This is a genomic window from Roseovarius sp. CAU 1744 (assembly GCF_039839345.1).
Classification (GTDB): Bacteria; Pseudomonadota; Alphaproteobacteria; order Rhodobacterales; family Rhodobacteraceae; genus Roseovarius.
The window spans coordinates 56,747-169,689 of the sequence record NZ_JBDOQV010000005.1 but is presented as its reverse complement, the minus strand read 5'-3'; the positions used below and the strand labels follow the sequence as shown (position 1 = coordinate 169,689).

The 112,943-nt window shown below is 61.8% G+C and carries 106 protein-coding genes, 2 tRNA genes and 2 pseudogenes (2 of these 110 running past the window's edge); 46 read left to right on the top strand and 64 right to left on the bottom strand.

The features are described 5' to 3' along the window. Positions 1 to 418: the 5' portion of a DMT family transporter gene (locus AAFO92_RS11715; protein ID WP_347535671.1), read on the bottom strand. It extends 410 nt beyond the left edge of the window; the window shows 418 of its 828 coding nt (coding positions 1-418); its start codon is at positions 416 to 418; its stop codon lies off the left edge, out of view. A 44-nt stretch (positions 419 to 462) separates the two neighbouring features. Next, positions 463 to 2,040: a glutamine-hydrolyzing GMP synthase gene (guaA, locus tag AAFO92_RS11710; protein ID WP_347535259.1), complete on the bottom strand. Its 1,578-nt coding sequence runs from the start codon at positions 2,038 to 2,040 to the stop codon at positions 463 to 465. A gap of 370 nt (positions 2,041 to 2,410) precedes the next feature. Here guaA and AAFO92_RS11705 point away from each other — a divergent pair, with 370 nt between their 5' ends. Next, positions 2,411 to 3,955: a trimethylamine methyltransferase family protein gene (locus tag AAFO92_RS11705; protein WP_347535257.1), complete on the top strand. Its 1,545-nt coding sequence runs from the start codon at positions 2,411 to 2,413 to the stop codon at positions 3,953 to 3,955. Here the strand turns inward: AAFO92_RS11705 and AAFO92_RS11700 are convergent. Next, complete coding sequence (locus AAFO92_RS11700; protein ID WP_347535255.1) at positions 3,948 to 4,265, bottom strand: DUF6477 family protein; 318 nt, start codon at positions 4,263 to 4,265, stop codon at positions 3,948 to 3,950. The genes AAFO92_RS11705 and AAFO92_RS11700 overlap by 8 nt on opposite strands. Positions 4,266 to 4,763: 498 nt before the next feature. Here AAFO92_RS11700 and AAFO92_RS11695 point away from each other — a divergent pair, with 498 nt between their 5' ends. After that, positions 4,764 to 5,627 carry a DUF6456 domain-containing protein gene (locus AAFO92_RS11695; RefSeq protein WP_347535253.1) on the top strand — a complete coding sequence of 288 codons (864 nt, stop codon included), beginning with the start codon at positions 4,764 to 4,766 and terminating at the stop codon, positions 5,625 to 5,627. Positions 5,628 to 5,644: 17 nt separating this feature from the next. Here AAFO92_RS11695 and AAFO92_RS11690 read toward each other — a convergent pair whose 3' ends face one another. Beyond that, positions 5,645 to 6,370, bottom strand: coding sequence for a VIT1/CCC1 transporter family protein (locus AAFO92_RS11690; protein ID WP_347535251.1), 726 nt, complete (start codon positions 6,368 to 6,370; stop codon positions 5,645 to 5,647). A gap of 290 nt (positions 6,371 to 6,660) precedes the next feature. On the opposite strand from AAFO92_RS11690, the gene lipA reads away from it, so the two are divergent. Further along, a complete protein-coding gene (lipA, locus tag AAFO92_RS11685) occupies positions 6,661 to 7,608 on the top strand; it encodes a lipoyl synthase (protein ID WP_347535249.1) in 948 nt (315 codons plus the stop codon). A 133-nt stretch (positions 7,609 to 7,741) separates the two neighbouring features. Here the strand turns inward: lipA and AAFO92_RS11680 are convergent, their stop codons facing one another. Continuing rightward, positions 7,742 to 8,311: a DUF882 domain-containing protein gene (locus tag AAFO92_RS11680; protein ID WP_347535247.1), complete on the bottom strand. Its 570-nt coding sequence runs from the start codon at positions 8,309 to 8,311 to the stop codon at positions 7,742 to 7,744. Positions 8,312 to 8,649: 338 nt separating this feature from the next. Between AAFO92_RS11680 and AAFO92_RS11675 the strand changes: the two genes are divergently transcribed. The 5 genes and pseudogenes from AAFO92_RS11675 to AAFO92_RS11655 all read left to right on the top strand — a co-directional run. After that, complete coding sequence (locus AAFO92_RS11675) at positions 8,650 to 10,251, top strand: L,D-transpeptidase family protein (protein WP_347535245.1); 1,602 nt, start codon at positions 8,650 to 8,652, stop codon at positions 10,249 to 10,251. Between the two features lie 27 nt (positions 10,252 to 10,278). Further along, a complete protein-coding gene (gene lpxD, locus AAFO92_RS11670) occupies positions 10,279 to 11,370 on the top strand; it encodes a UDP-3-O-(3-hydroxymyristoyl)glucosamine N-acyltransferase (RefSeq protein ID WP_347535243.1) in 1,092 nt (363 codons plus the stop codon). Between the two features lie 33 nt (positions 11,371 to 11,403). After that, a complete protein-coding gene (locus tag AAFO92_RS11665; protein ID WP_347535241.1) occupies positions 11,404 to 11,661 on the top strand; it encodes an acyl carrier protein in 258 nt (85 codons plus the stop codon). Next, positions 11,658 to 12,869, top strand: a complete 1,212-nt coding sequence (locus AAFO92_RS11660) for a beta-ketoacyl-[acyl-carrier-protein] synthase family protein (RefSeq protein WP_347535239.1) — start codon at positions 11,658 to 11,660, stop codon at positions 12,867 to 12,869. The genes AAFO92_RS11665 and AAFO92_RS11660 overlap by 4 nt, the downstream gene beginning before the upstream one ends. 53 nt (positions 12,870 to 12,922) lie before the next feature. After that, positions 12,923 to 13,534, top strand: a pseudogene (locus AAFO92_RS11655) (histidinol dehydrogenase); the annotation flags it as partial. Between the two features lie 221 nt (positions 13,535 to 13,755). On the opposite strand, the gene AAFO92_RS11650 reads toward AAFO92_RS11655, so the two are convergent. Continuing rightward, on the bottom strand, positions 13,756 to 15,348 hold the full coding sequence (locus tag AAFO92_RS11650) for a 2-isopropylmalate synthase (protein ID WP_347535237.1): 1,593 nt from the start codon (positions 15,346 to 15,348) through the stop codon (positions 13,756 to 13,758). Between the two features lie 250 nt (positions 15,349 to 15,598). Here AAFO92_RS11650 and AAFO92_RS11645 point away from each other — a divergent pair, with 250 nt between their 5' ends. Further along, positions 15,599 to 16,264, top strand: coding sequence for an SDR family oxidoreductase (locus tag AAFO92_RS11645; RefSeq protein ID WP_347535235.1), 666 nt, complete (start codon positions 15,599 to 15,601; stop codon positions 16,262 to 16,264). Beyond that, a complete protein-coding gene (locus AAFO92_RS11640) occupies positions 16,258 to 17,787 on the top strand; it encodes a cryptochrome/photolyase family protein (RefSeq protein ID WP_347535233.1) in 1,530 nt (509 codons plus the stop codon). Before AAFO92_RS11645 ends, AAFO92_RS11640 begins: the two co-directional genes overlap by 7 nt. Before the next feature lie 17 nt (positions 17,788 to 17,804). Here the strand turns inward: AAFO92_RS11640 and AAFO92_RS11635 are convergent, their stop codons facing one another. Beyond that, positions 17,805 to 19,214, bottom strand: a complete 1,410-nt coding sequence (locus tag AAFO92_RS11635; RefSeq protein WP_347535231.1) for a 2-isopropylmalate synthase — start codon at positions 19,212 to 19,214, stop codon at positions 17,805 to 17,807. 154 nt (positions 19,215 to 19,368) lie between these two features. Here AAFO92_RS11635 and AAFO92_RS11630 point away from each other — a divergent pair, with 154 nt between their 5' ends. After that, positions 19,369 to 21,027, top strand: coding sequence for an NAD+ synthase (locus AAFO92_RS11630; RefSeq protein WP_347535229.1), 1,659 nt, complete (start codon positions 19,369 to 19,371; stop codon positions 21,025 to 21,027). 157 nt (positions 21,028 to 21,184) lie between these two features. Here AAFO92_RS11630 and AAFO92_RS11625 read toward each other — a convergent pair whose 3' ends face one another. Beyond that, positions 21,185 to 22,105 carry an MBL fold metallo-hydrolase gene (locus AAFO92_RS11625; protein ID WP_347535227.1) on the bottom strand — a complete coding sequence of 307 codons (921 nt, stop codon included), beginning with the start codon at positions 22,103 to 22,105 and terminating at the stop codon, positions 21,185 to 21,187. 110 nt (positions 22,106 to 22,215) lie between these two features. On the opposite strand from AAFO92_RS11625, the gene AAFO92_RS11620 reads away from it, so the two are divergent. Beyond that, positions 22,216 to 22,644 (top strand): DUF1801 domain-containing protein, encoded by a 429-nt coding sequence (locus AAFO92_RS11620; protein ID WP_347535225.1) that lies wholly within the window; start codon positions 22,216 to 22,218, stop codon positions 22,642 to 22,644. Positions 22,645 to 22,870: 226 nt separating this feature from the next. Continuing rightward, positions 22,871 to 24,196: a glutamate--tRNA ligase gene (gltX, locus tag AAFO92_RS11615; protein ID WP_347535223.1), complete on the top strand. Its 1,326-nt coding sequence runs from the start codon at positions 22,871 to 22,873 to the stop codon at positions 24,194 to 24,196. A gap of 63 nt (positions 24,197 to 24,259) precedes the next feature. Here the strand turns inward: gltX and AAFO92_RS11610 are convergent, their stop codons facing one another. Further along, positions 24,260 to 26,779, bottom strand: coding sequence for an FtsX-like permease family protein (locus AAFO92_RS11610; RefSeq protein ID WP_347535221.1), 2,520 nt, complete (start codon positions 26,777 to 26,779; stop codon positions 24,260 to 24,262). Further along, positions 26,776 to 27,474, bottom strand: coding sequence for an ABC transporter ATP-binding protein (locus AAFO92_RS11605; protein WP_347535219.1), 699 nt, complete (start codon positions 27,472 to 27,474; stop codon positions 26,776 to 26,778). The genes AAFO92_RS11610 and AAFO92_RS11605 overlap by 4 nt, the downstream gene beginning before the upstream one ends. On the opposite strand from AAFO92_RS11605, the gene AAFO92_RS11600 reads away from it, so the two are divergent. From AAFO92_RS11600 to AAFO92_RS11590, 3 genes are all read left to right on the top strand, one after another. Further along, positions 27,473 to 28,147, top strand: a complete 675-nt coding sequence (locus tag AAFO92_RS11600) for an arylesterase (protein WP_347535217.1) — start codon at positions 27,473 to 27,475, stop codon at positions 28,145 to 28,147. The genes AAFO92_RS11605 and AAFO92_RS11600 overlap by 2 nt on opposite strands. Before the next feature lie 91 nt (positions 28,148 to 28,238). Beyond that, positions 28,239 to 28,745, top strand: a complete 507-nt coding sequence (locus tag AAFO92_RS11595; protein WP_347535215.1) for a thioredoxin family protein — start codon at positions 28,239 to 28,241, stop codon at positions 28,743 to 28,745. Between the two features lie 46 nt (positions 28,746 to 28,791). After that, positions 28,792 to 29,280 (top strand): DoxX family protein, encoded by a 489-nt coding sequence (locus tag AAFO92_RS11590; protein WP_347535213.1) that lies wholly within the window; start codon positions 28,792 to 28,794, stop codon positions 29,278 to 29,280. Between the two features lie 445 nt (positions 29,281 to 29,725). On the opposite strand, the gene AAFO92_RS11585 is transcribed toward AAFO92_RS11590, so the two are convergent. The 3 genes from AAFO92_RS11585 to AAFO92_RS11575 form a co-directional block, all read right to left on the bottom strand. Continuing rightward, positions 29,726 to 29,932 carry a cold-shock protein gene (locus AAFO92_RS11585; protein ID WP_347535211.1) on the bottom strand — a complete coding sequence of 69 codons (207 nt, stop codon included), beginning with the start codon at positions 29,930 to 29,932 and terminating at the stop codon, positions 29,726 to 29,728. Between the two features lie 258 nt (positions 29,933 to 30,190). Then, complete coding sequence (locus tag AAFO92_RS11580) at positions 30,191 to 31,549, bottom strand: hypothetical protein (RefSeq protein WP_347535209.1); 1,359 nt, start codon at positions 31,547 to 31,549, stop codon at positions 30,191 to 30,193. Between the two features lie 304 nt (positions 31,550 to 31,853). Next, positions 31,854 to 32,408 (bottom strand): L,D-transpeptidase, encoded by a 555-nt coding sequence (locus AAFO92_RS11575; protein WP_347535207.1) that lies wholly within the window; start codon positions 32,406 to 32,408, stop codon positions 31,854 to 31,856. A 472-nt stretch (positions 32,409 to 32,880) separates the two neighbouring features. Here AAFO92_RS11575 and AAFO92_RS11570 point away from each other — a divergent pair, with 472 nt between their 5' ends. The 3 genes from AAFO92_RS11570 (at position 32,881) to AAFO92_RS11560 (ending at position 34,675) form a co-directional block, all read left to right on the top strand. Then, a complete protein-coding gene (locus tag AAFO92_RS11570) occupies positions 32,881 to 33,552 on the top strand; it encodes a VPLPA-CTERM sorting domain-containing protein (protein WP_347535205.1) in 672 nt (223 codons plus the stop codon). Between the two features lie 174 nt (positions 33,553 to 33,726). Beyond that, positions 33,727 to 34,017 (top strand): hypothetical protein, encoded by a 291-nt coding sequence (locus AAFO92_RS11565; protein ID WP_347535203.1) that lies wholly within the window; start codon positions 33,727 to 33,729, stop codon positions 34,015 to 34,017. Between the two features lie 364 nt (positions 34,018 to 34,381). After that, on the top strand, positions 34,382 to 34,675 hold the full coding sequence (locus tag AAFO92_RS11560) for a hypothetical protein (protein WP_347535201.1): 294 nt from the start codon (positions 34,382 to 34,384) through the stop codon (positions 34,673 to 34,675). 409 nt (positions 34,676 to 35,084) lie between these two features. On the opposite strand, the gene AAFO92_RS11555 is transcribed toward AAFO92_RS11560, so the two are convergent. From AAFO92_RS11555 to AAFO92_RS11535, 5 genes are all read right to left on the bottom strand, one after another. Continuing rightward, complete coding sequence (locus AAFO92_RS11555) at positions 35,085 to 35,726, bottom strand: aspartate/glutamate racemase family protein (RefSeq protein ID WP_347535199.1); 642 nt, start codon at positions 35,724 to 35,726, stop codon at positions 35,085 to 35,087. After that, positions 35,726 to 36,565, bottom strand: coding sequence for an ABC transporter permease (locus AAFO92_RS11550; RefSeq protein ID WP_347535197.1), 840 nt, complete (start codon positions 36,563 to 36,565; stop codon positions 35,726 to 35,728). Before AAFO92_RS11550 ends, AAFO92_RS11555 begins: the two co-directional genes overlap by 1 nt. 1 nt (position 36,566) lies before the next feature. After that, positions 36,567 to 37,418, bottom strand: coding sequence for an ABC transporter permease (locus AAFO92_RS11545; RefSeq protein WP_347535195.1), 852 nt, complete (start codon positions 37,416 to 37,418; stop codon positions 36,567 to 36,569). Between the two features lie 62 nt (positions 37,419 to 37,480). Further along, positions 37,481 to 38,746 carry an extracellular solute-binding protein gene (locus AAFO92_RS11540; RefSeq protein ID WP_347535669.1) on the bottom strand — a complete coding sequence of 422 codons (1,266 nt, stop codon included), beginning with the start codon at positions 38,744 to 38,746 and terminating at the stop codon, positions 37,481 to 37,483. A 38-nt stretch (positions 38,747 to 38,784) separates the two neighbouring features. Further along, positions 38,785 to 39,768: an ABC transporter ATP-binding protein gene (locus AAFO92_RS11535; protein ID WP_347535193.1), complete on the bottom strand. Its 984-nt coding sequence runs from the start codon at positions 39,766 to 39,768 to the stop codon at positions 38,785 to 38,787. 217 nt (positions 39,769 to 39,985) lie between these two features. Here AAFO92_RS11535 and AAFO92_RS11530 point away from each other — a divergent pair, with 217 nt between their 5' ends. Together AAFO92_RS11530 and AAFO92_RS11525 are read left to right on the top strand one after the other, a co-directional pair. After that, entirely contained in the window at positions 39,986 to 40,675 is a 690-nt protein-coding gene (locus tag AAFO92_RS11530; RefSeq protein WP_347535191.1) for a GntR family transcriptional regulator, read from the top strand. After that, positions 40,672 to 41,502 (top strand): GNAT family N-acetyltransferase, encoded by an 831-nt coding sequence (locus AAFO92_RS11525; protein ID WP_347535189.1) that lies wholly within the window; start codon positions 40,672 to 40,674, stop codon positions 41,500 to 41,502. The genes AAFO92_RS11530 and AAFO92_RS11525 overlap by 4 nt, the downstream gene beginning before the upstream one ends. A gap of 174 nt (positions 41,503 to 41,676) precedes the next feature. Here the strand turns inward: AAFO92_RS11525 and AAFO92_RS11520 are convergent, their stop codons facing one another. Both AAFO92_RS11520 and AAFO92_RS11515 read right to left on the bottom strand, forming a co-directional pair. Then, a complete protein-coding gene (locus AAFO92_RS11520) occupies positions 41,677 to 42,381 on the bottom strand; it encodes an anti-sigma factor (protein WP_347535187.1) in 705 nt (234 codons plus the stop codon). Continuing rightward, a complete protein-coding gene (locus tag AAFO92_RS11515; RefSeq protein WP_347535185.1) occupies positions 42,378 to 42,920 on the bottom strand; it encodes a sigma-70 family RNA polymerase sigma factor in 543 nt (180 codons plus the stop codon). The genes AAFO92_RS11520 and AAFO92_RS11515 overlap by 4 nt, the downstream gene beginning before the upstream one ends. Before the next feature lie 322 nt (positions 42,921 to 43,242). On the opposite strand from AAFO92_RS11515, the gene AAFO92_RS11510 reads away from it, so the two are divergent. Together AAFO92_RS11510 and AAFO92_RS11505 are read left to right on the top strand one after the other, a co-directional pair. Next, positions 43,243 to 43,578: a hypothetical protein gene (locus AAFO92_RS11510; protein ID WP_347535183.1), complete on the top strand. Its 336-nt coding sequence runs from the start codon at positions 43,243 to 43,245 to the stop codon at positions 43,576 to 43,578. A 293-nt stretch (positions 43,579 to 43,871) separates the two neighbouring features. Continuing rightward, entirely contained in the window at positions 43,872 to 44,315 is a 444-nt protein-coding gene (locus tag AAFO92_RS11505; protein ID WP_347535181.1) for an MmcB family DNA repair protein, read from the top strand. On the opposite strand, the gene AAFO92_RS11500 is transcribed toward AAFO92_RS11505, so the two are convergent. After that, positions 44,310 to 44,498: a DUF6324 family protein gene (locus AAFO92_RS11500; protein WP_347535179.1), complete on the bottom strand. Its 189-nt coding sequence runs from the start codon at positions 44,496 to 44,498 to the stop codon at positions 44,310 to 44,312. The genes AAFO92_RS11505 and AAFO92_RS11500 overlap by 6 nt on opposite strands. Positions 44,499 to 44,645: 147 nt before the next feature. Between AAFO92_RS11500 and AAFO92_RS11495 the strand changes: the two genes are divergently transcribed. Then, positions 44,646 to 44,722: transfer RNA gene (locus AAFO92_RS11495), tRNA-His, on the top strand. A gap of 13 nt (positions 44,723 to 44,735) precedes the next feature. On the opposite strand, the gene AAFO92_RS11490 is transcribed toward AAFO92_RS11495, so the two are convergent. Further along, entirely contained in the window at positions 44,736 to 45,041 is a 306-nt protein-coding gene (locus AAFO92_RS11490) for a DUF6476 family protein (RefSeq protein WP_347535177.1), read from the bottom strand. Between AAFO92_RS11490 and AAFO92_RS11485 the strand changes: the two genes are divergently transcribed. The 3 genes from AAFO92_RS11485 (at position 45,040) to AAFO92_RS11475 (ending at position 48,254) form a co-directional block, all read left to right on the top strand. Next, positions 45,040 to 46,065: an RluA family pseudouridine synthase gene (locus AAFO92_RS11485; protein WP_347535175.1), complete on the top strand. Its 1,026-nt coding sequence runs from the start codon at positions 45,040 to 45,042 to the stop codon at positions 46,063 to 46,065. The two genes, AAFO92_RS11490 and AAFO92_RS11485, sit on opposite strands and share 2 nt — an antisense overlap. 162 nt (positions 46,066 to 46,227) lie before the next feature. Next, positions 46,228 to 47,124, top strand: a complete 897-nt coding sequence (gene rpoH, locus AAFO92_RS11480; protein ID WP_347535173.1) for an RNA polymerase sigma factor RpoH — start codon at positions 46,228 to 46,230, stop codon at positions 47,122 to 47,124. 113 nt (positions 47,125 to 47,237) lie between these two features. Beyond that, on the top strand, positions 47,238 to 48,254 hold the full coding sequence (locus AAFO92_RS11475; RefSeq protein WP_347535171.1) for an alpha/beta fold hydrolase: 1,017 nt from the start codon (positions 47,238 to 47,240) through the stop codon (positions 48,252 to 48,254). A gap of 86 nt (positions 48,255 to 48,340) precedes the next feature. Here AAFO92_RS11475 and AAFO92_RS11470 read toward each other — a convergent pair whose 3' ends face one another. Genes AAFO92_RS11470 through AAFO92_RS11455 form a run of 4 tightly spaced genes read right to left on the bottom strand, consistent with a single transcriptional unit; the run spans position 48,341 to position 53,063 of the window. After that, entirely contained in the window at positions 48,341 to 48,589 is a 249-nt protein-coding gene (locus tag AAFO92_RS11470; RefSeq protein WP_347535169.1) for a hypothetical protein, read from the bottom strand. Beyond that, positions 48,586 to 50,406, bottom strand: coding sequence for a M3 family oligoendopeptidase (locus AAFO92_RS11465; protein WP_347535667.1), 1,821 nt, complete (start codon positions 50,404 to 50,406; stop codon positions 48,586 to 48,588). Before AAFO92_RS11465 ends, AAFO92_RS11470 begins: the two co-directional genes overlap by 4 nt. A gap of 60 nt (positions 50,407 to 50,466) precedes the next feature. After that, positions 50,467 to 52,065: an ATP-dependent DNA ligase gene (locus tag AAFO92_RS11460; protein ID WP_347535167.1), complete on the bottom strand. Its 1,599-nt coding sequence runs from the start codon at positions 52,063 to 52,065 to the stop codon at positions 50,467 to 50,469. Then, positions 52,062 to 53,063: a ligase-associated DNA damage response exonuclease gene (locus AAFO92_RS11455; protein WP_347535165.1), complete on the bottom strand. Its 1,002-nt coding sequence runs from the start codon at positions 53,061 to 53,063 to the stop codon at positions 52,062 to 52,064. The genes AAFO92_RS11460 and AAFO92_RS11455 overlap by 4 nt, the downstream gene beginning before the upstream one ends. A gap of 39 nt (positions 53,064 to 53,102) precedes the next feature. On the opposite strand from AAFO92_RS11455, the pseudogene AAFO92_RS11450 reads away from it, so the two are divergent. Next, positions 53,103 to 53,345, top strand: a pseudogene (locus AAFO92_RS11450) (fumarylacetoacetate hydrolase family protein); the annotation flags it as partial. Here AAFO92_RS11450 and AAFO92_RS11445 read toward each other — a convergent pair. Next, entirely contained in the window at positions 53,242 to 54,360 is a 1,119-nt protein-coding gene (locus tag AAFO92_RS11445; RefSeq protein ID WP_347535163.1) for an alpha/beta hydrolase, read from the bottom strand. The pseudogene AAFO92_RS11450 and the gene AAFO92_RS11445 sit on opposite strands and share 104 nt — an antisense overlap. Next, a complete protein-coding gene (locus AAFO92_RS11440) occupies positions 54,360 to 54,650 on the bottom strand; it encodes an SCP2 sterol-binding domain-containing protein (protein WP_347535161.1) in 291 nt (96 codons plus the stop codon). The genes AAFO92_RS11445 and AAFO92_RS11440 overlap by 1 nt, the downstream gene beginning before the upstream one ends. A 151-nt stretch (positions 54,651 to 54,801) precedes the next feature. Here AAFO92_RS11440 and AAFO92_RS11435 point away from each other — a divergent pair, with 151 nt between their 5' ends. From AAFO92_RS11435 to AAFO92_RS11415, 5 genes are all read left to right on the top strand, one after another. Further along, positions 54,802 to 55,284 (top strand): tetratricopeptide repeat protein, encoded by a 483-nt coding sequence (locus AAFO92_RS11435; RefSeq protein WP_347535159.1) that lies wholly within the window; start codon positions 54,802 to 54,804, stop codon positions 55,282 to 55,284. Between the two features lie 18 nt (positions 55,285 to 55,302). Continuing rightward, complete coding sequence (locus AAFO92_RS11430; protein ID WP_347535157.1) at positions 55,303 to 58,131, top strand: helicase-related protein; 2,829 nt, start codon at positions 55,303 to 55,305, stop codon at positions 58,129 to 58,131. Further along, complete coding sequence (locus AAFO92_RS11425; RefSeq protein WP_347535155.1) at positions 58,132 to 58,515, top strand: RNA-binding S4 domain-containing protein; 384 nt, start codon at positions 58,132 to 58,134, stop codon at positions 58,513 to 58,515. It begins immediately after the preceding gene. A gap of 74 nt (positions 58,516 to 58,589) precedes the next feature. Next, the gene (gene fdxA / locus AAFO92_RS11420) at positions 58,590 to 58,928 is read left to right on the top strand and encodes a ferredoxin FdxA (protein ID WP_005849180.1); all 339 of its coding nucleotides are present in this window, start codon (positions 58,590 to 58,592) and stop codon (positions 58,926 to 58,928) included. A 293-nt stretch (positions 58,929 to 59,221) separates the two neighbouring features. Next, positions 59,222 to 59,731 carry a CarD family transcriptional regulator gene (locus AAFO92_RS11415; RefSeq protein WP_306115687.1) on the top strand — a complete coding sequence of 170 codons (510 nt, stop codon included), beginning with the start codon at positions 59,222 to 59,224 and terminating at the stop codon, positions 59,729 to 59,731. Between the two features lie 60 nt (positions 59,732 to 59,791). On the opposite strand, the gene cobS is transcribed toward AAFO92_RS11415, so the two are convergent. Beyond that, positions 59,792 to 60,550 carry an adenosylcobinamide-GDP ribazoletransferase gene (gene cobS, locus AAFO92_RS11410; RefSeq protein WP_347535152.1) on the bottom strand — a complete coding sequence of 253 codons (759 nt, stop codon included), beginning with the start codon at positions 60,548 to 60,550 and terminating at the stop codon, positions 59,792 to 59,794. A gap of 79 nt (positions 60,551 to 60,629) precedes the next feature. Here cobS and cobT point away from each other — a divergent pair, with 79 nt between their 5' ends. Next, entirely contained in the window at positions 60,630 to 61,646 is a 1,017-nt protein-coding gene (cobT, locus tag AAFO92_RS11405) for a nicotinate-nucleotide--dimethylbenzimidazole phosphoribosyltransferase (protein WP_347535150.1), read from the top strand. Here cobT and AAFO92_RS11400 read toward each other — a convergent pair whose 3' ends face one another. From AAFO92_RS11400 to AAFO92_RS11350, 11 genes are all read right to left on the bottom strand, one after another. Further along, the gene (locus tag AAFO92_RS11400; RefSeq protein ID WP_347535148.1) at positions 61,647 to 63,614 is read right to left on the bottom strand and encodes a cation:proton antiporter; all 1,968 of its coding nucleotides are present in this window, start codon (positions 63,612 to 63,614) and stop codon (positions 61,647 to 61,649) included. A 130-nt stretch (positions 63,615 to 63,744) separates the two neighbouring features. Beyond that, positions 63,745 to 66,240, bottom strand: coding sequence for a hypothetical protein (locus tag AAFO92_RS11395; RefSeq protein ID WP_347535146.1), 2,496 nt, complete (start codon positions 66,238 to 66,240; stop codon positions 63,745 to 63,747). A 147-nt stretch (positions 66,241 to 66,387) separates the two neighbouring features. Next, positions 66,388 to 67,683 (bottom strand): O-acetylhomoserine aminocarboxypropyltransferase/cysteine synthase family protein, encoded by a 1,296-nt coding sequence (locus AAFO92_RS11390; RefSeq protein WP_347535144.1) that lies wholly within the window; start codon positions 67,681 to 67,683, stop codon positions 66,388 to 66,390. A 79-nt stretch (positions 67,684 to 67,762) separates the two neighbouring features. Continuing rightward, positions 67,763 to 68,134, bottom strand: a complete 372-nt coding sequence (locus AAFO92_RS11385) for a hypothetical protein (RefSeq protein ID WP_347535142.1) — start codon at positions 68,132 to 68,134, stop codon at positions 67,763 to 67,765. Between the two features lie 176 nt (positions 68,135 to 68,310). Beyond that, positions 68,311 to 69,318, bottom strand: a complete 1,008-nt coding sequence (locus AAFO92_RS11380; RefSeq protein ID WP_347535140.1) for a hypothetical protein — start codon at positions 69,316 to 69,318, stop codon at positions 68,311 to 68,313. Between the two features lie 93 nt (positions 69,319 to 69,411). Next, positions 69,412 to 70,929, bottom strand: coding sequence for a sulfatase-like hydrolase/transferase (locus AAFO92_RS11375; protein ID WP_347535138.1), 1,518 nt, complete (start codon positions 70,927 to 70,929; stop codon positions 69,412 to 69,414). A gap of 39 nt (positions 70,930 to 70,968) precedes the next feature. Continuing rightward, positions 70,969 to 71,973, bottom strand: a complete 1,005-nt coding sequence (locus AAFO92_RS11370; protein ID WP_347535136.1) for an oligopeptide/dipeptide ABC transporter ATP-binding protein — start codon at positions 71,971 to 71,973, stop codon at positions 70,969 to 70,971. Continuing rightward, entirely contained in the window at positions 71,970 to 72,968 is a 999-nt protein-coding gene (locus tag AAFO92_RS11365) for an ABC transporter ATP-binding protein (protein WP_347535133.1), read from the bottom strand. Before AAFO92_RS11365 ends, AAFO92_RS11370 begins: the two co-directional genes overlap by 4 nt. After that, entirely contained in the window at positions 72,965 to 74,161 is a 1,197-nt protein-coding gene (locus AAFO92_RS11360) for an ABC transporter permease (protein WP_347535131.1), read from the bottom strand. Before AAFO92_RS11360 ends, AAFO92_RS11365 begins: the two co-directional genes overlap by 4 nt. A gap of 4 nt (positions 74,162 to 74,165) precedes the next feature. Continuing rightward, positions 74,166 to 75,170, bottom strand: a complete 1,005-nt coding sequence (locus AAFO92_RS11355) for an ABC transporter permease (RefSeq protein ID WP_347535129.1) — start codon at positions 75,168 to 75,170, stop codon at positions 74,166 to 74,168. Positions 75,171 to 75,283: 113 nt separating this feature from the next. Then, the gene (locus AAFO92_RS11350; RefSeq protein WP_347535127.1) at positions 75,284 to 77,323 is read right to left on the bottom strand and encodes an ABC transporter substrate-binding protein; all 2,040 of its coding nucleotides are present in this window, start codon (positions 77,321 to 77,323) and stop codon (positions 75,284 to 75,286) included. 419 nt (positions 77,324 to 77,742) lie between these two features. Between AAFO92_RS11350 and argE the strand changes: the two genes are divergently transcribed. Beyond that, positions 77,743 to 78,906 (top strand): acetylornithine deacetylase, encoded by a 1,164-nt coding sequence (argE, locus tag AAFO92_RS11345; protein ID WP_347535125.1) that lies wholly within the window; start codon positions 77,743 to 77,745, stop codon positions 78,904 to 78,906. 157 nt (positions 78,907 to 79,063) lie between these two features. Here the strand turns inward: argE and AAFO92_RS11340 are convergent, their stop codons facing one another. From AAFO92_RS11340 to AAFO92_RS11310, 7 genes are all read right to left on the bottom strand, one after another. Beyond that, on the bottom strand, positions 79,064 to 81,067 hold the full coding sequence (locus tag AAFO92_RS11340; RefSeq protein WP_347535123.1) for an EAL domain-containing protein: 2,004 nt from the start codon (positions 81,065 to 81,067) through the stop codon (positions 79,064 to 79,066). Between the two features lie 9 nt (positions 81,068 to 81,076). Next, a complete protein-coding gene (locus AAFO92_RS11335; protein WP_347535121.1) occupies positions 81,077 to 81,586 on the bottom strand; it encodes a hypothetical protein in 510 nt (169 codons plus the stop codon). Positions 81,587 to 82,130: 544 nt separating this feature from the next. Beyond that, the gene (locus tag AAFO92_RS11330) at positions 82,131 to 82,814 is read right to left on the bottom strand and encodes an ABC transporter permease subunit (protein ID WP_347535119.1); all 684 of its coding nucleotides are present in this window, start codon (positions 82,812 to 82,814) and stop codon (positions 82,131 to 82,133) included. Positions 82,815 to 82,823: 9 nt separating this feature from the next. Continuing rightward, positions 82,824 to 83,504: an ABC transporter permease subunit gene (locus AAFO92_RS11325; RefSeq protein ID WP_347535117.1), complete on the bottom strand. Its 681-nt coding sequence runs from the start codon at positions 83,502 to 83,504 to the stop codon at positions 82,824 to 82,826. A 63-nt stretch (positions 83,505 to 83,567) separates the two neighbouring features. Next, positions 83,568 to 84,341, bottom strand: a complete 774-nt coding sequence (locus tag AAFO92_RS11320) for a transporter substrate-binding domain-containing protein (protein ID WP_347535115.1) — start codon at positions 84,339 to 84,341, stop codon at positions 83,568 to 83,570. Between the two features lie 37 nt (positions 84,342 to 84,378). Next, the gene (locus tag AAFO92_RS11315; protein ID WP_347535113.1) at positions 84,379 to 85,176 is read right to left on the bottom strand and encodes an ATP-binding cassette domain-containing protein; all 798 of its coding nucleotides are present in this window, start codon (positions 85,174 to 85,176) and stop codon (positions 84,379 to 84,381) included. Between the two features lie 110 nt (positions 85,177 to 85,286). Continuing rightward, entirely contained in the window at positions 85,287 to 86,339 is a 1,053-nt protein-coding gene (locus tag AAFO92_RS11310) for a LysR family transcriptional regulator (protein WP_347535111.1), read from the bottom strand. A 21-nt stretch (positions 86,340 to 86,360) separates the two neighbouring features. Here AAFO92_RS11310 and speB point away from each other — a divergent pair, with 21 nt between their 5' ends. Genes speB through AAFO92_RS11290 form a run of 4 tightly spaced genes read left to right on the top strand, consistent with a single transcriptional unit; the run spans position 86,361 to position 91,467 of the window. Next, a complete protein-coding gene (gene speB, locus AAFO92_RS11305; RefSeq protein WP_347535109.1) occupies positions 86,361 to 87,413 on the top strand; it encodes an agmatinase in 1,053 nt (350 codons plus the stop codon). Beyond that, positions 87,410 to 88,597 carry a pyridoxal phosphate-dependent aminotransferase gene (locus tag AAFO92_RS11300; protein WP_347535107.1) on the top strand — a complete coding sequence of 396 codons (1,188 nt, stop codon included), beginning with the start codon at positions 87,410 to 87,412 and terminating at the stop codon, positions 88,595 to 88,597. Before speB ends, AAFO92_RS11300 begins: the two co-directional genes overlap by 4 nt. A 39-nt stretch (positions 88,598 to 88,636) precedes the next feature. Beyond that, positions 88,637 to 90,007: an aspartate aminotransferase family protein gene (locus AAFO92_RS11295; protein WP_347535105.1), complete on the top strand. Its 1,371-nt coding sequence runs from the start codon at positions 88,637 to 88,639 to the stop codon at positions 90,005 to 90,007. A gap of 23 nt (positions 90,008 to 90,030) precedes the next feature. Further along, complete coding sequence (locus AAFO92_RS11290; RefSeq protein WP_347535104.1) at positions 90,031 to 91,467, top strand: aldehyde dehydrogenase family protein; 1,437 nt, start codon at positions 90,031 to 90,033, stop codon at positions 91,465 to 91,467. 65 nt (positions 91,468 to 91,532) lie between these two features. Here AAFO92_RS11290 and AAFO92_RS11285 read toward each other — a convergent pair whose 3' ends face one another. After that, the gene (locus AAFO92_RS11285) at positions 91,533 to 92,921 is read right to left on the bottom strand and encodes an FAD-binding oxidoreductase (RefSeq protein WP_347535102.1); all 1,389 of its coding nucleotides are present in this window, start codon (positions 92,919 to 92,921) and stop codon (positions 91,533 to 91,535) included. Positions 92,922 to 93,036: 115 nt separating this feature from the next. Beyond that, on the bottom strand, positions 93,037 to 94,662 hold the full coding sequence (locus AAFO92_RS11280; protein WP_347535100.1) for a 5-guanidino-2-oxopentanoate decarboxylase: 1,626 nt from the start codon (positions 94,660 to 94,662) through the stop codon (positions 93,037 to 93,039). A gap of 320 nt (positions 94,663 to 94,982) precedes the next feature. Here AAFO92_RS11280 and AAFO92_RS11275 point away from each other — a divergent pair, with 320 nt between their 5' ends. Beyond that, a complete protein-coding gene (locus tag AAFO92_RS11275) occupies positions 94,983 to 96,416 on the top strand; it encodes an FAD-binding oxidoreductase (protein WP_347535098.1) in 1,434 nt (477 codons plus the stop codon). A 241-nt stretch (positions 96,417 to 96,657) separates the two neighbouring features. On the opposite strand, the gene AAFO92_RS11270 is transcribed toward AAFO92_RS11275, so the two are convergent. From AAFO92_RS11270 to AAFO92_RS11235, 8 genes are all read right to left on the bottom strand, one after another. After that, a complete protein-coding gene (locus tag AAFO92_RS11270) occupies positions 96,658 to 97,749 on the bottom strand; it encodes a glutamine synthetase beta-grasp domain-containing protein (protein ID WP_347535096.1) in 1,092 nt (363 codons plus the stop codon). A 44-nt stretch (positions 97,750 to 97,793) separates the two neighbouring features. Next, positions 97,794 to 97,949: a hypothetical protein gene (locus AAFO92_RS11265; protein WP_347535094.1), complete on the bottom strand. Its 156-nt coding sequence runs from the start codon at positions 97,947 to 97,949 to the stop codon at positions 97,794 to 97,796. Between the two features lie 100 nt (positions 97,950 to 98,049). Further along, positions 98,050 to 98,637: a YgjV family protein gene (locus AAFO92_RS11260; RefSeq protein WP_347535092.1), complete on the bottom strand. Its 588-nt coding sequence runs from the start codon at positions 98,635 to 98,637 to the stop codon at positions 98,050 to 98,052. Beyond that, positions 98,634 to 98,912, bottom strand: coding sequence for a DUF1127 domain-containing protein (locus AAFO92_RS11255; RefSeq protein ID WP_347535090.1), 279 nt, complete (start codon positions 98,910 to 98,912; stop codon positions 98,634 to 98,636). The genes AAFO92_RS11260 and AAFO92_RS11255 overlap by 4 nt, the downstream gene beginning before the upstream one ends. Positions 98,913 to 99,167: 255 nt before the next feature. Further along, positions 99,168 to 100,481 (bottom strand): ammonium transporter, encoded by a 1,314-nt coding sequence (locus AAFO92_RS11250; RefSeq protein ID WP_347535088.1) that lies wholly within the window; start codon positions 100,479 to 100,481, stop codon positions 99,168 to 99,170. 2 nt (positions 100,482 to 100,483) lie between these two features. Beyond that, complete coding sequence (locus AAFO92_RS11245; protein WP_347535086.1) at positions 100,484 to 101,218, bottom strand: response regulator transcription factor; 735 nt, start codon at positions 101,216 to 101,218, stop codon at positions 100,484 to 100,486. 23 nt (positions 101,219 to 101,241) lie between these two features. Beyond that, a complete protein-coding gene (locus AAFO92_RS11240) occupies positions 101,242 to 102,795 on the bottom strand; it encodes an ATP-binding protein (RefSeq protein ID WP_347535084.1) in 1,554 nt (517 codons plus the stop codon). Positions 102,796 to 102,810: 15 nt separating this feature from the next. Continuing rightward, positions 102,811 to 103,275: an STAS domain-containing protein gene (locus AAFO92_RS11235; RefSeq protein ID WP_347535082.1), complete on the bottom strand. Its 465-nt coding sequence runs from the start codon at positions 103,273 to 103,275 to the stop codon at positions 102,811 to 102,813. Between the two features lie 466 nt (positions 103,276 to 103,741). Between AAFO92_RS11235 and AAFO92_RS11230 the strand changes: the two genes are divergently transcribed. After that, positions 103,742 to 105,169: an alpha/beta fold hydrolase gene (locus AAFO92_RS11230; protein ID WP_347535080.1), complete on the top strand. Its 1,428-nt coding sequence runs from the start codon at positions 103,742 to 103,744 to the stop codon at positions 105,167 to 105,169. A 405-nt stretch (positions 105,170 to 105,574) separates the two neighbouring features. Next, positions 105,575 to 106,228, top strand: a complete 654-nt coding sequence (locus AAFO92_RS11225; RefSeq protein ID WP_347535078.1) for a hypothetical protein — start codon at positions 105,575 to 105,577, stop codon at positions 106,226 to 106,228. Positions 106,229 to 106,409: 181 nt separating this feature from the next. Here the strand turns inward: AAFO92_RS11225 and AAFO92_RS11220 are convergent, their stop codons facing one another. From AAFO92_RS11220 to AAFO92_RS11210, 3 genes are all read right to left on the bottom strand, one after another. Beyond that, positions 106,410 to 107,435 (bottom strand): patatin-like phospholipase family protein, encoded by a 1,026-nt coding sequence (locus tag AAFO92_RS11220; RefSeq protein ID WP_347535076.1) that lies wholly within the window; start codon positions 107,433 to 107,435, stop codon positions 106,410 to 106,412. A 233-nt stretch (positions 107,436 to 107,668) separates the two neighbouring features. Beyond that, the gene (locus AAFO92_RS11215; RefSeq protein WP_347535074.1) at positions 107,669 to 108,124 is read right to left on the bottom strand and encodes a hypothetical protein; all 456 of its coding nucleotides are present in this window, start codon (positions 108,122 to 108,124) and stop codon (positions 107,669 to 107,671) included. A gap of 298 nt (positions 108,125 to 108,422) precedes the next feature. Next, positions 108,423 to 108,506, bottom strand: a tRNA-Tyr gene (locus AAFO92_RS11210). A gap of 134 nt (positions 108,507 to 108,640) precedes the next feature. Between AAFO92_RS11210 and rlmB the strand changes: the two genes are divergently transcribed. After that, complete coding sequence (gene rlmB, locus AAFO92_RS11205; RefSeq protein ID WP_347535072.1) at positions 108,641 to 109,417, top strand: 23S rRNA (guanosine(2251)-2'-O)-methyltransferase RlmB; 777 nt, start codon at positions 108,641 to 108,643, stop codon at positions 109,415 to 109,417. Here rlmB and AAFO92_RS11200 read toward each other — a convergent pair. Further along, positions 109,399 to 110,286, bottom strand: coding sequence for a hypothetical protein (locus AAFO92_RS11200; RefSeq protein ID WP_347535070.1), 888 nt, complete (start codon positions 110,284 to 110,286; stop codon positions 109,399 to 109,401). The genes rlmB and AAFO92_RS11200 overlap by 19 nt on opposite strands. Positions 110,287 to 110,422: 136 nt before the next feature. Between AAFO92_RS11200 and AAFO92_RS11195 the strand changes: the two genes are divergently transcribed. Both AAFO92_RS11195 and AAFO92_RS11190 read left to right on the top strand, forming a co-directional pair. Further along, a complete protein-coding gene (locus tag AAFO92_RS11195; protein ID WP_347535068.1) occupies positions 110,423 to 110,740 on the top strand; it encodes a hypothetical protein in 318 nt (105 codons plus the stop codon). 214 nt (positions 110,741 to 110,954) lie between these two features. Beyond that, a complete protein-coding gene (locus tag AAFO92_RS11190) occupies positions 110,955 to 111,428 on the top strand; it encodes a CoA-binding protein (protein ID WP_347535066.1) in 474 nt (157 codons plus the stop codon). 9 nt (positions 111,429 to 111,437) lie between these two features. Here the strand turns inward: AAFO92_RS11190 and AAFO92_RS11185 are convergent, their stop codons facing one another. The 3 genes from AAFO92_RS11185 to hisF are packed head-to-tail and all read right to left on the bottom strand — an operon-like array spanning position 111,438 to position 112,816. Further along, complete coding sequence (locus tag AAFO92_RS11185) at positions 111,438 to 111,737, bottom strand: Dabb family protein (RefSeq protein ID WP_347535064.1); 300 nt, start codon at positions 111,735 to 111,737, stop codon at positions 111,438 to 111,440. A 3-nt stretch (positions 111,738 to 111,740) separates the two neighbouring features. Next, positions 111,741 to 112,055 (bottom strand): phosphoribosyl-ATP diphosphatase, encoded by a 315-nt coding sequence (locus tag AAFO92_RS11180; protein ID WP_347535062.1) that lies wholly within the window; start codon positions 112,053 to 112,055, stop codon positions 111,741 to 111,743. Then, complete coding sequence (gene hisF, locus AAFO92_RS11175) at positions 112,052 to 112,816, bottom strand: imidazole glycerol phosphate synthase subunit HisF (protein ID WP_347535059.1); 765 nt, start codon at positions 112,814 to 112,816, stop codon at positions 112,052 to 112,054. The genes AAFO92_RS11180 and hisF overlap by 4 nt, the downstream gene beginning before the upstream one ends. 99 nt (positions 112,817 to 112,915) lie before the next feature. Between hisF and AAFO92_RS11170 the strand changes: the two genes are divergently transcribed. Continuing rightward, positions 112,916 to 112,943 carry the 5' portion of a DUF302 domain-containing protein gene (locus tag AAFO92_RS11170; protein ID WP_347535057.1) on the top strand. 425 nt of this gene lie beyond the right edge of the window, so 28 of the gene's 453 nt are visible here — the first part of the coding sequence; the start codon lies at positions 112,916 to 112,918; the stop codon falls past the right edge of the window.

Sequence of the window (112,943 nt, the reverse complement as noted above, 5' to 3'; positions counted from 1 at the left end):
GCGTACCGGTGCTGACGGTATCGGGGCTGGGCCGGGCAACGATGAGGATGCCGATGAACCCCAGAATCGCCGAGATCGTCCTGATCCGTGTCAATCGTTCGCCCAGGATCAGCGGAGACAGCACCAGCACCCAGAGCGGCGACGTGAACTCGAGCGCGAAGACCTGTGCCAGCGGGATTGCCGTCAGTGCGTAGAACCACAGGTTCTGGCCGGCAAAGTGAAAGCCGTTGCGCACTAGGTGCAGGCGGGTATGTGTCAGCTGGACCTGATGCCATTTGCCCGAAACCGACAGGCACAGCGCGACGATCATCACGCCCACGAAACTGCGATACATCATGATCTCGAACGTATCGAGCTCGAAACTCACCGCGCGTCCGGCCACCGCCATCATCGTGAACGACACGATCGCGCCGATCATCCACAGCGCCGCCTGCAGCGTCTGGCCGCTGTCGGTTCGGGCGGTCACTCCCACTCGATCGTGCCCGGGGGTTTCGAGGTGATGTCATAGGTGACGCGGTTGATGCCCTGGACCTCGTTGATGATCCGCGTGGCGGTTTCGCCTAGGAAATCGTGGCTGAACGGGAAATAATCCGCCGTCATGCCGTCCACGGAGGTGACCGCGCGCAGGGCGCAGGCGAAATCATAGGTGCGCCCGTCGCCCATGACGCCGACGGTGCGTACCGGCAGGATGGCGACAAAGGCCTGCCAGATATCATCGTAGAGCCCGTGTTTGCGAATCTGGTCGATATAGACCGCATCGGCCTTGCGCAGGATCTCCAGCTTGTCGCGGGTGATCTCACCGGGGCAGCGGATGGCCAGGCCTGGGCCGGGAAAGGGGTGGCGGCCAATGAAGCTGTCGGGCAGGCCCAGTTCGCGGCCCAGGGCGCGGACCTCGTCCTTGAACAGCTCGCGCAGCGGCTCGACCAGTTTCAGGCCCATCTTTTCCGGCAGCCCGCCAACATTATGGTGCGATTTGATCGTCACCGACGGCCCGCCCGAGAAGCTGACGGATTCGATCACGTCCGGGTAAAGCGTGCCCTGCGCCAGGAACTCGGCGCCGTCGATCGTGTTGGCATGTTTCTGGAACACGTCGATGAACAGCCGCCCGATGATTTTTCTCTTGGTTTCCGGGTCGCTTACGCCGTCAAGTTCACCCAGAAAAAGTTCGGATTCATCGGCGTGGATCAGCGGGATGTTGTAGTTGTCGCGGAACATCGACACCACCTCATCCGCCTCGTTGAGGCGCAAGAGACCATGATCGACGAAAACGCAGGTCAGTTGGTCGCCGATCGCCTCGTGGATCAATACCGCGGCGACCGAGCTGTCGACCCCGCCGGAAAGTCCGCAGATCACGCGTTTGTCGCCGACCTGTTCGCGGATCTTGCGAATCGCCTCGTCGCGGTAGGCGCCCATCGTCCAGTCACCGGTAAAGCCAGCGGCGCGTATGAAATTTTCGTAGAGAATCTTTCCGTTCGGCGTGTGGTGCACCTCGGGGTGGAACTGGACGGCATAGAAGTTCCGGTCCGGATCGGCCGTGATCGCATAAGGCGCGTTCGGCGAGGTGCCGAAGACGCGGAAACCGGGCGCGAGCTTGCTGACGTGATCGCCGTGGCTCATCCAGACCTGTTCTTTATCGTCGGCGAACCAGCCATCGAGCAGCGGCAAACTGTCGCCAGCCGGCGTCACAAAGGCGCGGCCGAACTCGGCGGTGCCGCCACCGCCGGAAATCTTGCCGCCTTCGACGGTGCCGCCCAGATCCTGCATCATCACCTGTTGCCCGTAGCAGATGCCCAGGATGGGCACGCCAAGAGTGTAGGCGGATTTCGGGGGGCGGGGGCTTCCTTCGCGCACCACTGAATCGGGGCCGCCCGAAAAGATGATGGCCCGAGGGGCGAATTCCGCCAGAAACGCGTCGGTGACATTCTGGTAGGGGTGGATTTCGCAATAGACGTTCAGCTCTCGCAGGCGGCGGGCAATCAGCTGCGTCACCTGGCTGCCGAAGTCGATGATCAGAAGGCGGTCATGGGATGTCTGGCTCATGCTGCTGCTGGTAAACCCGCGTCAAAATCCGCGCAAGCCAAAAGCGGACCAGGCGCGCTGGTAATACACCCGCACGCCGCGCCCCGGTTGCCACATGAGGGGGCGGGGACGTCAGACAGGTCTGCGACCCGAAAAACCGCGGGAGGTGCTTTCTGACGTGCTGATCCAAGCGCCACTAAGCGGTCAGCGCCAACCTTTCGTTGCGGTCGATGATCGCTGACGCCATGGGCCGGAGTGTCGCCGGCGGATGGCGAATATGTCGTTTTCCCCTCTCAGGGGGCGCAATTCTTCCGCGGGCGCAAATCTTGCTATTATAAAAAGGAATGATCCGCACGATTTCAGTGTGCCAGCAAGAAAAGGGTGCTTAACTATGTCCGAGGCAACAGCCCGCAGACGTGGACGTGGTGGCGGTGGCGCCGCCCGACGGGCGGAACGGACCGCCGTCAATATCGAAACCGCCAAGTACATTCAGCGCAACATTCCGAATTTCGAGGTGTTGAACGAAGAGGCTCTCGAGATCATCGAAGCCAATGCCGAAACGATCCTTGAAGAAGTCGGTGTCAATTTCGTCGACAACCCCGGCGCGCTGGAACGCTGGCGCAATGCCGGTGCGGATATCGATGGCGAACGGGTGCGTATTCCGCGTGGCCTGGCCCGCAAACTCTGTTCGACGGCGCCGTCGGAATTCACCCAGCATGCCCGCAACCCGGAAAAATCGGTCGTCATCGGCGGCCGAAACCTGGTGCTGGCGCCGGTCTACGGCCCGCCCTTCGTGCGCGACGCCGCCGGTGGCCGCCGCTACGCAACGATGGACGATTTCAACAAGTTCGTGAAACTGGCCTACATGTCGAAATGGCTGCACCATTCCGGCGGAACCGTGTGCGAGCCTACTGACATTCCCGTGAACAAGCGGCACCTGGACATGGTGCACGCGCATATGACGCTGAGCGACAAGCCGTTCATGGGATCGGTCACCGATCCCAGCAGGGCGCAGGACAGCGTGGATATGTGCGGGATCCTCTTTGGTGAGGATTTTGTGCGGCAGAACACGGTCATGACCTCGCTGACCAATATCAACTCGCCGATGACCTTCGACGATGTGATGATGGGCGCGCTGGAGGTTTATGCGGAAAACAACCAGGCCTGCATCATTTCGCCCTTCATCGTCGGCGGTGCAATGGCGCCGGTTTCGGTGGCCGGTACGCTGACCCAGGTGCTGGCCGAGGTGTTGGCCGGCGTGGCCTATAACCAGTTGGTGCGTCCGGGTGCACCGGCGATCTTCGGCGCCTTCGTCAGCTCGATCGACATGGGGTCCGGTGCGCCGACATTCGGCACTCCCGAGGCATCGCTGGTGACCTATGGTGCGGGGCAGCTGGCGCGCCGTCTGAACCTGCCGTTCCGGTCTGCGGGGTCGTTCTGCGGATCGAAGCTGCCGGATGCACAGGCCGCCTATGAGACCGCCAACAGCCTGAACATGGGGTTGCTCTCGGGCGTCAACTTTATGCTGCACGCCTGCGGCTGGCTCGAAGGCGGGCTTGTCGCGGATTTCGAGAAATTCGTGATGGATGCCGATCAGCTTGGCGCGCTGCATGGCCTGGCGAAGGGCATATCGGTGGATGAAAACGGCCAGGCGATGGATGCCATCCGCGAAGTCGGCCCCGGCGGTCACTACCTTGGCTGCGCCCATACGCAGGCGAACTTCAAGTCGGCGTTCTGGAAGTCCAACCTGCTGGATTACAAACCGTTCGAGACCTGGGCCGAGGAAGGCGAGCGTGACACCTACAAGCTGGCGACCAACCGGGTTGACTATCTGCTGAACAACTATCAGCAACCCGCGATGGATCCGGCGGTCGCCGAGGCGCTTTCGGCCTATGTGGCGGAAAAAAAGGCGTCGATGCCGGATTCGTTTACCTGACGCAATTCCGCAGCGGTGCGATGTTGGCTTGCGAGGCGCGAACGATGCGCGCCTCGCCCATCATCGCGATCAACAGGTCGACATGCTGTACCGATGAATAGCCAGCCTGGCGTTCGCGGCGTTGCTGATCGACCATCGCTTCAATCTCGACCAAGCGGGCAAGCGCGGCCCCGCTGCGCGGCAGTGGCCCATGGCCCAGATGCCGTCTCAGATGCACGTCTCGGCGATATTCGTTCATGCCGATCCGGGCCGCCCGGATCAAAAGGCGCGGGCGCTTCAGGGTGTCGAGTTTCGTCAGAATGTCGTTCATAGAGTCGTTCCCCAATTTGATTCATCGTATTGTTGACACAACCCATGCGGGTGTTGCGCGCCGTGCGAAACCGCCGTTCGCAACGCTTTTCAATTGTTCACCGTGCGGAAACAATGGTTGTAAAGTTCGCAACAATTAACGAACCGGTAACGATTGCTCGCTTAGGTTGTAAAAGTCTGTGGATTAACGGTCCAAGAGTTGGGTGAAGGATTGGCACAAGGACAATCATTGGGGCAGTGCGGAAGGAAGGAGATCAGCTTTGCAGAGCTGCCTTCCTGGGTACCGGAAACTGTATTGCACTACCTCCTGCACACTGAAATCGGCACCTCCATCCGGGCTTTGGCGCGTGATGCAGGATGCCATGCCTCGACCGTTCTGCGACAGATACGCAGCTTTGAGACGCGACGTGATGATCTGCTGGTTGATCAGGCGCTTCGCCGGCTTGGCCGACAGTTCTTCAACGAAAGAGATGCCGGTTCTCCCTTTATGGAGAGCAAGATGACCGCACTGCCAAAGACCGAAACCGACGCCGAAGCACTGTCCGAAGCAAGGCTGAAAGAGGAAAGCAGACGCATATTGCGCAACCTGTGCGAGACCGGCGCGGTGTTGGCGGTTGCGGCTGAAATGGACAAGGCCGTCGTGGTGCGCGAGACCGCCGATGGGCAATCCGTACGCACCGGTATCGTCGATCGCGAGATTGCCGAGGCGATGGCGCTGAAGGAATGGATCGCCTGTGATGCGCCCGGCCGGATCGCGCGGTATCACATCACCAGATCGGGCCGGTCGGCGCTGAACATGATGCTGGCCGAGGCGGAAAACAAGGCGGTTGGCTTTGCTGAATCGCAAACGGCCTTCGATAGCCCCTATAACAATGCGATGGCCGCGGATGAGGATGAAATCCGCATCAACCGGTCAAGGCGCGTGCGTTACAACATGGCGGAAACGCCGCTATCGGCGCTGGCGCGGCGCAAGGACCGGGACGGAGAGCCGTTTCTGTCCAGCGATCTGGTACGCGCCGGCGAACGGCTGAGAGAAGATTTCGAACTGGCCCAGATGGGCCGCCGGAGCGAAACCAACTGGGACAAGTTCCTGACCAATACCGAACGCGCGATTGCGCCATTGGACGGATCGGCCCGCGGTGCCGAGGCGGCCCGCATGCGCGTGACCAACGCGCTGCGTGATCTGGGGCCGGGCCTTGGCGATGTCGCGCTCAGGTGCTGCTGTTATCTGGAAGGGCTGGAGCGGGCCGAAAAGCGCATGGGCTGGTCGGCAAGGTCGGGCAAGATCGTCCTGCGCATCGCGCTGCAACGGCTCAAGCGGCACTTTGACGATCTGGGTGATGCCGGCGGCATGATCGGCTGACGCGACGTTCCGGGTGGCTACCCGCCCACGATCCACCCCACCGCAAATGCAACCAAGGCGCAGACCGTACCCACCAGTACGGTCTCGCCCACTGACCGCAGCAGCTTTTCGCCCGTGGCGTTCCACCGCAACAGCCCCAGCGCCACGAGGGCCGAAAAGGTTGTTGCAAGCGACATCATGAACGTCCTGCCCGTCGGTTCGTAGATGAAATAGGGCAGCAGCGGGATTGCACCGAACACCACGAAGGCACCGAAGGTAAAGAGGCCGTTCAGGGCCGGGTTTTCCTCGTCCGGGTCCTGCATGCCGAACTCATATGTCATCATCAGGTCCGCCATCATCTCGGGGTGACGGGCAAGAATGGCGGCCGTTGTATCGGCCTCGCCGGCGGGCAGCCCGCGCTGGCGCAGAATTTCGAAAAGCTCCATCTGTTCCTGCTGCGGATTGCGCATGATCTCGCGAAGTTCGCTTTCGCGCCGCGACCGGTAGAGATCGTGCTGCGACCGCAATGACAGGAACTCTCCCAACCCCATGCTGACGGCATCGGCAAAAAGATTGGCCAACCCAAAGACCAGGACCGCCAGGCCACCGATCTGGGCAACGCCCTCGGCCGCGGCCCCGGCGAAACCCGCGACGATGGCAAAGGTCGTGACGATGCCGTCATTGCCGCCATAGACGATCTGCTTGAGGTATTCCTGCGTTCGTCCGAGGGCGTGCGCCTCGCGGCGATGTACTTGCCAATCCATCCTGTCCGGGCCTTTCATCCTGATAGGGCAGCGGCAGAATAGGCGGCGCGGTGCGCCGTTGAAAGCAGGTATGTCGGGCAGCGGCCCGATCCCGCCCGGCATCCCGCGCGGGCAAGAAACGGCCCGCGACCCAAAGGGGCACGAGCCGCACAAACAACAGCAAACTGGTTAACGGTGGACACTCGTTAAGAAACTGCGTTGCCTGCATGGCAGCTCTGCAGAACTGGTACTTTCCACCGCCGTTGACTATAGATAAGAGATATTACCAAACCATTCGCGGGGAATAATTCGTGCGCGACCTCAAGATCCCGGAACAACGCCACCCGGAAAAGGCTCACAAGCCCGACAATGCGCAGCCGCGCAAGCCGGACTGGATCCGGGTAAAGGCGCCGTCGGGCGACGGGTATCGTCAGACCGCGCGGATCATGCGCGAGCACAAGCTGGTCACTGTCTGCGAAGAGGCCGGATGCCCCAATGTCGGTGAATGCTGGAGCCAGGGCCACGCCACGATGATGATCATGGGCGAGGTCTGTACCCGGGCCTGCACCTTCTGCAACATCGCCACCGGCAAGCCGCCCGAAGCGCTTGACGCGTTCGAGCCGGGCAGGGTGGCCGATGCGGTGCAGAAACTGGGATTGAACCACGTGGTCGTGACCAGCGTGGACCGCGACGACGTGAAGGACGGCGGGGCCGAGCATTTCGCCCAGACGATTCGGGCGATCCGCCACCGAAGCCCGGCGACCACGATTGAAATTCTGACGCCGGATTTCCTGAACTGCGACCCGAAGGTTCTGGAAGTCGTCGTCGAGGCCAAGCCGGACGTGTTCAACCACAACCTCGAAACGGTCCCCGGGCTTTACCCCGAGGTACGTCCCGGCGCGCGCTATTTCCATTCCCTGCGCTTGCTGCAGCGGGTCAAGGAAATGGACCCGACCATGTTCACCAAGTCCGGTATCATGGTGGGCCTTGGCGAGGATCGCCAATCCGTGCATCAGGTCATGGATGACATGCGCGCCGCCAACATAGATTTCCTGACCATCGGCCAGTATCTGCAACCCACGCCGAAACATCACAGGGTTGACCGCTTCGTCACGCCCGAGGAATTTGCCGCCTATGAGAAAGCGGCCTATGGCAAGGGCTTCCTGATGGTCTCGGCCACGCCGCTGACCCGGTCATCGTATCACGCAGGTGATGACTTTGCCCGGCTGCAGGCGGCGCGCCAGGCAAAATTCGCCTGAGACTGACTGACCTGAAAGGATTCGTTTCGTCCGGACACGGGGCATCCGCGGTCGGTATCCGGCAATTTCACAAACAAAAACACCGGCTGTCAAAACCGGTGTTTCATGAAATGACCTCAGTCCCGTAGCTGTGTCAGCCGCCCCAGCTGCGGACCGGGCCGCAATCCATGTGGACGAAATTGCTGCGCGAATAGCGTCCGACCCCGCCACCCTGGCAGGCAACGGCGGCACGGTACATCTGGTTGACCGAACGCGACGACAGGCGCAGGTCGGCGGCTTCGCCTTTCATGTGGCGCGAGTTCTTGGCCACCCCGCGTGAGCGGCTGCGCAGCATCTTGTTGGTCTTGGGCGTGCGATAGCCGGACAGCAATGTGTAGGGTTCGTTCACGTCCAGCAGATTGTGGCTGGCGGCAAGGATGTCGATGGTGCGCATGTCGATGGATTTGACATCGTTGGTGCGCCAGTCCCGCATGAACAACGAAATCTCGCTGACGGCGTCCTTGATGTATTCGCCTTCGATCCAGTAGATCGTGTCGATCCGCTCGCCGGTTCTGGGGGAGGTCATTCGGATCCGGCGGATGTCGCCGGCCCCCCGCAGCAATCCCGCGGCATTCGAAAAAGTAGGGGCAGCAATCAAACTCGTCGCTGCAAATGCACGAAGCACCCCACGTCGGGTCAAGCCCGTTGTGCTATTTTCCGTCATATAGTTAGCGCCTGTCCCGTCGCTTACCTGTTCACCTGCCGTTTTGGCAGGCCTGCCATCTCATCCCCAGATGCGAGGACTTTATGGCATAAACGGAATCACCAACCAAGGGGGGAATTTGTCGGTATTGTCTCGATCAGGCCGATCGGCAGTTTTTTGCGCAAAACCGCCAGATTGCGTTGAAAATATGTAAATTCCGATGCGTTTTCGCCGCATTTCACGATGCGTTTAACCTGTTGCTAAAGTTTTGAATGGACTTGTTTTGACATTCTGCGGGATAGAACGGCACACTTTTGTCCGTCCGCGACCGTATCGAGGGGAACTTTATGATTTCGACCATGCCGGTGAATTTTGTGCGGGGCTTCGTATTCTCGCTGCCCATTTTCGTTGCCACTCTCCTGGCGCCGGCGGGGGCCGAGGCTCAGGTTACCGCCTACAAGCAGGCCGTGGCCGAAGCCGCCGCCAAGGATCGCGACCTGGCCGCCTTCTACCAGGCCAACGGGTATCAGGGGCTCTGGACCGGCAAGGGCGGCAAGGATCGCCGCCGCCGACAGGAGCTTTTCAAGGCGATCGCCAGCGCCGACAGCCACGGCCTGCCGGTGGCGCGCTACGATGCCGCCGGCCTGATGGCGCGGATGAAGGCCGCGCGCACGCCGCGCGACCGCGGGCTGATCGAGGTCGAGCTCAGCCAGACCTTCCTTCAGCTTGCCCGCGACATGCAGACCGGCGCGCTGATTCCGGCGAAGGTTGATGATGGCATCAAGCGCGTGGTTCCCTATCGCAACCGCACCAGCTATCTGACCAGCTTTGCCAAGAGCAACCCGCGCAGTTTCTTCCGCGTGCTGCCTCCGCAGACCAATGAATACGCGCGTCTGATGAAGGAAAAAATCAAGCTTGAGAAGCTGATCGCACAGGGCGGATGGGGGCAGAAGGTGCCTGCCAAGTCGCTCAAGCCCGGCAGCAGCGGCGGCGCCGTTGTCGTGCTGCGTAACAGGTTGATTTCAATGGGTTACATGCGGCGCACGTCCAGCCAGACCTATGATGCGAACATGCAGAAGGCAGTGCAGCTGTTTCAGCAGGATCACGGCCTGGAACCCGATGGCGTTGCTGGTGCGGGCACGATGATCGAGGTCAATCGCTCGGTCCGGGACCGGCTGCAATCGGTCATGGTCGCGATGGAGCGCGAACGCTGGATGAACAAGGAACGCGGCGAGCGGCACGTGCTGGTGAACCTGACCGATTTCAGCGCCCGTATCGTCGACAATGACCGGGTGACATTCCAGACCCGCGCGGTGGTGGGCAAGAACGTGCATGATCGCCGCAGCCCGGAATTTTCCGACGTCATGGAATTCATGGTGATCAACCCGACCTGGAACGTACCGCGCTCGATCGCGGTCAAGGAATACCTGCCGATGATGAAGCGCAATCCGAACGCGGCGGGGCATCTGCAGCTTTATGATGGCAGCGGCCGCAAAGTGCCGCGCGGCGCGGTGAATTTTGCCGCGTTCAATGAACGCAACTTCCCGTTCGACATCAAGCAGCCGCCATCGCGCCGGAACGCGTTGGGCCTGGTCAAGTTCATGTTCCCGAACAAGTACAACATCTATCTGCACGACACGCCCGAGAAAGCACTGTTCGCGCGTGAGAAACGTGATTTCAGCCATGGCTGCATCCGCCTTCAGCAGCCGTTCGAATTTGCCTACGAGCTTCTGTCCAAGCAGACCAGCGACCCCAAGGGGGTGTTCCACGCCAAGCTGGATACCGGGCGCGAGACCGTCGTGCAGCTGGAACAGCCGGTGCCGGTGCACATCACCTACCGCACTGCGTTCACCCAGGCCAAGGGCCGGACCCAGTTCCGCCGCGATGTCTATGGGCGGGATGCAAGGATTTGGGATGCCCTGTCCAAGGCGGGGGTTTCGCTGGCCGGAGTTCAGGGATAAACCACTCTCCGTAACCAGGAGAGTGTCATGGCCTACACGATAGAACAGATTGCAACGGCGCTTGGGGCCAAGGCCCTTGGCGCCGTCGACATGGAGATTGACGGCCTGGCCGAACCGGCCGATGCCTCAGCCCGCGATCTGGCGCTGGCCATGAAACCGGAATATGCCGACAGCCTGCCCAAGGGCGCGGCCAGGGCGGCGATGGTCTGGGACGGGGCGGACTGGCAGGCGCTTGGGCTTGAGGCGGCGATCATCTCACCCCGGCCACGCTATGCGATGTCGGGGCTGACCACCATGATGGATCCGGGGCAGGGGTGGGCCGATGGCATTCACCCCTCGGCTGTCGTGGACGAAACGGCCGAGCTTGGGGCCGGCGTCACGGTCGGCCCGCTGGCGGTCATATGTGCGGGCGCCCGGATCGGGGCGGGCACGGTGATCGGCCCGCAATGTTTCGTCGGCACCGATGCGCGGATCGGCACGATGGGATTCCTGCGCGAGGGGGTCCGGATCGGCGCGCGGGTCCGGATCGGGGAACGCTTCATCGCCCAGCCCGGGGCGGTCGTCGGCGGCGACGGGTTTTCCTATGTCACGCCCGAGAAATCATCGGTCGAACAGGCGCGCCAGACCCTGGGGGACCAGGGCGATACGCGCTCGCAATCCTGGACCCGCATTCACAGCCTTGGCGCGGTCAGCATCGGCGACGACGTAGAGCTGGGATCCAATTGCACGATCGACCGCGGCACGATCCGCGACACCCGGATCGGCAACGGAACCAAGATCGATAACCTTGTCATGGTTGGCCACAACGTCGAGATCGGCAATGACAGCCTGCTTTGTGGCTGTGTGGGGATCGCCGGGTCCACCAGGATCGGGAACAACGTGGTTCTGGGCGGGCAGACCGGCGTCAGCGATAATATTTTCATCGGCGACAACGTGATTACCGGCGGTGGCACGATCGTGCTGTCGAACATCCCCGAGGGCCGTGTCATGCTGGGCTATCCGGCGATGAAGATGGAAACGACGATGGAGGTTTTCAAAGGGTTGCGGCGTCTGAAGCGACTGTTCACCGATGTCGCGGATTTGAAGAAAACAGTTTCCAAGTTGAACCCGAGTGACTAAATCGGGCGCAACCACTGCTGGAAGGCCATAGGAATGACTATCAAGGATCGTGTTATCAAGATCATTGCCGAACAGGCCGTGCTGGAACCTTCTGATGTCACCGAGGACAGCACGCTGGAGGATATCGGCATTGACAGTCTTGGGCTGGTCGAGAGCATTTTCGCCATCGAAGAGGAATTCGATATTTCGGTCCCCTTCAACGCCAACGAGCCGCACCAAAGCGATTTCGACATCTCGACAGTGGCCTCGATCATCACGGGGATTGAAAAACTGGTGAAAGAGCAATCGTGAAGCGGGTTGTCATTACCGGGGCAGGCACGATCAATGCCCTCGGGCATAACGTGCCGGACACGCTTGCGGCGATGCGCGAGGGGCATTGTGGCATCGGCGAACTGACCTTTCGCGATGTCGAACGCCTGTCGATTCGAATTGGCGGGCAGGTCACCGGCTATGACGCCGAAGCGCGGTTCAACCGGCAGCAACTGGCGCTTTACGACCGGTTCACCCAGTTCACCCTGATCGCCGCGCAAGAGGCGATAGCCCAATCCGGGCTGGAATTTTCCGGCGCGCTGGCGGCGAAATCCGGCGTGGTGATGGGCAATTCCGGCGGCGGCATGACCACGCTCGACGAGAATTACCGCTCGGTCTACGAGGATGGCAAGAATCGCGTGCATCCCTTTGTCGTGCCCAAGCTGATGAACAACGCGGCCGCCGGTCACATTTCGATGGAATATAACCTCAAGGGCCCCAGCTTCACCGTTTCGACCGCCTGTGCGTCCTCGAACCACGCGATGGCGCAGGCCTTCCAGATGGTGCATGGCGGTTCGGCCCCGGTGATGATCACCGGCGGGTCGGAATCCATGCTGTGTTTTGGCGGGGTCAAGGCGTGGGAGGGGCTGCGGGTGATGTCCAAGGATGGCTGCCGCCCGTTTTCCGCCAACCGCAACGGCATGGTCCAGGGTGAAGGCGCCGGGATTTTCGTCTTTGAGGAATACGAGCACGCCCGCAAGCGCGGTGCCGAGATGCTGGCCGAGGTCGCCGGCTTCGCCATGACGTCGGACGCGTCGGACATCGTGATGCCGTCGAAACAGGGGGCGGCGCGGGCGATGCGCGGGGCGCTGAGTGATGCGCGTATCAACCTTGACGAGGTGGGCTATATCAATGCCCACGGCACCGGAACCGCGGCCAATGACAAGACCGAATGCGCCGCGGTGGCGGATGTGTTCGGGCGTCACGCGGACAAGCTGATGATTTCCTCGACCAAGTCGATGCACGGTCATTGTATCGGCGGCACCGGGGCCGTGGAATTGCTGGCCTGCATCATGGCGCTGCGCGATGGCATCATCGCGCCCACGATCGGCTACGAGGAACCGGACCCGGAATGTGCCCTTGACGTCGTGCCCAACGAGGCGCGCGAGGCCCAGGTAGACGTGGCGCTGTCCAATGCCTTCGCCTTTGGTGGTCTGAATGCCGTCCTGGCCCTGAAGCGGGTGGCGTGACCGCAGGCCAAGAAGCCGCACTGCACACCAGCCCGAAAGGATCGGATCATGCCGAACCTGAACTCTGCGCCACGGACCTGCTGGGACAGGCGGAACACGGCTACAACTCACCTTGCGTGCTGGTGACCAATTCCCGCAGGCTGGCAGAAGGCATGCTGGAGGAAATCGACCGCATTCTGGGCATCCTGCCAACGGCCGAGACCGCCCGCGCCAGCTGGGAAACCTATGGCGAGGTTATCCTGTGCGACAGTTATGACGAGATGCGCGCCGTGGCAGATGATATTGCCTCCGAGAACGTGCTGGTGATGACCGACCGCGATGACTGGTTCCTGGACAACATGACCTGCTATGGCGCGCTGTTTTTGGGGCCGCGCACCAATGTCGCCAACGGGGCCATGGTGATTGGCACCAACCACACGCTGCCGACCAAGAAGGCGGGCCGTTATACCGGTGGTCTCTGGGTCGGCAAATACCTCAAGACCCACAGCTATCAGAAGGTTGTTACCGACGAGCCCGCGGCGATGATCGGCGCATATGGCAGCCGCCTGTGTATGCTCGAAGGGTTCGTCGGCCATGCCGAGCAATGCAATATCCGTGTGCGCCGCTACGGCGGTATCAACGTCCCATATGGCGACGGCGCATCGGTCAGGCAGGCGGCCGAGTAGATCCACCGCGGCGCGCCCCAATCGCCGGTGTCAGGCCCGGTGGCGGGGGCGTTTGTCACCGGCGCCTGGCCGAACGGGCATCCGGCGGAGGCTGATCGCGGTGCGATTGCGAAGCTTGGCTATGGGGGTGGGACCGGTTCAGGAGGGCGACGCAGCCACACCCCGTCATGCGGGGTGGGCTGCGTCGCGTTTTTCGCGCCTTTGATCTTTCCTGACTGGTGTCAGGACACGTCCTTGTAACTTATTTCGCGCTTGTCCTGGCCAACCTTGCCGCGGCGTACAAGCAGTCGGTTCAGGGCGTTCACATAGGCCTTGGCGGAGGCCACGACCGTATCGGTGTCGGCGGACTGGCCGGTGGCGATGTTGCCGTCTTCTTCAAGCCGGACAGATACCGTGGCCTGTGCGTCGGTGCCTTCGGTCACCGCGTGCACCTGGTAAAGCGACAGGTGCGCGCTGTTGGGGTGCAGCTCGCGTACCGCCTTGAACGTGGCATCGACCGGGCCATCGCCGGACTGGCTTGCGGTCTTTTCCACCCCGTCAATGGCCATGACCAGCGTGGCCTCGGCCGGGCCGCCGGTGCCACAGGCGACGCGCAGCGACTTGATCACCAGACGGTCGTTTGTGGCATCCTCGCCGGCGCTGACCAGGGCAATCAGATCCTCGTCATAGACTTCCTTCTTGCGGTCGGCCAGTTCCTTGAACCGCACGAAGACATCGTTGAGCTGGTTATCGGCCAGTTCGATCCCCAGATCCTTCAATTTCGAGCGCAGGGCGGCGCGGCCCGAATGCTTGCCCATCACGATATTGGTCTCGGTCAGGCCCACATCCTCGGGGCGCATGATCTCGAAGGTTTCGGCATTCTTCAGCATCCCGTCCTGGTGAATGCCCGATTCATGCGCAAAGGCGTTCTTGCCGACGATGGCCTTGTTGGGTTGCACCTGGAAACCCGAAACGTTCGAAACCCGGCGGGAAAGATGCATGATCTTGGTGGTGTCGATGCCGGTATGGTAAGGCATGATGTCGCCGCGCACCTTCATCGCCATCACCACCTCTTCCAGGGCGGTGTTGCCGGCGCGTTCGCCCAGACCGTTGATGGTGCATTCGATCTGGCGGGCGCCGCCGGCAACGGCAGCCAGCGAATTGGCGGTCGCCATGCCCAGGTCGTTGTGGCAGTGGGTGGCGAAAATCACCTCGTCCGCACCGGGAACCTCGGCGATCAGGCGGCGGATCAGATCGGCCGATTCCACCGGCGCGGTGTAGCCCACGGTGTCGGGGATGTTGATCGTGCCGGCACCGGCCTTGATCGCGATCTCGACCACGCGCCTGAGGTAATCCCATTCCGTCCGCGTGGCGTCCATCGGCGACCATTGCACGTTGTCGCAGAGGTTGCGCGCATGGGTCACGGTGTCATGGATGCGCTGGGCCATTTCATCCTGGGTGAGGTTGGGAATGGCGCGATGCAGGGGCGAGGTGCCGATGAAAGTGTGGATGCGGGGGCGGCGGGCGTGCTGCACCGCCTCCCAACAGCGGTCGATATCCTTGAAATTGGCGCGCGAGAGGCCGCAGATCACGGCGTTTCGGGTGTTTTTCGCAATCTCCGTCACGGCGTTGAAATCGCCCTCGGACGCAATCGGGAACCCCGCCTCGATGATGTCCACGCCCATGTCATCCAGCAGTCCGGCGATTTCCAGCTTTTCCTCATGGGTCATGGTCGCGCCGGGGGATTGTTCGCCGTCGCGCAAGGTGGTGTCGAAGATCACCACCCGGTCTTTGTCCGCCGCTGGCGGTACGCGGTCTTTGGTCTGATCGGTCATGTCGGGTCTCTTTTATGTCTATCCTAAGCCTGGTGGCGCGAAAGGGCACATCCTCTGAGCGGTCGCGCCGAAAGGCACGCTCAGAGGCGGCTCAGGAGTAGCAGGGCAGCACTGCGCACGCCGGAAATGCGACGCGCGGTAAAGGTGATATGCCCGTTGGTCATCATGTGCGGCATGATAGGCGCGGTTGCGCGGAAATAAAAGAGGCTTTTCTATTGATCCGCGCAATTGTTCCGCTAGCTGCAGGCCCATGAAAAACGCACTGATCATCGGCGCATCGGGTGGCATCGGGTCGGCCTTGACCGAAGTGCTGCGCAGGCGCGGCGTTACCGTGACGGCGCTGTCACGATCCGGTGACGGGCTGGACGTGACCGACGAGGCATCGGTCGAGGCCGTACTGGGCACACTCGACGGGCTCTGTGAATTCATCTTCGTGGCCTCCGGCGCGCTGGAGATTGACGGGGCGCAGCCGGAGAAGACGTTGCAGGCCATCAGCGCGAAGGCGATGGCGGACCAGTTCGCCGTCAACTGCATCGGCCCGTCGCTGGTGCTCAAGCACGCGATCAGGCTGTTGCCACGCGACGGGCGGTCGGTCTTTGCGGCGCTGTCCGCGCGGGTGGGGTCGATCGGCGACAACCGGCTGGGCGGCTGGTATTCCTACCGCACGGCCAAGGCGGCGCTGAACCAGATGATTCACTCTGCCGCGATCGAACTGGGGCGTACCCACAAGGATGCGATCTGCGTTTCGCTGCATCCCGGCACCGTGGCCACCGATTTCACCGCCAAATATGCCGGGCGTCACAAGACGGTCCCGCCCGAGGAGGCCGCGCAGAACCTGCTGGCAGTGATCGACGGGCTGGACACCTCGGACACCGGCCTGTTCTTCGATTGGGCGGGCAAGCGGGTGCCATGGTAAAGCGTCTGATCCTCGTGCTCGGCGACCAGCTGAGCAGCGGTCTCACGGCGTTGCGTGAGGCGGATCGCGACACCGATCTGGTGGTGATGGCCGAGGTCGCGGACGAGACCGGCTATGTTCCGCATCACCCCAAGAAGATCGCGTTGGTGCTGTCGGCGATGCGGCATTTCGCCGAAGAGCTGCGCGAAGATGGCTGGCAGGTCGCCTATACACGGCTTGATGACGCGGAGGCCTCGAAATCCATTGTCGGCGAACTGATGCGGCGTGGGCAGGAACATGGCACGACCGACGTGCTGGTGACCCGGCCGGGCGAATGGCGGCTGCTCGGGGCGCTGGAAAACGCCCCGCTGACGGTTCACATGCTGCCCGATGACCGGTTCATCGCCACGCTGGACACGTTCGAAGAGTGGGCTGACGGGCGCAAGGAATTGCGGATGGAATATTTCTACCGCGACATGCGCCGCAAGACCGGGCTGCTGATGGACGATGACAAGCCCGCGGGCGGGAAGTGGAACTATGACCACGACAACCGTAAACCCGCCAAGGAAGACCTGCGGCGGTCGGAACCGATGCGGTTCACCCCGGATGAGATCACCCAGGACGTGCTCGATCTGGTCGACGCGCGGTTCGGTGACAATTTCGGCACCCTGCGCCCGTTCTGGTTTGCCGTGACCCGCACGCAGGCGCTGCGGGCGCTGGATCATTTCGCCAAGAACCTGCTGGCCGGGTTCGGCGACTTTCAGGATGCGATGCTGCAATCAGACCGGTTCCTGCACCATTCCGTGCTGTCGCCTTATCTCAACCTCGGCCTGCTGGGGCCGCTGGAGATCTGTGAGCGGATCGAGGCGGAATGGCAGAAGGGAACCGTGCCGATCAACGCCGCCGAAGGCTATATCCGCCAGATCATCGGCTGGCGCGAATACGTTCGCGGGCTCTATTTTCGCGAGGGGCCGGACTATCCTGAACGCAATGTACTGGGCCACCAACGCGATTTGCCCTGGATGTACTGGGGCGGCGAGACCGGGATGAACTGCATGGCCCACGCGGTGGCGCAGACAAGGGAAGAGGCTTATGCCCACCATATCCAGCGGCTGATGGTCACCGGCAATTTTGCGCTGCTGGCCGGCGTCGACCCGAAACAGGTGCATGAATGGTACCTGGCGGTCTATGCGGATGCCTATGAATGGGTCGAGGCGCCCAACACCGTTGGCATGAGCCAGTTTGCCGATGGCGGCATCATCGCCTCGAAGCCCTATGTGAGTTCCGGCAATTACATCAACAGGATGTCGGATTACTGCGGGGATTGCACCTATTCGGTCAAGGACAAGACCGGCGACAAGGCCTGCCCGTTCAACCTGCTATACTGGCATTTCCTGCACCGGCACCGCGACCGGTTCAGCGAAAATCCCCGGATGGGCAACATGTACCGTACCTGGGACCGGATGGATGCCGACAGGCGCGATACGGTCCTGCACGAGGCCCGTGCCCTGCTGGCGCGTCTTGATGCGGGGGAAACGGTTTAGGCCACTGGAATGGCGGCTCAGTTGCCATCGCTTTCTTCGGCCAGCGCACCGTCCTGCCATTCGCCGCTGGTTTCCTCGCCGGTGGCATAGCGCATCGTGCCCTGGCCCTGGCGTTTGCCCCGGCGGAAGGTGCCCTCGTAGACGTCGCCGTTCAGATAGGTGGCCACGCCCTGGCCGCTGATTTCGCCATTCTGCCATTCGCCTTCATATTTGAAACCGTCGGGCATCGTGATCGCGCCCTGGCCGTGGCGCTGGCCATCCTTGAACGCGCCGGTATAGACCGTGCCGTCCGGATAGGTCGCGGTTCCCTGGCCCTGGCGCTGGCCTTCGACCCATTCACCCTCGTAGCGGTAGCCGTCGGCATAGGTCATCACACCCTGACCGTGGTTCTTGGCATTCTTGTACTCGCCTTCATAGACCAGCCCGTTGGGATAGGTCGCGCGGCCGCTCCCGTCGATCACGCCGTCCACCCAGCTGCCCTCGTAGGTCGAGCCGTCGGGATAGGTGATCTTGCCCTCGCCATTGGCCAGATCGTCGCGGAACTCGCCGACGTATACCGATCCGTCGGGGTAGGTGACCTTGCCCTGGCCGGCGATCTTGCCGGCCACCCAGGTACCTTCGTATTTATAGCCGTCAGTGCCGGTGAACGTGCCCTGTCCGTCACGCAGATCGTCCAGGAACTGGCCCTCGTAGACATCGCCATTGGCATAGGTCACGCGGCCCTGGCCCTCGCGGCGGCCCTGTACCAGCGTGCCCTCGTAGACATCGCCGTTGGGCTGCGTCAGCTTGCCGGTACCGTTGATCTGGCCACCCTTCCACAACCCGGTATAGATCAATCCGTCGGGCATGGTCAGCGTGCCTTCGCCCTCACGCGCACCGCGCGCCACCTCGCCCTCGTAGACCGCGCCATCGGGGTAGGTGATCTTGCCCTTGCCCTCCTTGACGCCATTGACCCAGTCACCGTCATAGACATACCCGTTCGGGCTGGTCATGGTGCCACGGCCGCTGTGCATGGCGTTGAAGAACCCGCCCTCGTAACGCACACCGTTGGCATAAAGCGCGACGCCCTGGCCGGTGATCTTGCCATCCTCCCACTGGCCCTCGTAAGTGCCGCCGTCACTGAACACGATGATGCCGATCCCGTGCGGTTTGCCCTTGGCAAACTCCCCCTCGTAGATCGACCCGTTGGGAAAGCGCGCGACGCCCTTGCCCCTGATCTCGCCCTCGACCCATTCGCCGGTATATTCGTAGCCATTGGGCAATGTGTAGGTGCCGGTGCCATGCTGGAGGCCGTTCTTGAACGTGCCCTCGTAGATCCCGCCATCGTCATATTGCTTGGTGCGGACCTCACCATCCTGCGCATTCAGGCCGGTCGCCCCGGTCAGCGCGAGGCCCAGAAAAACGGTTCTTGTCAGTGAAAATCTCATTTTTGCCCCGAATACCCCATCCCGCATGTGACGCGCGGGTGGGAGAAATCTAGTGGACAGACCGTGGGCTGACAACGGGTTTTGGTCAAATCGGCTTTCCCTTGCTATCTGATCTGCTAAATCAGGCAGGGAATGCAATCACGAGGCTTTTCACATGGCCGACAGGTTTCGCCTGACACTGGCGCAGATGAACCCCACCGTGGGCGATCTTGACGGCAACGCGGCGCTGGCGCGCAAGGCATGGGAGGCCGGACGTGAGGCGGGTGCGGATATGGTGGCCCTTCCCGAGATGTTCATCACCGGCTACAACACCCAGGATCTGGTGATGAAACCGGCCTTTCACCAGGCGGCCATTGCCAAGATAGAAGAACTGGCGCGGGATTGCGCCGAGGGTCCGGCATTGGCGGTGGGCGGCCCGGCGGTCGAAGACGACGGGCTTTTCAATGCCTACTACATTCTGAAGAACGGCCGCACCAGCGCAAGTGTGCTCAAGCATCACCTGCCGAACGAAACCGTCTTCGACGAGGTGCGCATCTACGACGCCGCCGAGATCGGCGGGCCTTACGTCGTCGATGGCGTGCGTGTGGGCAGCCCGATCTGCGAGGACGCCTGGCACGAGGACGTGGCCGAGACGCTGGCCGAAACCGGGGCGGAGTTCCTGCTGGTGCCGAATGGCTCGCCCTACTACCGCAACAAGATGGAGGTGCGGCAGAACCTGATGGTCGCGCGCGTCGTCGAAACCGGCCTGCCGCTGATCTATCTGAACCTGGTGGGCGGGCAGGACGACCAGGTGTTCGATGGCGGCACATTTGCGCTGAACCCCGGCGGTGAACTGGCCTTGCAGATGCCGGTTTTCGAAGAGGCGATTGCCCATCTCGATCTGGTGCGCGGCTCTGATGGCTGGCGCGCGGAGAAGGGCGATCTGGCCTTGTTGCCCGACGCCTACGAGCAGGATTACAACGCCATGGTGCTGGCCCTGCGCGACTATATGCGCAAGACGGGTTTCAAGAAGGTGCTGCTGGGGCTTTCGGGCGGCATCGATTCTGCCATTGTGGCCACAATCGCCGTGGATGCGCTGGGGCCGGACAATGTCCGTTGCGTGATGTTGCCTTCGGAATATACCTCGAAGGCGTCGCTGGACGATGCCAGGGAGATCGCGGAAAACCTGGGCTGCCGCTATGATTTCGTGCCGATTTCCGAGGCGCGCGCTGCCGTTACCAACACGCTGGCACCGTTGTTCGAGGGAACCCGGCCGGACGTGACCGAGGAAAACATCCAGTCCCGCCTGCGCGGGCTGCTTCTGATGGCGCTGTCCAACAAATTCGGCGAGATGCTGCTGACCACCGGCAACAAATCCGAGGTCGCGGTCGGCTATGCCACGATCTATGGTGACATGGCCGGCGGCTACAACCCGATCAAGGACATGTACAAGACCCGCGTGTTCGACACCTGCCGATGGCGCAATGCCAACCACCGGGGCTGGATGATGGGCCCGGCGGGCGAGGTGATACCTCCGAACGTGATCCAGAAACCGCCTTCGGCCGAACTGCGCGAGGATCAGAAAGACAGCGATTCATTGCCCGATTACCCGGTGCTGGACGGCATCCTTGAAATCCTGGTGGATCAGGACGGCTCGATCGCCGATTGCGTGGCGGCGGGCTATGCAAGGGCTGATGCCAAGCGGGTCGAACACCTGCTTTACATCAGCGAATACAAGCGGTTCCAGTCGGCGCCGGGCACCCGGCTGAGCAAGAAGGCGTTCTGGCTGGATCGCCGCTATCCGATCGTCAATCGCTGGCGGGACGGGGGCTGAGCCGTGCTGAGGCCCGACCTTGGGCGATGGCAGGAAAAACCGAATGCCGAATAGGACAAACGGCGGCTGCGACGCAAGAAAGACCAGCCCGCCACAGAGTGGTACGCGCTGGTCTTTCAGGTTTTACGAAGTAAAATCGTGAGCTTACAACCTTAAGTTAAAGCTGTAGCTGGTAGCTTTCGGGGACATAGGCATAGCCGTCGCCATGTTTCGCGACATAGCCGATCCCGGGCGCGGGCATGTGATAGCCGACAAAGGGGATCTTGTCGGCGGCCATCATGTCCAGAAGGCGCTTGCGGGTGGCGGCGGCGGCTGCCTTGTCCATGTCGAACTTGACCTCCCAATCGGGGTGGGCCAGCGACCAGACGTAATGGTTGGCGAAATCCGCGGCGATCAGAAACTGTTTGCCATCGCTATCGACCCTGTAGGTCATATGCCCGGGCGTATGGCCGAATGCCTCCTCGGCGGTGATGCCCGACACGACATCGGTTCCGGGGTCGATCATCGTGGTCTTTTCCGCCAGGGGTTTCATGTTGTTGTCGAAGTTTTCGTTGTCGGCCTTCGACCACGCGTCGAATTCGACCGCGCCGGTGACGTAGCGGGCATTGGCGAAGGTGGGCGCGCCATCATTCATCAACCCGCCGATGTGATCCCCGTGCATATGTGTGATGACCACAACGTCGATCTGATCGGCGGAATAACCAGCGGCCGCAAGCGCGCCGGTGATATCCGCAGCGCTCAACCCGGTGTCGAACAGCACCAGTTCGCTGCCCGTATTCACGACCGTCGGAGTAAAGAAGAAGGTGGCCTTGTCGGTGGGCAGGTTCGCCGCCTGCGATACCTCGTTGAATTCCTCCTCGCTGACATTCAGGCCAAAGATCGAATGCGGATCTTCGCGGGGGAAACTGTTGGACACCAGCGTCGTCACCTCGAAATTGCCCAGCGTGATCCGTTTGAACCCGGGTGTGGCGGCCCCGAGCATGGGTGCACCGGCCTGTGCGGGCAGGCCAATTGTTGCGAGGGGCAGGGCGGCGGTTGATGCTATCAGTGATCGGCGGGTCAGCGTGGGGTTGGTCATCGGTCTCTCCTGTCTGGTCTCGAGCAGAGGATAGCGCGGGTTGTTGGCGGGGGCGACCTCCTCACGTTAATGTTATGGGTCAGCAAAGTCAGCAAAGGGGGAAATCCGAGATGAGTGCCAACAAGACCCGGATGACGGACCAGAACCCCGAGGAATTCGTGGCCGCGATCGACCACGATGGGCGGCGTCGGGACGCCGAGACCCTGCTGGGGTTCTTCAGCGATGTGACAGGTTATCGCGCGTGCATGTGGGGGCCTTCGATCATCGGCTACGGGCGGTACCACTATGTCTACGCGTCCGGCCGCGAGGGCGATTTCCTGGCAACCGGTTTCAGTCCGCGCAAGGCGAACCTGAGCCTCTACATCATGCCGGGATACCAGGATTACGGCGATATCCTTGCGCGTCTGGGCAAGCACAAGCTGGGAAAATCGTGCCTTTATATCAACAAGCTGGCGGATATAGACATGGATGTTCTGGCCGAGCTGCTGCGTGCCGGGCTGCGCGATCTGAATGACCTCTGGGAGGTACAGCCCACCTGACCCGGGCATCCTGCGATCTCTGTGCCGGTGCGGGGCAGGGCGGGCCGGTGCAGTGGCGCGGATGCGAAATCTGGACAATCGGGCGCGGCTGTGACATCTGCCGGTTGCACCAGGGCGTTGCACGTGTTCGCAACTTCGTTGGCAACGACGCTGGTACTTGAGTTTTCGCATTTCCGGGCGCAGAACCGGTGACCGGTATCCCCGGAGACGCTGTAGGAGACAGCCCATGACCACCACCCGTTTCGCTCCGTCGCCCACAGGTTACATCCATGTGGGCAACCTGCGCACCGCCTTGATGAATTACCTGATCGCCGCCAAGGCGGGCGGCACGTTCATCCTGCGGATCGACGATACCGATCCGGCGCGGTCCAAGGAGGAATATGTCGACGGGATCAAGCGTGATCTGGAATGGCTGGGCCTGCATTGGGACCGGGTCGAGCGGCAGTCCGAACGGCTGGACCGCTATGCCGCTGCCGCCGACCGGCTGCGCGACATGGGCCGGTTCTACGAGGCGTTCGAGACACCGACCGAGCTGGACCTCAAGCGCAAGAAGCAGCTCAACATGGGCAAGCCGCCGGTCTATGACCGTGCCGCGCTGGCCCTGAACGACGCCGAGAAGGACAAGCTGCGCGCCGAGCGGGGCAATGGCGTCTGGCGGTTCAAGCTGGATCAGGAGCGGATCGAGTGGACCGATGGCATCCTGGGGGAGATCTCGATCGACGCGGCATCGGTCAGCGACCCGGTGCTCATCAAGGCCGACGGGCAGGTGCTTTATACCATCGCCTCGGTCGTGGACGATACCGAGATGGGAGTGACCCATGTGGTGCGCGGATCGGACCACGTCACCAACACGGCCACGCAAATCCAGATCATCGAGGCGCTGGGCGGCACCGTGCCCGCCTTTGCGCATCACTCGTTGCTGACCGGACCGCAGGGCGAAAGCCTGTCGAAACGGCTGGGCACCCTGGCGCTGCGCGATCTGCGGGAACAGGGCGTGCAGCCGATGGCGCTGCTAAGCCTGATGGCGCGGTTGGGCTCCAGCGATCCGGTTGAGATGCGCACCGAGATGGCGGCGCTGATCGAGGGGTTCGATATCGGGCGGTTCGGATCGGCCCCCACCAAGTTCGACGTGCAGGACCTGTTTCCGCTGACCGCGCGCTTTCTGCAGGCGCAGCCCTATGAGGCGGTGAGGGCGCGTATTGACGCGCTGGGCGTGCCCGCCGACATCGCGCCGCAATTCTGGGAGGTCACGCGCGAGAACATCTCGACGCTGAACGATCTGGACGGCTGGTGGGCGATGTTCCGCGATGGCGCCGAGCCGGTGATCGAGGACGAGGACCGCGCCTTTGTGGCTCAGGCCATGGAATTGCTGCCGGAAGGGCCCTATGACGCGGATAGCTGGGGTAGTTGGACCACGACGGTGAAAGAAGCCACCGGGCGCAAGGGCCGGGGGCTGTTCATGCCGCTGCGCAAGGCGCTGACGGGCCAGGCGCACGGGCCGGACATGTCCCAGGTGTTGCCCCTGTTGCAGAAAATCCGCGCCAAGGGCTGACAGCCGCGCGGTCGTTGCGGTCCTGGGTCCGCCGGGGCCGCTCCCGCCCCATCCGTGGCCGCGTCAGGTCTGTGCGCGCAGGATCCGGGAGGGCCGCGCCGAAAGCGGACCCAGGGCAAAGGCCAGCCCGGCCAGCAAGGATACGCAAATGCCGCCCGCCACGATCAGCAGCGCGGAATGCCAGTCGATCCGAAAGGCGGTTTCCATGACATAGTGGCTGACCGCCCAGCCGCCCAGCAGCCCGGCCGCAAGTGCCACGCCCCCGGCGGCCAGCCCCAGAAGCAGCGCCCGCAATGTCAGGCTATAGAGGATCTGTGCGCGGGTCGCCCCGATGGTCTTCAGCACCGCCGCCTCGTGCCGGCGGGCCTGTTGGTCCGCCGCCGCAGCGCCGATCAGCACCAGAAAGCCCGTCAGCAGCGTGGCCGATGCCCCCCAGGCGGATGCGCGCGCCAACCCGCCCAGCATACCGGCCACCTGGTCGACCGCATCGCGCACCCGGATCGCGGTGACATTCGGAAACCGGCCGGTGATGTCGTTCAGGATCGCGGGTTCGGCCTGTGGCGTGGCGTAGGCCGTGGCGATGAATGTATGCGGCGCGCCGGTCAGGGCCGCGGGGTTCATCACCATGATGAACCCCATGCCCGCGGTCGAGAAATCAACCTCGCGCAAGCTTGTCAGGGTGGCGGTGATGTCGCGGCCAAGGATGTTGACGGTGATCTCATCGCCCAGGCTGAGGCCCATCTCGGCGGCTTCCTCGGCCGAGAAACTGACCTGCGGCGGGCCGTCATAGCCCGGCGTCCACCAGGTGCCGGCGACAAGAGTGGTGCGGTCGGGCACCGGCCCGGCATAGGTGATGCCGCGATCGCCGTTCAGCACCCAGTGATCGCCGGCAACCTCGCGCGCCGGTTTGCCATTGATCCGGGTGATGATCCCGCGCAGCATCGGCGCGCGGTCGATCTTGGATACCGCCGGGTCGTTTTCCAGGCGGTCAAGGAAGCCGGGCATCTGGTCCTTTTGCAGATCGACGAAGAAGAAGCTTGGCGCGCGGGTCGGCAGATCGTCCGCGATGGCGCCGCGCAGATTTGCATCGACCTGGCCGATGGCGGCCAGGACCGACAGGCCAAGCCCCAGCGACAGGACCACCGGTATGGTGGTGGCGCCCGGCCCGCCGATCGCCCCCAGGGCCCAGCTGAGCGGCGGGCGGCGGCGGATGCGGGGCCGGGCGCCGCGGGCGAACCCGCGGATCAGCGCCGCCGACAGCGCCAGCAGTGCCAGCGCACCGGCGATCCCGCCCATCATCCACAGGGTCAGGCGGGCACTGCCGGACAGCCAGATTGCCGCGGCCAGAAGTGCGGCGACCAGCAACAGCGTGGCCAGCAGGAAGACCGGCCGGGGCAGGCCCGCCTCGGGCGCCAGGCCGTCGCGAAACAGGGTGGCGGCGCGAACCTCCTGCGTGCGCGCCAGAGGCCAGAGCGTGAATACCAGGATCGTGAGCACGCTGTAGAGCGCTGCCTCGGCCACCGGTGCGGGATAGACCGCAAAGATCGCCGGCACCGGCAGTCGCGCCTCGATCAGCGGGGCCAGCGCGATGGGCAGACCCACCCCTAGGGCCAGACCGGCCGCCAGCCCGACCGCCGACAGCGCCGCGACCTGCAGGAAATAGGTCAGGAAGATCGTGCGCTGATCGGCGCCGAGGGTGCGCAAGGTGGCGATGGTCTGTGTCTTGCCGGCCAGGAAGGCGCGCAGCGCGGCCGAGATTCCCACGCCGCCCACGGCCAGGCCGCTGAGCCCGACCAGCACCAGAAAGGCGCTGAGGCGCGACACGAACTCGGCCACGCCGGGGGCGCCGTTGCGGGCATCGCGCCAGCGCATCCCGCTGTTTTCAAACCGCTTCACCGCCTCGTACTGGGTCAGGTCCAGTTTCCTGCCCGGCGGCAGCAGCATCCGGTACTTGGTGGAAAACAGCGTACCGGGGGCCAGCAGCCCGGCATTTTCAAGCGCGCTTGTGGCGACGATGGTGCGCGGCCCGAGCGCAAAGCCGCTGGCGATCCCGTCGGGCTCTACCTCAAGCCGCGCCATCAGCCGGAAATCCTGCGTGCCAAGCCGGAAGCTGTCGCCGGTCTGCAGGTCCAGCCGGTCCGCCAGCAGCGGGTCCATGACCGCGCCCGGCAGGCCCGCCGCCCCGGCAAGCGCCTCCGACAGCGGCATGTCCGGGTTCAGGGTGACACGGCCCGTCAGCGGGTAGGCGTCATCGACGGCCTTGACCTGGCTGAGGCTGCGCTTGCCGCCGGGCACCGTGGCCATCGACCGGAAATCAACAATTTCGGACACTTTGCGCGCCGTGTCATCCATCCAGGCGCGCTCGGGCTCAGTGGCGAAGCGGTAGGTGAATTCGATCTCGGCATCGCCGCCCAGAAGGGTCGCGCCCTCGGCGGTCAGGCCGGCGCCGATGCTCTCGCGGATGGTGCCGACAAGGGCGATCGCGGCAACGCCCAGGATGATGCAGGCCAGAAAGATCCGAAAACCCCGCAGCCCGCCGCGCAATTCGCGGCGGGCCAGCCGGGCGGCAATCCCCAGCCTCATTCCACGGCCTCGGAATTGGGCTGTTGCGGGGCGATGCGCCCGTCATGCAGGGTTATCACCCGGTCGCAGCGCGCCGCCAGGTCCGGGGCATGGGTGACCAGAACCAGCGTGGTGCCGTGACGTTCCTGCAGGCCGAAAAGCAGATCGACAATCGCCGCGCCATTGGCGCTGTCCAGGTTGCCGGTCGGTTCATCCGCCAGAACGATATCGGGGCGCGGGGCGGCGGCGCGGGCCAGTGCAACCCGCTGCTGTTCGCCGCCGGAAAGCTGCGAGGGGTAGTGGCCCGCGCGATCCGTCAGCCCCACGGCTGCCAGTTCATCGGCGGCGCGGGCCTGCGCATCGCCCTGACCGGCAAGTTCCAGCGGGGTGGCGACGTTTTCCAATGCGGTCATCGTCGGGATCAGGTGGAAGGACTGGAAAACCACTCCGAAATGCGCCCGGCGCAGGCGGGCCAGCTGATCCTCGCTCATCGCGGACAGGTCGTGACCCAGGGCGCTGACCCGGCCAGAACTTGCCTTCTCAAGCCCGCCCATCAGCATCAGGAGAGAGGATTTGCCCGACCCCGACGGGCCCACCAGCCCCACGCTCTCTCCCCGGTGGACATCCAGCGTGATCCCCTTAAGTATCTCGACCAGCCCGGCATTTCCCGTCAGGGACAGCGTGGCATCGGAAAGAGACAGAATGGGATCAGCCATGTATTTGCACCTGATTGCAAAGAATTTTCTGACATATGGGGTCAGGGGCCTGTGGGGCAAGGTACTTGCGGGTTTTCTTTTGCTGGCGCCGCCGCTTTGTGCCGAAGAGATGACCGTTCTGGCCGTGGGCGACAGCCTGGTACAGGGGTTCGGCCTGCCCGAGGCGGACGGGTTCGTCCCGCAGATGCAGGCATGGCTGCGCGACCGCGGCGCCGAGGTGACGATCATCAACGCGGGCGTATCGGGCGATACCACCGCCGGCGGCGCGGCGCGGGTGGATTGGGGCCTGACGCCCGGTGTTGACGCGATGATCGTGGCCCTGGGGGCCAACGACATGTTGCGCGGCATTGACCCGGACGCAAGCCGCGCGAACCTGTCAAGGGTTCTGGCGGTTGCGCGGGAAAAGGAGGTGGACGTGTTGTTGATCGGCCTGCGCGCGCCCGGCAACCTGGGTGCCGATTTCAAGGCCGAGTTCGACGCGATCTATCCCGGTTTGGCCGAGGAGTACGGGGTCATGCTGGCACCGGATTTCTTTGCCGGGCTCGAAGGTGTGGCCGCCGCGGATCTGCCTTTCTATTTCCAACCTGACAGGCTGCATCCCAATGCCGATGGCGTCGCGCGCATTGTCGAGGGGTTGGGGCCGCATCTGCTGGCGCTGATAGCGGCTGACTGAGCGCGCCGTCACCCGAATGTGATTGGGCCTTTATCTGTTCGTCTACGATACTGACCGCGATTTTCGTGATACTCAGTTGAAGGCACCAGCCGTGAAGAAACAACGCAGGAAACGCCCGCAAAAACGTGGCGTGACCACATCTGATCCGGCTGCCCTTGCCCGGAATGCGACCGATGCGAACCGCAGGAAGTTCCTGCGACTGGCGCGGAACGCGGCGATCGCCCTGCCGGTCCTGGCGGGGGCGACGGTGTTTTCCGTTCAATCGGTTCAGGCGACCATCTGCGAGGCGGATCTGACCAAGATCGGCAAGGGAAAACCAGCGGTGGTGCAGGTGCACGATCCGAACTGTTCGCTGTGCCGGCAATTGCAGCGCCAGGCACGCAAGGCGTTGAAATCATTTGACGGTGAGGCCGTGGAATTTCTGGTGGCTGATATCAATACCGCCAAGGGCAGTGCCTTTGCCGCGCGATATGGCGTGCCGCATGTGACGCTGTTGCTGTTTGATGGGGCGGGGGAAATGGTGCAGATTGTCCGTGGCCCCAGCGATACGGACAGCCTGCACAAGGTCATCGCGGCGCATCTGGCGGCCCACGGATAATCTGTGCCACGGGATCTAGTGGTTGATTGCGCCTGGGAGAGGTTTCATGACGGCGGATCGGATCATCACGTCTGAGGTTGCGCAGCGGATCAGCCTGCTGCTTCTGCGCGTCACCACCGGGTTCCTGCTGGTCTGGTCAGGGTTGGCCAAGATCGTGAAGGCGAAGGCGCCGTTTGCCTTGCGGTCGGTCGAGTTGAGCGACACGATGAACGCTGTCCTCGGTTATGCGGCGGGCGGGGCGCAATTGGTGATCGGGGTGCTGTGCGTGATTGGCCTCTGGCGGAAATATGCGTTGCCGTTGCAGGCGTTGATCCACGGTTTTACCGCCGCCAGCGTCTGGTGGGCGATCATCGATCCTTATCGCTGGTACATTGATGATGTCGATCGTATCGTATTCAATTCCCACGTCTTCTATCCGACCAGCATTACCTTTGCCGCGTGTCTGTTGCTGATTGCCTTCCGCCAACGCGACAGGATCGCGCTGGACAGTTTGATCGGCGATGCGCAGCGCCGGGTGTCAGAAACGCCTGAGTAGCAAGATACCCTGCGTCGCTGGAGGATGGCATCGACCAGGCCTGGATTTGGCCAAACGTTGCCGCGCAGGGGGGAGAGCACCGAAGCCATGTCAGTTGAGCGGGACGAAATGGCCGTTCGGTTGTGTTCCTGCGCGCGATCGCCAGACCGCGGGGTGGCGACCCGCCGTCGGTGATGTGCAGTTTATAGCAGCCAAATCAGGAAAACCTCGTTGCGTGGCGCAGGCGTCTTGAAATCGCCAGCCCTTGCGGGCGGTCTGGCGATCGCGCGGCGCCCTACGGGCTTGATTCCGCGCGGGGCAAAACTCGCAAGGCCCGCTCCGGGCTCTGAACTGCCATTTGAGTGCTGATCGAAAGGCCGCAAGCCCTGCCGGTTGCAATCGATGGCCGTCCAATAAAAAAGGGCCCCGCGAGGAGGCCCCATTTCAGCTTTTGCAGTAAAGCGGCTTACGCCAGTGCGATATTCGCCGCCGATTCACGGCCGTCGCGGCCGGCTTCAACGTCGAAGGTCACTTTCTGGTCGTCGGCGAGGCCGGTCAGACCGGCGCGTTCAACGGCGGAAATGTGAACGAACACGTCCTTGCCGCCACCCTCGGGCGCGATGAAGCCGTAGCCTTTCGTTGCGTTGAACCATTTTACGGTGCCATTAGCCATACCGTAGTCTCCTAGTGTTTTTGCTGCCCGCGTGAGTGCGGCAACCCGGCTAGTCAGTGCAAGATCGAGTGACTGAGCCGTGAGCAGGAGCAGGTAGTCGATAGTGGTAACGTCGCAGGGGTGATATGCGCAGGACCGCAGAATAATTCAAGGGGAATTAATGATTTAGCCGTACCTGGGCGATTAAACGTCGCCACATGGCGTCCGGGGCGCATAGACGCGCCCCGGACCAGGATCCAAAGACGGGGATGGCGGCGCTCAGCCGTCATCCTCCTCCGAGTCGGTTTCCGCTTCGCCCACCGGACAGCAGCGATACTCCTGGCTTTTATCCAGCAGTTCGATCTGTTTCTCCAGAAGCTTGTTCTCCAGACTCTTTCGGGCGTTATCCAGCTCGATCGCCAGCCGCCGCGAATCCTCGCAGGTGTTGCAATCGTCCAGGCAGCCCTTGACCACGACGCCCTGGGTCGGCAGGCAGTAGACCCTCTCGAATTCCAGTTCGGCCGCCAGTTGCCGCCCGACCTCGTTCGATCCGGCCTTGGCGAGGATACCTTGCTTGACCAGATCGGCATCGACCTCCTTGAGCACCTTGTCATGCACGTCGGGCGCAAGGGGCTTGGCATTGGCCACAAGCGGCGAGCGGGCCGCAACGGCGGTCAGGTTGGCGTTGAACCCGGCGGCCGTGCCAAGGGTCGCGCCACCGACACCGGCGGTGATATTGGCGCGTTGCGCCAGGGCCGAGGCGCGGCCCACCGCCTGCACTTCGGCGCGGGCGGTCTGCGTCGCCAGCATGCCGTTGGGCAATACCTTGACCCCCGTGGCCGGGCGCACGGGACGGGCATCGACAACCGATCCGGCGGCCGCGTCCACCACCCGGCGCAGGATCGACTTGATGCGGAAGCGCAGGATCTGCCGCTTGACCAGCTGGTAGGCGAAATAGGTGACCGCGTGACACTCGTTCTTGTTCTCGATGGTCCGGGTCGATGCCTCGTAGGCGCTTTCGCTTTCACCTTCCGCATGGGTGCGGCTCTGCACCTCGCCGATCTGGGTGGAATTGGCCGCGCGGGTCGCCTGCACCGAGCGGTCATGCGAGGCGGATGCGTGCCGCGACAGCTCGCGCAGGAACGAAGACGAGCTGTTGGCATTGAATTCGCCCTCGACATTCACGCTGCCACCACCGGCAAAGCCGATCGAGGCATAGGAGCCATCGACATCGGTCTCGAAATCGGAATGCGACTGCGACTGCGCCGATCCGCTGTCGGTGACCGTGAGGTCAGACATGTAGCGGTCCATCGACTTCATGTAGTAGGTTTCCTCCGAAGTCTGCTCGTGCCGGTAGCTGACCTCGCTTTCACTGTCATAGGTAAACCTGCTGTTCCGGTTGGCGGTGTAGAGCCGGACCTTTTCGCCCGGCAGCAGCGTGGTCGAGTAGATCACGTCGCCAAGCGCCATCGGACCGGGGCAGCGTTCAAGCTCGGCCACGATGCTGACTTCGACCTGGGCGGCGCCCAGATTATACGTCAGGCGGTAGGTAACGGTCAGGCTTTCGCAACACGGGTCCGTCGAGATTTCCGGGCAGCAGGGTATCTTGTTGGTCGTTGTGAGTTCGCCATCTGGCATAACTGTTTCCTCCGAATAAAGTGACTGGATTCAAAAAAATTGCAGCTCGCCGCGTCCGAGTAGAAAATGCGACTCGGGACCATCGCGCGCGAACCGCGGCGATCTTATGCCACTTCACGTATAGGGAGAGTATGGAGTCAGATTTTCGCCCAAATGGGCCATTACTGGCCGAACCAGCAGGGAAGGCAGGGCGGAAAATGGCTCATAAAAGCTAAAAAGGCTGCCAAGTCCGGAATACCGCAATTGACAGCCTGACGCCACGTCGGCGCACAGCGTGAAAGTAGCCCGGTTGATTGCGGGCGGATCAGAGAACCGTGACGACCGTACCGATCGGCACCCGTTCATAAAGGTCTTGCACGTGTTCGTTGATCATCCGGATACAGCCGTTGGACACCGATCGTCCGATCGAGCGGGGGGCGGTGGTGCCGTGAATGCGGAAATACGTGTCGCGCCCGTTCTGGAACAGGTAGAGCGCCCGCGAACCCAGCGGGTTGCCCGGCCCGCCGGGCTGCACGTAATCATTGTCCACGAACTCGGAATAGGTGTGGGGCTCGCGCTCGATCATCTCGTTGGTGGGGCGCCAGGTCGGCCATTTCTTCTTGACGTCGATGGTGGCGGTTCCGGTGAATTCCAGACCCGCCTTGCCGACGCCCACGCCATAGCGCAGCGCCTTGTTGGGTTCGGTCACGAAATACAGGAAATGCGCGCGTGGCAGGATCAGAAGCTGCCCTGGCGCATATTGGTTGCTGATGCGCACCTCTTGTGGCTTGAACTTCGGCGCAACCTCGAAGGCGCGGGCAGAGGCGGGCAGCGTTGCGGCAGCAAGACCGCTGGCAAGGAAATGGCGGCGTTTCATCATCGGATCGGTTCCCCTTGATCGTATCAGTTCGATATATGAGGCGAATATGGCCCAATAAAATCAAAAACGGGTGAAGGCTGCCAAGGGTTGCCTTCGCGCAACACCTGCGCCGGAAGGTGCCTGCCGCAAATGAAAGTTTCGAATGCGCGTTTCCTCATGGAGGAAAGCGCGAACTTGGCAGGGCATGTTTAATGCGTTGAAAAGGTGTCATTTTTAGAATCAGGGGACCGCTGAGAGTTAGGCCTCGGGAAGGATTCGCGAAAAAATCGAGGCGTTGGGATACCTGGAAAACAATCCTGCTGCAGCTTCGCTATTGATGCCGATTCGTAAACCGGCACGCGCCAGAGCAAGCGTAATCTTCAACCCCGGCGTGTTTTTGGTGTTTTGTGGCGATATTCTGCCAATTTGGGGTTTTTTTGAGGCAATATTATGCTAATACGACAATCAGGTTGATGAGTAAAAAGAGGTAACCATGAAGATTAAACATCTGTTTTCGGCTGCAGTTTTGTCTGCTGGCCTTTTTGCGTCGAGTACCAGCGCCGCAGTGCTGGATTTGACCGAGATACTCAGCTTTGAAAGCGGCGGCTTCAGCTCTTCGATGATCCACTATCAGAACAAATCCCGCATGAGCGGTAAGGTTCCTGCCGACGTTGAAAACGCGATCACCGGTGGCACGTTCGATACCGTTACCGGCGACATCAGTTTCCAGGGCTCCATCAAGTATCGGAGCGACGGTTCGGTTTCCGCGTTCACCGCAACGGGTTCGCTGTTCGACTCGCTGACGCGTACAAACGGGCTTTTCGGCAACATTTCTTTCTCGTTCACAAGCGGAAAATGGGCCGGGAAGGTCCTGGATTTTATCTTTGACGACGCAACCTACACCGCTGGCCAGGAACCGAACGGCTATGCAACCGACGGTGCGAAGAACTACATCGCGCTTTGGGGTGATACGGAGAAATATCGTCAGAAAGGCGGCTGGTTCTGCAAGTGGTACGTTGGCAAATGCCACGGTCTCGACCTGCGGATTGCCTACGAGAGAAATGGCGGCGATGGTGGCGTAGTGCCGCTGCCGGCTTCCTTCGGCTTCCTTCTTGCCGGATTGGGTGGATTTGGCGTCGCGCGCAGGCTGCGGAAAAAAGCCTGATCACCTGACGATCCGAATTTCGACGGGCCCGCTGCCTTGGCAGTGGGCCTTTTTTTATCGGCCGCTCCGGCGAGCATCTGGCAGGGCAGAGCGACGGCCCGCGGCAAGGACGATACGAAAAGACGCAAGAATCGGATATACTTTCCGCATTCCTAGATAGAAGGGGAGGGATCAATGCCCTATGTGACGATCACGACCTGGGAGGTTGGCGACGGCACTGATTACGATGCCACCATGCGCAATATCCGTGACAAACGCCTTCCCGCGCTCAGGGAACTGGGGGCGAGCAGCGTGAAAATCGTGCGCACCAGCGACCGCACAACCGCCGCCATCACCGAATGGCCTGACAAGGTCACCCGTGACACTGCCGAGGCCGCCATTGAGGCTGTCCGCGCCAAGGTTCATTCCGAGGATCTGATCCGGATGACTGGTGAGATGAAGGGTGAGGTAGTAGCCGAAGTCTGAGGCGCAGGGAGCGGCCACAATCACGGTCCCGCTCCGATGCAGTGCGCTTGAACGTTCTCTTCACGGTGGCTCAGGCGGCAAGCGAAAAAGGTGGCGAGAGTCAAATCGGCTGATTCGCGCCTAGATTGTTTCCGTCCTGTAAACAATCAATCCACATCTTGGTCTTTGTCACCTTATGGTAGAAAGCAGCAGGAAAGTGGTTAACAAAGTGACGTAACGTCACGAATCGTGCAAAACCCATTAGAAACAATTTGTTGACAAAATATTAATGTCGCCACCTTTTTGGAGGCTCTGGATTTCCTTCCCCCTATGGGCGGTTTTATGCCACTTCAGGTAGTGCTTGCTCAACCAAGGGGATGACGGGATGTGGTTGAAGAGAAGAAAGGCGCCGAGCGCCGAGATTCCCAAGTTGCGGGATGAATACAAAAGACTGCTGAATGACACCTTGCCCGAGGTGGCGCCGTTGCAGGACGTGACCCGCAGCGCGCGATCGGGCAGATCCCTGCGGGAGGTTGCCGCGGTGGAGAGTTCTGTGTGGCGAGAGCATCAGCGCGCCCTGCGGCCCCTTATGGTAGAACCCAAACCGCGCCTGAAACTGACCCACCAGAGATCCCGCGACGAGCGCGCGATGGCAGTGGCCAGCTACGCAATGAGCTAGGCGCCGGCGCGCCGCTGATGCGCGGAGACCTCCGGTCGCGGCATCAGATTGCGGCCCAGTCCGTAAAACGCCAATAAATGACCCGCTGTGTGATCGGGAGAGGCGATTCCGTGCGCTGCATTGGCTGGTTTTCCTGAAACGCCATGGGGGGTCTCCTTTCCCCATGAATGTGGGAGGCACGGGGCGGCCGAGCCAGACCCTGTCGAGCGGTTGTGATGTGGTGTGTGCGCATGTTTCTTGCGGGCTTTGCGGACGCAACCCGTCTGGCCTGGAAAATGCAGATGCCCAGAAACCCGCGGCAGCTGTTCACCATCCCGAAGATGCAATGACAGCAATCCGCTGCCGTGATTTGATCGCTGTGTTGGAGGGCCTGGCCGACAATGCGGTCAGCGGTGCGGTAATCCCGCCGCTACACCAACCAAGACATGCAACGCGCCGTACAAGTGACCGGATCTATCGCTTCGATCGTCAGTGCGTTCTGAACATCCTCCACGACCTGCACCATCCCGGCGCAGCCCAGGATAACGGCGCCGATGTCGTCGTTTTCCTCCGCCTGCAGCGCTTCTTGCTTGATCGCCTCGCCAGATAGCGCCGGGTTTTCCTCGAGCGCCAGGACGGGCACATCAGAGGCGCGAACCCGTGCAAGATTGTCCCTGAAACCAAGGTTTCTGACATTTGCTTCAAGTACGGGCACGGACGCGGCAAGGGTTGTCACGACGCTGAATTTCCAGCCCTTGAGCGCGGCATAGTGATAAGAAGCCTGGCCAAGGCCAACAACCGGGCAATCCACAAGGCTTGACGCCTCTTTCAGCGCGGTATCGTCAAAGCAACCGATGATAATGCCCTCGGCCCCGCAGTCGGATGCGCGCCGGACGAGCCTCAGCAGATGCGGGGTTGCCGCCGCGCCGTCTTGGGCGCCCTGAATGGAGGCAGGGCCATCCACGGATGTCCATCCGTCGAATTGCAGATCCGGGGCCGCGTTCCGGGCTGCCGATACCATCGCCTCGGTCATCGATTCGGTGCTGTTGGGGTTGATGATGATGACGCCCATCACACCATCCCCTTGCCGGCATCGGACCCCATCCTGGCCCGACGCCGGTTCAGCAGCCACACCACCAGCAGGAACAGCACGATGACACTTAGCGAAAACATCGTGGTCAGGGTGCCCAAGGCAAACAGCACCGGCGTGGTCACATTGGTCGTCATGCCGAAAATTTCGAGCGGCAGCGTGTTGTAGCTGCCGGATGTCAAAAGGGTGCGGGCGAATTCGTCATAGCTGAGGGTAAAGCCGAAAAGCGCAACGCCAATCAGCGATGGCGCAACAATTGGCAGCACGACATGCCGGATCACCTGCCACGAACTCGCACCCAGATCACGCGCGGCTTCCTCGTAAGAGCTGTCGAACCGGTTGAAGACCGCGAACATGATCAACAGGCCGAAAGGCAAGGTCCAGGTGAGTTGTGCGCCAAAACCCGAGGTCGACCAATGCACGGGCAGACCGGATTGCGACCAGATCAATCCCACGCCGAGCGAGATCAAAATGGAGGGAATCACCAGAGAGGTAATGACAAGGTAGAAGAGCAGCGTTGAACCGGCGAAACGTTTGCGAAAGGCCAGGCCGCCCATGACCGAGACCACGACGGTTGTGACCATGACCATGACCCCCAACGTGAAGGAACGTGAGAACGAGCCCCAGATGTCGCCGACGGCCTGCTGTTGGAACAGATCGCGGAACCAATGCAGCGAGGTGCCGCGCATCGGGAAGGTGAGCCCCCCGCCGGGCCCCTGGAATGACAGGATGCCAATGGTGACCGTCGGGCCATAGAGGAAGGCCAGAAACAGCACGAAGAATACGGTGAGCACGTAGAAGGACCGGGGCCGGGTTTCCATCTCAAAGCTCCTTGCGGATGTCGACAAGTCGCAAGAGCGTGCCGATGAAAATCAGAACAGTGATCAGCAGGACAACAGCGGTGGCCGAGGCCGATGGGTATTGCAGCAGGCCGATATCGTTCTGGATCATGCGCCCGACATTGGATGACTGGCTGCCGGACATGAAGCGCACGGTGATGAAATCCCCCATCACCAGGGCGACCACGAAAATCGTGCCGATCATGATGCCCGGTTTGGTGAGCGGAACGATCACGTAACGCAATGTCTGCCAGCCGGTGGCGCCCGCGTCCGTCGCCGCTTCGATGAGGGATTTGTCGATGCGCATCATCGTGTTGAAGACCGGCACCACCATGAACAGCGTGTACAGATGCACGAAGGCCAGAATGACACTGAAGTCACTGAACAGCAGCCATTCGAGCGGCGCGTCGATCACGCCCCAGGACACCAGCGCGGAATTGGCCAGCCCGTTGCGGCCCAGGAAGGGGATCCACGAAATCATGCGGATGATATTCGAGGTCAGAAACGGGATCGTGCACAAGAGAAAGAGCGCGATCTGCCATGTCTGCGTGCGGATGTGAAAGGCGAGGTAATAGGCCACCGTGAAGCCGATCAGAAGCGTGCAGACCCAGGTGATCGCGGCGTATTTGAACGTGTTCAGGAACACGCGATAGGTCACGTCCGAGGTGAACAGGAAGGCGTAATTGTCGAATTGAAAGGCCGGGTATATCGACCATTCGGTCGCCCCCCAGAAGCTCACGACGACGATCATCGCGACAGGGGCCACGAGGAAGACCAGGAGCACGAATGACAGCGGCGCTGCCAGGAGCCAGCCTGTACCAGAGTTGTTCCGCAAGGGGGCCTCGAAGGTTTGTCGTTGGAAGGAACCGCGGAGGGCCGAAGCCCTCCGACGAGAGATCACGCCGCGATGAATTCGTTCCATTTGCGGACCATGTACTGGTTTTCGTCCATGACGGCATTCCAGCAGGCAACCGAGCCCATGCGGTCGTAGAACGAGCCGCCATCGCGCACCGCGCCCGCCTTTTCCATCACGTCACCGAACGGGTTGGTGATGTCGCCTTCGGCGGCCTTGCCTTCGAACCAGAATCCCCATTCATCGGCGCTCATGAAGTTCCTGGATGTTTCCGGCACCGCGGAATAGTAGCCCTGACGCATCAGGAAGCCGCCGACCCAGCCGGAGAGATACCAGTTGATGTAGTCATAGGCGGCATCAAGCTCCATGTCCGAAAGCGAGGCCGAGAGGCCGATACCGCCGCCCCACGAGCGATAGCCTTCTTCGAGCGGCTGGTAGACACAGGGGATGCCCTGGCTGCGCACGGCGGAGATCGCCGGCGACCACATGGACTGAATCACCACTTCGCCCGAGGCCATCAGGTTCACGGATTCGTCGAAGGATTTCCAGAAGGCGCGGAACTGACCGTTCTTTTTTGCCTCGGTGAAGATACCGAGGGTCATGTCGATCTCTTCCTTCGTCATGTTGCCCTTGTCGGGATAGGTGTATTCCCCCATCGATTCCACGACCATTGCCATGTCCATGATCCCGATGGACGAGATATCGAGGATGGATGCCTTGCCCTTGAACTCGGGGTTCAGCAGCTCGGACCAGTTGTTGATCGGGCGGCCGATGAGATCGGGGCGAATACCCAGAGTGTCCGCGTTATAGATCGTCGGGATGAGGGTCATCCAGCCGGATTCCTCGGTCACGAACTCGGTGCCGTCAACGCCGCTGGTAAAGCCCACGGTGTGGGGCGCGGTGCCCTGGGCGATCGTGCTTTCAGGGGTAAGTTTGCCGTCGCGGAAAATGCCAACGATCTTGTCGTAGTTCGCGATTTTTGTGGTGTCCATGGCCTGAAGGTTGCCGGTTGGCCAGACCTTCTTGCAGATCCAGTACTCGATATCCGCGATGTCAAAGCTGTCCGGCTGCGTCGCTGCGCGCTGTGTCACGCTGTCGGAATCAAGCGCGGTCATCTCGAGGGTGAAACCGAGGTCCTCTTTGACTTTGGTCGCCACCTCGTTGAGATTGGACACCCCGGTGCCAAACTGGCGCAAGATGATGTTTTTCGTCTCTTGTCCCCAGACCATTGGAGCCGGAAGCGCGGCGGCCGCCACCGCCGCGCCACCTGCTTTGAGCATGGAACGACGCGAATATCGTATCTTTGAAATAGTCGTCATTGCAGTGTCCTCGTTTTTTGAAGCTTTTGTTAACCGGCCAGGGCGTGTGCCGCCCCGGCCTCCCAGTCGAGGCCAATTGCCTCTCCCACATCCTTCGGGTTTTCGAAGAAATCCTTGTCCGACAGCAGGGCCGTCACCTCTTGCTCGCCGGGAATGGCGGCGGTGAGGGCGACATGCGTGCCCTGGTATTCGATACTGGTGATCGTGCCGGGCAGTTTCGCCGCGTCCTTCGCCTTGACCTGCAATGCATCGCTGCGAATGGCCAGCGTGCCTTCCGGCATTGAAACAACGTTATGCGAGCCGAGGAACCGGGCCACGAAAGCGGTCTTCGGCGCATCGAAAACCGCGCGGGTTTTCCCGGCCTGTTCGATTTTGGCATCGTTCATCACGACGATTTCGTCGGCCAGCGCCAATGCCTCGTCCTGGCCGTGGGTTACGTGAATGAAGGTGATGCCAAGCTCGCGCTGCAGTTTCCTGAGCTCTACCCGCATTTTGACGCGCAGGAACGGATCGAGCGCCGAGAGCGGCTCATCAAGCAGCAGGACATCGGGTTTTGTGATCAGCGCGCGGGCCAGTGCGGCCCGTTGCTGTTGCCCGCCCGAGAGTTGCGCGGGAAGCCGGTCAGACAGCGGCTGCATGTCCACCAGTTCCAACATCTCGGCTGCGCGCGCCTTGCGCTCATCGGCGTCGACGCCGCGCATCCTGAGGCTGAAAGCAACGTTGTGCAGCACGTTAAGGTGCGGAAACAGCGCGTAGTTCTGGAACATCATCGCGGTGCCGCGCTTTGCAGGTGGCAGATGTGAAATGTCGCGACCACTGAGCAGGATGGATCCGTCACTGACGGTTTCATGGCCCGCAATCATGCGCAGCGTTGATGATTTGCCGCAGCCCGACGGGCCCAACAGACAGGCATAGGTGCCCGAGCCGAAGTGATGCGAAATGCCATCCACCGCGACTGCATCGCCATAGCGTTTCGTCAAGTTCACGAATTCCAGGTCGAGTTTCTTGCTCATGTTCACTCCTGACTTGAGCGAACCTTGTGAGAAGGAGCCTGGCAGTACCAAGGTGAATTCGTCTTGTGGCCTCTGGCCGGACCGGTGTGTTTCCGGAATTTGTGCAGATGTACCAAGAAGTGTGTAAAAAGTGAGCAATGTTTGTATACAATATCAGTTGATTATGTCATCAATCTTGCGAGACATGTCTTACATCGCTCTGGGTTAGGAAAGAATCATGGCTACCGTTTCCGAGTCCCCGATCACCAGCGTGGAACAGATCGTCGCGCAATTGACCGAGGCCGTACACGAACACCGTGTCCAGCCGGGCACCAAGCTGCGTGAAGACGAGGTTGGCGAGATATTCGGGGTCAGCCGCACGCTTGTGCGCGATGCGCTGCGCCGGATGGAACACGGGGGCCTTGTCACGATCCAGCGCAACCGCGGCGCGTTCGTTGCCAAACCGACGCCCAAGGAAGCCCGCGAAGTATTCGAGGCCCGCGCGCTGCTGGAGCCGCAGACCACACGCGCCGCAGCAGAGCGCGCCACCGCACGGGACATCGCGGAACTGGAACACCACATGGCCGAGGAACATTCTGCATTGGACCGCGAAGAGGCGGGCCTTGCCCTCAAACTGTCCGGCGATTTTCACGTGGCGATTGCCCGTATCGCAGATCAGAAGACGATCGAACAGTTCCTGCGTCAGCTGGTATCGCGTTCCTCGCTCGTGATTGCGCTCTACTGGCGGCGCCGCAACGCGCTTTGCGAAAGCAACGCGCATCACGCCCTGGTCGAGGCCCTGCGCACGGGCGACGGAGACAAGGCCGAAGACCTGATGAAAGGGCATCTTCTGGATGTCTTGTCACAGCTGGACCTGAGGGAACGGGACCAGGGCCCCGTATCGTTGAAGGACGCTTTGAAGAGATGACCACATTTCGCAACGCCACGCCGCAGGAACTGCGCGTGATCCTGGATTGGGCTGCCGACGAAGGATGGAATCCCGGGCTTGATGACGCCAGGGCATTCTTTCCCGCGGATCCAGAGGGCTTCTTTGTCGCGGTGGACGGGTCGGATCATCCGGTCGCCGCCATTTCCGTGGTCAATCACAGCGACAGCTTTGCCTTTCTGGGCCTATACCTCGTCGTTCCCGAACATCGCGGCAAGGGCATCGGGTATGCCCTTTGGCAACATGCCATGAGCCATGCGGGCAACCGGACCGTCGGTTTGGACGGCGTCGAAGCGCAACAGCAAAATTACGTCGCTTCCGGTTTTGCCCATGCGGGCGGGACCACGCGGTTTAGCGGGGCGATCTCTGGTCGCGCCGACCCCGGTATTCGCCTGGCCACAGCGGCCGACATACCCGTGTTGGTCGGACAGGAGGCCGAAGCCTCCGGTGTCGCGAAACCGAGGTATCTCAGTGCCTGGTTCACACAGCACCGCCATCGCACCACCCTTGTAAGCATGGGGGATGGCGGGCTGAACGGGTTCTGTACGATCCGAGCGTGCCGTAGCGGTACCAAAATAGGACCGCTGGTCGCGGATGACGCTGCTGTCGCGCAGCGGCTGATCGCGCATTCGGCCAGTTTGACGGAAGGTCCGATAACCCTCGACGTGCCGGCAACGTCAACCGCCCTCAGCTCGGTTTGCGAAAGCTATGGTCTGACTGCCGGGTTCAGGACCGCGCGAATGTATCGCGGCCCATTCTCTGCACCCCGCCACGAAAATTTTGCCGTGGTCAGCCTTGAACTGGGCTGATCCCCGGAAAGCGGCCCAGTCCAAACGGCCGCCGACCTCCGGTTTGCGATCAGCAGGCACGGCGCAGTTGAGCGACGGTAGCATAACACCTGTCGCACCGGCGAATTACGCGCAACAAAAATGCGAACGCTTCCCGCGCCTGCACGGGCGCGGTCACGTTGCCGTCGGTCTGCGCTAAAGTTCCGTCACCCTGCCCACGGCGAGCACCGCACCGGTGGGTTGCCCGGTGGGTGAACCGCCCGGGGGTTCATCCGAGATCGCCAGCGTCAGATCCGCCACCCCGGCATGGAATTCCTCGGGCAGGGGCACCCCGGCGGTTTGCGTATCGGGCAGAACGCCCAGTGAAACCGGTGCAGCGCCTTCGGCAATCGCCCAGAGTTCCAGCGCACGACCGGTTGCGGCCTGGCCGGCGGTACGGTTGATCTGCAATTCGCCCGCGTCGCTGTCATAAACGGCCAGCACCCGCAGCGACTGGTCCTCCGCCGCGATCTCGGAGACGTAGAGCGGACCGCGGCCCGGAGCCTCGGTCGGTGCGGTCTGAATGTTCTGCCAGGCAAAGAAACCGGCCAGCAACAGCGAGGCAAAGCTGAGCCCCTGCCAGAGGCCCAAACGTTGCCAGAAGCCGGGGGCAGGGGTCGCTTCGCCAAACAGGCGGGCCATGAGGGCATCCTTGACCTCGGCGCGCGGGGTTTCCTCGGAAAATTCGGCATTCATGCCCGAGAGCCGCTCTGACCAGGCGTCGATTTCGTCCAGAAGCGCGGGCTCGGCCGCGAAACGGGCCTCGAAGGCGCGTTTCTCTGCGGGTGTCAGCAGGCGCAGGACGTATTCGGCGGCCAGCAGGCTGTCATCATCGCGATCGGGCGGTGGCATGTCGGTCATCGTTCCATGCACTCCCGCAGGCTGATCAGGCTGCGGCGCAGCCAGGTTCTGATCGTGTTGAGGGGCACGTTGAGCTTCTCGGCCAGCTCGGCATAGCTGAGCCCTTCCAGGTAGGCGCCGCGCACGGCCTTGTCACGCGGTTCTTCCAACTCTTTCATGCAATCGGTGATACGCCCGGCCTCGCCCGTGGCCACGGCCACCTGTTCCGGCGTCGGGCCCGCGCCCGCCAGCGTTTCGGACATGCCATCAATATCCTCGCTGTCGCGATGTGCGCGCAGCTTGTCGATGGCGGTGTTCCGCGCGATCGTGATGAGCCAGGTCATCGGACTTGTTCCGCCTCTTGCGTATCTTTCTGCATAGCGCCAGACCTTCATATACGTCTCTTGCAAGACATCTTCGGCGCTGGCCCTATTATTCAATACACGAAGGCAAACCCCAAAAAGTTTCGCATTGGTCAGGTTGTACAGCTGATCGAAAGCCCGCCTGTCACCCAGCGAGACTTTTCCGATCAGGTCTTCGATCTCTTCGGCGGAACTCATCGGGCCGTTTCTCCTGCGTCCGGGGCGTGATCGGGACGCGGCCATGGACCGCACCACGAGCTGGCGGGTTTGTCGATATTCTACCTGATACGCGGCAGCACGGAAATGGATCATTTTTTGTCGTCTTGGCGGTGCGCCGGGGCTGTACTGGCGCGTGGCATCCCGTATGTCTCGAATCGCACCCTTGGTCGGGGCGGTCCCGGTCCGCCTGCATGGCCGCCGCTATCGGGCCCCAATGTGACGATGCGCGGGTTCCTGCACAGAGGGTTGAGAACACGCGGTGCTGTGATAAGGTCCGCGCGTCAGCCAAAGTGAGTCGCCCATGCCCAAGCTCATCCGACTGTATATCACGAATGTCGCTATCGGATTCGCCCTTGCGGCGCTGTTTGTGGGCCTGCTGCTGTGGTTCAACATCGCCAATCTCGGGCATCTGGTCGCGCATTCCGACAAGGGGTGGCTGGCCGTTCTGATCCTCTGGGTTGCCAACGGGATCGTCTTTGCCGGGGTCCAGTTTGCCATCGCGGTCATGCGGATGAAGGATGATGACGATGACGAGCCGCGCGGCGGACACAGACGCCGTGTGATGCGCGCTGAACCATCGCCGGTACCGATCTATGCCGAACCGCGTCGGAGCGGGGATTTCCTGCGCAAGTCCTGACTGAACAACCGTCAATCTGTCGGCCTTCGCCTGTCGTCCATACCTTGAGGGCGGCGGGGGTGGCGGGACCGCGCGGACCGTGGGGTTATCTCATTCCCGAGGACCTGTATTTACAGGTGGGCGCCGGGTAACCGGACCACGGCCCGGACAGAGCCAGCTCCCTCGGAATTGCTTAAGGCCACCGGAATGCAACCATTCACGTGAGGCGCAGAACCCGCCAAACCCCTACCTAGTATGTCGTTGGCGCCACGGCAAGGGGTTGCAAATGTTCATCTTTTGTTCATAATCGCCGGATGGACGATCTGCACGACAAAACCCTGATGCCGGGGCAGCTGCTGGCCCGTGGAGTATGCCGGCACCTGTTGGAGTATGATTTTGTTTCGATTGAAGAATTCACGCCTGAACGCGGCAAGCGCGTCGATATCATGGCGCTTGGCCCCAAGGGTGAGATCTGGGTGATCGAATGCAAGTCGAGCCGGGCGGATTACGTCTCGGACGGCAAATGGCAGGGCTATCTGGACTGGTGCGACCGCTATTTCTGGGCCGTGGACGAGGATTTCCCGACCGATCTGCTGCCCGAGGGCACCGGGCTTATCATCGCCGATGCCTATAACGCCGAAATCCTCCGCATTGGGCCCGAGACCAAGCTTGCGGCGGCGCGCCGCGCGGCGCTGACCCGCAGATTCGCCCGCCACGCGGCCGTGCGGCTGCAGGGGTTGCGCGATCCGGTGCTATGATTTGCGCCCGCCCGCGATCTTGGCGGCGGCGATGATCTCGGCGGCGATTTCCTCGGCCTCTTCGGGCGAGAAATCCATCGGGATTTCAATATCTTTCGCTTCGATGTAAAGGCGGACCATGCCCTGGTCGGTCGGGCCGATCTGCAGGTTGGCTTCGATGTCGCTTTCCGAATTGATGCCCATGGCGGCCTCCTTTGTCCGATGCTCAGGTACTGTTTTTGACCGGTCTTGGCAAGCGACCGGCAGAGGTCACGAATTCCGATTTTGCCGGTGTTTTGCATCGCTAGAGGCTTGCATTCGCGCGCAGCTAAAGTTACATCGCCGGACAGTGCCGCCTTAGCTCAGTTGGTTAGAGCGCTGGATTGTGGATCCAGAGGTCCCCCGTTCAAGCCGGGGAGGCGGTACCATCCTTACCCTGTTTTAGTTTTCGATCGCGATCGTTTGGCGCAATTCGCCTGTTTCCTCGTTGAAGATCAGGATCTTGTCATCACCGGTCACGACCGCATACCAGCCATCGCCGCGGGTAAAGGCCGTGGGCGTGCTGCCATCGGGCAGGGTGATCGTGTCGGGCAGGTCTGGTTTGAAAGCGGCCGAGAACCGGGTGACAAACAGAACCACGATCACTATGAAGCCCAGAATCATCGTGACGGTCAGGACCGTGACGAGGATGCGCAGATATTTTACCAGCGCCGGATCGACCGGTTGCGTTTCAGGACTGTTCTTCATGGGCTCCACACCGCTGAGGTTCCGGATCGCCGCCGATCCGCCTGGGCGCCTTGATAAGGCGCTTTCGCGGGATGTGCCAGAGGCGGCCAACCTGTCGCGCACGCGGTTGGGGCGGTTGATCGCGGATGGTCAGGTGACGGTGAACGGCGCAATGCTGCGTGACCCCAAGGCGAAGGTCGCCGAAGGGGATGCCATCGAAATAACCGTCCCCGACGCCGCCGAGAGCCATATCGGCCCCGAGGACATCCCCCTGGACGTGGTTTTCGAGGATGACGACCTGATTGTGATCAACAAGCCCGTCGGCATGGTGGTGCATCCCGCGCCAGGGACGCCGGGGGGGACGCTGGTGAACGCCTTGCTGCATCATTTCGGGGGGGCGCTGTCGGGTGTCGGCGGGCATAAGCGCCCCGGGATCGTTCATCGAATAGACAAAGATACCAGTGGTTTGCTGGTCGTTGCTAAATCAGATCAGGCGCATCACGGCCTGGCGGCGCAGTTCGAGGCGCACAGCGTCGAGCGCTACTATCGCGCGGTGGTTTACGGGGTGCCGGACGCCAGTGATCCCAGGCTGCGGGGCATCAGGGGGGTCAGCTTCGAGCCCGGCAACATCCTGCGCATCACCACCCAGCTGGCCCGCCACAAGACTGACCGGCAGAAACAGGCGGTGATCTTCGAAGGCGGGCGCCACGCGGTCACGCGGGCCCGGATCGTCGAACGGTTTGGCCAACCCGCCGTGGCGGCATTGGTCGAATGCTGGCTGGAAACCGGGCGTACCCATCAGATCCGGGTGCATATGGCCCATGCGGGGCACGGGCTTATCGGGGATCCGGTCTATGGCGGCCGGCGTAAACTGGCGACAAGATCGCTTGGCGAAAGCGGGGTCGAGGCGGCGCGCCAGTTTCCGCGACAGGCGCTACATGCCGCGGTGCTGGGGTTTGAACACCCCGTTTCAAAAGAGAAATTGCGGTTCGAAGCACCCATGCCAGCAGACATGCTGGCGCTGATCGACGCGCTTGGGCGCTGAAACGTTTCGCACAGTTGTGTGAAAATGCAGAGGTCCCCCTCGCATTTTACCAACTGTGCATTCATAATTTATTAAACTATTCAGTTCACGTGCCTTGAACGAGGCATATGGCAACCCTAAATTAATGTTAACACCCTAAACATTAGGAGGGACGTGAGAGGCATGAGTAACTACAAGAACCTGCCGGCGCCGACGCCCGAGGGCGGTCTGAACAGGTATATGCAGGAGATCCGCAAATTCCCGCTGCTGGAGCCGGAAGAGGAATACATGCTAGCCAAGGCCTGGGTCGAGAAAGAAGACACCGAGGCCGCACATAAGATGGTGACAAGCCACCTGCGTCTGGCGGCCAAGATCGCCATGGGCTACCGTGGCTATGGCCTGCCGCAGGCCGAGGTGATTTCCGAGGCCAATGTTGGCCTGATGCAGGCGGTGAAACGTTTCGACCCGGAAAAGGGCTTCCGTCTGGCGACCTACGCCATGTGGTGGATCCGGGCCAGCATCCAGGAATATATCCTGCGGTCCTGGAGCCTGGTGAAACTGGGCACGACCAGCGCCCAGAAAAAGCTGTTCTTCAACCTGCGCAAGGCCAAGGCCAAGATCGGCGCGCTGGAGGATGGCGACCTGCACCCCGACAACGTCAAGCAGATCGCCAATGACCTGGGCGTGACCGAGGACGAGGTGGTGAGCATGAACCGCCGGATGTCCGGTGGCGATGCCTCGCTGAACGCGCAGGTCGGCTCGGACGGCGAGGGGACGATGCAATGGCAGGACTGGCTGGAGGACGAAGACGCCGACCAGGCCAGCGACTACGAGGAGCGTGACGAACTGGAAGCGCGCCGCGAATTGCTGGCAGAGGCGATGGATGTGCTGAATGACCGCGAAAAGGACATCCTGACCCAACGGCGCCTGAGCGACCAAACGATCACGCTGGAAGACCTGAGCGCCGAATATGATGTCAGCCGCGAACGCATCCGCCAGATCGAGGTGCGCGCCTTTGAAAAACTGCAAAAGCGGATGCGCACGCTGGCGCAGGAAAAAGGTATGCTGACTTCCGCCTAGTTCCCTTGGCGACGACCTGAAACCAAAGTAGCCTCTTCCGGGAAATCGGAAGAGGTTTTTTCATGGTGGCGGCGGGTTTTTCAACATCTTTCAGGCAGGGGTCTCTGCGGGCCATGCTGGCGCTCTGCGCGGTCCTGTCGTCCGGCTGTACCGAACGCGATACGGCCATGCGCGCGCCGCCGCATCCCGAGGCGCAGATTCAGCCGATCTATGTATCGACCACGCGTGCGCTTGATCGCACCGGGCCGGTCTTTGGCGAGCCGCGGCCCGTCACCCCCAACCATTTCCGTGTCGACATCTCGGTGCCGCCCACCCATGAGGTCGGGCAGATAGAATGGGCCAGGGGGGTGCCCGACGCCGGAACGGATTTCGTCGTGACCGGCACGCATCTCTACCAAGACGCGACCCAGATGGCCCAGCAGGTACAGCGCTCGACCCCGGGACGGGAAACGATGGTTTTCATCCATGGCTATAACAACACCCTGTCCGAGGCGATGTACCGCCTGGCGCAGATCAGGACGGATTTCAGCAACCGGGATCCGGCGGTCTTGTTCTCGTGGCCGTCGGCTGGCGATCCGCGGGGCTATGTCTATGACCGCGACAGCGTTCTGTTTGCCCGCGACGATCTTGAAAAACTGCTTCGGGCGCTGACCGCTGACCCGCGGGAAAAAGTGTTCCTGATGGCGCATTCCGTCGGATCGCACCTGACGATGGAGGTGTTGCGGCAACTGGTGCTGCGCGGAGACCGGCGGTTGCTGAACCGGATCAACGGGGTTGTGCTGATGTCGCCGGATATCGACCCGGACCTGTTCCGCCGTCAGGCACAGGCGATCGGAAAGCTGCCGCAGCCCTTCATCATCTTCACCTCCAAGCAGGACCGGGCTTTGGGGCTGTCGGCCTTGCTGAGCGGGCGCAAGCCCCGCCTGGGGGTCGTGGATTCGCCGGAAAACGTGAAGGGGCTGGACGTCAAGGTCGTCGATTTCTCGGAGGTGTCGGACGGCAAGGGGATGAACCATATCGTGCCGGTCACGTCGCCCGCCGCGGTGCGGCTATTGCGTGGCCTGATCTCGCAGTCCGAGAGGGAAGGCCGCTGGATGAGCGATTTCATCGTTCTGCACAGGCAACCCTGAACTGCTGCCCCGCTGCGCGGACCGGCGAAGCGCCGCGCGAACCTCATAAGACAACGGCAGTCCACCGGCGGGCTGCGGAAGGTGTGCTAACGCCTCTTCCGCCGGTTTCGGCGGCGGCGCCAGCGGCGGTAGAGTTCGGCGTCCATTGCCGCCACCATGACACCAAGCGGGATCATCCAGAAGCCGAGGATCGGCAGGAAACCGAACAGCCCGCCAATGATCAGCAGCAGGCCCAGGATAATTCGCAAGCCGCGCGGAACATGCCGGCGGATGCACTCGCGCAGCGGCTTCAACCGCTCGCGCAGCGCGGACCAGCGGCCGGTGTTTCCGCTCACCCCTCCATCGCTTCGAGCTGGTCAATGAAGCCCGAGATCATCGACAGCCCCTTGTCCCAGAATTTCGGGTCCGACGCATCCAGCCCGAAAGGCGCCAGCAGATCCTTGTGGTGTTTCGATCCACCGGCCTTGAGCATGTCGAAATACTTGTCCTGGAAGCCCTCCGGGTTTTCCTCGTAGACCGCATAAAGCGCGTTCACCAGCCCGTCGCCGAAGGCATAGGCATAGACATAGAACGGCGAATGCACGAAATGCGGGATATAGGCCCAGAAGGTCTCGTACCCGTCCATGAACTCGAACGCGGGGCCAAGGCTTTCGGCCTGCACGGACATCCAAAGCGCATTGATATCGTCAGGCGTCAGTTCGCCCTCGCGCCGCGCGGCGTGCAGCTTGCATTCGAAATCATAGAACGCGATCTGGCGCACGACGGTATTGATCATGTCCTCGACCTTGCCCGCCAGAAGGATCTTGCGTTCGGCATCGTCCTTGGCGGCATCCAGCATCTTGCGGAAGGTCAGCATCTCGCCGAAGACCGACGCGGTTTCGGCGAGCGTCAGCGGGGTCGAGGCCAGCAATTCACCCTGTTCTGCGGCCAGCACCTGATGCACGCCGTGGCCAAGCTCATGCGCCAGGGTCATCACGTCGCGCGGCTTGCCCAGATAGTTCAGCATGACATAGGGGTGCACCGTGGTGACGGTGGGGTGGGAAAAGGCGCCGGGTGCCTTGCCCGGTTTCACACCCGCGTCGATCCAGCCGCGGTCAAAGAACGGCCGGGCCAGGTCGCCCATGCGGGGATCAAAGGCGGAATAGGCTTCCATCACCGTTGTCCGCGCGCCGTCCCAGTCGACGATCCTAGTATCCTCGACCGGCAACGGTGCGTTGCGGTCCCAGACCTGCATCTTGTCAAGGCCAAGCCATTTGCGCTTCAGCTCGTAGTAACGGTGGCTGAGCTTGGGGTAGGCGGCGACCACCGCGTTGCGCAGTGCCTCGACCACCTCGGGCTCGACGTCGTTGGAAAGGTGCCGCCCGGTCTGCGCGGTGGGCATCTTGCGCCAGCGGTCGATCACCTCTTTTTCCTTGGCGGCGGTGTTGTGCACGCGGGCGAAGGTGCGGATGTTGTCGCCAAAGACGCGGGCCAGTTCGCGGGACGCGGCCTCGCGCTTGGTGCGGTCCTGTTCGGTCAGCAGGTTCAGCGTGCCTTCGATGTTCAGTGTGTCGCCGTCAACGTCGAAACTCAGCCCGGCGATGGTCTCGTCAAAAAGGCGCTCCCACGCGTCGCCGACAACGCCCATGTCATGCAGGAATTTTTCCAGCTCGTCGCTCAGCTGATGCGGCTTCATCGCACGGATGCGGCGGATCACCGGCGCATAGCGGGCCAGATCGGCGTTCTCTGCGTAGAGCGTCTTCAGCTTCTCTTCGTCCAGCCGGTTCAGTTCCAGCGTGAAGAACACCAGCGGGGTGGTGAAATTGGTGATCTTTTCCTGGCAATCCGACAGGAACTTGGTGCGCCCGCCATCGGTGGTCAGCTGGTGATAGCGCAGCCCGGCAAAGGACATGATCCGCCCGGCGATATTGCTGATCTTCTCGTCGCGATGGATGCAGTCCAGCAACCCGGCGGCATCCAGCGTATCAAGCTTGCCTTCGTAATCGGCGGCGAAATCGGCACAGGCCTTTTCCAGCCATTCAAGGTCGCGCTGCAGTTCGGGTGCGTCTGCGGAGGCGTAGAGATCGCTCAGATCCCATTCCGGCAACTCTCCCAGATCCTTCCCGTCATGGCCTTCTGCGGCGTCGGTGGCGTCGAATGCGGGCTGGATCATGTGTAACATGGGGCTCTCCTGAAATCGTTTGACCTGACATAGGCGGGACGGGCGGCGGCCTCAACCATATTGCGCCAAAATCTCCCTGAGATCGTCCAAACTGTTGGCCTCGCTGATCGGCTTGTCATGCCGCCAGCGGGCCATCCGGGGAAACCGCAGGGCGACGCCGGATTTGTGCCTTGTCGAGGGCGCGATGCCCTCGAACGCGATCTCGAACACATGCTCGGGCGTGACCTGCCGGACGGGTCCGAAGCGTTCCACCGTGTTCTTGCGCACCCAGGCCGTGATCTTGCGGAACTCGGCATCGGTCAGGCCGGAATAGGCCTTGGCGAAGGGCACCAGCTCGTTGCCGTTCCAGACCGCAAAGGTGAAATCGGTGAACAGGTTGGCGCGCCGCCCGTGGCCCTGCTGGGCATAGATCATCACCGCGTCGATGGTCAGCGGGTCCAGCTTCCATTTCCACCAGTCGCCCTTCTTGCGGCCCACGTGATAGGGGCTGTCAGCGCGTTTCAGCATCAGCCCTTCGGCGCGGTTGTCACGCGCCTGAAGGCGCAGATCGGCCAGGGTCTGCCAGTCGTCGAAGGCCAGCAGCGGCGCCAGACGGATCGGGGTCTCTTCAGGGATCTCTTTCAGCAAGGTCTGAAGCCGTGCACGACGTTCGGCAAAGGGACGATCGCGAATGTCCCGGCCGTCGCGTTCCAGCAGATCATAGGCGACCAGCATGGCCGGTGCGTCCTTCAGCAGTTTCTTTGGCACGGTCTTGCGGCCAATGCGTTTTTGCAGGTCGTTGAAAGGCAGGGGCCTGTCCGCCGCGTGATCCCAGGCCAGGATTTCACCATCCACTACCACACCATCGGGCAGGAAATCGCACAGCCGCGCAAACTCGGGGAAGCGGTCGGTCATCAGTTCTTCGCCGCGCGACCAGACGAAATGCTCGCCGCCCCGGCGGATGATCTGGCCGCGGATGCCGTCCCATTTCCACTCCGCGCACCAACCCCCGGGCGGGCCGAGTGTGGCGGGCGCGCCCTCCAGCGCATAGGCAAGGCAGAACGGGTAGGGGCGCGAGAGGCCGGCGGATGGGTCAGGTGCCTCGATCAGCGCGGCATAGCTGGTGGTATCGGGGTGCCAGTCGCCCATCAGCCGGTGGGCCAGTTCCGCCTCGTCCTGGCCAGTGGCCTGTGCCAGCGCGCGGGTCATCAGCTTGCGGCTGATGCCGACGCGAAAACCGCCGGTCAGCAGCTTGTTGAACACCAGCCGTTCGGCGGCCTCCATCTGATCCCACGCGGCCAGGATCGCGGTCTTGCGGTCCTCTTCGCTGGCCTGGTCCAGCGACCGCAGGCGGGCGACCCAGTCAGACAGGCTGTCATCCTGGCTGGCCAAGGGCGGCGGCAGCACCAGCGCGATGGTTTCCGCCAGATCGCCCACGATCGGGTAGCTTTCCTCGAACAGCCAGAGCGGTATGCCCGCGCGTTCTGCCGCCCATTCGCGCAGTTTCGTCGTGGTGATCGCGCGGCGCGGGCGGCGCCCGGAGAAAAGCGCGATGGTCCAGAGCTTGTCGTCGTCCGGCGCGGCGGTGAAATAGTCGGCCAGCGCCGCCACCTTGCGGGTGGTCTTGGTGGTCTGGTCGATGGCGGCATAAAGCGCGACGAAGCGTTTCATTCGGCCTCTCCGTCGTCCAGGGTTTCGCCGGTGAATTCGGTCGGAACAACCTCGGCGTCATAGCCGCATTCGTTCAGCCAGCGCGCGAAGATATCGGTGTAACCATGCGTGACATATAGTTTTTCCGCGCCGGTTTCAGCGATGGCATCGTTCAGCCCGGCCCAGTCCGCATGATCCGACAGGACAAACCCGCGGTCGGCGGCGCGCCGTCGCCGCACCCCGCGCAGGCGCATCCAGCCCGAGGCGAACCCCGTGGAATGGGCCCCGAACCGCCGCGCCCAGGTGGACCCGAGCGCCGAGGGCGGGGCCAGCACCAGCGCGCCGGGATGGGATTTCGGATCGGTTTCGGGCGTGACATGCACGGTTTCCGGCAGGTTGATCCCCTGGCCGCGCATCACGGCATTGGTGTTTTCCACCGCGCCATGGGTCAGGATCGGACCGATGCCCGTGTCAAGCAGGCTCAGCACCCGTTGCGCCTTGCCAAGCGAATAGGCACCCAGCAGGCTGGCGCGCCCGTCGGCGGCATTGGCGGCCCACCAGGCATTGATCTCAGCGCGGATCGCGTCCTCGTCGGGCCACGCAAAGACCGGCAGGCCAAAGGTGCATTCGGTGATGAAGCTGTGGCATTTCACGGGCTCGAACGGGGTCGAGAGCGCATCGGCCGAGACCTTGTAATCGCCCGAGACCACCCAGACCTGCCCGCCGACCTCGACCCGGATCTGCGCCGAACCGGGGACGTGGCCCGCCGGGTGAAAGGACACCCGGGCCGTGCCGATTGTCCGGTCCTCGCCATAGCGCACCGTGTCCAGCGTGATCTTGCCCAGACGATGGCGCAGGACCGGGGCGGCGATGTCGGTACAAAGATAGCGCGCATGACCGGGTCGCGCATGATCGGCGTGACCATGGGTGATAAGCGCCCGGTCGACGGGGCGCCAGGGATCAATATGGAAATCGCCGGCGGCACAGTAGATGCCCGCCTGGGTGAAGCTGAGAACCATGCGTCGAGATTAGGCTGAAACGCGCGAAAGGCCAGCCTGATGGCCCGGCTAACGGTGGCGATGCTGACAGAAAATGACATGCGATGTGCCAAGACAATGACGTTTGGCCGCTGCGGCAAGGCGGTCGTTCGGAATGGGTCCGCCGCTATCCGGCCACGGACCTTTTCGGTGGCTCAGATCATATATTGTCCGAGGGAAATGATGTCTCGGCATCCCGGCGACGTGATCGCGACCGGAACGCCCCCAGGGGCAGGAACGGGAAAAAAGCCAGCCCGCTACCTGAGCGACGGTGGCGCGATGAGGCCGGAGATTTCCGGGCCGGGCCGCCAGCGGCAGCAGGTGCCGCGCGATCCACGCGGTTTTCCCCCGCGCGGTCAAACATGTCGCAATAGCTGTCCATGACGGGGCCGCGAATATCCGCGCTGTCCATCAGCAATTCGTGTTTCCCGCCTTCGATCATCTCCAGCGTGCCGCCGGTCCAGCGGTCCATCCGGTCCCGGATGCGTGGCACATCCACGATCTGCTCTTCCGACCCCAGGAAGGTCATGCAGGGCATTTCGGGCGAGGGCAGGCGGGACAGGTCGCGACATTCGCGCAGCGCCTCGTAGAGCCAGCGCAGGCTGGGGCCGCCCAGGCCAAGCGCAGGCTGCGCGATGGTCTGGTCGATCATGAACTGGTACATCTCGGGGTCGTTGGTCAGCTTGTTGGTCGCGAACGGTTCGATCAGGACATAGCTTTCGGGCGATGTGCCCGGCGCCACCCTGTGACCCATCCCGAACTGCCGCCCGCCCCACGAGAGCGACCACGCGACCGGGCGCAATGTCTGCGACATCTGGATGCCCCACATCGGCGCGGAAAAGCCGCAGGAGGCCACCGGCAGCCCATTCATGACGGACCGCAACCCGATGCAGCCGCCCATGGAATGGGCCAGCAGGTGCCAGGGTTTCGGCAGGTCCAGCGCCTTCGCAGCCGCCACCATCGCCGCGACGTCGCGCTGATAGTCGCTGAACGACAGAACGTGACCGGCCATCACATCGCTGACCAGCCGGTCGGCAAGGCCCTGGCCGCGCCAGTCGATTGCCATCGTGGCATAACCGCGTTTCGCCAGATGCGCCGCCGTGCGACCGTATTTCTCGATATATTCCGTGCGGCCGGGAAACAGCAGAACCGTTCCCCTGGCCGCTTCTCTTGCCCAGGCGCCGACCCGGATGCGCACCCCGTCATCTGCGGTCAGCCACCAGGCCTCTCCGCCGTCAGGACTATCCGCGATTTCCGCGAAAAGGGGTGCGCTTTCCATCAGCTCAGCGCGCTTCCCAGCTGCATCGCCAGGCCCATGTCACCGTCGATGCTCAGCTTGCCCGACATGAAGGCCGCCGTCGGGTCCAGATCGCCTTCGAGGATGGATTGGAAGGTTTCGGTATCGGCCGTCAATGTCACATCGGCCGCGTCATCCGCGGCGCGCACGCCGTCGCCGTCGATCATGATGCTGCCTTCGTCCTCGACGACAAATTTCGCCGTGCCGGCAAAGCCGCTGTCGCCCATCTTGTTCTTCAGGGCATCCACGGCCGCTGTGATTACGTCGCTCATCTGCGTTTCCTCCGATTTTGGCAGTCCGGGGGTTTGAATTCCGGCTGCGCACGCTAAACTCTACGCTGTTATGAGCGCACTGAATCACTTCCTCAAGAATACCGTTGCGGCATTTGTCGCGATAGTCATGTTTTCCTTACCTTGCGCTGCCGTGGACCAGGCCCGTCTGGACCAGCTTTATGCGCAGTTGAAGCAGGCTGAACCGGCTGAGGCGAAGAAAATCGGCAATGAAATCATACTGGAACTGTCCCGGTCGGGCTCTTCCGCGATGGACCTGCTGCTGAAACGCGGGCGCGATGCGCTGGAGGCCGGTGAGACGCAGGCGGCCATCGAACATCTTACCGCGCTCACCGATCATGCACCGGAATTCGCCGAGGGCTGGCATCTGCGGGCGGTGGCCTATCGTCAGGCCGAACTGTTCGGTCAGGCAGTGTCCGACCTGGAGCGCGCGCTGACCTTGCGCCCGCGCAACTTCGAGGCGATCTACGGGCTGGGGGTTCTCTTGGAAGAGTTAAACCGGCCTGAAATGGCCTATGAGGCATATTCGCGCGTTTTCGAGATCCATCCCCATTACGAAGACATATCTGACGTGCTGGACCGGTTGAGCGCGACGTTGGGCGGCGAAGACCTCTGACAGAAACGGAGCAGGCCGATGGCCGAGCAGTCACGGATCCTGGCAGTGCTGGGGCCTACGAATACGGGCAAGACCCACTACGCGATCGAGCGGATGCTGGGCTATCCGACCGGGGTGATCGGCTTGCCGCTGCGCCTGTTGGCGCGCGAGGTCTACGACAAGATCGTCGCCATTCGCGGCCCGTCGGTGGTGGCACTGGTCACGGGCGAAGAGCGGATCGTGCCGGAACGTACGAAATACTGGGTCTGCACCGTCGAAGCGATGCCGGAGGGGATGGGGGCGGATTTCGTTGCGGTCGATGAAATCCAGCTCTGCGCCGACCCCGAACGCGGCCATGTCTTTACCGATCGGCTGCTGAAGATGCGGGGATTGCGCGAAACCCAATTCCTGGGCGCGCAGACCATGCGGCCCACCATCGCCGCGCTGGTGCCCGGGGTCGTGTTCCTGGGCCGCGAGCGGATGTCGCAACTGACATATGTGGGCCCCAGGAAGATCAGCAAGATGCCCGCGCGCAGCGCCATTGTCGGGTTTTCCGTCGATAACGTCTATGCCATTGCCGAGCTGTTGCGGCGCCAGAAGGGCGGCGCGGCGGTGGTCATGGGCGCGCTTAGCCCACGCACGCGCAACGCGCAGGTCGATCTCTACCAGAATGGCGATGTGGATTACCTGGTGGCGACCGATGCGATCGGGATGGGGCTGAACCTGGACATCAACCATGTCGCGTTTTCGAGCCTGACCAAGTTCGATGGCCTCCGGATGCGGCAACTTGCCCCGAACGAGCTGGCGCAGATAGCCGGGCGCGCGGGCAGGGGGATGAGCCACGGCACCTTCGGGGTCACGGGCGAGGCGCCCGACCTGCCCGATGAAGTGGCGCGCGCGATCATGGACCACCGGTTCACGCCGATCCGGAAACTGGAATGGCGCAATTCGGACCTGGCCTTCGGTTCGGTCGACGGGCTGATCGGCGCGCTCGAGGCCAGGCCGCAGCATGAATTGCTGTCGCGTGGGCGCGAGGCGGATGACCTGCGCGCGCTCAGGGCCTTGTCAGAGCAGGCGGAAATCCGCGCGCGTGCCGGGGACGGCCCGTCGGTGAGGTTGCTCTGGGATGTCTGCCGGGTTCCCGATTTCCGCGGCATCAGCCCGGCGGAACATGCGGGCCTTCTGGGCGTTATCTATAATGACCTGCATGAAAAGGGCCGCATTTCAGAGGATTGGCTGGCCCGGCAGGTCCGGCGGATCGACCGGACCGATGGCGATATCGACACATTATCGACACGGTTGGCTTATATCCGCACCTGGACCTACGTGGCGCAACGAAAAGGCTGGGTCGAGGACGAAAACCATTGGCGGGGCGCAACGCGCGCTGTAGAAGACCGCCTGTCGGATGCGCTGCACGAGCGTCTGACCCAGAGATTTGTGGACCGGCGCACATCCGTGCTCTTGCGCCGGCTCAAGCAGAAGGAGGCCATGGTGGCCGAAGTAAACGAGAGTGGCGAAGTAACGGTCGAGGGCGAATTTGTCGGTCGGCTGGAAGGATTCAGGTTTATTCAGGACAAGGGCGCCGCGGGGCAGGAGGCCAAGACCGTCGCGCAGGCCAGCCTGCAGGCGCTGGCGCCGCATTTTCACCTGAAGGCGGACCGGTTCTATAATGCACCCGATACCGAGATCGACTTTACCGAACAGGGCGGGCTGATGTGGGGTACCGATGCGGTGGGCAAACTGACCGCCGGGGCGGACCCGCTGAAACCGCAGGCGGTGGCCTTTGTCGATGACGAGGCCGGTGCCGATGTCGCCGCGAAAGTGCAGCGCCGGCTGCAGCATTTCATCGATCGCAAGATCGCCACCCTGTTCGAACCGCTCTTGAACATCCAGCGCGATGAGACGCTGACCGGTCAGGCGCGCGGTTTCGGGTTCCGAATGGTCGAGAATTTCGGCATCATCCCTCGCGGCGACGTGGCGGACGAGGTCAAGGCGCTGGATCAGGACGCAAGGGGCGCGCTGCGCAAACACGGCGTCCGGTTTGGCCAGTTCACCGTTTTCATGCCCTTGCTTCTGAAACCCGCGCCGACACGGCTGAGACTGGTATTATGGTCCCTGGCCAATGGGTTGGAAGAGTTTCCTGAAGCGCCGCCACCGGGTTTGGTCACGGTCCCGGCGGGCGACGCCGGTGCGGCGCCCCGGTCTTATCACGCGATGTCGGGCTATCGCGCCGCCGGCGAGCGTGCGATCCGGATCGACATGCTGGAACGCCTGGCCGACATGCTGCGGACCGAGGACAGCCGGGCCGGGTTCGAGGCCAAGGCGGATATGCTGTCGATCACCGGGATGACGCTGGAGCAGTTTGCCGATCTGATGCAGGGCCTGGGATATCGGGCCGAACGTGGCGAGCGCGAAAAGGTCAAGCCGGTGGACAAGGCGATGGCCGATCCCGCCGCCAAAGAGGCGCCGGCGCCCGAGGGTGCAGCAGATACCGTCGCCGAGGCGATCCCCGACGAAGGCTCGGCCCCCGTCGCTGCCGAACCGTCCGATGCCGCCAAGGTGCCGGCGGATATTCCCGCCGAGAGCGAGGGCGAACTGCCCCCGGGGACGACCCCCGACGCGGCGGAAAGCGACAGCGCGCCCGAAATCGAGGTTTTCTACACTTTCAGCTGGGCGCAAAAACCGCGCGGCAAGCGGCCGCAGCAGGACCGCAAGCCCCGTGGCAAGGGCAAACCAGCCAAGGGCAAACCGCGCGGTCCGCAGGACAAGGGCGCGAAATCCTATTCCTCGAAGCCGCAGAAAAAGGACCGCATCGATCCCGACAACCCGTTTGCGGCGGCTCTGATGGGGTTGAAGGACAAAAGTTGAATGGCGACGGCCGGAGCCGGAAAACTTCGCCTGGACAAGTGGTTATGGCACGCGCGGTTCTTCAAGACGCGCAGCCTGGCAGCGCGGGAGGTCAGCGCCGGGCATGTGCGTGTCAACGGCGCCCGTGTCAGCAAGCCCGCGCATCAGGTTGGCGCCGATGATGTGCTGACCTTTCCGCAGGCGCGGGTGATACGGGTTGTGCGGATCGTGGCCCTGGGCACCCGCCGCGGCCCCGCCCCCGAGGCGCAGGCGCTTTACGAGGACATGACGCCGGCCGCCGGCGGAACGGAAACACAGGAAAATCGTCCAGCCGCGCCGCGTTACGAGGGAAAAGGTCGGCCAACCAAGAAAGATCGCCGCAAACTCGATCTGAATAAGCCCTGAACCGCGCCCGGGCGCTTGAATGATCTCCGGCTCTGGATTAGGTGGGGGCTGCGCAATCAATTCACGAGACCCAGATGACTTATATCGTCAACGATGCCTGCATTGCCTGCAAATACACCGACTGCGTCGAAGTATGCCCGGTGGATTGCTTCTATGAGGGTGAGAACATGCTGGTCATCCACCCCGACGAGTGCATTGACTGCGGCGTGTGCGAACCCGAATGCCCGGCGGACGCAATCCGTCCCGATACCGAGCCCGACATGGAAAAATGGGTCGAGTTCAACCGCAAATATTCAGAGCTGTGGCCCGTCATCATCACCAAGAAGGATCCGCTGCCCGAGGCCGAAGAGCGTGATGGCGAAGAAGGCAAGCTGGAGAAATACTTCTCCGAAGCGCCGGGCGAGGGTGGCTGAGCGAACTGAACTGATTCGTTTTCCCCTGGTGCGGAAAATGTGCCTCTGAACCATAACCACAAGCGTTCAAAGGCTTAATTTGACACACTCCGCGGGCAAAGCGCACCCGCCGGGCTTTCGCAAGACGCGATTTTGTGATATACAGTTGTTACAAATGTAGATACCCGCCAGATATCCAAATGCCCGCACAGCAGTTCGGGGTTGGATTTCTTTGCGTCAGAGAAACCCGTTAACGGCAAATTACCGGGAGTTCTGGACGCAAGGCTGGCATTACCCGCACGAGGAAAACCTGAATGAGCAAATCCAAGAAGTTCGAGTTTCGGCCTGATGACTATGTCGTATATCCCGCGCATGGCGTTGGCCAGATCGTTTCGATCGAAGAGCAGGAAATCGCCGGCATCACGCTGGAACTGTTTGTGATTTCATTTGAGAAAGACAAGATGACCCTGCGTGTGCCCACCAACAAGGCGACCGAGATCGGGATGCGCAGCCTGTCGAGCCCGGACGTGGTCTCGAAGGCGATGACCACGCTCAAGGGCAAGGCCAAGGTGAAGCGCGCCATGTGGTCGCGCCGGGCGCAGGAATATGAACAAAAGATCAATTCCGGCGACCTGATCGCGATTGCCGAGGTCGTCCGCGACCTGCACCGCACCGACGATCAGCGCGAGCAGAGCTATTCCGAGCGTCAGCTTTACGAGGCGGCGCTTGAGCGTCTGACCCGCGAAGTCGCGGCGGTCAGCGGCGGCGACGAGGTAGAAGCCACCAAGCAGGTGGATGACGTACTGGTTTCGCGCGCTGCGTGAACCGGCGTCAGTTGGCAACTGATGGACCGCGCCCCTGGTGGGCGCGGTTTTTTTGCGCGGTCATGCCAGCAGGCTGAACAGTACCGCGATTTCGGCGATCTGCTGACAGGCGCCCAGGATGTCACCGGTCTGGCCGCCGATCTTCCGCCGGGCAAGCCGGGCCACGACCAGCGCCATCAAGGCCGCCCAGACCACCAGCCCGAATGCCGCCACGCCGGTCAGCAGCAGCGCCAGCAGCGCGGCGATGGCCCAGGCGACCCATGCGGCGGGTTTTGGCGGCGCCCCGACGCTGTGGGACAGGCCGGACGGGCGGGCATGGGGCAGATAGGCCATCAGCGTCGGCATCGTGGCGCGTGACAGCGCGGCACTGACGATCAGCCCCGCGCCGGCCACGCCCGGACCGGCCTGAAACAACAGCCACAGGGCGCTCCAGCGCGCGGCAGTTGCCAGGATCAGCGCGATCACGCCGTACGTGCCGATATGGCTGTCTTTCATGATCTCCAGCCGCGCCTCACGCGTCCAGCCGCCCCAGAACCCGTCCGCCGTGTCGGCAAGCCCGTCTTCGTGCATGGCGCCGGTCAGAACGATCAGCGTGGCGAGCGACAGCAGCGCGCTGAGTGCCGGTGGCAGGCCCAGCCAATGGGCGATGGTGCCGGTCATCGCCGCCAGCCCGCCCACGATCAGGCCCACCAGTGGATAGGCCCAGACCGCCGCCGCGCCGCGGCTGTTGTCGGTGTCGGTCAGGGGCAGGCGGGTCAGCAGCCCGATCGCCCGGGCGATATCCGCAGCCTCCATCAGTCTGGTGTCGTTTTTCGCCATGCCCGGGTGTCTTTTCCGCTGTGTCTGTTGACCGGCCTGCGATACACAGGCCACAGCCAACATGCAACGAGCAAGCCCCATGACCCAAGATTTCTCGACCCTGGCGGGTTTTGCCCAAGTGCTGCAGGACATGCCGGTAATCGAGGCCGAGGCCCGCGCCGCGGCGATGGCGCGCAACGCGCAGCTGACCAAACCGCCCGGCGCGCTGGGCCGGCTTGAGGAGCTGGCCGCCTGGTATGCCGGGTGGCGGGGTGATCCGCGCCCCCGGATCCAACGGCCGCAGGTTGTTATCTTTGCCGGCAATCACGGGGTCACGGCCAAGGGCGTTTCGGCCTTTCCGCCCGAGGTGACGGCGCAGATGGTGGCGAATTTCCGTCAGGGCGGTGCCGCGATCAACCAGCTTGCCAAGGTTTATGGTGCCCGGATGGATGTGCACGCGCTGTCACTGGACCGGCCCACGGCGGATTTCACCGACGGGCCGGCGATGTCCGAGGCAGAATGCGTCGAAGCGCTGCATGTGGGCTGGAACGCCGTGAATGCGGACAGTGATCTGCTGGTTACCGGTGAGATGGGGATCGGCAATACGACCAGCGCCGCGGCGATCGCGCTGGCCCTTTTCGGGGGCGAAGCCCAGGTGTGGACCGGGGCGGGCACCGGGATGGATGCAGCGGGTATCGCGCTCAAGGCCCGCGTGGTCGCCGCGGGGCTTGCGCGGAATCCCTCGGCGCGGGGCAATGGGCTTGAGGCGCTGCGCTGCCTTGGCGGGCGTGAACTTGCGGCGATGGCCGGGGCCATTGCACGGGCGCGGATGCTGCGCATTCCGGTGATCCTGGACGGGTTCATCTGTGGCGCCGCGGCGGCCTGCCTGCACGCGGAATGCGCCGAAACGCTGGATCACTGCGTGGCCGGGCACCTGAGCTCCGAGGCCGCTCACGCGGCGTTGCTGGCGCGGATGGGCAAGACGCCCCTGCTGGCGCTGGAAATGCGTCTGGGCGAGGGATCGGGCGCCGCGCTTGCCATCGGGGTGCTGAAGGGGGCCGTCGCCTGCCATTCCGGCATGGCCACCTTTGCCGAGGCCGGGGTGAGCGGGGGCTAGTCAGGCCTTGGCCTTGCGCTCGGTCTTGTCGCGGTCTGCCTGCTGGGCAACGGATTCCTCGAGCTGCGAAAGCAGCATCGTCTGCAAATCCTTTTCCAGTTCCAGGGCGCGGGCGATATATTCGGAATTCTCGACGGTCGGGATATCCGGATTCCACAAGGCGGCCAGCTCTCGTACCGATTGCCTGTCGTGCTGGTAGAAGGACTTTTCGAGTTCCGACGCCTCGAATTCGCTAAGCCCTATGTTTTCAAGCACGTAGCGCCCCGCGCGCAGGGAGCTGTCGAAAAGTTCGCGCACGATGTCGTTGGCACCGGCCTGATAGAGGCGGAATACATGCGTGCGGTCGCGGGCGCGGGCCACGATGTGCAGGTCGGGGCGTTCGCGCCGGGCAAAGCTGACCAGGCGAACTGCGGCATCGGTATCGTCGACCGCGACCACCAGCACCTTGGCCTCTTTCAACCCGGCAGCCATGAGAAGTTCAGGCCGCGACGGATCGCCAAAGAAGCCCTTCACGCCAAACCGGCGCATCCGCTGGATCGCCGCCAGATCATGGTCCAGCACGACGGTATCAAACCCGCTGGACCGGACCAGGCGGTTCACGATCTGTCCGAACCGGCCGATACCGGCGATGATCACCGGTCCGCCGTGGTCGATCTCGTCGGGTTCGTACTCTTCCTTGACATCCTCGATCCGGTGCGAGAGCCAGTCATAGAGGATGAAGAGCAGGGGCGTGATGAGCATCGTCAGCGCCACGACCAGCAGCAGCAGTTCGGTCATCTCGCGCGGGATCACGTTGGTCTGGCTGGAAAAGGAAATCAGGACAAAGCCGAATTCGCCGGCCTGCGCCAGCGACAGGGTGAACAGCCAAAGGTCGCGACCGCGGAGTTTGAAGATCCGGCCCAGACCGTAGAGCACGGCGCCCTTGAGCAGGATGATCGCCAGGGCGAGTCCGACAACGATGATGAATTCGCGGAACAGGACGGTAAAGTTGATGCCTGCGCCCACGGTGATGAAAAAGAGCCCCAGCAACAATCCCTTGAAGGGTGCGATGTCGCTTTCCAGCTCGTGCCGGAATTCGCTGCTGGCCAGGACCACGCCGGCCAGAAACGCCCCGAGCGCCGGCGAAAGCCCGACCAGGTTCATCAGGAAGGCGATGCCGACCACGATCAGCAGGGCCAGCGCCGTGTACATCTCGCGCAGCCGGGCGGCATGGATGAACCGGAACACCGGCTGCGTTAGGTAGATACCGGTCAAAATGATGGCCGCGACAGCCCCGATCGTGACCAGTGTCACCCCCCATCCGGGCAGGCTTTGGATGAACGAGACGGCCGCCTCATGGGTTGCGTTGGCCGCCTCATGGGTAGCGTTGGCGGCCTCGTGGCCGCTCTCGGCATGGGCGGCGTCACCGTCTTCGGTCTGTTTCAGGGCGTCCTCAAGCACCTCTGCCGGTTCTCTGGGCAGCGCCAGAAGCGGCAGAAGCGCCAACATCGGGATGACGGCGATATCCTGCGTCAACAGCACCGAGAAGGATGAGCGCCCGCCGCCGGTCTGCATCAGCCCCTTTTCCGACAGCGTCTGCAATACGATCGCGGTGGATGACAGTGCAAAAATCAACCCGATGGCCAGCGACACGCTCCAGACCTGGCCCAGGGCCATCGCGCCGATCAGCACCAGCAGCGTGGTGACGCCGATTTGCAGCCCGCCAAGGCCCAACAGCCTGTGGCGCATGTCCCAAAGTGCCTTGGGTTCCAGTTCCAGACCGATGAGGAACAGCATCATGACCACGCCAAACTCGGCAAAGTGCTGCAGTTCGGCGGTCTCGTGTCCTACCAGGCCAAAAACCGGACCGATCAGGATGCCCGCCGCGATGTAACCCAGAACCGACCCCAGACCCAGACGCGCTGCCAGCGGTACGGCAATGACCGCCGCAGCCAGGTAGATCGAGGTCTGAAACAGAAAGCCTTCCATCAGCGGGTCCTTTGTTGGCGACCTGACCGGATGCCGTCCAATGCAATTGGATAAGTAGAATTTGTCACTGCCGGGTCTGATGAAAGTCTATTTGGTTCTGCTGGGTTTACAAGCTTCAGCTTGGCCCGGCCTAACCTTTCGGCATCTTCAGCACGACATTGCGCCCGCCTTTCTGGTACCTCAATTCGCTGTCGCCGATGGCCGAGACCTTGCCGCCGTCCAGCCGGTCGCCGACCTTGACCTTGCGGTAGCGCCCGTTCGACAGGCGCACCAGGGCGCGGCGGCTGCTGGGGGCGCCGTAGACACCGATCAGGTTGACCTTGCGCAGTTTCAGCACGTTGCGCTCCGTGGCCTGTCTTGCCACGCTGGTCGAGGTCGGGATGCGCGGGGCGACCTTTTGCGCGGCGCTGACCGCGACGGTCTGCTGGCTCTCGGTGCTTTGCCGGACGATCCGGTCGAAATTCCTCGGGCGGGTATTGGGCTTGAGCGACGAGGCCACGGCCTGCGGTGTTGCCGAGGCAAAGCCGGTGTCGGTCTGTACCGCCTCGGTTACCGCGCTGTTGACCGCATCAAGGTCGATGAAGGGTTCGGCCGCGGCGGTTGTGGCCGCCGCCTGTTGCGCGGCCAGCTCGGCCGCCTCCTGCGCGCTTTGCGGGCGCAGCTTGGGCCTCAGCACGGCCAGTTCGGTGCGGGTCCGACCGCTCAGCGCGCCGCGCTCGATCTGTTCCGCCAGATCGGCGGGGCGGTCTTTCGGGCGGGTTTCGGCCTGTTGCAGATCCTGCGGTTCCGGCGGTTCAACGACCTCTTCGACCCGTTCGCGCCTGAGCATCGCCACCGGGCGCACCGGCGGCTGTCCGGCAAAAACGCGAATACCATCGGGCGTCAGCGCGCCCTCGGCCGTGGCCACCACCAGACCGCGCGCGTCCAGCGCAAAGGTTGTACCGGCACCGGCCGGCGAATTCGGCGTCGCTGGGCGTTCATCTGCCTTCAGCAATGCAACATCGGGCAGGGCCACCGCATCCTCGATCGTGATGTTGCGGTCAATCGAGGTCTGGTAGAACTCCTCGATGCTGCCCGCGGCCGGCACCCCGGATTGCTCGGGCGCAACAAGCCATATGCCGGTGGCGGCATAGCGCGCACGTGCCTCGTCCTCGGTCAGTTCGGCCGGTTTGGGCTGGCTGAGCGCCTCGCGCAGCGCGTCATCCACATCCTCGGTAGAGGGGGTCAGCGCGGCGACGACAGCCTCCTCGCCGCCGGATTGTGACTGTAGCCCGCCGGTTTCGGGCAGGGCCGGCACCTGCGCCACCGTCACCTCGGGTTCGCTGCGGAAGAAACCGGCCAGCCCGTCATCCATGAAGATCGACGCCCAGGCGGCGACGCCTGCCAGGAAAAGCAGCAGCACGGCGGTCAGGATCAGCCCGAGGTATTTCGGCTTGCCGCCCACATCCTCATCGCGGGCGCCAAACACGGTCATCTGCCGGGCTTCGTCCCGGGCGGCCGGCTTAAAGTGCCTGGCTTCCGCCGAAACCCGCCGCTCGCGGGGTTCGGATGGCGCGGGCGGCGCAACGATCGGCGCGCTGCGGCGGGTGGAGAAGGCCCGCGGATCCGGGGCAGGGGCGGCCACAGGTTCCGGCCGGGGCGCTGCAATGCCCGTCGGTTCAGCATCGGGCGCGGCGGGTTTGGGCGCGGGTTCTGCCTCGGTGGCGGTGTTATCCGGTTCGCCGGGCAGGTGGTCGGCGACAACTTCGGCGGACACGGGCACCGGGGTGAAATGCCGCGCCACGCCATCCAGTTTCGGCGCCGACGTCGGGGCATCGCCGCGATGCGCGCGAATGCTGGCAAAGGTCGAGACGCTCGGCGCGTCCCGGGTGGGGTCGGTTTGATCGTCGGGCTGTTCTGCAGGGGCATCCAGTGTTTCGAACGGCGCTGCGGGTTCGGCAAGGCCGCCGACAGGATCGTCCTGGGTGGCCGGGCTGGGCTCGGCCGCCGTTTCCACGGGCGCCGGCGTATCGGCCGCATCACCTTCGGCATCCGCGACTTCGGGCTGGCCTTGTGCCGGCACCGGGTCGGGCAGCCTGGCCGTGCCGATCACCCGGACCGGTACCGGATCACGTTCAACCGGCGCATCCTCGCCCGCGATTTCGGCGGCCAAGGATGTTTCGCCAAAAAACGGCTCACCCTCGAAATGCCCGTTTTCCGGGATGGCGACGAAACTGATGGGATTGAAACGATGTTCTGCCGCAAAGGCCTCTGCCTCGCGCAGAGTCTCGCGTGCGACGGCGGCGACCAGCACCCGATCGCCGTTTTCCGACCAGTCATATACCAGGTCGTCCAGCTGATAGGGCGTGGCCCCTTCGAGGTTCTGCCTGACAAGGCCCGGCAGGTCGTCGGTGCCTGCCTCCGCGGCATCGAAGCTTATATACCTGATCTGGTCGTTGGGGATCACCAGCTTGCTGCGCAACCCGGAGGGATCCAGAGATACCGCCTTTTCGCGCAACCGTCTGAGATCGCTGAGCAGATCCTCGTTGTCGAGCCCGATTTCGCCAACAAGATGCCATCCCGGAAAGGCCCGGTGCAACAGGCCGATCCCTTCAAAGGAGAGGGTCAGGGCAAAATTCGGTTTCATGCTCAACGCTCTAACACTTAGGCACGACCTGAGGGAGGTCAACTCGTACAGAGCGGAATTTACAGCAGTTCCCCGCCGAGGCAAAGCAAAAGCCCCGCACCTTGTGGAAAGAGACCGGCGCGGGGCATTCTTGGGGGCGTCTGCAGGTCAGGCAGACGCCTTGGTCAGGGCCTGATCGAGGTCCGCGATGATGTCATCGACATCCTCGATGCCGATCGAAATGCGCACGACATTGGGGCTGGCGCCGGCGGCTTCCTGCTGTTCGGGTGTCAGCTGCCGGTGGGTGGTGCTGGCCGAGTGGATCACGAGCGAGCGCGTATCGCCCAGATTGGCGACATGGCTGAACAGCTCCAGGCTGTCGACCAGCTTGACGCAGCCGTCATACCCGGCCTTGAGCGCCACGGTGAAAAGCCCGCCCGCGCCCTTGGGGCAGACGGTCTTGACGCGCGCGTTATAGGGCGAGGATTTGAGGCCCGCATAGGTCACGGATTCGATGCGGTCGTCCTTTTCCAGCCATTCGGCCACCGCCTGAGCGTTTTCACAATGGCGATGCATCCGCAGGCTCAGCGTTTCGATCCCCATCAGCGTGTAATGCGCGGCCTGCGGGTTCAGGGTCATGCCCAGATCGCGCAGCCCGATGGCGATGCCGTGAAAGGTAAAGGCCAGCGGCCCGAAGGTTTCGTGGAATTTCAGGCCGTGATAGGCGGGCTCGGGCTGGCTGAGCGACGGGAACTTGTCGCTGGCCGACCAGTCGAACTTGCCTGAATCCACCACGACTCCGCCGGTGACGGTGCCGTTGCCGGTCAGGTACTTGGTCAGCGAATGCACCACCAGCGTGGCGCCGTGTTCGAACGGGCGGCAGAGATAGGGCGTCGCCGACGTGTTGTCGACGATAAGCGGCACGCCCGCCGCGTCCGCCAGTTTTGCCACCGCCGCCAGATCGGCGATATGGCCGCCCGGGTTGGCGATGGATTCGCAGAACACCGCGCGGGTGTTTTCGTCGATCGCACCGCGGATCGCGTCGGCATCGTCGATGTCGACGAACTTCGCCTCCCATCCGAACCGCTTGATCGTCTGGCTGAACTGGGTGACCGAGCCGCCGTAAAGCCGGGTCGACACCACCACGTTCCTGCCCGGCGCCATCAGCGGGAACAGCGCCATGATCTGGGCCGCGTGGCCCGAAGAGCAGCAGACCGCCCCGACGCCGCCCTCCAGCGTGGCGATACGCTCCTGCAACACTGCGACCGTGGGGTTGGTCAGGCGTGAATAGATGAACCCGACCTCTTGCAGGTTAAAGAGCGCGGCGGCGTGTTCGGCATCGCGGAATACATAGGCCGTGGACTGATAGATCGGCGTCTGCCGGGCACCTGTGGCCGGGTCGGGCCGGGCGCCCGCATGAATCTGCAGCGTGTCGAAGCCGTATTCGTTGAGGCGATCAGACATGGTTTATCTCCCTTGAAAACAATTTCCAAAGGGTTAGGGGAAAGCGGAAATCAGGACAACCGCTGTTTTCCGAAATGCCTCAGTCGCCCCGCGACTCGTCCGGGTCACCTTTGGCGGAACTTGCATCAGTTCCCGTCCTCTTGGACGTGTCTATCGCGGTTGCCGGCGCGGATTTCGTGTTGTTTCTCAACCAGGTGTCGATGCCTTTGTGCATGTCCCTGCGGGCGCGGTAGCTGTCGTCTGTATGACCAAAGGTCGCTGTCGAGCCGTCCGGAAAGGTCACGCGATACACGATATCGTCCTCGCTGTCGTAAAAGGCATCATCGGTTGACGTTCTTTCGAATGGGAAATCGTAGCCTCCTCTCGAGACGGTGCCGGTAAGCTTCCGCTCGAAAGTGCAGGCCGTAACAACCAGAAACGAACCAAGTAAAAGCGTAAACAGTATCTTCATTACCATCCCCTTCTAAAAAGGAGTCCCGGCACGCAGCCGCGCCGAAACACCCCCCAATACTTCTCAGGATACCGCCAGATGGATCTTTTGGGAATGCCTGCGCCGATGCAGGACCAGGGCCACACGAAACGGGGCAGCGCGGCCTGCCGGGTTGTCAGACCTGCGAAACCCGGTCGTCAGCGCATCCAGAAACCATTGCGCTTGATCGTGTTGCGGATGGCCTGTTCGCGGCGGGGCAGGTTCTCGCGGTCGAAAAGCGCGCGCACCTTGTGGCCGCGCCCCTGGTAGATCATCCGCTTGATCGGATCGTATTTCTTGACCACTTTCTTGATCCAGTTGGGGGCCGTCACCTGTTCCAGCACCTCGACCACGCGGTCGGCCTCGCGGGCATAAAGCAGGGGCAGAACGCGGTAGTGGCAGGTAATGTCGCCATCCAGCAGGCCCGCGGGCAGGGTATCGCGCCCGCCGCCAAGCGCGTGAATGACCAGCGGCAGCGCCACCTGGTCCAGCCAGGGGTCCAGCTCCTGCACGATCAGTTCGGGCGGGGGATCATCGCGGATGGCCAGGGCATAGTCACGAAAGAGCCGGCCAAACTCGTGCGGGCATTGGTAAAAGAAGAACCCGGCGTTGAAATAGAGGTAGCGCTGCCAGTATTCATCCGGCCAGCGGGTATCGAGCGAACTGCCGAAATCCAGCCCGAATTTGTCATAAAGCGACTTCCAGATCTCGGTATATCCCGGCCCGTAAAGTTCCAGCTTGGGCCAGGTGTCTTCGCGCCGCATGGACGCGGTCGGGCGGCTGAAATCGAACGGCACGGTGGCAATGTCGCCGGTTACCAGCGTATCGGTGTCGAAGAACACGAATGGTTCGCCCTTCGGCAGGGCAAGCAGCGCCTCGATCTTGTTGCCATGGGGGTAGGTCTCGCCGAAATGGGTATTGTCGAACGGGACAATCTGGGCATCAAGGCGTTCCAGCAATGCGCGGGTATCGTCACCGCGGATCCTTGGATCATTCTGCCACCGGGGGCCGGGCTGGGGTTCGGCGACGATGAGGCGGCCGGTGAAATCCGGGCTGCTGGCGCGCAGCGACGCGGCAAAGATGACCGCCTCGTATTGCAGGCGGCCGCCCTGGCCGATGACCACGATGTTGTAGGATTGGTGGTTTGATCTTGCCCGCCGGGCCATTGGTCGTCCGCTTCTGCCTGTCTGCCTGCGGGCAGTATAGGGGTTTGTCCGCCGCAAAGAAGGGGGCAGTTGGCGGTATGGATCAGCCTTGCGCTAGCTGCCAGTGACAGGCCCCGCCTCGGTCAGCATCGTCTTGGATAACGTGCTGTCGGGGAAACGCATGCGATGGCCCAGCAGGGCCTGGGTCATCGCCAGCAGATCACCGGCACGGGACGGGTCACCGGCGAGGTTGGCGCGCTCTCCGTCGGTGGCGTGGTCGAACAGGATCGGGGGCAGGGCGCCGCTGAAATGGGTAAGCGTCAGATTGTCCTTGCGCAGGATGGCCAGGGAGGATTCCGCCTCGGTAAGGCCCAACTCCTCCTGCCAGGCGGTCGGCGTTACCGGATCGCCGAACGCCAGTTCCGAATAGCTGGTGTCGCGCCAGTTCTCTGGGCTGTTCCCGGACAGGAAAGACATCAGCGACGCACCGTTGACCGCGCTTGGCGGTGTCCCGCCCAACCAGTCCAGGATCGTCGGCATGACATCGACGGATTCGGTGAACGCGTCGACCGCCGTGCCATGGGCGCCCGGCTGGTAGGGATCGCGGATCACCAGGGGCACATGATAGGCCGCGTCGAACACGCTCATCTTGCCCCAGATGCCGAAATCCCCCAGCATTTCGCCGTGATCCGCGCCGATCACGATCAGTGTATCGTCATATTGGCCGGTATCCTTTAGAAAGCCGATGACGCGGCCGATGTGATGATCGACCTCGGCGGCAAGCCCCAGATACGTGGCGCGCAGGGCCTGGATGTTTTCCGGCGTCTCGTCGAGCGCGTCGAAACCATCGACAGTCCTGATCGCGCGCTGCACCCGCGCGCAGACTTTCAGGAACGGATGGTCCATGCAGCCGGTCTGCGGCGCTTCAGGCAGCGGCAGGACCGCGGGGTCGTGCATGTCGTTATACGGTGCCGGGGCCACAAAGGGCGGGTGCGGGCGGATATAGGTCAGATGCGTGAACCACGGCCGGTCCTTGCGCGTTTGCAGGTTGTTCAGGAACGCATCGGTCAGGAAGGCGGTATCGCTGTCCTCGGCCCAGTAGAACGCCGGGTCGTTCAGGCGCCGCGGCTGTCCGGGTGCGGCCTGCGGTTCGTAAAACCGGGAATAATCCGGCAGATCGTATCCCCTGGCCGCCAGGTGCGCGCGCCAGGGCAGCGATTGTTCCAGCCGCATCTCGATCACTTCTTCAAAGCCGGGCATCACCCCTTCATAAGTGCGTAGCGCGGGGTCGTTCGGATCGTGAACACGCGGATCCAGCGAGGTATCCGAATACCCGAAGAGCAGCGGCAGACGACCCAGCCTTCGTGCTTCGCGCGCAATGTTCGGCGTGTCGTGGCGCAAGGGCGTGCCATTACGTACCGACCGGTGGTTCATCGCGTATTGCCCCGTCAGGATCGAGGCGCGCGACGGGCCGCAAGGGTTGCAAACCGAATAATGCCGCCGGAAGCTGACCGCCTCGTCCATCAACAGCCTCAGGTTCGGAAGACGTGCGTGGTCCGCAAGCGCTCCATGCAGCAGATCCGCGCGCAACTGGTCGATCAGGATGAACAGCACGTTCTGGCGTCGCGCCATCTTGGTGGTCCTTCTGCAGTAGGTGGGGGCCTGTGCGCCTCAGGCGGGAACTTCTGCGCCAAGCTCCCGCCAGTGATGGCAGGACACCGCGTGGCCTTCTTCGCAGCTGTCCAGCGACGGCTCTTGCCGCTTGCAGATTTCCGTCGCGAACGGGCAGCGGGTGTGAAACTTGCATCCGCTCGGCTGGTTCGTGGGAGAGGGAATTTCGCCTTCGAGCTTCTGCGCCTTGCCGCGGTCATCCGGATCAAGCGAGGGGATCGCCGAAAAAAGCGCCTTGGTATAGGGATGGCGCGGATTGTCGAACAACTGGCGGGTGGGGGCGCTTTCGACGATCCGGCCCAGATACATCACCGCCACATGATCGCAGGTATGGGCCACGACGCTCAGGTCATGGCTGATGAACATGAAGGTGATGCCCAGGTCACGCTGCAACTCATTGAGCAGGTTCAGCACGTCGGCCTGGATCGACACGTCCAGTGCCGCTACGCTTTCATCCGCGACAATGAATTGCGGACCCGAGACAAGTGCACGGGCAATCGAAATCCGCTGCCGTTGCCCGCCGGAAAACGCATGCGGGAAGCGGCGCAGATGTTCCAGGTTCAACCGGCACTTTTCGGCAATCTCGCGCACGCGGGCATCGGTTTCCTCGCGGCTCTTGGTCAGGCCCATCACCTCGAGCGGTTCGGCGATGATGTCGCGTACCGTCATCCGGGGCGAAAGCGCCGCATAGGGATCCTGAAAGATCAACTGCGCGCGCTTGCGGTAATCCTTGAGGTCAGGCCCCGCCAGGGTGGTCAGGTCGTACCGAACCTCGCCATCATCGTAACTGGCGTCCCCCCGCGCGATCGGCACCGCCTTGAGCAGCGCGCGCCCCAGGGTCGTCTTGCCCGAGCCGCTTTCGCCCACCACGCCAAAGAACGATCCGCGCGGAATGTCGATCGAGATGCCGTCGACCGCCTTGAGAATCTTCTTGCTGAAAACACCGCCGCCGATCTTGAATTCGACGCAAAGATCACGGGTTGAGATCAACAGCTCTTCGCTCATGCCGCTTCTCCCTCGGCGCTACACAGATGGCAGGCGGTGCGATGATTCTGGCCGGTATCAGCCCATTGCGGGATGTCGCGCCTGCACACATCGCCGATGATCTTGGGACAGCGCGTGTGAAACACGCAGCCGGGGGGGCGTTCTAGCGGCGAGGGTATGTCACCGGCCACCGGGGTCAGCGGCGCCTCAAGGTCATCGAGCTTTGGCAGCGCGTCCAGCAGGCCCTGCGTATAAGGGTGCTGCGGACGGCGGATCACGTCGCGCACCGGGCCCTGTTCGATCATCCGGCCCAGATACATCACCGCCACCTTGTCGGCGGTCTGCGCCACGACGCCAAGGTCATGGGTGATGAAGATGATGCCCATGTGGAATTCATCCACCAGATCCTTCATCAGGTCGATCACCTGCGCCTGAATGGTCACGTCGAGCGCGGTTGTGGGTTCATCCGCGATCAGCAGCTTGGGTTTGGTCGAAAGCGCCATCGCGATCATCGCCCGCTGGCGCATCCCGCCCGACATCTCGAAGGCGTATTGCCCGAACCGGGTGGCGGCATCAGAGATACCCACCCGGTCCAGCATCTCGATCGACAGTTCTCTGGCCTGCGCCTTGGACATATCCGAATGGATCAGCAGCTGCTCGACCATCTGCTTGCCGATGGTCATCGCCGGGGCGAAACTGGCCATCGGTTCCTGGAAGATCATCGAGATCGCACCGCCGCGCACCACCTGCATTTCGCGCGGGGTCTTCAGCGACATCACGTCAACGGGCCCGTCATCCAGGTGCAGGGTGATCCTGGTTTCCGGCGAATAATGCCCGTTGCCCGCGTTCAGCTTCATCAGCGACTTGGCCGTGACCGACTTGCCCGAGCCGCTTTCGCCGACCAGCCCCATCACCTCGCCCGGTTCAAGCGAGAAGGAAACGTTGTCGACCGCGGTGATCCGGCCCTCGTCCGTGTCGAATTGAAGGGTCAGGTTTTCTACGTTCAGCAGGCTCATTTCCGGGACTCCGAATAGGGATCGGCCGCGTCGCGCAACCCGTCACCGACAAACACGAAGGCCATCACCAGCACGATGAAGAAGATCACCGGAATGAAATACCATTGGTAATTCAGCAGCACATCGGCGCTGGTGGCCTTTTGCAGCATCACCCCCAGCGAGCTGACCGGATCCTTGAGCCCCAGCCCGATGAAGCTGAGCGCGGTCTCGGACAGCACCATGTAGGGGAAGGAGATCACCAGATCGACGATGATGTAGCTGGTGAAGCTGGGCAGCAGGTGACGGCGGATCACATGGCCGGGTTTCGCGCCGCAAAGCTGCGCCGCCAGCACGTATTCCTGGTTCCTTTCAGTCAGCAGGTGGGTCCGGACGCGCCGTGCCAGGGTGGGCCAGCCGATGAAGCCCAATATGAGGGATATGTAGAAGAACCTGGCCTCGGCCGTCATTTCGGGGGGCATGAAGGCCGCCACCGCCATGAAGAGCGGAATGGCGGGCACGGTTCGGACCGCATCGGTGATCATCTGTATGACCCCGTCTATCCAGCCGCCGTAATAGCCGGACACCCCGCCGATGATAAGCGCCAGCACAAACGCGATGAACACCCCGATCGAGCCCACCTTCATCGATGTCCAGATCGCGTGCAGCGTGCGCGAGAAGATGTCCTGCCCGTCCTCGTCGGTGCCGAACAGGTGGATCTTGCCCCCCTCGACCCCGAACAGATGCGTGTCCATCGGGATCAGGTCGAACAGGCGGTAATCATCGCCCTCGACGAAGAATTTCATGTAAAGCCGCGTATCCTCGTCGACCGTTGTCACCCAGCGGAAATTCGTCGCCATCGACCGCTCACGCTTGACCGCATGGATGAACGGCCGGGCCGAGCAGCCATTGGTATCGCAGAATTTCGGGATCTGCGGCGCACCGTTGGTGTAGTCCTTGTCGCGGCCCGCGATGGTCGGGTCATAGGGTGACAGGAACGGCGCGAAAACACCCGACAGGATCAGGACGACCAGCACGACCGCCGCCACCAGCGCCGCGCGCTGCTTCTTGAACCTTGCCCAGATCAGCTGCCCTTGGGAGGCGGTGAAATAAGCCTCCTTGGCGCGGCGCTGCACGGCATCCTCGGTCTCGACAATCGAGACATGCGGGCCGGTTGTCTGGGCGAGGTTGGGATCGGTGGGATCAGGAGTGCTCATGGGCTCACCTCAGAATGCTCTTGCGGACACGCGGATCAATCACCGCCAACAGGATGTCGGTGAAGAAGTTGAGTGTCACGATGGAGGCAGTCAGCAGGAAGATGATCGCGCCTGCAAGCTGTTGGTCATTGGACCGCGCCAGCGCCTCGATCAGCAGGGCGCCGGCCTCGGTCAGGGTCAGGATCAGCGCGACGATGGGTAGTTCGTTGAAGATCCGGTTCAGGTCGAAGCCCAGCGAATTGACGATCGGACCAAGCGCGTGACGGGCAGGGTAGCGCCACAGCAGCTTGCGGCCAAACACCCCCCGCGCCGAGGCGGCGGTTACGTAGAGCTTGCCGATCTCGTCGGACATCAGCGCGCGCACCGTCTGCAGCGCAAAGGCGGTGGCCGACCAGCCCAGGATGAAGATGGGCAGCCAGGCGTGTTTCAGGAGATCGACGAACTTGTCCCAGTCCCAGGGCGCATCGCGGTATTCCTTGCTGAAGAGGCCGGTCAAGGTTTCCCCGAACCAGATGGTCGAGACCAGCATGATCATCAGCGCCAGCAGGAAGTTGGGCATCGCCAGGCCCAGGTAGCTGAACAGCCGCAACCCGTTGTTCAGGAACGGGTTGTTGGACGCGGCCGAAATGATGCCGACCGGGATGGCGATGGCGTAGGCCAGCGCCAGCGAGGCCAGGCAGACCGCCAGCGACAAGAGGAACTTGTCGCCGAGCAATTGCGCGATGTTGACCCGCAGGATGCAGCTGTCGCCGTATTCGCCCTGAAAGGCGTTCACGATCCAGCTGGACCAGCGCACCAGGAACGGGCGGTCAAGGCCAAGCCGCTGTCGTTCGATTTCGATGTCTTCAACCGAAATCCCCGAGCCCTGGGTGTTCTTGAACGCCAGATACCTCTCGGCGCAATCGCCGGGCACCAGCTCCATCAAGGTAAAGACAACCAGAGACACGATAATCAGCGTGGTCATCGCCATCATCGCCCTGATTATAACGAAGCGGCCGAATTGCAGCATGTTTCCGTTCCGTAGTTTTGCCCAGGGCCGTCAGCAGGGGCGGCACGCGGCAATTGCGTACTTGGTCTGCGGGCAGCGCAGGCCGCCCGCAGCACATTAGATCCAGTCGTGGATTATTCCGTCAACCACCATTGCGAGGCCCGGTACGGGTAGGTCCGGTAATACTCGTAGGAGTGGGTCTGGAACTCGGTGAAGTTCTGCAGTTTCCGGCTTTGGTAGATCGGTGCCGGTGCGTTGACCGTGCCGATAAACAGCAGGTTCTCCACCATGTTCTGGACCATGCGCGCGCCGGTTTCCGCGAACTCGGCGCTGGCCTGGTCCGCCGACTGCAGCGTGTTCACGTCAGCCATCAGCTGCTTGACATATTCCGGCGGCTCAACGCCGGCGGCGCCGTCGCTATCGACCCATTCAGCCCAGAGCATACCCGAGCGGTTGCCGAAATAGTTCTCGAACGGCGGCACCCACAGCTCGTTATTGCCCAGCACGATGGCCAGCGGCTGACCTTTGCGCCACATCGACACGTCAAGCTTGTTCGAGGACTGGGCGGAGCGGTATTCATCGGGCGTCACTTCCTTGACAACCGAGTCGATGCCGACATCCTTCCAGTACTGCGCCACCAGCTCGACGGTCTGACCGGCGATACCCTGTGTCGAGAAGTTCATGTTCAGCACCAGCTTGTCGCCATTGGGCAACTCGCGGATACCATCGCCATCTGTGTCTGCCATGCCGATCTCGTCCAGAAGCGCGTTGGCGGCATCCGGATCGAATTCGGTCTTGTAGCTTTCCCAGGACGCGTCGGCAAATTCGGGCAGGGGCGAAAACCCTACATATTGCTTGGGTGTGCCTTGCCCGAAGAACCCGACCTCGTTCAGCTCGTCGCGGTTGATGGCAACCGACATCGCTTCGCGGAACCTCAGATCACCGAAAACCTTACGCTTTTCAGGGTCTTCGTGGGTGACGTTAAAGCCGAACGCACCCATGGTGATCTCGGGCCGCAGATAGATGTTGTAGCCACCCTTATCCTGATTTTCCAACAGGATGGGCGCCGATGCCAGTTGCAGCGACTGCGACTTGTAGTCGACCTCGTTGTTGACCAGCTTGAGGATCCGGACCTCGTTGTCGTTGATATAGACCTCGTCCTGCTCGCTGATATAGGGCAGCTGCTGGCCGGTCGGATCGACCTGGTGGAAATAGGGGTTGGCCACCAGATGGCGCCCCTCGGTCGTGTCGGTGATGTAGATGTGGCTTTCCAGCGTCGGATAGGTGCCCTTGGGCAGGTTATCCGCAATTTCCGGACGGCTCAGCATCGGGGTGGGCGTGTCCGTCCAGTCCGAGTTGCCGTAATAGGCCTTGATCGCGTCATAGCCATTTTCAAAGCCAAGGCTTTGGGCATAGCTGTCCGCATCGGCGTTGATGTCCGGGTGGAACTGGCCCAGGAAATGCTTGGGCTGGAAGCCTTGCCCGTAGTGGGTGGCGAAGTGTGCCAGCAGGCCGGGCTTGGGCGCGGGCAGGTTGAAGACCACGGTGGTCTCATCCGGAGCGTCCACGGTCATTGTCTCGCCGCCCACGGTCACGTAATCCTTGGGCTTTTCAAAGATGTTGGTGTCCAGCATCAGGTTGTCATGCCAGAATTTCACATCCGCCGAGGTAAACGGCGCGCCGTCCGACCACTTGTGACCCTTGCGCAGCGTGAAGGTCAGCTGGGTGAAATCGTCATTCCATTCCCAGGACTTCGCGATATTGGGCACGATGGTCTGCAAATCGTCCGAATAGCGCACCAGGTTGACGTGACGCACCGACAGGAAGTCGGACGTGCCCGCCTCGGTCGCGTTCGACAGCACGTCCAGCGTGCCGCCATATTGACCGATTGAATCGTAGGGCACGACAACCAGCGGTTCCTCGGGCAGACGCTCGGCCAATGCCGGCAAGTCGCCGTTGCCTTTGATCTTGCCGTTCAGCGCCTCGATTTCCGGGTTGGCCGAAAACTCCATGGTGCAGCCGGCGGCGTCCTGGAATTCGGCCAGGTCGTATTGCTGTGGATAGGCTCCTGCAGCAATCCCCTGCATATCCGCAACCGTGATGGCCGGGCAGTTGGCATAGGCCGCTGCCGGCAACGCGATCGCGGCCACGCCTGATAACAATAGTCGTTTCATGTTCTCTCCTTTGGACTTCCTAGTCAGACAAAAGGGGGACTGGCGCTTGTTGTTGACGTTTTCATGACAGCCATCCCCCGGTTGTTTTTATTGTTTGTTTTCCCCTACGTTTCCGTCCGGCACTGCGATGCCGGATTTTGTTTTTCGACAGTAGGGCAGAAAACTACGCGGCTACAATCGTATAATTTCTATCGTTTCAAAAGAAAAATCTATACCTCGGGGCTGCGCCATACGCGTATTGACCCGGCATCGCGGAAAAATCAGGCATCGACACAGGGCCGGACAGGGCCGGGCGCCCCGGCCTGCCTGAACGCATAGAGTGCTGGTGCCCATGCCGGTGCGAAGTGGGCAGTATTGTCTTTCAGAATCAAGATACGCCGCTATAGGCTCTGCCGAGGCGCAGCCAAGGGGATACATGCGTGACCGACACTCTGACATCCGCTGTCGAAATTCTGGAAAACCTGGTTGGGTTCGAGAGCATTTCAGGCGAGCCGAACCATGCGATCGTCACCTATATCGCCGATTTCCTGCGCGCGCAGGGGCTTGAGGCGATCATCAGCCGCGATGCGGACAGCGACCGGGCCAATGTCTTTGCCACCATCGGCCCGGCGGTAGATGGCGGCGTGGTGCTGAACGGTCATACCGATGTGGTGCCGGTCGAGGGGCAGACATGGGCCACCGACCCGTTCGTGCTGACGCGCCGCGGCGACAATCTCTATGGCCGCGGGGCGGTTGATATGAAGGGGTTCCTGGCCTGCGCGATGGCCTCGGTGCCGGTGTTTCAGGCGGCCGGGCTGACGCGCCCGATACATCTTGCCTTTACCTATGACGAGGAGATCGGCGGCCTCGGGATGCCGGTGCTGCTTGAAAGCATGGGCGCGCTGCCTTATCGGCCATCGGTCGTGATCGTTGGCGAGCCGACGGGGATGAATATCGTGACCGGCCACAAGGGCGGGACAGAGATGCGGACCGAGATCACCGGGCTCGAGGTCCATTCCTGCAATCCCACGCGGGGCGTCAGCGCGATTTCGGTGGCGACAAGGCTGATCGCCAAGATCGAGGAGGTGGCCGCGCGGCTGGCGGGTGATCCGGTGGTCGGCTCGCCCTATGATCCGCCCTACGGCACGTTCAACATCGGCACGATCGAGGGCGGCGCGGCGCGCAACGCCACGGCGGGCTGGTGCAATTTCGACTGGGAATTCCGGCCGATGCCCGGACAGGACAGCCGCGCCATCATCGCCGAGATCACCGAATATGCCGAGCACGAGTTGCAGCCGGCGATGAAGGCCGTCGATGTCGCTGCGGGCATCAACATCATCACCGAGGTTTCGGTACCGTCGCTTGACGACCGCAACGCCGAGCGCGCAGCGGCATTTGTCGGCGACATCACCGGCCAGAACAGCCGGAGCGTCGTGTCCTTCGGGACCGATGCCGGGTATTTCAGCGATGCCGGGCTGTCGACCGTGGTTTTTGGTCCAGGAACCATAAACCGCGCCCACGGCCCGGATGAATTCATCGAAATCGGTGAATTGCAACAGGGGCTGGGCTTCCTGCAGTCGGTTGCGCAAAAGCTTTCATCGTAAAAGTGATTTTATACAACGAGATACTTGGTGCACCTCATGTAGAAACCCTGCCGTTGTGCCGGTCCGTACCGAACAGATTGATCCGGTTTTATGGCCGGAAAACCGCTGGGTTGATACCGGCGGGCCCGGCGCACCAGCGCTGTGCCCGGTACCCGGATCAGCCGGCCGAAGCCGGACGGATCCGCCGGTTGGACGTCATCGCGGCTGCCAGGGCCTGATCGGGCCGGTCCGGCTTTCCGAAGTAATATCCCTGACCGTTTTGCGCGCCCATCTTGGCCACGATCCTGCCCTGCAGATCGGTTTCGATACCTTCCACGGTGACGTCGAATTCAAGATTGCGGGCAATGTCCATCACCGATGCCAGCAGCAGCCGGGCCGTCTCGGATTCCTCCAGTTCCTCGATCAGCGACCGGTCAATCTTGAGCTCGTCGGCGCTTGTGGTGCGCAGGTAGGCCAGCGAGGAATAGCCGGTGCCGAAATCGTCGATGGCGATCCTGCAACCCAGATCGCGCAACCCGGCAATCACCGATTTCGCCTGTTCCCAATCGCGCATCTCCATCGTCTCGGTGATTTCCAGGGTCAGCAGGCCGGGCGTCAGGAGCGAGGACCAGAGCGCGTCCTGCACCCATTCGATCACGCGGTTGGACGTGAAATGCAAGGCCGACAGGTTGACGCTGACGGAAAACGCGGTTCCGTTTGTCTTGTTCCAGTCGGCAATGAGCTGGGTCGCGCGGCGCAGCACGAAGTGGTCGACATCCACGACCAGCCCGCTTTCCTCGGCAATCAGGATGAACTTGTCCGGCGGAACAAGCCGGTCACCGCGCTGCCAGCGCACCAGCGCTTCGAAGCCGATTATGCAGCCATCTGCCAGGCTGACCTTCGGTTGCAGATAGGCCTCAAGATCGTCGTTCCGAATCGCGCCGGGCAGTTCTTCGAGCATGGCGCGGCGCTCCTGGAACCGCAGCTCCAACTGGTGATTGTAGAACGTATAGCGCCCCCGGCCTGCGGATTTGGACGTGTAGAGCGCAAAATCCGTGACCCGGGACAGCAGGTCCAGCGACACGGTCGCCGTCGATCCGGCCTGCGTGGATGTGGCCAGCCCGATGCTGATGCCGATCTTGAATGTCTCGCCCTCGAAGGTGAAGGGCTTGTCGGCCTCTGCCAGGATGCTCTGGCACAGGCCGGTCAGCCGCACGACGTGATCGGTGGGTACGACGATGGCGTATTCATCACCGCCCAGGCGGGCCGCAAAGCCCTTGTTCTCGTCCGCCAGGCGCGAAAGGATTTCGCCGACATGCTGCAATACCGCGTCGCCGGCGGCATGCCCGTAGGTGTCATTAATCAGTTTGAATTCGTCGAGATCTATGTAGAGCAGCGCCAGGGAGCGCCCGGCATCCAGCAATTTCTCAAGCCGGTCCTGGAACTGCGATCTGTTGGGCAACCCGGTGAGCGTGTCGTAGAAGGCCAGGAACGCCACCCGCGCTTCTGCCCGGTCGCGCGCCCGCCGCCCCAGAACCTCGCGGCGCAGGAACAGCAGCGCAACCGAGCCGATCAGGGTCAGGCAGATCAGGTTGGCAAGGACCACCAGCCGCTGTTCGCGTACCGCGCGGGACTGCTTGTCAAGAACCTTGTCCGCCTGCCGCCGCATGTCGTCCAGAAACAGGACAAGGTGTTTTCGCGCCTCTACCGCCGCATCCAGAAGGTCGGTCATCAACCGGTCGGTATCGGGATATTGCTGCGCGGTCGCCGTGTCAGCCACGTCGATGATCCGCTCGAGCGCGGTGATCGCCGCGGCGCCCGAGGCGATCCTGCTCTGCTCTCTCATCGAAACGCGCAAGCTGTCAATGCGGACGAAAAGAACATCCGTGGCGTTCTGGAAATCGACCGCGAGGTCGGGCGTCACGCGGCCCTCTTGCGTGGCTGCCTGGGCGACCATGAGCAGCCGGTGAATGTCGCTGAGCGCGACGTAGCCGTTGCGTGCCTTCTGATCCCGGAACCTTGCGTGATTGTCTTCAAGCTGGGTGACAACCCCCTGGACATAAAGGCCCACGCCAAGGCAGCCGGCAATCAACAGGCCAACGAACACGAACACGCCCACGCGGGACGCGAACATGTCCAGCACACGGTCAAGCCGGCCCGTTTTTTTGCCCGCATAGTTCATCGGAACAAATCAGCCTTCCGCTTCGATGCGCGCCGCCATCCAGACAAGGTTCTGTTCCGATGTGAATTCCGAGGTGGTGTAGGCCTCCATGTCGATCACAAACTGGATCGGGCCGCGTGCGCGGCGGGTATGTGGCCGGCCGTCGACCCGGGTGGCGACCAGCACGTCGACATCGTTCCAGACCTCTTGCGACATCACGGTGGCGTAGTCATTCTCTGCGATGATCGAGATCGCGCTGGCATTGGCGATGCCGTTCGCCGCCAGAAGATCCGTCAACAACACGCCTTCGAACCGGGCGGGTTCATCGCGCCAGGGGGTTCGTGTCGTCAGGCTGTAGGTCGGCAATTCCTCAAGCTGGGCGGGAGAGTAGGCGATTTCGGTGCCATCCGCCCCGACCACCACAAGCGTGGCATCCTTGTGCGCCACTGGTGCCAGCTCGACCGCGACGATCGGGTCGGCCCAGAGAGCATTCGCGGACAGGAGAAGGGCCGTTGTGGCGGAAATCATCATGTTTTTCATCTGGTCACCTGATACTGTTTGATCGTCGGGTCATCCTATGAACGACCGTTTAAAACCCGGTTTAGGTCCCGCGGGTAACGGCGATAAACGCCTGAAAAAAACAGCAAATTTGAAAGGTTTTGCGTTCTGACCGTTTGGGGAAGCACCGGGCGGGGGTCGCAAATGGCGCCAAGCCAGCCTTTGACCGGGCTTGCCCGCCATCGCGTGGCTTGGACCGTGCGTGTTTGACGGGCCTTGGACGGTCAGGCTCGCGGCTGTTTCAATCCGTGCCGCGTTCTGTAGATGCAGCAGGTGGCATCTCCGTGCGGTGTGATCTTCAATCATTCTTCTGCGTCTGACTAAGGTTTGGACCGCGCCTGGATTGCAGATCAGACCGTGGCAGTGGGCCGTGTTGCTGCTCTTGAATGACTGGCCACGGAAAATCTGCCTCTGTCCCGCGTTCGGGCTGTCGTGAGGGATGATGCAGTGCCTGGATTACGGGCAATGCGGGCTCTTGGTGTCATCTGCAAAAGTCAGCCTCGAGATGTGCCAAGGCTAGCCACACCTATCTCACGAGATGCGCCAGGAAACGCTTTTCAGCTCGGTTGAAAATCCGGTCAACGACGAAGACAATGACAAGATAAAGAATGGCTGCGGTGATCAAGCCTTCGTAGGCTAGGTAGTACATCCCGTTCAGCGTCCGGCCCGCGCCAAGAATATCGGTGATGGTGATCGTCGAGGCGATCACACTGGCGTGCAGCATGAAGATGACCTCATTGGAATATGCAGGCAAAGCCTTACGCAGCGCACTGGGGATGATGATCCGCCTGGTGACCTTGACAGATGACATGCCGATAGCTTCGGCCGCTTCAATCTCGCCTTTTGGAATGGCCAGGATTGCGCCACGGATCATTTCACACACATAGGCCGCGCTGTTCATGGAAAAGGCGATGACGGCGCAAATCTCGGGTCGTTTGAGAAGTGGCCAGAAGAGCGATTCCCGCACGAGTTCGAATTGCGCCAGCCCGTAATAAAGCAGGTATAGTTGCACCAGCAGCGGGGTGCCGCGGAATGCGTAGCTATAGGCGGCTGCGGCCCTGCCCAGATACCGGACCTTGTAGGCTTGCGCCAATGCCAGTGGGATGGCCATCACCCCGCCGATGAACAGAGACGTTCCTATCAGCCAGATCGTGGTCCAGACGCCTTCCAGAAAAAGGTCGCGATGCTGCCAGATCAGATCGAATTCCATTGGTTCCCCCTATCGCAGTGCATAGCGTCTGCCGAGGGCACGAAGGGCCATATCGGAAACCAGGGTAAGGCCAAGGTAGATAAAGAACGCCATGAGCAGGAACAGGAACGGCTCTTGCGACGTGCGGCCCGCCTGGTGGGCATTATACATGATGTCATGTAATCCAAGGATCGACGCCAACGCCGTGGTTTTCAGCAGAACAAGCCAGTTATTGGTGAAGCTGGGCAACGCCAGCGGCACAATCTGCGGCCATACGATGCGCGCCATGTACTGCCGCGGAGTCATGCCGATGGCCTTGGCGGCCTCGATCTGTCCCACCGGGATCGACAGAAAAGCGCCGCGAAAGGTTTCAGTCATATAAGCGCCGAAGATGAAGCCTATCGTGATCGAACCGGCCATGAAGGGGCTGATTTCCAGGTAACGCCACCGGCCCGTCGCGTTACCAAGGTTGTTCAAGAGCGTTTGCCCTCCGAAGAAGACAAGCAGCATCAGGACCAAATCGGGAATGCCACGGACCAGGGTCGTATAGCTGCGACCGATGCCTCTTGAGACGGGGTTGGATGACAGGCGCAATGCCGCGCCCATGATCCCGAAAAGAACTGCCAGGGCGACGGCAGCCAGCGACAAGGCAACTGTCAAGCCCAGCCCCGACAGGACCATGGGGCCGTATTCTGTGATCAGCTCAACCACGAACTTCCCTTTCCCGAAGGCCCCTCATTCGCGTGTGTGCGAATGAGGGATTTTCCACTCGGATCAATCCCCGTAGATGTCGAAATCGAAATACTTGTTGTTGATTTCGGCATATTTCCCGTTTTCGCGAAGGGCAAGGATGGCGCCACTGATCGCATCGCGCAGCTCAGGATCGGACTTGCGCGTGCCGATGGCAGAGCCGTAACCGAAATATGTCGGATCGGTGTATTCCTTGCCAAAGAGCGCAAACCCTTCGCCCTGCTCCGTGTTCAGGAACCCTTCAACGATCTGAAGTTTGACGCCCATCCCGGCATCAAGACGGCCTGCGACCAGATCAAGCCAGATTTCATCCTGGGTCGGATACGTCTTGACGTTCACGTCCTTGCGTTCGCTGCGCAGGTAGTCTTCCATGATGGTCGAACGTTGCACGCCCACGGTTTTTCCCGCCAGGCCTTCACCATCGTCCAGCCCGGCATCGGCACGCGCGACGAAAGTGGCGGGGATCTGGTAGTATTTGCCGGTAAAATCAATCGCGCGACGGCGTTTGTCTGTGTCTGTCATAGAGGCCAGAAGCGCATCGAACTTGTTGGCATTCAATGCGGCGATCAGCGCATCGAATTCGTGCTCTGTCCAAGTGCAGGTAGCGTTCAGTTCCTCGCAGATGGCATTGCCGATTTCGATGTCAAAACCGGTTAGCTCCCCATCTGCGGTCTTGAACGCAAAGGGCTTGTAGCCTGCTTCGGTTCCCCAGCGGATCACCAGGTCTTCTGCGCTGGCAGCGGTGGTTCCGATGGCCAGCGACAGTGCAATGGCGACGGGTTTGATCAGGTTCTTCATGGAGTCCTCTCCTGTGGTTGCGTCATTGGATGACGGGTTAATCCCGGGCGCGCGAGACGAAATCACTCCATCTTTCTGACGCCTCTTTCGGGTTATTGAACAGTTCCTGCGGTGTGCCCTGGGCCTCGACCAGGCCCTGGTGCAGGAACACGACCTTGTTGCTGACATCGCGGGCAAAACCCATTTCATGGGTGACCACCAGCATCGTGCGGCCTTCTTCGGCCAGCCCGCGCATGACCTTGAGAACCTCGCCCACCAATTCGGGATCCAACGCGGACGTCGGTTCATCAAACAGCAGCGCGCGCGGCTCCATCGCCAAAGCGCGTGCTATGGCACAACGTTGTTGCTGACCACCGGAAATTTGCGAGGGATAGAAATCCTTGCGCTCATGAACGCCGACCTTTTCCAGGCATTCCTGCGCCCTTTCGCGTGCCTCTGCCCTGGTGAGGCCCAGTACCTGGACCGGCCCCTCCATCACATTTTCCAGAACCGTCATATGTGACCAGAGGTTGAAGCTTTGAAACACCATCCCGAGGTTGGCGCGCAATCGAACCGCCTGCTTGGGGTTCGCCGACAGGATCTGCCCGTCGGGCAGACGCTGAAAATCAAGCTCTTCGCCTTCTACAAAGATACGCCCGCAGGTCGGTGTCTCAAGCAGGTTGATGCACCGCAGAAAGGTGCTTTTGCCGGAACCCGACGACCCAAGGATCGAGATCACGTCGTGATTGTGGGCATCCAGTGAAATCCCGTGCAGAACCTCAAGGTCGCCAAAGCTTTTTTTCAGGTCCTCCACGCGGATGGTGGGGAGTTTGTCACTGGACTTCGCATCGCCCATCGGCGTCTCCGGATCAAATTGCTCCGGGAAACGTGACCGCAAATCAGCCATCTTAAAATAGCGTGGTTTCGAACGAAAGTTTCGTATTCTTGAAACAGTTTGCCTAGATTTTAACCATTTGGCGGCCGTCCTGCATTGGTACGCATCAGTTTCAGAAACTCGGACGCAGGGGGGCTCATCACCTTGGTGTGGTGATAGGCCATGTGGACCGTGCTCTTGTAACTGAAGGTGTTTGGCAGAATTCTGAAGAAATCAGGTTCTCGCCCATCGAAATAGTGATCTGGCAGGTAACCCAGATAGACGCCTGCCTTGACCAATGCGGCGACGGCTTCGGTTTCCAGTACGACCGGACCGCGATTGAACCGGCTCTTCAGCCCGGTCTGCAGGCTGCTTTCGCGATACTCTCTGGAAATCAGTTGGTGAGACTGCGCCTCTTTGGCGGTGATGTTACCGGTTTGCCGAAGTTGCTGAACCAATGGATGGGATTCGCCGGCGTAGACGCTGGACACTTCGTCGTAGATCGGCTCGTAGGTCAGTTCTTCGAACGACGCGTAGCGATGTAGTATCCCCAGGTGCGCGGTGCGTTCTATAAGCCGCTTTTCAATCTCCCGGGGCGATCCGACCATGAGGTTGATGGTGACGTTCGGGGCCAGTTGACTGAATGTACGCAGCACCTCTGTCAACGGGTTTGCCTCGTCCGAATAGGTGAAATCCGTCATGCAGATATCCAGCGTGCCAACCAGGTTTTCGTTTATGGTCGCAATGCCTTCGACGAACTGGTCCGTGGCCGACAACAGCTGTTCGATATAGACCATGGCCTTTTGACCATGCTGGGTAAGCTGAAATCCCCGCCGGCCGCGTTCACGGTGCAACAGCCGCATTCCAAGCCGGGTTTCGATGTCGGTAATCTGCCGCGATATGGTCGAGCGACCTACGCCCAGTTCGGTTTCAGCCGCCGACAGGTTCCCGCATTCCACCACTTTGGTCAGCACGCGCATCAGACGAATATCGACATCGCTGACGGTACCGAAAAACACCTTTTTCCGCATGGATTCCGCCACCCTTCCAACAAGACTGTTGCAGGTAAATGAAACAATAATTGGATGTCCAGCAATATCTTGGCGCGTTGCGCCCAGATACGGTTGGCCCGTGCAGATGTCCAAAACACAGGAGCTCGAATTCGCATGGCTTGGGACGACAAAAAACTCGAACAGTTGAGAGACCGTTTTGGCGGCCCGAACGATCACATGGTCTATGACGAGCATGCCAACCATATCGCTTCGTTGCTGTTTGAGCCCGGCGGAACGCGCCGCACGGCGCCCTATGCCGGCGCGATGACCTTCCTGGATGCCCCGGCCGCGGACCTGACCGACGAACGCCTGCACGGATTGGACGTTGCAATCATCGGGATGCCGATGGACCTGGCGGTGACCAACAGGCCGGGATCGCGGTTTGGGCCGCGGGCATTGCGGGCGATTGAACGGATCGGACCCTACAACGAAGGGCTGCGCTGCGCGCCCGTTCAGGAAATGAACGTTGCCGATGTGGGGGATGTCCCGTTTCGCAGCCGCTTCAGCCTGGAACAGAGTCACGAGGACATCACCGACGCCGTGGCCAAGATCGTGGCGGCCAAGGCGTTGCCGCTCTCGGTCGGGGGGGATCACTCGATCAGCCTGCCGATCCTGCGCGCGCTGGCCAAGGATGGGCCGGTCGGAATGCTGCATATCGACGCTCATGCCGACACCGGCGGCCCGTTCGATGGGGAACGGTTCCACCATGGCGGCCCGTTTCGCAATGCGGTGCTTGAGGGCCTGCTGGACCCCGAGCGCACGATCCAGATCGGAATCCGCGGCCAGTCCGGCTATCTGTGGGAATTCTCGCACGCCTCGGGCATGACCGTCATCGAGGCGCAGACCCTGGCGCATCAAGGCCTGGAGGCGGTCACCGCGCAGGCGTTGGAGGTCGTGGGGACGGGGCCGACATATGTGTCCTTCGACGTGGATTCTCTTGACCCCGCATTCGCCCCCGGCACCGGCACACCCGAAGTGGGCGGGCTGACCCCGCGCGAGGTCATCGCCCTGCTGCGCGGCATGAAAGGCATTAACATCATCGGCGGGGATGTGGTCGAGGTGGCGCCTTCTTTTGACGCGACATCGAACACCGCCCACAATGCGGCCACTGTCCTCTTTGAAATTCTGAGCTTGATGCAGTTTCGCAATCAGAATGCCGGTTCATGAAGGCGTTTTCGAAACTGGTCACACGTCTTGCCGCATTGGAAGGCGACCAATGGGAGCTGCAGCTTCGCGCCCGTGAAATGAACGAGGCCGGAGGCGACATCATCGAGCTCACCATCGGTGAGCCGGATGTGCCCACCCCGCATGAGATGGTGGATGTCTGCTTTCAGGCCATTGCCAATGGCCGCACCAGGTATTCCCCGGCCGAGGGCGAACTGTCGTTGCGGCAAACGCTGGCCGACAAATACAGCGCCCGCACCGGGCGCCAGATCGGGCCGGATAACTTCATCTGCTACCCGGGCACGCAGACCGCGCTTTATGCGGCGATGCAATTGCTGGCCGAACCGGGGGACGAGGTGCTGTTGCCCGATCCCTATTATGCGACCTACGAGGCGGTGATCCGGTCAACCGGCGCAGATATCGTGCCCGTACCGCTGCACCAGCACGCAGGATTCCGGCTGCAACCCGAAGATCTTGAGGACTGTATCACATCCCGGACCAAGGTTCTGTTGCTGAACAATCCGCACAATCCGACGGGCGTGAACCTGAACGAGGACGAACTGCGCGCAATTGCAGAAGTCTGTGCCCGGCACGACCTGTGGATTATCGCCGACGAGGTCTATGAGGCGTTGATCTTTGATCAGAGGTTTGCCTCGCTCTTCGACATGGACGCCTTTGCCGAACGCGTGATCGTCGTATCGTCGATCTCCAAATCCCATGCCGCGCCGGGGTTCCGCAGCGGCTGGATGGCGGCCAGCCAAGAGGTCTGCAGCGCCGCGATCCCGCCGGCGGTCGCAATGCTGTTTGGCAATCAGCCCTTTATTGCGGATATGACCACTTGGGCGCTGACCCATGACGTGTCCGTCACCGCCACGATGCGCGATGCCTATGCCAGACGGGCGAAACTGGCGGCTGATGCCCTGTCGCGATCGGATGTCCTGACCCCTTTGCCACCGCAGGCCGGCATGTTTCTGTGCGTCGATGTCTCTGCGACCGGTCTGTCAGGTTCCGAATTCGCCAATCGCTTGCTGGACACGGAATCCGTCGCGGTGATGCCGGGATCGTCTTTTGGTGCGGGCGCCGCCCACCTGATCCGCCTCAGCCTGACCGTGCCCGACCAAGACATCGAAACGGCCTGTGCCAGAATTTGCCGTTTCGCTGCCCAAGTGGCGCTGCAACCCACCTGAAACGACTGCTTTCGTGACCGACTGTTCTAAGGAGCCATCATGAACATCCTTGCCAATTCACCCGAAGGGCGTGACATCGCCCATCATTTCCACGGCTATACAAATGCGCGCGCTCACCTTGAAAACGGGCCGATGGTGATTGACCGCGGCGACGGCTGCTATGTCATCGACAATACCGGCAAACGCTATTTCGAAGCCATGTCAGGGCTGTGGAGTGTCGGGCTGGGCTTCTCGGAACGCCGGTTGATCGACGCTGCGACGCGGCAGTTGGAGCGGCTGCCCTTTTACCACAACTTCTCGCACAAAACGCATGATCCGGCGATTGATCTGGCCGAAAAGCTGGTTTCACTGGCGCCGGTCCCAATGAGCAAGGTGTTCTTCACCAATTCGGGGTCCGAGGCAAATGATACGGTGCTCAAGATGGTTTGGTACCGCTCCAACGCATTGGGCCAGCCGCAGCGCAAGAAGGTGATCAGCCGGTTGCGCGGCTATCACGGGGTGACGATCGCCTCGGCCAGCCTGACGGGCCTGCCGAACAACCACCGCTCGTTCGATCTGCCGATTGCCAATGTGCTGCACACCGCCAGCCCGCATCATTACCGCGACGCGCAGCCCGGCGAAAGCGAAGAGGCGTTTTCGGATCGTCTGGCGCAGGAGCTGGAGGATCTGATCCTGGCCGAAGGCCCAGACACGGTCGCCGCGTTCTGGGGCGAGCCGGTCATGGGCGCGGGCGGGGTCATCGTGCCGCCGAAAGGGTACTGGACCAAGATACAGGCCGTTCTGAAGAAATACGATATCCTGCTGGTCGCGGATGAAGTGATCTGTGGCTTCGGCCGTCTGGGCACCATGTTCGGTTCTGAATCGATGCAGATGCAGCCGGATGTGATGATGATGTCCAAACAGATCACCTCAAGCTACATGCCGTTTTCCGCCATCATGGTGAATGACCGGATGTTCGAACCCATTGCCGATGAAAGCGACACGATTGGCGTTTTCGGCCACGGTTTCACCGGCGGCGGCCATCCCGTCGGTGCAGCGGTGGCGCTGGAGACGATCAAGATCATCGAAGAGCGCGACCTGGTGGCCCAGGCGGCGGAAACCGGCGCCTATATGCAGCACCGCCTGGGTGAAATGACGGATCACCCGATGGTGGGCGAAGTGCGTGGGTTCGGCATGCTGGGCGCTGTGGAGCTGGTCCATGACAAGGCCACAAAGGCGCCTTACGAGGCGCCGGGCAAGCTGGGCGCGCTGGTGAATGCCGATCTAACGGAACGCGGTGTGATTTCGCGCAACATGATTGATGCCATGGCCCTGTGCCCGCCGCTGATTTCCACCCGGGAAGATATCGACGTGATGGTGGACGGGCTTGCCGCGTCGATCGACGCGGTACACGGATCAATCGCCGCATAGATCCGTACAGGAAGGAATAACCGATGTTGAACATGAACTTCATCGCCGGAGAATGGGTTGCCGGCAGTTCCGAGCTGGAAAATGTCAACCCTTCCGACACAAGCGATGTGGTCGGCACCTATGCGCAGGCCAGTCCCGAACAGGTCGAGCAGGCGGTTGCCGCCGCCAAGGCCGCGCAGCCGGTCTGGGCCGGCATGACACCGCAGCAGCGGGCAGACATCCTGGATCAGATCGGGACCGAGATCCTTTCCCGCAAGGAAGAGCTGGGCGCGTTGCTGTCACGTGAAGAGGGCAAGGTCCTGGCCGAAGGCATTGGCGAGGCGACACGCGCGGGGCAGGTGTTTCGGTTCTTTGCGCAGGAGGCGCTGCGCGTCGAAGGCACCTATATCGACTCGGTCCGGCCCGGCGTCGCCGTGGATGTGCGGCGCGAACCCGTCGGGGTGGTCGGTCTGATCACTCCGTGGAACTTTCCCATCGCCATCCCTGCCTGGAAAATGGCCCCCGCGCTGGCCTTCGGCAATGCGGTGCTGATCAAGCCCGCCAGCCTGACGCCCGGCAGTGTCTGGGCGCTGGTCGAAATCATCTCGCGGACCGCGATGCCTGCGGGGGTGGTCAATCTGGTGATGGGCGGCGGCGGCACCGTGGGCGACACGCTTTGCGGTTCCACCGACGTTGACGCGGTATCTTTCACCGGGTCCGTCGCGACAGGGGCTCATGTGCGCCGGATGGTGGCCGGTCGGGGCGGCAAGGTGCAGCTTGAGATGGGTGGCAAGAGCCCACTGATCATCATGGACGATGCCGACCCTGAGACGGCGGTGACCTGTGCAATCTCCGGGTCGGTGATGTCAACCGGACAGCGCTGCACCTCGAACACGCGGATCATCTGCACGCCGGGCATCCATGACCAGGTGGTCGGGCAAATGGCGGAACAGGCCAAGGCGCTGCGCGTCGGCCACGCGCTTGATGCAGGCAGCCAGATCGGCCCGGTGGTCGATCAGAAGCAGTTGGATACGAATTTTCGGTATCTGGAGATCGCCGACAAGGAAGGCGCCTCGCGCCTGTGCGGGGGCGAGCGCCTGCAGCGTCCCGAGAACGGGTTCTACATGTCTCCTGCGGTGATTGCCGATTGCACCAATGACATGCAGCATGTGCGCGAAGAGATCTTTGGCCCGGTTGTCAGTGTGCTGAAAGCCGACGATTTCGATCAGGCCGTCGCGATCGCCAATGACAATGACTTTGGCCTGTCTTCGGGCATCTGCACCGGATCGCTGAAATATGCCGAGGCATTCAAACGCCGATCGGCGGCGGGCATGGTGATGGTCAACCTGCCCACGGCGGGCGTGGATTACCATGTGCCCTTTGGCGGGCGCAAAGCCTCGTCTTACGGATCACGAGAGCAGGGCCGGGCTGCGGCGGAGTTCTATACCACGCTCAAGACCTCTTATACCCTGGCTGTCTAAGCTTCAGCGGACCAATCAAGAAACCCCACACAGGCCGACTGTGTGGGGTTTCTAATGTCACGGCATCATCCGCGTAGCGCTGCAAGGCATCCCGGATTGATCCGGTCATGCGGGTCGATCAATGATTTGAGATCTATCGGAAATCCGTGGCCCGCACCCAGCTCTCTGGTCAGGAGGTCTTTCTTGCGGCCCAACCCGTGTTCGGCGCTCAGCGTCCCGTCATGATCCAGCGCCACCTGGTACACCGACCGTTCCAGCAGCTTGCGATCAGCACCGTCCGGCAAGGTAAGGTTAAAGTGGATATTGCCATCGCCCAGGTGACCGAAGGCCGAAATCCTGGCGTCGGGTTCGATGGTCAAGACCGCTTTGGTCGCGCTGTTTATGAACGCGGCCACAGAGGAAACCGGAACCGCGACATCATGTTTCAGCTGCGGTCCGGCCAGGCGCTGTCCTTCGACAATCGCTTCGCGCAACAGCCACAGGGACTGTCGCTGCGCTTCGCTGGAGGCCAGAACGCCATCGGTCACCAGCCCTTGATCCATTGCGCTCTCGAACAGCCCCATCATCACCATTTCAAGGGCGTTGGCGTCATTGCCGCTCAACTCCAGCAGGACTGACCATTCGGGCATCGGGTCAGCGGGCGGGCGTGCGGCCCCGACATGCGCCAGCGCAAATTCGACGCCCTGTCTGGGGATCAGCTCACAGGCATCAACCATGCCACCCGACTGTGCCATTGCCAGATTGCACAGCCGGGTGGCGCTGTGCAGATCGTTCAGTGCCATCCAGGCGGTAAAGTGGCACCTTGGCCGCGGAACCAGCCGGAGCGAGGCGGCGGTCACAACGCCCAGCGTCCCCTCCGCGCCGATGAACAGATGCTTGGGATCGATGCCGACATTGCGTTTTCGCAGGGTGCTGAGATCGCTCCAGATCGTCCCGTCAGGCAGCACCACTTCCAGCCCCAGAACCAGATCCCGCATCACCCCATGGCGCAGGGCCATGATACCCCCCGCATTCGTGCTGATCAGCCCGCCGATCTGTGCGGTGCCTTCAGAGCCAAGGGACAGGGGGAACAGGCGATCTACCTCTTGCGCGGCCTCCTGCAGGTTGCTCAGGACACATCCGGCATCGACGATGACGGCATTCTCTTGCGGGTCAATCCGTCGGATGCGGTTCATCCGGCCCAGTTGCAGGATCACCACCGGCCCGCATGCGACCGGCGCCGCACCGCCCACCAGCCCGGTATTGCCGCCCTGCGGGATCACCGAAACCCCGTGCCTGGCACAAAGCCGAAGCGCGTCGCTGACCTCTTGCGTGGTTTCGGGACGCAGAATGGCGATTGCCCGACCGTCGAATTCATCCAGCCAGTCGGTTTCGTAACCGGTCTTGGTGTCGCTGATCACGATTGCCGGTGCCGGCAGTGACCTCTGCAAATCGGCAAGAAATTCCGCGGTCATTCACCCAACCCTGCGCGCGCGCAAATGAATCGAGGTGCAAGCACATGAGGCGATCAACCCCTTGCCCCTTGTCCGGATCGCCTGCGCCTGTGCGCGCTGGTCCTTGTTCATTGCATCAGCCATCCTGGTTTCCCGTGTCTTCATCAAGAAACTCCATGCCCAGGATCAGCGTGCTTGTGCCGGAATTCTGGGTCAGCGCGATCGCCTCGATCAGTTCCTGTTCCGAACGGACCCGCGCGACGTTCCAACCATAGGCTGTCGCAATGGCTGCAAAATCCGGTGACACAAGATCCACCGCGACGGGCGGCACGTTGATTTCTTTCATGTAGTTGCTGATTTCTAGGTAGCAGGCGTTGTCCCACACGATCACCGAAACCGGCAGATCGGCCTCGGCGGCCATGGCCATTTCGGTCAAGGTGAACTGAAACCCACCATCGCCGGCCACGGCTATGACCGGGCGCTCTGCGGCGGCGGCCTTGGCCCCGATGGCGGCGGGCAAGGCATAGCCCAGCGTGCCGAAACCGGTGGCCGAGTTGAACCAGCGCCCGGTGGCCGGGATCGGCAGCAAATCGTTGCCCGCATAGACCGGCTGGGTCGAATCCCCGACAAAGACTGCGTCCGGAATAGTGTTCCAGACTGTACCGAGGCAGCGTGCGACGCGGGCATAGAGCGGTGACAGGCCCTGAGCTGCTGCGGCCCTGACCCCGGGGACCTGTTCGGCCAGCGGGTTTGCCTTGCCCGTTTCAGGCACGCGGGCAACGACATCGGCCAGCGCCGCGCGGGCATCCGAAAGTATTTCGAGTTCCGCGCGGGCATTGCGCTTGAGCTGTTGGGGGTCGATATCGATCCGCACCAGTTTGCCGCCCGCCTGGAATGGTCCGCTGCCATAGACATCATAGTCGGTCTGTCCCAGTTCGGTCCCGACAGCGATGGTCAGGTCGGCCTGCTCCACAAGCGCACGTACGGCATAGAGCGAAGGGGAGGCATTCAGCGCCAGAGGATGTTCGTCACCCAAAAGACCCCGCGCATTGGTCGTGGTCACAACCGGCGCGTTCAGGGCCTCGGCCAATCGGGTCAGCTCCTCGGCTGCCCCGCGCGCCCCGCCGCCCGCCAGAATGATGGGACGTTGGGCGGCCTGGCACATTTCGGCGAATGTAGAACCTTGGTCGGGGTGGATACAGGGTGCCCTCATCGGTGTGCTGCGCTGTTCGGGCAGCGCCAGATGGCTGGCGTCGGCCCCCATCAGGTCAAGCGGGATTTCGATATGCACCGGGCGCGGGCGGCCGCCTTCGAATACCGCAAAGGCGCGTTCCAGAACCGGCAGGATGTCATCGGCATGGGTCAATGTGTGCGAGAACGCAGTGATCTGCGACATCAGCGCGTTTTGGTTGGGCAGTTCATGCAGACGGCCCCTGCCATGGCCAAGCTCGCGGGTGGCGTTCACTCCGGACAGGATCAGCATCGGAATAGAATCGGCATAGGCCTGTCCGATCCCGGTCATCGCATTGGTCAGTCCGGGCCCCGTTATCAACAGACAGACCCCTGGTTTTCCGCTCATTCGGGCATAGCCGTCTGCCGCAAAACTGGCGCCCTGTTCATGGCGTGGCGTCACGTGCCTGATCGGACTGTTTGTCAGACCCCGATACAGCTCTGCGGTATGCACGCCCGGAATACCAAACACATGTTCGACATCAAAACGCTCCAGCAGTTTTATGAGGTATTCGCCAAGAGTAATTGCCACAGCGTTCGTCCCTTTCGATGATACTGTTGGGCCCTCATTATATCGATGCGTGGCCCCGCTGCCGCGCATAAAGCGTGGAACAATAGTTTCCAATCCATGAAAAGGTTTGCCGTGGTTTCCGCGTGTCGGCACGGCGGGCGCCCGGACCCGGACAGAACTGCGGGGCCGGTTCCGGCGCGACGCCAGCCTGTGTGCAAGATCCCTAAATGCCTGCGACTGGAATGCCCAAGCCGCCGCAACGACCTTTTCACACAAACGCAATGCCACCGTCCTTGCGGATCTCATAGAGTAGACAGAAGCGGCCTTGGAGGATCAGTTAAGTGACGACCACGACAGACATGTTTGCAGCAATCGTCGGGACAGAGCATGTGCTGACGGCCGAGCGGTTGGCGACCCGCGATCCGGGCTACTGCACGGCCGCATTGGGCGCCTCCATACTGGTACGTCCCGCCAACAGTACCGAACTGTCGCGGATTTGCGAGGCCGCAAACAGCCGGAACATTGGCCTTGTGCCGCATGGCGGGCTGACCGGCCTTGTGGATGGCACAGCATCCCACCCAGGCGACGTGATCGTTTCCTTTGAACGCATGTCCTCGATCCTTCGTATTGACCCGCTTCAGGGGATCGCGGTGGTCGAACCCGGCGTTACGCTTGGGGCGCTTCAGCAGGCGTTGGAGCCATTGGGCCTGATGACGGGCGTGGATATACCGTCGCGCGGGTCCTGCACGATCGGCGGCATGGTCAGCACGAATGCGGGCGGGATTCAGGTGCTGAAATACGGCATGATGCGCCAGAACGTGCTGGGCCTGGAGGTCGTTCTGGCAAACGGGCGCGTTCTGGATCTGAGCAATGAGTTGCTCAAGAACAACGCGGGCTATGATCTGAAACAGGTTTTCATCGGCAGCGAAGGTACGCTCGGCCTGGTGACAAAGATCGTTCTCAAGATATGGCCTGTGCCCGGGGGCACCTGCTGCGCGCTGCTGGCCTGTGACAGCCCCGAGATCCTGCCGTCTCTTTTCAATAGTGCGCGCAAGAATTTCGGCGCGGACCTGATGTCCTTCGAGGCGATGTGGCCGGAGTATTTTCACCTGACGACATCGCAACCCGGCTTCGGACGCCCGCCATTGCCGATGGGGCGGGGCATCTATGTGATAATCGAACTGGCCGGCACGTCTCAGGCCGAGGCGCAGGCCCGGCTTGTCGCGTTCCTTGAAGCCGGTTTCGAGAAGGGTGCGGTCGCGGATGCTGTCGTCGCGCAATCCGGATCCGAGCGGCACAAGATCTGGCGGTCGCGAGAGGACAGTGACGCGATCGACAATGTGTCTGACACCAGCCTGTCTTATGACATCGGTCTGAAACTGGTCGACCTGCCGAATTTTGCGGCGCGTCTGAGGCAACGATGCGCGGCGCGGTCCGCCGATCTTGTACCTTATGTGTTCGGACATGTCGGCGACGGGAATCTGCATGTGATGTTTGCAATCAGAAAAAGCGATGCCGCGCAGCGAGAGGTCTATGACGGGCTGATCTACGATACGTTGAGCGAATTTTCCGCAAGCACCATTTCCGCGGAGCACGGGATCGGCATCGAAAAACGTGCGGTTCTGGCCAGATCGTTGGCACCCGATACGCTGGCGACACTGGTGGACATGAAGAAAGCACTTGATCCGTGCAATACGCTGAACCCCGGCAAGGTCATAGTGGCCGGAGAGCGAAACCCAAGCTCCGGCACAAGCAGTGGCACGCAGGAACAGTAAGCTCGGGCACCGCGCGCAGCCGAAATCGCGGGGGTGCCGGGGGCCGTCTGGCCGCCACAACATGGCAAGGCGAATACCACGCGACGAAGCCTGAAAGCCGCTGCAAATGCTCAGAAATGAACGCTTCGAGGCAGCATGAAGAGCGGTCATTGGTGTCAGGGATGTTTCCCCGCGCAACTAAGTCAACGGCTGCACGGGGACATTGTTCATTGCGAGCGACGGGCCAAGCGCATATTGCGCGTCACTCGGCGGCGGTGGCTCTCTCGCTAAGCAGATGCTCCGTTTTGCGACCGATGCAGACCGTTTCAACCAGACAGGTTGCCACCTGATAGGGATCGGCATTGGCGCCCGGACGGCGGTCTTCGAGGTATCCGTGCCCTTTTACCGCGACAGAGGCCGGAATGCGGATCGACGCGCCGCGATCGGCGATGCCAGAACGGAATTCATCAATTCGGCAGGTCTCGTGCAGGCCGGTCAGGCGGTCGGCCAGACCTGCCCCATAACGCGCAATGTGATCCTCATGACGGCGCGACAGGGCTGCAATCGCAGACTTCAGCGCGTCCTGCCCGCCGTCGCGGTCACGGGTCTGGGCGGTCGAGAAATTCGTGTGCATCCCCGCGCCGTTCCAGTCGCCGGCCATCGGCTTGTTGTCGAAGGACACTGCCCAGCCGAAACGCTCTGCCTCGTGCATCAACAGAAAGCGCGCCAGCCAAAGCTGATCCGACATCGTCAGCACATCAACCGGTTCCCGGTCAATGCCGCGATAGCCAATCTGAAATTCCCACTGACCTGGCATGACCTCCGCGTTAATCCCATAGATCGACAGCCCAGCTTCAAGACAGGCCCGCGCATGGGCGTCCGCGAGTTCACGCCCGAAGGCCGTGGTCGCGCCCACGCTGCAATAGTAGGGGCCCTGCGGCGCGGGGTAGCCATCCGCGGGAAACCCGAGGGGCCGACCGGCGTGATAGAGGGTATATTCCTGTTCGAACCCGGCCCAGGGCTGCGCACCCGCGCCAGCGGTATCAAGCGTACGGCGCAATTCCGCTCGGTGGTTGGTGCAGTGGGGCGTGCCATCGGCGTTCAGCACTTCGCACAACACCAGATAGTTTCCCTTGCCCCGGCGCGGGTCATGGGCAATGTGGACCGGCTCCAGCAGGCAGTCGGAATCGTCCCCGGCCGCCTGTCCGGTCGAGGAGCCGTCAAAGCCCCAGCCAGGAAAATCGTTGGCGGCGGGGGCGTCGGGAAGCGCCACGAAGCGCGCCTTGGAGCGAAGTTGTTGTGTCGGTTCGGTGCCGTCGAGCCAGATGTATTCGGCAAAACCATTGGTGGTCATGAGAGTCTCCTGTTTGAGATGGTTGGTTTGGTAGGAATGGTGCTTTAGCCCAGTATTTGACGGATCTGCCCGGTGAACGGGTCGCGGGCCAGGCCGACATCCTGCAGCATGTGATCCGACAACCCCTCCAACCTGCGCTGATCGCGCAAATGGCGGATGTGGTCGTACAGGCCGGGAAGGGCGTGAAAGAGGAAGTCCATGTCGTTTCTCCAGTGTCGTTCTTGATGCTCGTGAAGAGCGGGGTGAAGTGGCCGCCCCCGAAGGATGCTGCGGCCGGGTCGGGAACCAAGTGATTGGAATTCAAGCGGTTCTTGATTGGGCCAGGTGGCCACAGGTGCATGCGTTGGGATACGAGGGCCGCCAAACGATGGTCACGCGGACCAGCAGCGTGGCGAGTGCGACAAGGCCCATCGCCAGCGCCCCGAGGTCCGCGGCAAGCGCGATCCAGGCCTCGGCAGCGAAGTCATGCGCCGTCCAGAAACATCCCCCCGCGAGCAACAACAGCCGAAGACGAACTTGATCGGCCTGCATCCGCGCCGTCGCGATCAGGATCGTCGCGGCCACGCTCAGACCCGAAACCGGACCCTGCCAGAACCAGAGGCCAACAAGCCCCATCAGGCAGATCAGCACATAGCCGAGCCCGCGCATCGCTGTCGATCGCACCGCGAATACTGCGGCCCCGGTCTGAATCGCGCTGAGTATGTTGACCGCGCTTGCGACCGCGATACCAAGGAAAATGTAATGCGCCGCAAAGAACAGGGCCGCTGCAAGCTGACACAGCAGGATCGAACGACGCGCGCGGAAGGCCGGCGCAAGCGTCAAGCACGTTGCCGCCGCCACGCCCGACACGATCATCGGCGCGTCCTGCATCAGCGCCGCGCCGGTCACAGCCGCCCCGCCCGACGCCGCAGCGCCGGACGCTCCAGCATCTGCCGCCAGTTGCGCCGCCGCTGCGCCGCTTCTAGCCCGTCGGGTGTCAGGTCCGACCTGCAGAGGCCGATATCGTCAAGCTGATAATCCTCCAGTTCCGACAACGCGCGCAGCGTGCCGGTCATCTCGCGCTCTTGCGCGCGCGCCGCGCCAAGCCGCCGCCAAAGCGTCATCAGCACCGGTGTCTTCTGAATTCCGTTTTCGGAGACACCTGAACAGGACTTCGTATTCATAACTAATTCTCCTCACTCTTCTTGCGATTTCCGCGGCGTCATATTGCGCCGTTGATGAGGAGTTCTTACCCCTGACACTTGTCCTGAATTCTTCTGTGTAACGGCTTTATTGTTTCTATTGTTTCCGCGTTGTGTCCGGGGTTTTCGCGACGCATAAATAATTGAAAAGATTGTCGCTTGCGGACGAACTTGAAACATCGAAAGGCCGCCTCGGCGGACGGCCCATCGATGGATTCTCAATTGCCGAGAACAAGGTCAGTCGACGTTTCCAACGGTCCTCGTCGTGAACTCGGGATAGGCCAATGCGCCGGTTTCCACCCGGTCGATACCTATGGCCTCTTCGCCCTGGCTCAGTCGTAGCCGCATCTGTGCACGCAGCAAAAGCCAGGCCGCCAGGCTCGTCAGCGCCATGAACGCTGACACTGCGCTCGCACCGATGATCTGCGTCGTCAACTCTGCTGCGGGGTTGCTGATACACACCGCCAGCGTGCCCCAAAGCCCGCAAGGCAGATGCACCGGTATCGCTCCGATCACGTCATCGATGCGCAACCGCAGCAGCAGGTGCGAGGTCAGAACCATCAGCACAGTACCCGCGGCACCGATCAGGATCGCCGCGGGCACACCTGGGCTGGACGGATCGGCGGTGATGCTGACAAGCCCGGCAAGCGCGCCATTGAGAACCATTGTCAGGTCGATCTTGCCGCCCGCAAACTGCATCATCAGAACAGCGGCCAGTATGCCCCCGCAGGACGCCATGACCGTATTCACATAGACGTTGGCCATCGAGATGATGTCGGCGGCACTTGACATCGATCCTTGTGAGCCACCGTTGAACCCCAGCCATCCCAGCCAGAGTAGCATCGCGCCAAGCGTGGCGAGCGGCAGCGAGGAGGCTGGCAGCGGACGGACAGAGCCATCGGGCAGAAACCGCCCGCGCCGAGGCCCCAGTACCACCGCGCCGGTCAGTGCCGCCCAGCCCGCAGCGCTGTGCACATGGGTGCCGCCGGCGAAGTCGACGAACCCCAAAGCATCCAGCCAGCCTCCGCCCCAACCCCACGCGCCCTGAATCGGGTAAAGCAGCATCGCCATCACCGCGACGAACAGGAAAAACGGCCAAAGGCGGATACGCTCTGCCAGTGTGCCCGAGATGATCGACACCGCCGTGACCGCAAAAAGCGACTGGAACAGCCAGACCGAGGCCGACGCCGCGCCCGCGCTATAGTCACCCGAAAGCGCAGGCTCATCCTGCGGCCCCCAGGGGACGGGGGTACCGATGAACCCGCCATCGACCCCTTCGAACATCAGTCCATAACCTGTCGCCCAGAACCCAATTGCCACGACGGCTACCAGCGTGATGTTCTTCAGAAGGATCGTCGAGACGCTTTTTGTGCGTACGAGCCCGCCCTCAAGCATCGTGAACCCGGCCGCCATCAGCAGCACCAGCATGCCGTGATAGAGAAACGACAAAGTGTTGAGAATAAATTGGGTTTCGGCAGACACCGCCGCCGCGGCCTGGCCGGGCAACAGCGTCAGCGCTGTGATGGTTGTGCAAAAAACGGGAGGGCGCATGGTCAGACCCTCCTATCCGAGACAAAGATGTATCCTGCCCCACGCACGGTCTTGAGAACGGCGGGTTTGCCGGGGTCCAGCTCGATCTTGCGACGCAGACGAGAGATGCGAATGTCGATGGAGCGGTCGAAAGGATCCGCATCACCTTTATTCGCGAGCTCCAACAGGTCGTCGCGCGAGAGGACCCGGTTCGGACGCTCGGCGAAGAAACGCAAGGTGTCGTATTCCATCGCGCTGATCCTGATCTCCTGGCCGTCCTCGTCAAAGAGCATCTGCGCCGCGAGGTCGAGCATACAGGTGCCGAAGAGGATCCGGTCCTCGGGGTTTGCGCGCATCGCGAGCACCGCGTCGGGGACAAGCGCGGGCGCTGACCGCCGCAGAACCGCCTTGGCGCGGGCCAGCAACTCCCGCAGATCGACCGGTTTGGCAAGGTAATCGTCGGCCCCAAGCTCCAGGCCCACGACGCGGTCTATTGTCTCGCCCGAGGCAGTAACCATGATGACCCGCGCCCCTGTTTCCGCCGTGAGATACCGGGCGAGCGAGAACCCGTCTTCCCCCGGCATCGTGACGTCCAGGAGCACCAGTTCGGGCACGTCGCCGGATTCGATCAGATCGCGTAATTCGGCCCCGCCGGGGATGGGCGACACGCGAAAGCCCCGGTCATCGAGATATTCCTCAAAAGTTTCCCGGATATCGGGATCGTCATCGACTACAGCCACGTGATGGCGATCAATCATCTCTTTCTCCTTTCCGGGCCGCGTCAAGACGCGCGCCGCAGTGACAGAAGGTCCAGAACATCGCGGATATCGCGAGGCTCGAACGGTTCCAGAAGGTAGGGCCGTTCCAGGCGATCGAGTAAATCGAGCGCCGCGGCATCGGCTTCGGACCCCAGCAGAAAGACCAGCGACATCGCCGCCTCCGGCCGCGCTTCGCAGAGCGAGCGCAGGCACTGCTGGGCACTCAGATTCGCCAGCCCCACCCGGCACAGAATCACGTCGTAGGGCTGACGTTTCAGCATCTCTGCGCCGACGAAGGGCGATTCGACCAGATCGACGCCGTGCCCCTCGGCGCAGAGGGTATCCATCAAACGGTTCGCCTCGGATGACCGATCATCGAGGATAAGAAGTGACCGCCCATTTGCGTCGCTTCGCGCTTCGCGGCGGGCGCAATGCGCGGTGCGCGCGGTTTCGAGACTGTCGAAACACAGCCGGAACACCGTCCCCCGGGCCGACGTGTTTTCCAACTCGATCCGCCCGCCATGCGCCTCCATGATCTGGCGGCAAAGTGCAAGGCCAAGCCCGGTACCGCCATCAGGCCCCTTGGTGGTAAAGAGCGGGTCGAAAATGCGCGAACTTATTTCACTTGGCACGCCGGGGCCGGTATCGCTGATTTTCAGGGTAATGACATTGGTCGCCTCATCGGGCCGCGTCACGATCACGATGCGCCGCGGCCCCGTGATCCGGGCAAGTGCGTAGCCCGCGTTCTCGATCAGGTTGATGATGACCTGTCGTATTTGATCGGGGTCAACGCACAGCCGCGGCAGCCCCCTTGGCAGGTCCAGTACAACCTCGATGCCGGCGCCTCGAAGGGTGTCGATCGTGGCTTCCGTCGCCTGAACGACGAGATCGTTAAGACTGCTCGGGACGGGTTTCGCGGGATTGCCTCGCGCCAGGTCAAGAAAGCTGCGGACTATTCGCGAACAGCGGCCAGCGGCCTTCAGGATACGGTCGGCACGCTTCACCATCGCGTCGTCAGTCGCCTTTTCCTTCAACATCAGGGCTTGCCCGGTTAGCACGGAGAGCGGGTTGTTCAGTTCATGCGAAATACCGCCCAGAAGTTGCCCGAGGGCGCTGAGTTTCTCGGCGCTGTGCAACACGTCACGTTGGCGCGAGATCTCCTCGCGGGCAGCGATCTGCTCGCTCAGATCAAGCATGTGCAGCAAGATATGGGGGTGTTCGGAAATTCTGATCAGACGAGCCGAAACGGAACACCAGAACTGCGTTCCGTCAGTCTTCTGCAGGCGGACCTCCACGGCATTGAGGTTGCCAGAGCAAGCAAACCGCGACAAGAACGCGTCGAAATCCCGTTGCGAGATCCATTGTTGTGAAAGTTTCTGACCGATCCGGGGTCCGGTACATCCCAACAGCGATACGGCCATATCGCTTTCCGCGACTACGCAGTTATCGGTCATATCGGCCACGATCAGAGCCGCCGGAAAGTCGCAGATCAACGGCTCGTCAATAGCGCCGATATTCGGTGCGCTTTCGACAATTTCGCCCTGAACGGAACGCTCGTCTTGAGAGACACGGATCATCGCCGAAACCCGGACTTAACCCCGGTTGCCGGTCTGGGTCGGGTTTGATCCGCACGCGGCTTCGGCGGGCTTCTGCGAAAGGGTCGGCCACTGCTGCGGCACGGAAAACCGCGGCACAGCGCCTGCAGGACGCAGTTTGCTGCGACAAGAGGCCGGTTCTGCAATCTCGGGCTGTTTATGAAAGCAGAGCAGGTGGTCAAACCCCTGGCCGCGCAGGCTGCCTTGCACGGATCTGTTCACACCGCAAATGCGCATCTCACCGTGAACCTGCTGAAGCAGTTTTGCAGCGATGAACAGACCGCGCAGCCCCGAGCGCGTCACGCGCCGCACGCGCGAAAGCTCCACGATCATCGTCGTCACGCCGCTTTGAACGCTGTCAACCAGCGCGTCATATAGCGCCCCCGCGTCGCCGCAGGTGATGTCGCCTGAGATCTCAAAGGCCGCGATTCCGTTTGTCTTGCAGGCTGTGTAAATTTGCATCTCGATAATCACTTTCTGGCGTTGTGCCGCACAAATCTCTGAGGGGCCGCAAATCGCGTTGCCTGCCCCGGTCTTTGGCCTGTCATCTACATTGTGCCGCAGGATCACGGCCCCCGTGTCGCGCCCCGCCTAACCGGCAGGCGTTGTCACCAGCGTTGTAACAGGCGTTGTAATCGGCATGCCTTGTCGTGGTATTTCCGTGCCGCACCCGAAACGGGACTCGCTATCCCGACCCGTGTCCCCTAGATTTCCCGCAATGCGAGCGCCCTGTGCGCAATCAGACGCCTGGTCCTGCGCCCCTCATGCCGTTTTTTCGGGGTGTTGGCGGGGCATTGCGGGCAATTGAAACCAAGTCGCCGAAGGATCGGTATTGGGTACACGACTAGATATTTCTTTACTGGGTGAGTTGCGTGTTACACGGGCCGGTCAGGACATTGCATTACCCGCCTCCAAGAAGACCCGCGCATTGCTCGCGTTTCTCATCGCGACAGGGCGGCCGCACCGCCGGGAACGGCTTTGCGAGCTGTTCTGGGATTTGCCGGATGATCCGAAGGCTGCGCTCAGATGGGCGCTGTCGAAGCTCCGCAAGGTGGTCGACTGCGCTGAAAGGGCGCATATCATCGCGGATCGGGAAAGGGTCGCTTTCGATGCCAACGGGGTCGGCGTCGATTTCCGCGACATCGAGGCGAGCCTGAGCGGGGATGGCGGAGATTTGTCAATTGAGGCGCTTGAAGAGATGGCGCAGCAACTGGATGCCATCCTGCTTGATGGCCTTGACGGGGCAGGGGATGAAGCGTTCGACCTGTGGCTGATGACAGAGCGTGAAAACGCACTGGCCGCGCGGGCCAAGGTACTGGGGCTGCTGGCCACCCATCCGGCGCTTCCGCCGTTGGCGGTGCCGAAGTGGACGCGGCTTTGGCAGCAGGCCGACCCCGGCGCCGCCACCCCACCACCAAGGCCCGCCAATGCGCCGTCTGGCGCGTTCTGCGGACGCGCGGCCGCCGATGGACTGAGCCGTTCTCAGCCCCTCGATCCGACGGTCGGGCTGCGCACGCAGCGGATCGGGTTCTGCCAGGCAGCGGACGACACCAAGATCGCCTTTGCCACGCTGGGCTCGGGCCCGCCACTGCTGAAAGCCGCGAACTGGCTCTCGCATCTTGAATTCGACTGGGGTGCACCGATCTGGGGCCGGGGCTTTGCCGAGCTTGCCCGGTCGCGTACATTGATCCGCTACGATGAACGCGGCTGCGGGTTGTCCGATTGGGAAGTCCGCGATCTTTCCTTCGACGTTTTCGTAAAGGATCTTGAGGCGGTGGTTGATACGCTGGGGCTGGAGCGGTTCCCGCTTCTGGGCATCTCGCAGGGGGCGGCGGTCTGCATCGAATACGCTGTGCGCCATCCAGAACGCGTCTCGGGCCTGATCCTACTGGGTGGCTACGCGTCCGGATGGCGCCATCACGCCAGCCCTGACGAGATCGTACGTCGCGAAGCGGTGCGCAACTTGACCGAGGTCGGCTGGGGCACGGACAATCCCGCCTATCGCCATATCTTTTCGCAAACCTTCATGCCGGATGCCGGCCCGGCAGAGCTTGCCTGGTTCGATGAGTTCCAGAGGCTGACGACCTCGCCGCGCAATGCGGCGCGCTTTCAAGACGCATTCGGCGATATCGATGTCCGAGATCACCTGGCTGATGTGAAGGCACCCACGATCGTGCTGCACGCCAAAGAGGATCAGCGAATTTCAATCGATCAGGGCCGCGCGCTTGCCGCCGGCATTCCCGGCGCGCGTTTCGTACCGCTCGACAGCAAGAACCACGTTCTGGTCGATTACGAACCGGCCTGGGACACCTGCATGAAGGCGATCTTCGAGTTCCTGGCTGAATACCGCATCTAGACGCAGGCAATGCGGGGTCCGTTATGCTACGGCGCGAAATGACGCTCTAGGTGGTTTGAACCAAGCAGCCGTTCGTCCAGTGCGCAGAGAAGGCAGGCTGAAGAGCCCGAAGCAGAAGTCTCAGTTTTTCGCGGCAAGCACGCGCAACACGAAAATTGCCGCACCTCCGCGAAAATCCTATTGGCAACGCGGCGGAGAGTTCAGCCATTCAGGTAGGTCGCAACGAGGAAGAGTACCCGGAGCTGCAAATTGCGGGACATCGTGAGCTTTAGCAGCGAGCATACCAATGACTGCTCACAGAGCATCGCGACGTCAGCGAGCCTTCTCTGACGACCCGTATCGCAACAGCTATAGTTCGTTTCTCACGATGGCGTTCTTTCCGTAGAGAGACGGTAGAGTCGGATCATGGTCAAATTGAAGGCGCAAACTGAAAACCTTCCTCAATATCGCCATCTTACTACCAACTTTCATGTCGAAGTTGTCGGCAGAACTTTGACACGGAGATTATGGATGTATCGTTATGTCGCCATTGCAATGATTTGCTCGCTTTCGGCGTGCAGCGGCGCCCCTCAGCACAAAAGCGCCTCCGGGGCCTTCAGCGGTGGGGCCGGGTATAGCGTTGATCCGCACACATCAGCGACGCCGCAACGGGCGCCAGGTGCCTCGAGTTTCGCAGCATCGGCCTCACGTGCAGCCCCGCCGACATCGCTTCCGTTTCATTCAGAAATGTCACGCCAGTATTCAAAGCGCGGTAAAGCGCTGAGCCAACGATCCGCAGCCCTTGCCGCCTTCCGGTCACGGGAGTCGTTCTGGCGTCAGGGTGAAACAAAGGCCGTGAATCTTGGGAAATACAAGTTGCTGATGCGTCAGGTGCGCGTGGACACTCACGACTTTGTCGTGGTGCAACATGCGTCGCACACCTTTGGCGCGCGTAAGTTTGGCCTGAATACCAAAGCTAGAGAGGCGGCGGATGCCAGGACATCGTGCCGTGTCATTGGCGATGGGTACTTTGTACGCGACAACTATGTGACGGGTATGGTCTTTCCACTGAGCTGTTGATGGATGCGGCAGGCGGAGGTGAACACGAGCATCTTTATTGGGAGTCAGTGAGCACGTGCCAATGTGCTGTTCGACGATGGCTGGCAGCCCACAAGACGAATTTTGTGAATGTGGATCATCGCGTACCGTGCAGGCACTGCGGTAAGGCGGACACGGATCTTGGGCACCGGGCAGCGGCGGGTCACCAAGCATCAATCATCGCTTTGGCACGGTCCCAATCCCGGCCAGTCGCTGCGCTGTCGATGGCCTTGTCCATGATCTTGTAATCCTCGGGGCCGAACTGGTCCGGCATCACGGCCCGCTCAAGCGCCGGATTGATGCGTACCAACCGGTCGCCAAGCAGGAGCGAGGTCAGGTTTCCGATGTTCTGCGACGTGAGTTGGAGCATCATGTTAACAAGTGGAAGTGGCGGTACATGCGATCCACAGTCCAGCGGCCATAGCCAACGAATCGAGCCCCAGCTTGTGGGGGGGGCGACATCTGCGCCGTCGATTCCGACGGACGCAAAACCTGTGCCAATCGAAATCACCTCAACCTCGGCCAGGTCGGCCGCAAGTTGTGCCGCCAATACGACCTCGATCCCGTCCAGCACGGGGTTGTTCGCAAAGACGCCCCCATCGGCGAAAAAACCCTTTCCGGAGATTTCGTGGGGCGGGAAATAGATGGGCGCAGCGGCACTTGCCATGGCGGCATCGGCAAGCAGGACATTGCTGTAGTCGCTACCTACCTTATGCGTGTTGATCGTCTCGGATGTCCAGCGGGCAGGAGTCGTGTCAGCGTTCCAGAGGCGCGCAGCGTTCACGGCGACCATCGTGTGAGTCAGATCTCCGAAGGTCCGGTTGCCGAGAAAATGCTTCAACGTCCTTCTCAGACCCTCGAACGTATATTTGGAACCCAGAAAGCCAGCCGCGTCCAAGTTCGGATTTCGCGGTTCGCCCGGATGTACGTTACTGGTGACGGCACCCTCCTTGAGCACGTTCGGGGTAAAAATATCTGCCGCGTGCTTGAGGTAGATGTCTACAATCGCTTCGATACTCACACCTGCTCCCAGCCCGATTGATATGAGCGAGCCCGTCGAATTTCCGGAGAAGCCATCGATATTGTCCAACAGCTTTCCCCCGGTTTCATCATTCAGCCGTGAGATCAGCGAACTGGAAATGTAACCTCGGACGCCGCCGCCATCGCAAGACAGGAGCCGGAATGTCATGGCGATGTCCTTTCGATAGAAACAATTGTGCGTTTGACGAGCATACCACACACGTAAAGGTTACCGAAATTATTACGCGAAACGGCCAGGTTGTCCTGACATCGGGGACCTTGTCCGCCCGCCTGAGTTCCGGGAACCGCATTGAATTCGGTTGAGCGCGGGTTCCTTGGCATGCAGCCATAGGGATTATTCGAGACAACCCCAGACGGCGGAGTATTTTTTCAGAAACATGCCTAAGCCAAAGCAATTCTGCGCCAGTTCGAAACGATCGCAATTCTTGGGAACAACGGCCGGGTGTCAATTCGATGTCCGCTTGCGCTGCCACGGTTGCGAGCACCGGATGCAGAAACGGGCTTGCTGAATGCCCGTCGGGCGCCCAGGTGGCAATTCCATCCCCACGACAATTTCACGCGCTTGCTTTCGGACCCTCGAACAAGTTCGGTTTGGACGTCATTGAAGGCAATATTTGCTTCTTTCCAATCCGTATTGGGGGCTGCGCCGACCGTGATGAAAACTGCCCGACAGTCGATGCGCCAAGTCTGGCTCTCGGCCTCGTCACGGACGGTCACGCCGTCCCGTCGGCTCTCTCCGTCCAGTTGCTCAAACTCGGTGTAGAGAGGCACGGGAATGCGAGGGCCGGCATCTATCCTGCCGCTAGCCTGGTTGGCCCCGGACATCTCGACGGCCATTCTCGAGGGCCGCCTGCCGGTAGAACTCACCGCGAAAACGCTACGAGATCTTAAGGATCTACCGCTGGATTGGGCAAAGCAACGCGAAATCCTCGGATTTCCACATCTTTGAGGCTGCATAAATCGCCTCAAGACCTCACGCGTATCTGCCCGGCTGAGACTTTTCCAGAATTTAGCCTGAATAGCCCCGGATCGGCGGCCAAACGAGAGGTTTCTCGTGCTCTGGAGCGTCGTAACTCACTGAATGATAAACACCATTGCGAGCGCGCCTGGTTTGTGCGGTTTTGGGAAGACTGAGTGGTGGGCGACCTTGGAATCGAACCAAGCGTGCGTCTCCGCGAGGGAGTTACAGTCCCCTGCCACACCTTGCGGCCTGTCGCCCACGGTCGGTGGCTTGGCCATCCGACGTGCAGCGCTGATTACTAGCGCGACAAGGTACCGTCAACAGGAAAATCGCTTGCACAATGGCGGCACGCGGCGCATTGTCCGGCGCTCAGAGCAGGGTGCGAACAAGCCATGAAGAAACCGCGTTGGGCGATCGAGAAAGAGCAGGCCAAACGGGCTGCGGCGGCCGAGACGGTGTGGCTGTTCGGGCTGCACGCGGTCCGCGATGCGCTGCAGAACCCGGCACGTGAAAAACTGCGCCTGATCGTCACCAAGAATGCCAGCGACAAGCTGTCCGAGGCCATCGCGGCCTCCGGCGTGGCCCCCGAACTGGCCGATCCGCGCCGGTTTGCCGCGCCGCTTGATCCGCAATCGGTGCATCAGGGCGCGGCGCTTGAGGTCAGGCCGCTGGAGTGGGGCGCGCTGGCCGAGCGCTGCCTGGGGGATGGCGAGACGCCGCCGCGGGTGGTCCTGCTGGATCGGGTGACGGACCCGCATAACGTGGGCGCGATCCTGCGTTCGGCCGAGGTGTTCGGCGCCCGTGCCGTGATAGCACCGCGTCACCATTCCGCACCCGAAACCGGCGCGCTTGCCAAGACCGCCAGCGGGGCGGTTGAACGCCAGCCCTATCTGCGCATCCGTAACCTGGCGGATGCCATCACCGAGCTGCAGGCGATGGGATACCTGGTGCTGGGGCTGGATGGCGACGCCGATACCACGATAGAGCAGGCGGTCGAGGGGCGCCGCGACCACCCCGTGGCGCTGGTGCTGGGGGCCGAAGGGCCGGGTTTGAGGCAGAAAACCCGTGAGACATGCGACCGGCTGGTCAGGATCGACTATGCCGGCGGGTTCGGGTCGCTCAACGTGTCGAATGCGGCGGCGGTGGCGCTCTATGCGGTCAGGCCCTGACGCAGCAACGCGGCCTCGTCCTCGAACGCCTTGATGAACCGCCCCTTGATCATCCAGCTCAGCCCGAAACTGCACAGGGCAACGGTTTCGAACACGAAAGTCAGCCGCCAGCGATTCCACCAGGTTTCCATGGCCATTGCCCCCTCCGGTGACAGAAACCATTCAAGCGCCGCCGATTTCATGCCAATAGCCAGAACCGCCAGCAGGATGGCGATGCCGAGGCAGCGGTACCAGACGTTGCGGCGAAACTTGCGGTTTCCCGGTTTCAGGGAGGCGCTGGAATTGGTGCGGGTGAATACGAAATACGAAAAATACGCGAGGATCAGGAACATCATCGCCGCGGCCGCGAAATGGATGCTGCGCAGGATCACGGGAACGTTGTCCGGGCTGCCGAAGCGGCTGAAGCTGGCCCAGAAATCGTAGGTGATCGTGCCGGTGACGTCGCGGATGTCATTGTTGAACACCTCCGATCCGGTCGCGCCGGTGATGAATACCCGCGCCACCTCGGAGCCGTCATACAGGCACCCCGATCCGGTGGTCGGCGAGAACGCGATCAGAAAGGCGCTGACACCGGCAAGTTTCGCCAGCCAGATGTCCAGCTTGGTATGCTTGCGATACCCGTCCACATCGTCTGGCGGAAAACTGTAGAAAAATGCCAGCAGCAGGGCGATGAAACTGAGCGATCCAACCAGCAGGTCGCCCCCGATACGGCTGAAATAGTAGTGGCTTATCGACGCGTTGAAACAGGTCTCGGTGAAAAGAGTCACAAGGATAAGCCAGACAGGCAGAAACAACGCAACATAACCCACGCCCCGGTTGACACGCCGCAGGCTGATGATGAAGGGCAGGTCGTCTTCAAAATCGTTCATGGAAATAATCCTTGGATAGAAATGCGGTCACTATATCACGCATTCAGGTTGAATTCCCACGGAAATATGCCCTTGCGGCACGGCGCCTTCGGCCCAATATCCGGGGCAGGGTAGTTGCAGAAGGAAAATTCAGTTCATGCCGCAGAGCCGCAAGATCGCCACCTGCTGTTACTGCGGCACACGGGCTGTGCTGGTGCTGGACCGGGGGCGCCATGAACTGGCCTGCGCGGCCTGCGGGGCGCCGCTACATGAAATGAAGAACATCCCAGTGGTCCGCGGGTTGCCGAAAGCGCGTGGCGCCGCGCACGTCGGTTCCCAGCCCCGGCCGCGCCGCCATCCGGGCGCGGAAACACGCAGCACATACAAGAAGAAGGATAAGCGCCGAAAACGCAAACCGTTGTCAGGGCGCCTGTTCGAGGAGCTTTGGGACGTATTCGAGGATATCTTCGACTGAAACGCCGAAATTAACCCTCTGTTCACACCTATATTACATTCTCTTTTTATTCTTAACAGAGGACCTATCTATATCCCAGAAGCGTTAATCTGGAACATTGGCGCTTCACTTCACTGTCCCTCGTTCCGCGACTGGCGCCCAGGTTTTCCTGGGCGCTTTTTTTTGTCCTGCCAAACCGTTAGAGTGCAGGCTGAAACTTGAACAAGGTATTGAAATGGCAACAGAATACGCCGATTCGTATCTGCGCGACGTATTAAAGAGAACGCGCGTGATCGCGGTTGTGGGGGTGTCCATGAACGAGGTGCGTCCCAGCTACTACGTGGCGCGCTACCTGTCGCTCAAGGGATTCACGGTGATTCCCGTCAATCCCGGCCACGCGGGCAAGATGCTGTTCGGGCAGACCGTGCGCGGCAGCCTGACGGAAATTTCCGAGCCGGTCGACATGGTGGACATCTTTCGCCGGTCCGAGCATGTCCCCCCGATCGTCGACGAGGCGCTGGCCGCATTTCCCGGGCTTCAGACCGTCTGGATGCAGATCGGGGTCATCAACGAAGCGGCGGCGAAAACCGCTCGGGCGCGCGGGGTCGATGTCATCATGAACCGCTGCCCCAAGATTGAATACCAGCGCCTGTTCGGCGAACTGAGGATGGGTGGTTTCAATACCGGCGTGATCTCGTCAAAGCTTTAAGTGTGGCTTTCAACCATCTGAAGGAGCTTCGAAATCTGCGGCAATTCGCATCTCGCGCAGGGGGCGAACCTTGGCGATGCAGGCTGCGTAGATCGGATTGGATTTATAGGCGTCAAGCGCCGCCTGATCGGTGAATTCGGCGTAGACAACGACGTCGACCTGCGGGCCGGTGATCTTGTCGCTGCGCAGATTGCGCCCGACTTCGAAGTGATGTGCGTCGGGGATATCCTTGAGCATCATCAGCCCGTCGCGGATCGTGTCGACATCTTCGGGGTTGGCGGCGCTGAAGAAAACGATGTGGCGGATCATGGGTCAGTCTTTCTTTCTTGCGGCTTTTTCGGCCAGCCCGCTGGTGCCCTGACGGCGGGAAAGCTCATCCATCACATCCGACAGCGGCACACCGCGCGAATACAACATGACCAGCAGGTGAAACAACACGTCCGCGGCTTCGGCGGTCAGGGCGGCACTGTCACCGCGCACGGCTTCGATCACTGCCTCAATGGCCTCTTCACCGAATTTCTGGGCGCATTTTTCGGGACCCTTTTCCAGCAATCTGGCGGTCCAGCTCTCGGAGGTATCCGCCAAGGCCCGTCCGGCGATTATCTCTGCCAGTTCGTCAAGGGTCATGCGTCCAGCCTCATTGCAATTCCTGCCTTTGACATATGTGCCTTGGCTTCGGCGATCGAGTAGTCGCCGAAGTGAAAGATTGACGCAGCCAGCACTGCACTGGCACCGCCTTTCGTCACGCCCTCGACCAGATGGTCCAGCGTACCGACGCCGCCCGAGGCAATCACGGGGATATTGACCGCATCGCTGATCGCACGGGTGAGCGGCAGGTTGAAACCGGCCCGCGTGCCATCGCGGTCCATCGACGTCAGCAGGATTTCTCCGGCGCCCTTCTCCTCGACCAGCCGGGCGAACTCGACGGCGTCGATGCCCGTGGGCTTGCGGCCGCCATGGGTGAAGATTTCCCATTTGCCGGGGCTGACGGTCTTGGCGTCGATGGCCACGACGATGCACTGGCTGCCGAACTGGTCGGCGGCCTCGCGCACCACGTCGGGATTGGCCACGGCGGCGGAGTTGAAGCTGACCTTGTCGGCGCCCGCCAGCAGCAGGGCGCGCACGTCTTCGGCCGTGCGCACACCGCCGCCCACGGTCAGCGGGATATAGCATTGCTCGGCGGTGCGGCGGACCACGTCGAACATCGTGCCGCGGTTTTCATGGGTGGCGTGAATATCCAGGAAACACAGCTCATCCGCGCCGGCAGCGTCATAGGCGCGCGCGGCATCCACCGGGTCGCCCGCATCCACCAGATCGACGAAATTCACCCCCTTGACCACGCGGCCATCGGCCACGTCGAGGCAGGGGATGATACGTGTCTTGAGCATGATTTCGCGATCCGTTGCTATGTCACGCAACCGTTTATTTGCAATTCCCGCGCTTTGCCAGAGGATAGGGGCAAGTTTTGATCAACCAAGGAGATTGCCATGAAACATCTTATTGCCGCTGTCATGT

Excerpts from the sequence above, each read along its gene's own strand:
- guaA (WP_347535259.1), bottom strand. The coding sequence starts at position 2,040 with ATGAGCCAGACATCCCATGACCGCCTTCTGATCATCGACTTCGGCAGC.
- AAFO92_RS11705 (WP_347535257.1), top strand. The coding sequence starts at position 2,411 with ATGTCCGAGGCAACAGCCCGCAGACGTGGACGTGGTGGCGGTGGCGCC.
- AAFO92_RS11700 (WP_347535255.1), bottom strand. The coding sequence starts at position 4,265 with ATGAACGACATTCTGACGAAACTCGACACCCTGAAGCGCCCGCGCCTT.
- AAFO92_RS11695 (WP_347535253.1), top strand. The coding sequence starts at position 4,764 with ATGACCGCACTGCCAAAGACCGAAACCGACGCCGAAGCACTGTCCGAA.
- AAFO92_RS11690 (WP_347535251.1), bottom strand. The coding sequence starts at position 6,370 with ATGGATTGGCAAGTACATCGCCGCGAGGCGCACGCCCTCGGACGAACG.
- AAFO92_RS11680 (WP_347535247.1), bottom strand. The coding sequence starts at position 8,311 with ATGACGGAAAATAGCACAACGGGCTTGACCCGACGTGGGGTGCTTCGT.
- AAFO92_RS11675 (WP_347535245.1), top strand. The coding sequence starts at position 8,650 with ATGCCGGTGAATTTTGTGCGGGGCTTCGTATTCTCGCTGCCCATTTTC.
- lpxD (WP_347535243.1), top strand. The coding sequence starts at position 10,279 with ATGGCCTACACGATAGAACAGATTGCAACGGCGCTTGGGGCCAAGGCC.
- AAFO92_RS11665 (WP_347535241.1), top strand. The coding sequence starts at position 11,404 with ATGACTATCAAGGATCGTGTTATCAAGATCATTGCCGAACAGGCCGTG.
- AAFO92_RS11650 (WP_347535237.1), bottom strand. The coding sequence starts at position 15,348 with ATGACCGATCAGACCAAAGACCGCGTACCGCCAGCGGCGGACAAAGAC.
- AAFO92_RS11645 (WP_347535235.1), top strand. The coding sequence starts at position 15,599 with ATGAAAAACGCACTGATCATCGGCGCATCGGGTGGCATCGGGTCGGCC.
- AAFO92_RS11640 (WP_347535233.1), top strand. The coding sequence starts at position 16,258 with ATGGTAAAGCGTCTGATCCTCGTGCTCGGCGACCAGCTGAGCAGCGGT.
- AAFO92_RS11635 (WP_347535231.1), bottom strand. The coding sequence starts at position 19,214 with ATGAGATTTTCACTGACAAGAACCGTTTTTCTGGGCCTCGCGCTGACC.
- AAFO92_RS11630 (WP_347535229.1), top strand. The coding sequence starts at position 19,369 with ATGGCCGACAGGTTTCGCCTGACACTGGCGCAGATGAACCCCACCGTG.
- AAFO92_RS11625 (WP_347535227.1), bottom strand. The coding sequence starts at position 22,105 with ATGACCAACCCCACGCTGACCCGCCGATCACTGATAGCATCAACCGCC.
- AAFO92_RS11620 (WP_347535225.1), top strand. The coding sequence starts at position 22,216 with ATGAGTGCCAACAAGACCCGGATGACGGACCAGAACCCCGAGGAATTC.
- gltX (WP_347535223.1), top strand. The coding sequence starts at position 22,871 with ATGACCACCACCCGTTTCGCTCCGTCGCCCACAGGTTACATCCATGTG.
- AAFO92_RS11610 (WP_347535221.1), bottom strand. The coding sequence starts at position 26,779 with ATGAGGCTGGGGATTGCCGCCCGGCTGGCCCGCCGCGAATTGCGCGGC.
- AAFO92_RS11600 (WP_347535217.1), top strand. The coding sequence starts at position 27,473 with ATGTATTTGCACCTGATTGCAAAGAATTTTCTGACATATGGGGTCAGG.
- AAFO92_RS11605 (WP_347535219.1), bottom strand. The coding sequence starts at position 27,474 with ATGGCTGATCCCATTCTGTCTCTTTCCGATGCCACGCTGTCCCTGACG.
- AAFO92_RS11590 (WP_347535213.1), top strand. The coding sequence starts at position 28,792 with ATGACGGCGGATCGGATCATCACGTCTGAGGTTGCGCAGCGGATCAGC.
- AAFO92_RS11585 (WP_347535211.1), bottom strand. The coding sequence starts at position 29,932 with ATGGCTAATGGCACCGTAAAATGGTTCAACGCAACGAAAGGCTACGGC.
- AAFO92_RS11580 (WP_347535209.1), bottom strand. The coding sequence starts at position 31,549 with ATGCCAGATGGCGAACTCACAACGACCAACAAGATACCCTGCTGCCCG.
- AAFO92_RS11575 (WP_347535207.1), bottom strand. The coding sequence starts at position 32,408 with ATGATGAAACGCCGCCATTTCCTTGCCAGCGGTCTTGCTGCCGCAACG.
- AAFO92_RS11570 (WP_347535205.1), top strand. The coding sequence starts at position 32,881 with ATGAAGATTAAACATCTGTTTTCGGCTGCAGTTTTGTCTGCTGGCCTT.
- AAFO92_RS11565 (WP_347535203.1), top strand. The coding sequence starts at position 33,727 with ATGCCCTATGTGACGATCACGACCTGGGAGGTTGGCGACGGCACTGAT.
- AAFO92_RS11560 (WP_347535201.1), top strand. The coding sequence starts at position 34,382 with ATGTGGTTGAAGAGAAGAAAGGCGCCGAGCGCCGAGATTCCCAAGTTG.
- AAFO92_RS11555 (WP_347535199.1), bottom strand. The coding sequence starts at position 35,726 with ATGGGCGTCATCATCATCAACCCCAACAGCACCGAATCGATGACCGAG.
- AAFO92_RS11550 (WP_347535197.1), bottom strand. The coding sequence starts at position 36,565 with ATGGAAACCCGGCCCCGGTCCTTCTACGTGCTCACCGTATTCTTCGTG.
- AAFO92_RS11535 (WP_347535193.1), bottom strand. The coding sequence starts at position 39,768 with ATGAGCAAGAAACTCGACCTGGAATTCGTGAACTTGACGAAACGCTAT.
- AAFO92_RS11530 (WP_347535191.1), top strand. The coding sequence starts at position 39,986 with ATGGCTACCGTTTCCGAGTCCCCGATCACCAGCGTGGAACAGATCGTC.
- AAFO92_RS11525 (WP_347535189.1), top strand. The coding sequence starts at position 40,672 with ATGACCACATTTCGCAACGCCACGCCGCAGGAACTGCGCGTGATCCTG.
- AAFO92_RS11520 (WP_347535187.1), bottom strand. The coding sequence starts at position 42,381 with ATGACCGACATGCCACCGCCCGATCGCGATGATGACAGCCTGCTGGCC.
- AAFO92_RS11515 (WP_347535185.1), bottom strand. The coding sequence starts at position 42,920 with ATGAGTTCCGCCGAAGAGATCGAAGACCTGATCGGAAAAGTCTCGCTG.
- AAFO92_RS11510 (WP_347535183.1), top strand. The coding sequence starts at position 43,243 with ATGCCCAAGCTCATCCGACTGTATATCACGAATGTCGCTATCGGATTC.
- AAFO92_RS11505 (WP_347535181.1), top strand. The coding sequence starts at position 43,872 with ATGGACGATCTGCACGACAAAACCCTGATGCCGGGGCAGCTGCTGGCC.
- AAFO92_RS11500 (WP_347535179.1), bottom strand. The coding sequence starts at position 44,498 with ATGGGCATCAATTCGGAAAGCGACATCGAAGCCAACCTGCAGATCGGC.
- AAFO92_RS11485 (WP_347535175.1), top strand. The coding sequence starts at position 45,040 with ATGGGCTCCACACCGCTGAGGTTCCGGATCGCCGCCGATCCGCCTGGG.
- AAFO92_RS11490 (WP_347535177.1), bottom strand. The coding sequence starts at position 45,041 with ATGAAGAACAGTCCTGAAACGCAACCGGTCGATCCGGCGCTGGTAAAA.
- rpoH (WP_347535173.1), top strand. The coding sequence starts at position 46,228 with ATGAGTAACTACAAGAACCTGCCGGCGCCGACGCCCGAGGGCGGTCTG.
- AAFO92_RS11475 (WP_347535171.1), top strand. The coding sequence starts at position 47,238 with ATGCTGGCGCTCTGCGCGGTCCTGTCGTCCGGCTGTACCGAACGCGAT.
- AAFO92_RS11465 (WP_347535667.1), bottom strand. The coding sequence starts at position 50,406 with ATGATCCAGCCCGCATTCGACGCCACCGACGCCGCAGAAGGCCATGAC.
- AAFO92_RS11460 (WP_347535167.1), bottom strand. The coding sequence starts at position 52,065 with ATGAAACGCTTCGTCGCGCTTTATGCCGCCATCGACCAGACCACCAAG.
- AAFO92_RS11455 (WP_347535165.1), bottom strand. The coding sequence starts at position 53,063 with ATGGTTCTCAGCTTCACCCAGGCGGGCATCTACTGTGCCGCCGGCGAT.
- AAFO92_RS11445 (WP_347535163.1), bottom strand. The coding sequence starts at position 54,360 with ATGGAAAGCGCACCCCTTTTCGCGGAAATCGCGGATAGTCCTGACGGC.
- AAFO92_RS11440 (WP_347535161.1), bottom strand. The coding sequence starts at position 54,650 with ATGAGCGACGTAATCACAGCGGCCGTGGATGCCCTGAAGAACAAGATG.
- AAFO92_RS11430 (WP_347535157.1), top strand. The coding sequence starts at position 55,303 with ATGGCCGAGCAGTCACGGATCCTGGCAGTGCTGGGGCCTACGAATACG.
- AAFO92_RS11425 (WP_347535155.1), top strand. The coding sequence starts at position 58,132 with ATGGCGACGGCCGGAGCCGGAAAACTTCGCCTGGACAAGTGGTTATGG.
- fdxA (WP_005849180.1), top strand. The coding sequence starts at position 58,590 with ATGACTTATATCGTCAACGATGCCTGCATTGCCTGCAAATACACCGAC.
- AAFO92_RS11415 (WP_306115687.1), top strand. The coding sequence starts at position 59,222 with ATGAGCAAATCCAAGAAGTTCGAGTTTCGGCCTGATGACTATGTCGTA.
- cobS (WP_347535152.1), bottom strand. The coding sequence starts at position 60,550 with ATGGCGAAAAACGACACCAGACTGATGGAGGCTGCGGATATCGCCCGG.
- cobT (WP_347535150.1), top strand. The coding sequence starts at position 60,630 with ATGACCCAAGATTTCTCGACCCTGGCGGGTTTTGCCCAAGTGCTGCAG.
- AAFO92_RS11400 (WP_347535148.1), bottom strand. The coding sequence starts at position 63,614 with ATGGAAGGCTTTCTGTTTCAGACCTCGATCTACCTGGCTGCGGCGGTC.
- AAFO92_RS11395 (WP_347535146.1), bottom strand. The coding sequence starts at position 66,240 with ATGAAACCGAATTTTGCCCTGACCCTCTCCTTTGAAGGGATCGGCCTG.
- AAFO92_RS11390 (WP_347535144.1), bottom strand. The coding sequence starts at position 67,683 with ATGTCTGATCGCCTCAACGAATACGGCTTCGACACGCTGCAGATTCAT.
- AAFO92_RS11385 (WP_347535142.1), bottom strand. The coding sequence starts at position 68,134 with ATGAAGATACTGTTTACGCTTTTACTTGGTTCGTTTCTGGTTGTTACG.
- AAFO92_RS11380 (WP_347535140.1), bottom strand. The coding sequence starts at position 69,318 with ATGGCCCGGCGGGCAAGATCAAACCACCAATCCTACAACATCGTGGTC.
- AAFO92_RS11375 (WP_347535138.1), bottom strand. The coding sequence starts at position 70,929 with ATGGCGCGACGCCAGAACGTGCTGTTCATCCTGATCGACCAGTTGCGC.
- AAFO92_RS11370 (WP_347535136.1), bottom strand. The coding sequence starts at position 71,973 with ATGAGCGAAGAGCTGTTGATCTCAACCCGTGATCTTTGCGTCGAATTC.
- AAFO92_RS11365 (WP_347535133.1), bottom strand. The coding sequence starts at position 72,968 with ATGAGCCTGCTGAACGTAGAAAACCTGACCCTTCAATTCGACACGGAC.
- AAFO92_RS11360 (WP_347535131.1), bottom strand. The coding sequence starts at position 74,161 with ATGAGCACTCCTGATCCCACCGATCCCAACCTCGCCCAGACAACCGGC.
- AAFO92_RS11355 (WP_347535129.1), bottom strand. The coding sequence starts at position 75,170 with ATGCTGCAATTCGGCCGCTTCGTTATAATCAGGGCGATGATGGCGATG.
- AAFO92_RS11350 (WP_347535127.1), bottom strand. The coding sequence starts at position 77,323 with ATGAAACGACTATTGTTATCAGGCGTGGCCGCGATCGCGTTGCCGGCA.
- AAFO92_RS11340 (WP_347535123.1), bottom strand. The coding sequence starts at position 81,067 with ATGAACTATGCGGGCAAAAAAACGGGCCGGCTTGACCGTGTGCTGGAC.
- AAFO92_RS11335 (WP_347535121.1), bottom strand. The coding sequence starts at position 81,586 with ATGAAAAACATGATGATTTCCGCCACAACGGCCCTTCTCCTGTCCGCG.
- AAFO92_RS11330 (WP_347535119.1), bottom strand. The coding sequence starts at position 82,814 with ATGGAATTCGATCTGATCTGGCAGCATCGCGACCTTTTTCTGGAAGGC.
- AAFO92_RS11320 (WP_347535115.1), bottom strand. The coding sequence starts at position 84,341 with ATGAAGAACCTGATCAAACCCGTCGCCATTGCACTGTCGCTGGCCATC.
- AAFO92_RS11315 (WP_347535113.1), bottom strand. The coding sequence starts at position 85,176 with ATGGGCGATGCGAAGTCCAGTGACAAACTCCCCACCATCCGCGTGGAG.
- speB (WP_347535109.1), top strand. The coding sequence starts at position 86,361 with ATGGCTTGGGACGACAAAAAACTCGAACAGTTGAGAGACCGTTTTGGC.
- AAFO92_RS11300 (WP_347535107.1), top strand. The coding sequence starts at position 87,410 with ATGAAGGCGTTTTCGAAACTGGTCACACGTCTTGCCGCATTGGAAGGC.
- AAFO92_RS11295 (WP_347535105.1), top strand. The coding sequence starts at position 88,637 with ATGAACATCCTTGCCAATTCACCCGAAGGGCGTGACATCGCCCATCAT.
- AAFO92_RS11290 (WP_347535104.1), top strand. The coding sequence starts at position 90,031 with ATGTTGAACATGAACTTCATCGCCGGAGAATGGGTTGCCGGCAGTTCC.
- AAFO92_RS11285 (WP_347535102.1), bottom strand. The coding sequence starts at position 92,921 with ATGACCGCGGAATTTCTTGCCGATTTGCAGAGGTCACTGCCGGCACCG.
- AAFO92_RS11270 (WP_347535096.1), bottom strand. The coding sequence starts at position 97,749 with ATGACCACCAATGGTTTTGCCGAATACATCTGGCTCGACGGCACCGAA.
- AAFO92_RS11265 (WP_347535094.1), bottom strand. The coding sequence starts at position 97,949 with ATGGACTTCCTCTTTCACGCCCTTCCCGGCCTGTACGACCACATCCGC.
- AAFO92_RS11255 (WP_347535090.1), bottom strand. The coding sequence starts at position 98,912 with ATGAATACGAAGTCCTGTTCAGGTGTCTCCGAAAACGGAATTCAGAAG.
- AAFO92_RS11250 (WP_347535088.1), bottom strand. The coding sequence starts at position 100,481 with ATGCGCCCTCCCGTTTTTTGCACAACCATCACAGCGCTGACGCTGTTG.
- AAFO92_RS11245 (WP_347535086.1), bottom strand. The coding sequence starts at position 101,218 with ATGATTGATCGCCATCACGTGGCTGTAGTCGATGACGATCCCGATATC.
- AAFO92_RS11240 (WP_347535084.1), bottom strand. The coding sequence starts at position 102,795 with ATGATCCGTGTCTCTCAAGACGAGCGTTCCGTTCAGGGCGAAATTGTC.
- AAFO92_RS11235 (WP_347535082.1), bottom strand. The coding sequence starts at position 103,275 with ATGCAAATTTACACAGCCTGCAAGACAAACGGAATCGCGGCCTTTGAG.
- AAFO92_RS11225 (WP_347535078.1), top strand. The coding sequence starts at position 105,575 with ATGGTCAAATTGAAGGCGCAAACTGAAAACCTTCCTCAATATCGCCAT.
- AAFO92_RS11220 (WP_347535076.1), bottom strand. The coding sequence starts at position 107,435 with ATGACATTCCGGCTCCTGTCTTGCGATGGCGGCGGCGTCCGAGGTTAC.
- AAFO92_RS11215 (WP_347535074.1), bottom strand. The coding sequence starts at position 108,124 with ATGGCCGTCGAGATGTCCGGGGCCAACCAGGCTAGCGGCAGGATAGAT.
- rlmB (WP_347535072.1), top strand. The coding sequence starts at position 108,641 with ATGAAGAAACCGCGTTGGGCGATCGAGAAAGAGCAGGCCAAACGGGCT.
- AAFO92_RS11200 (WP_347535070.1), bottom strand. The coding sequence starts at position 110,286 with ATGAACGATTTTGAAGACGACCTGCCCTTCATCATCAGCCTGCGGCGT.
- AAFO92_RS11195 (WP_347535068.1), top strand. The coding sequence starts at position 110,423 with ATGCCGCAGAGCCGCAAGATCGCCACCTGCTGTTACTGCGGCACACGG.
- AAFO92_RS11190 (WP_347535066.1), top strand. The coding sequence starts at position 110,955 with ATGGCAACAGAATACGCCGATTCGTATCTGCGCGACGTATTAAAGAGA.
- AAFO92_RS11185 (WP_347535064.1), bottom strand. The coding sequence starts at position 111,737 with ATGATCCGCCACATCGTTTTCTTCAGCGCCGCCAACCCCGAAGATGTC.
- AAFO92_RS11180 (WP_347535062.1), bottom strand. The coding sequence starts at position 112,055 with ATGACCCTTGACGAACTGGCAGAGATAATCGCCGGACGGGCCTTGGCG.
- hisF (WP_347535059.1), bottom strand. The coding sequence starts at position 112,816 with ATGCTCAAGACACGTATCATCCCCTGCCTCGACGTGGCCGATGGCCGC.